71 protein-coding genes are annotated in these 83,633 nt (G+C 63.9%); 28 read left to right on the forward strand and 43 right to left on the reverse strand.

Annotation, left to right across the window (positions count from 1 at the left end; genetic code table 11):
- Window positions 1-82: 82 nt before the first annotated feature.
- From UP09_RS13505 to UP09_RS13530, 6 genes are all read right to left on the reverse strand, one after another.
- Window positions 83-853 carry an esterase/lipase family protein gene (locus tag UP09_RS13505; RefSeq protein ID WP_044538687.1) on the reverse strand — a complete coding sequence of 257 codons (771 nt, stop codon included), beginning with the start codon at window positions 851-853 and terminating at the stop codon, window positions 83-85.
- Between the two features lie 202 nt (window positions 854-1,055).
- Window positions 1,056-2,339, reverse strand: a complete 1,284-nt coding sequence (locus tag UP09_RS13510) for a DUF445 domain-containing protein (protein ID WP_044538688.1) — start codon at window positions 2,337-2,339, stop codon at window positions 1,056-1,058.
- A 222-nt stretch (window positions 2,340-2,561) separates the two neighbouring features.
- Window positions 2,562-3,038: a phasin gene (locus UP09_RS13515; protein ID WP_044538689.1), complete on the reverse strand. Its 477-nt coding sequence runs from the start codon at window positions 3,036-3,038 to the stop codon at window positions 2,562-2,564.
- 187 nt (window positions 3,039-3,225) lie between these two features.
- The gene (locus UP09_RS13520; RefSeq protein ID WP_044538690.1) at window positions 3,226-3,819 is read right to left on the reverse strand and encodes a GNAT family N-acetyltransferase; all 594 of its coding nucleotides are present in this window, start codon (window positions 3,817-3,819) and stop codon (window positions 3,226-3,228) included.
- Window positions 3,816-4,898: a PHA/PHB synthase family protein gene (locus UP09_RS13525; protein ID WP_044538691.1), complete on the reverse strand. Its 1,083-nt coding sequence runs from the start codon at window positions 4,896-4,898 to the stop codon at window positions 3,816-3,818. Before UP09_RS13525 ends, UP09_RS13520 begins: the two co-directional genes overlap by 4 nt.
- Window positions 4,895-5,278 (reverse strand): hypothetical protein, encoded by a 384-nt coding sequence (locus tag UP09_RS13530; protein ID WP_044538692.1) that lies wholly within the window; start codon window positions 5,276-5,278, stop codon window positions 4,895-4,897. Before UP09_RS13530 ends, UP09_RS13525 begins: the two co-directional genes overlap by 4 nt.
- Before the next feature lie 171 nt (window positions 5,279-5,449).
- Here UP09_RS13530 and UP09_RS13535 point away from each other — a divergent pair, with 171 nt between their 5' ends.
- Window positions 5,450-6,376, forward strand: a complete 927-nt coding sequence (locus UP09_RS13535; RefSeq protein WP_082070124.1) for an alpha/beta fold hydrolase — start codon at window positions 5,450-5,452, stop codon at window positions 6,374-6,376.
- 103 nt (window positions 6,377-6,479) lie between these two features.
- Window positions 6,480-6,947, forward strand: coding sequence for a nuclear transport factor 2 family protein (locus UP09_RS13540; protein WP_044538693.1), 468 nt, complete (start codon window positions 6,480-6,482; stop codon window positions 6,945-6,947).
- Between the two features lie 136 nt (window positions 6,948-7,083).
- Here the strand turns inward: UP09_RS13540 and UP09_RS13545 are convergent, their stop codons facing one another.
- The 6 genes from UP09_RS13545 to UP09_RS13570 all read right to left on the reverse strand — a co-directional run bounded on the left by UP09_RS13545 (window position 7,084) and on the right by UP09_RS13570 (window position 14,793).
- Entirely contained in the window at window positions 7,084-7,758 is a 675-nt protein-coding gene (locus UP09_RS13545) for a spermidine synthase (RefSeq protein WP_044538694.1), read from the reverse strand.
- A gap of 29 nt (window positions 7,759-7,787) precedes the next feature.
- On the reverse strand, window positions 7,788-11,021 hold the full coding sequence (locus UP09_RS13550; protein ID WP_044538695.1) for a bifunctional cytochrome P450/NADPH--P450 reductase: 3,234 nt from the start codon (window positions 11,019-11,021) through the stop codon (window positions 7,788-7,790).
- 85 nt (window positions 11,022-11,106) lie between these two features.
- Complete coding sequence (locus tag UP09_RS13555) at window positions 11,107-12,102, reverse strand: alpha/beta fold hydrolase (protein ID WP_044538696.1); 996 nt, start codon at window positions 12,100-12,102, stop codon at window positions 11,107-11,109.
- A 9-nt stretch (window positions 12,103-12,111) separates the two neighbouring features.
- Window positions 12,112-13,662, reverse strand: a complete 1,551-nt coding sequence (locus UP09_RS13560; protein WP_044538697.1) for a WS/DGAT/MGAT family O-acyltransferase — start codon at window positions 13,660-13,662, stop codon at window positions 12,112-12,114.
- Window positions 13,663-13,738: 76 nt separating this feature from the next.
- Window positions 13,739-14,542: an alpha/beta fold hydrolase gene (locus tag UP09_RS13565; protein WP_044538698.1), complete on the reverse strand. Its 804-nt coding sequence runs from the start codon at window positions 14,540-14,542 to the stop codon at window positions 13,739-13,741.
- On the reverse strand, window positions 14,539-14,793 hold the full coding sequence (locus UP09_RS13570; protein WP_044538699.1) for a DUF6489 family protein: 255 nt from the start codon (window positions 14,791-14,793) through the stop codon (window positions 14,539-14,541). The genes UP09_RS13565 and UP09_RS13570 overlap by 4 nt, the downstream gene beginning before the upstream one ends.
- Window positions 14,794-15,181: 388 nt before the next feature.
- Between UP09_RS13570 and UP09_RS13575 the strand changes: the two genes are divergently transcribed.
- The 12 genes from UP09_RS13575 to UP09_RS13630 all read left to right on the forward strand — a co-directional run bounded on the left by UP09_RS13575 (window position 15,182) and on the right by UP09_RS13630 (window position 28,933).
- Window positions 15,182-16,780, forward strand: coding sequence for an ABC transporter substrate-binding protein (locus tag UP09_RS13575; RefSeq protein ID WP_044538700.1), 1,599 nt, complete (start codon window positions 15,182-15,184; stop codon window positions 16,778-16,780).
- Window positions 16,781-16,896: 116 nt separating this feature from the next.
- Window positions 16,897-17,877 carry an ABC transporter permease gene (locus UP09_RS13580; protein WP_044538701.1) on the forward strand — a complete coding sequence of 327 codons (981 nt, stop codon included), beginning with the start codon at window positions 16,897-16,899 and terminating at the stop codon, window positions 17,875-17,877.
- A 9-nt stretch (window positions 17,878-17,886) separates the two neighbouring features.
- Window positions 17,887-18,855, forward strand: coding sequence for an ABC transporter permease (locus tag UP09_RS13585; RefSeq protein ID WP_044538702.1), 969 nt, complete (start codon window positions 17,887-17,889; stop codon window positions 18,853-18,855).
- Window positions 18,852-19,835 carry an ABC transporter ATP-binding protein gene (locus UP09_RS13590; protein ID WP_044538703.1) on the forward strand — a complete coding sequence of 328 codons (984 nt, stop codon included), beginning with the start codon at window positions 18,852-18,854 and terminating at the stop codon, window positions 19,833-19,835. The genes UP09_RS13585 and UP09_RS13590 overlap by 4 nt, the downstream gene beginning before the upstream one ends.
- Window positions 19,832-20,827: an ABC transporter ATP-binding protein gene (locus UP09_RS13595; protein ID WP_044538704.1), complete on the forward strand. Its 996-nt coding sequence runs from the start codon at window positions 19,832-19,834 to the stop codon at window positions 20,825-20,827. The genes UP09_RS13590 and UP09_RS13595 overlap by 4 nt, the downstream gene beginning before the upstream one ends.
- Window positions 20,828-20,924: 97 nt before the next feature.
- The gene (locus UP09_RS13600) at window positions 20,925-22,730 is read left to right on the forward strand and encodes a gamma-glutamyltransferase family protein (RefSeq protein WP_044538705.1); all 1,806 of its coding nucleotides are present in this window, start codon (window positions 20,925-20,927) and stop codon (window positions 22,728-22,730) included.
- 13 nt (window positions 22,731-22,743) lie between these two features.
- Window positions 22,744-23,454: a DUF1028 domain-containing protein gene (locus UP09_RS13605; RefSeq protein ID WP_044538706.1), complete on the forward strand. Its 711-nt coding sequence runs from the start codon at window positions 22,744-22,746 to the stop codon at window positions 23,452-23,454.
- Window positions 23,451-24,440 carry an ABC transporter ATP-binding protein gene (locus UP09_RS13610; RefSeq protein ID WP_044538707.1) on the forward strand — a complete coding sequence of 330 codons (990 nt, stop codon included), beginning with the start codon at window positions 23,451-23,453 and terminating at the stop codon, window positions 24,438-24,440. Before UP09_RS13605 ends, UP09_RS13610 begins: the two co-directional genes overlap by 4 nt.
- Window positions 24,437-25,531, forward strand: coding sequence for an ABC transporter ATP-binding protein (locus UP09_RS13615; protein WP_044538708.1), 1,095 nt, complete (start codon window positions 24,437-24,439; stop codon window positions 25,529-25,531). Before UP09_RS13610 ends, UP09_RS13615 begins: the two co-directional genes overlap by 4 nt.
- Before the next feature lie 34 nt (window positions 25,532-25,565).
- On the forward strand, window positions 25,566-27,077 hold the full coding sequence (locus UP09_RS13620) for an ABC transporter substrate-binding protein (RefSeq protein WP_245301937.1): 1,512 nt from the start codon (window positions 25,566-25,568) through the stop codon (window positions 27,075-27,077).
- Window positions 27,078-27,099: 22 nt separating this feature from the next.
- The gene (locus tag UP09_RS13625; protein WP_044538710.1) at window positions 27,100-28,041 is read left to right on the forward strand and encodes an ABC transporter permease; all 942 of its coding nucleotides are present in this window, start codon (window positions 27,100-27,102) and stop codon (window positions 28,039-28,041) included.
- Window positions 28,042-28,045: 4 nt separating this feature from the next.
- Window positions 28,046-28,933, forward strand: a complete 888-nt coding sequence (locus UP09_RS13630; protein ID WP_044538711.1) for an ABC transporter permease — start codon at window positions 28,046-28,048, stop codon at window positions 28,931-28,933.
- 235 nt (window positions 28,934-29,168) lie between these two features.
- Here UP09_RS13630 and cnbZ read toward each other — a convergent pair whose 3' ends face one another.
- From cnbZ to UP09_RS13660, 6 genes are all read right to left on the reverse strand, one after another.
- Window positions 29,169-29,912: a 2-amino-5-chloromuconate deaminase CnbZ gene (cnbZ, locus tag UP09_RS13635; protein WP_044538712.1), complete on the reverse strand. Its 744-nt coding sequence runs from the start codon at window positions 29,910-29,912 to the stop codon at window positions 29,169-29,171.
- A gap of 180 nt (window positions 29,913-30,092) precedes the next feature.
- A complete protein-coding gene (locus UP09_RS13640) occupies window positions 30,093-33,194 on the reverse strand; it encodes a multidrug efflux RND transporter permease subunit (RefSeq protein ID WP_044538713.1) in 3,102 nt (1,033 codons plus the stop codon).
- 83 nt (window positions 33,195-33,277) lie between these two features.
- Complete coding sequence (locus UP09_RS13645) at window positions 33,278-34,471, reverse strand: efflux RND transporter periplasmic adaptor subunit (protein WP_044538714.1); 1,194 nt, start codon at window positions 34,469-34,471, stop codon at window positions 33,278-33,280.
- Window position 34,472: 1 nt separating this feature from the next.
- Entirely contained in the window at window positions 34,473-35,174 is a 702-nt protein-coding gene (locus UP09_RS13650; protein ID WP_044538715.1) for a TetR/AcrR family transcriptional regulator, read from the reverse strand.
- A gap of 65 nt (window positions 35,175-35,239) precedes the next feature.
- Entirely contained in the window at window positions 35,240-35,830 is a 591-nt protein-coding gene (locus UP09_RS13655; protein ID WP_044538716.1) for a thiamine pyrophosphate-dependent enzyme, read from the reverse strand.
- Complete coding sequence (locus UP09_RS13660; protein WP_044538717.1) at window positions 35,827-36,360, reverse strand: thiamine pyrophosphate-binding protein; 534 nt, start codon at window positions 36,358-36,360, stop codon at window positions 35,827-35,829. Before UP09_RS13660 ends, UP09_RS13655 begins: the two co-directional genes overlap by 4 nt.
- A 210-nt stretch (window positions 36,361-36,570) precedes the next feature.
- Here UP09_RS13660 and UP09_RS13665 point away from each other — a divergent pair, with 210 nt between their 5' ends.
- The 3 genes from UP09_RS13665 (at window position 36,571) to rocD (ending at window position 39,830) form a co-directional block, all read left to right on the forward strand.
- A complete protein-coding gene (locus tag UP09_RS13665; RefSeq protein ID WP_044538718.1) occupies window positions 36,571-37,794 on the forward strand; it encodes a cytochrome P450 in 1,224 nt (407 codons plus the stop codon).
- 4 nt (window positions 37,795-37,798) lie between these two features.
- Window positions 37,799-38,476 carry a potassium channel family protein gene (locus UP09_RS13670; protein WP_044538719.1) on the forward strand — a complete coding sequence of 226 codons (678 nt, stop codon included), beginning with the start codon at window positions 37,799-37,801 and terminating at the stop codon, window positions 38,474-38,476.
- Window positions 38,477-38,615: 139 nt separating this feature from the next.
- Window positions 38,616-39,830, forward strand: coding sequence for an ornithine--oxo-acid transaminase (gene rocD, locus UP09_RS13675; protein WP_044538720.1), 1,215 nt, complete (start codon window positions 38,616-38,618; stop codon window positions 39,828-39,830).
- 83 nt (window positions 39,831-39,913) lie between these two features.
- On the opposite strand, the gene UP09_RS13680 is transcribed toward rocD, so the two are convergent.
- From UP09_RS13680 to UP09_RS13725, 10 genes are all read right to left on the reverse strand, one after another.
- Window positions 39,914-41,059, reverse strand: coding sequence for an alpha-hydroxy acid oxidase (locus UP09_RS13680; protein WP_044538721.1), 1,146 nt, complete (start codon window positions 41,057-41,059; stop codon window positions 39,914-39,916).
- A gap of 115 nt (window positions 41,060-41,174) precedes the next feature.
- The gene (locus tag UP09_RS13685; protein ID WP_044538722.1) at window positions 41,175-42,038 is read right to left on the reverse strand and encodes a sugar phosphate isomerase/epimerase family protein; all 864 of its coding nucleotides are present in this window, start codon (window positions 42,036-42,038) and stop codon (window positions 41,175-41,177) included.
- A complete protein-coding gene (locus tag UP09_RS13690) occupies window positions 42,038-43,231 on the reverse strand; it encodes a dihydrodipicolinate synthase family protein (protein WP_044538723.1) in 1,194 nt (397 codons plus the stop codon). The genes UP09_RS13685 and UP09_RS13690 overlap by 1 nt, the downstream gene beginning before the upstream one ends.
- A 10-nt stretch (window positions 43,232-43,241) precedes the next feature.
- Window positions 43,242-44,393, reverse strand: coding sequence for a Gfo/Idh/MocA family protein (locus UP09_RS13695; RefSeq protein ID WP_044538724.1), 1,152 nt, complete (start codon window positions 44,391-44,393; stop codon window positions 43,242-43,244).
- A complete protein-coding gene (locus UP09_RS13700; protein ID WP_044538725.1) occupies window positions 44,390-45,793 on the reverse strand; it encodes an enolase-like domain-containing protein in 1,404 nt (467 codons plus the stop codon). Before UP09_RS13700 ends, UP09_RS13695 begins: the two co-directional genes overlap by 4 nt.
- A 12-nt stretch (window positions 45,794-45,805) precedes the next feature.
- On the reverse strand, window positions 45,806-46,654 hold the full coding sequence (locus UP09_RS13705) for an ABC transporter ATP-binding protein (RefSeq protein ID WP_044538726.1): 849 nt from the start codon (window positions 46,652-46,654) through the stop codon (window positions 45,806-45,808).
- A 148-nt stretch (window positions 46,655-46,802) separates the two neighbouring features.
- Window positions 46,803-47,801 (reverse strand): ABC transporter substrate-binding protein, encoded by a 999-nt coding sequence (locus tag UP09_RS13710; protein ID WP_044538727.1) that lies wholly within the window; start codon window positions 47,799-47,801, stop codon window positions 46,803-46,805.
- Window positions 47,802-47,838: 37 nt separating this feature from the next.
- Entirely contained in the window at window positions 47,839-48,648 is an 810-nt protein-coding gene (locus tag UP09_RS13715; protein WP_044538728.1) for an ABC transporter permease, read from the reverse strand.
- A 289-nt stretch (window positions 48,649-48,937) separates the two neighbouring features.
- Entirely contained in the window at window positions 48,938-49,645 is a 708-nt protein-coding gene (locus tag UP09_RS13720) for a TetR/AcrR family transcriptional regulator (protein ID WP_197082666.1), read from the reverse strand.
- Between the two features lie 300 nt (window positions 49,646-49,945).
- Window positions 49,946-50,806: a VOC family protein gene (locus UP09_RS13725; RefSeq protein ID WP_044538729.1), complete on the reverse strand. Its 861-nt coding sequence runs from the start codon at window positions 50,804-50,806 to the stop codon at window positions 49,946-49,948.
- 220 nt (window positions 50,807-51,026) lie between these two features.
- Between UP09_RS13725 and UP09_RS13730 the strand changes: the two genes are divergently transcribed.
- On the forward strand, window positions 51,027-51,920 hold the full coding sequence (locus UP09_RS13730) for a sugar kinase (protein ID WP_044538730.1): 894 nt from the start codon (window positions 51,027-51,029) through the stop codon (window positions 51,918-51,920).
- Between the two features lie 21 nt (window positions 51,921-51,941).
- The gene (rbsK, locus tag UP09_RS13735) at window positions 51,942-52,877 is read left to right on the forward strand and encodes a ribokinase (protein WP_044538731.1); all 936 of its coding nucleotides are present in this window, start codon (window positions 51,942-51,944) and stop codon (window positions 52,875-52,877) included.
- Between the two features lie 118 nt (window positions 52,878-52,995).
- On the opposite strand, the gene UP09_RS13740 is transcribed toward rbsK, so the two are convergent.
- On the reverse strand, window positions 52,996-54,216 hold the full coding sequence (locus UP09_RS13740) for an NAD(P)/FAD-dependent oxidoreductase (RefSeq protein WP_044538732.1): 1,221 nt from the start codon (window positions 54,214-54,216) through the stop codon (window positions 52,996-52,998).
- Window positions 54,217-54,477: 261 nt separating this feature from the next.
- Here UP09_RS13740 and UP09_RS13745 point away from each other — a divergent pair, with 261 nt between their 5' ends.
- Window positions 54,478-55,275, forward strand: a complete 798-nt coding sequence (locus UP09_RS13745; RefSeq protein ID WP_044538763.1) for an enoyl-CoA hydratase/isomerase family protein — start codon at window positions 54,478-54,480, stop codon at window positions 55,273-55,275.
- An 8-nt stretch (window positions 55,276-55,283) separates the two neighbouring features.
- Here UP09_RS13745 and UP09_RS13750 read toward each other — a convergent pair whose 3' ends face one another.
- The 4 genes from UP09_RS13750 to UP09_RS13765 all read right to left on the reverse strand — a co-directional run bounded on the left by UP09_RS13750 (window position 55,284) and on the right by UP09_RS13765 (window position 60,126).
- The gene (locus UP09_RS13750; RefSeq protein ID WP_044538733.1) at window positions 55,284-56,624 is read right to left on the reverse strand and encodes a TRAP transporter large permease; all 1,341 of its coding nucleotides are present in this window, start codon (window positions 56,622-56,624) and stop codon (window positions 55,284-55,286) included.
- Window positions 56,621-57,205 carry a TRAP transporter small permease gene (locus UP09_RS13755; RefSeq protein WP_044538734.1) on the reverse strand — a complete coding sequence of 195 codons (585 nt, stop codon included), beginning with the start codon at window positions 57,203-57,205 and terminating at the stop codon, window positions 56,621-56,623. The genes UP09_RS13750 and UP09_RS13755 overlap by 4 nt, the downstream gene beginning before the upstream one ends.
- Before the next feature lie 51 nt (window positions 57,206-57,256).
- On the reverse strand, window positions 57,257-58,225 hold the full coding sequence (locus tag UP09_RS13760; protein ID WP_197082667.1) for a TRAP transporter substrate-binding protein: 969 nt from the start codon (window positions 58,223-58,225) through the stop codon (window positions 57,257-57,259).
- Window positions 58,226-58,422: 197 nt separating this feature from the next.
- A complete protein-coding gene (locus UP09_RS13765; protein ID WP_044538736.1) occupies window positions 58,423-60,126 on the reverse strand; it encodes an IlvD/Edd family dehydratase in 1,704 nt (567 codons plus the stop codon).
- A 170-nt stretch (window positions 60,127-60,296) separates the two neighbouring features.
- Between UP09_RS13765 and UP09_RS13770 the strand changes: the two genes are divergently transcribed.
- The gene (locus UP09_RS13770; RefSeq protein WP_044538737.1) at window positions 60,297-60,989 is read left to right on the forward strand and encodes a GntR family transcriptional regulator; all 693 of its coding nucleotides are present in this window, start codon (window positions 60,297-60,299) and stop codon (window positions 60,987-60,989) included.
- On the opposite strand, the gene UP09_RS13775 is transcribed toward UP09_RS13770, so the two are convergent.
- Window positions 60,986-61,810, reverse strand: a complete 825-nt coding sequence (locus UP09_RS13775; protein ID WP_044538738.1) for an NAD-dependent epimerase/dehydratase family protein — start codon at window positions 61,808-61,810, stop codon at window positions 60,986-60,988. The genes UP09_RS13770 and UP09_RS13775 overlap by 4 nt on opposite strands.
- Before the next feature lie 113 nt (window positions 61,811-61,923).
- Between UP09_RS13775 and UP09_RS13780 the strand changes: the two genes are divergently transcribed.
- Window positions 61,924-62,886 carry an SMP-30/gluconolactonase/LRE family protein gene (locus UP09_RS13780; RefSeq protein ID WP_044538739.1) on the forward strand — a complete coding sequence of 321 codons (963 nt, stop codon included), beginning with the start codon at window positions 61,924-61,926 and terminating at the stop codon, window positions 62,884-62,886.
- Window positions 62,887-62,943: 57 nt separating this feature from the next.
- Here the strand turns inward: UP09_RS13780 and UP09_RS13785 are convergent, their stop codons facing one another.
- Window positions 62,944-64,377, reverse strand: a complete 1,434-nt coding sequence (locus UP09_RS13785) for an aldehyde dehydrogenase family protein (RefSeq protein WP_044538740.1) — start codon at window positions 64,375-64,377, stop codon at window positions 62,944-62,946.
- 289 nt (window positions 64,378-64,666) lie between these two features.
- Window positions 64,667-67,033 (reverse strand): thiamine pyrophosphate-binding protein, encoded by a 2,367-nt coding sequence (locus UP09_RS13790; RefSeq protein ID WP_044538741.1) that lies wholly within the window; start codon window positions 67,031-67,033, stop codon window positions 64,667-64,669.
- 131 nt (window positions 67,034-67,164) lie between these two features.
- Here UP09_RS13790 and UP09_RS13795 point away from each other — a divergent pair, with 131 nt between their 5' ends.
- The 3 genes from UP09_RS13795 to UP09_RS13805 all read left to right on the forward strand — a co-directional run bounded on the left by UP09_RS13795 (window position 67,165) and on the right by UP09_RS13805 (window position 69,666).
- Complete coding sequence (locus UP09_RS13795) at window positions 67,165-67,626, forward strand: Lrp/AsnC family transcriptional regulator (protein WP_044538742.1); 462 nt, start codon at window positions 67,165-67,167, stop codon at window positions 67,624-67,626.
- Window positions 67,627-68,581: 955 nt separating this feature from the next.
- Complete coding sequence (locus UP09_RS13800) at window positions 68,582-69,091, forward strand: DUF2867 domain-containing protein (protein ID WP_044538743.1); 510 nt, start codon at window positions 68,582-68,584, stop codon at window positions 69,089-69,091.
- A gap of 149 nt (window positions 69,092-69,240) precedes the next feature.
- Window positions 69,241-69,666, forward strand: coding sequence for a lipocalin-like domain-containing protein (locus UP09_RS13805; RefSeq protein WP_044538744.1), 426 nt, complete (start codon window positions 69,241-69,243; stop codon window positions 69,664-69,666).
- Window positions 69,667-70,340: 674 nt separating this feature from the next.
- Here UP09_RS13805 and UP09_RS13810 read toward each other — a convergent pair.
- Window positions 70,341-71,513, reverse strand: coding sequence for a fumarylacetoacetate hydrolase family protein (locus UP09_RS13810; protein WP_044538745.1), 1,173 nt, complete (start codon window positions 71,511-71,513; stop codon window positions 70,341-70,343).
- 145 nt (window positions 71,514-71,658) lie between these two features.
- On the opposite strand from UP09_RS13810, the gene ppk2 reads away from it, so the two are divergent.
- Together ppk2 and UP09_RS13820 are read left to right on the forward strand one after the other, a co-directional pair.
- Window positions 71,659-72,567 carry a polyphosphate kinase 2 gene (gene ppk2 / locus UP09_RS13815; protein ID WP_044538746.1) on the forward strand — a complete coding sequence of 303 codons (909 nt, stop codon included), beginning with the start codon at window positions 71,659-71,661 and terminating at the stop codon, window positions 72,565-72,567.
- Window positions 72,568-72,824: 257 nt separating this feature from the next.
- Window positions 72,825-73,703, forward strand: a complete 879-nt coding sequence (locus UP09_RS13820) for a transporter substrate-binding domain-containing protein (protein WP_044538747.1) — start codon at window positions 72,825-72,827, stop codon at window positions 73,701-73,703.
- Window positions 73,704-73,876: 173 nt separating this feature from the next.
- Here the strand turns inward: UP09_RS13820 and UP09_RS13825 are convergent, their stop codons facing one another.
- The 6 genes from UP09_RS13825 to UP09_RS13850 all read right to left on the reverse strand — a co-directional run bounded on the left by UP09_RS13825 (window position 73,877) and on the right by UP09_RS13850 (window position 82,242).
- Entirely contained in the window at window positions 73,877-74,545 is a 669-nt protein-coding gene (locus UP09_RS13825) for an amino acid ABC transporter permease (RefSeq protein ID WP_044538748.1), read from the reverse strand.
- A gap of 82 nt (window positions 74,546-74,627) precedes the next feature.
- Window positions 74,628-75,386 (reverse strand): SDR family NAD(P)-dependent oxidoreductase, encoded by a 759-nt coding sequence (locus UP09_RS13830; RefSeq protein WP_044538749.1) that lies wholly within the window; start codon window positions 75,384-75,386, stop codon window positions 74,628-74,630.
- A gap of 89 nt (window positions 75,387-75,475) precedes the next feature.
- Window positions 75,476-76,558 (reverse strand): zinc-binding dehydrogenase, encoded by a 1,083-nt coding sequence (locus UP09_RS13835; RefSeq protein WP_044538750.1) that lies wholly within the window; start codon window positions 76,556-76,558, stop codon window positions 75,476-75,478.
- A 40-nt stretch (window positions 76,559-76,598) separates the two neighbouring features.
- Entirely contained in the window at window positions 76,599-80,000 is a 3,402-nt protein-coding gene (locus tag UP09_RS13840) for an autotransporter outer membrane beta-barrel domain-containing protein (protein WP_044538764.1), read from the reverse strand.
- A gap of 237 nt (window positions 80,001-80,237) precedes the next feature.
- A complete protein-coding gene (locus tag UP09_RS13845) occupies window positions 80,238-81,227 on the reverse strand; it encodes a DMT family transporter (protein WP_502689051.1) in 990 nt (329 codons plus the stop codon).
- A 175-nt stretch (window positions 81,228-81,402) separates the two neighbouring features.
- A complete protein-coding gene (locus UP09_RS13850) occupies window positions 81,403-82,242 on the reverse strand; it encodes an aldo/keto reductase (protein WP_044538751.1) in 840 nt (279 codons plus the stop codon).
- 148 nt (window positions 82,243-82,390) lie between these two features.
- Here UP09_RS13850 and UP09_RS13855 point away from each other — a divergent pair, with 148 nt between their 5' ends.
- Window positions 82,391-83,494: an IS4 family transposase gene (locus UP09_RS13855; protein WP_044535962.1), complete on the forward strand. Its 1,104-nt coding sequence runs from the start codon at window positions 82,391-82,393 to the stop codon at window positions 83,492-83,494.
- The last annotated feature ends 139 nt before the right edge of the window (window positions 83,495-83,633 follow it).

An 83,633-nucleotide genomic window follows, 5' to 3' on the forward strand; every position in this document is an offset into this window, starting at 1 on the left:
GACTCCCCCTCACCCGGATTGCATCTGCGATGCAATCCGACCTCTCCCCGCAAGCGGGGCGAGGTAAGGGAAACGCCCGTCGTTACCTATTCGGATCCGGATAGACCATGCTGCGCCAGCCGCCGCGATCGAACGGGGCCCACTCGCCTTCCTTCTGCGCGAGGCGATCGGCGACCGCGTAGACGGCGGCCGGATGATGGCCCATGCCGCAATGGCTGCTCTCGACCTCGATGCTCTCGGTCGTGGCGGATGTCTGCTCCCGGCAGCCCTGCCACGCACAGATGCCGTCGGTGCGGCTGAAGACCGCGGTGGTCGGCACCGGCGGCGCGCCGGCGAGCGAACCGCCGAAACGGGCATCCTCTTCGTCGGCGCGGCGGCCGCTGGCCATCTCGTAGACGCGCCAGGCATTGGTCGCCTTCGGACCCGCTGCAAACGGGCTGCCGAGCGTGATCACCTGGCGTACGCGCTCCGGCATCATCTTGGCGAGCTGGCGTGCATAGAGACCGCCGAGGCTCCAGCCGACCAGCGAGACCTTGCGGCCGCTCGTCTCGTTCATCTCCCGCAGCAGATCGACCATCGCGTTCTGCACGCCATCACGAAGCCCGAGATTGCGGCCCTGGCGCCAGCCGCTGACGGCGTAGCCCTTGCTGTTGAGAAAGCTGCGCAGCGGACGGGTCGACGTGTCGGACGCAACGAGCCCGGGCAGCACCAGCACCGGATGGCCGTCGCCGCGTGGGGCCAGGCTCAACAGCGGCAACGCGCCGAGGAAGGCGCCGAGTTCATGAATGGCGCGGCCTTCCAGAAACATCAGTGTCCTGGACGGCGGGCGTAGCGTCTGCGCAGCAACGGACATTTCAACTCCTCTTCCGGCGTGGCCCTGAGGTCCCGGCAGCCGGCAATGGGTCAACAGGATAGGTCAAAGGGATTGACGCAAATCCGGCGGAATCGTTCCGCAACGCAACAATCTGTCGTGAAAAGCTAGGGAACCGATCACTTTCTTGCAAGCGCCCTAAGTCACATCCGCCACAACTAAAAGCGCTTCCGTGCCTAATCGGTCACAGCAGCCGCAGCACATATTCCAGCGTGTAAAGTGCAAGCCCGGCAAGCCCGCCGATCAGCGAGCCGTTGAAGCGGATGTACTGCAAATCCTTGCCGACATTGACCTCGATCAACGCGATCAACTGCTCCATGTCCCAGCTCTTCATCTGGTCGGCGATGAAGGTCGAGACGCCACTTTTTTGCTCGGCGACGACCGTGCGCAGAATCGCGGCCAGCCCCTGGTTGATCTCGCCGCGCAGCTCGGCGTCGCCGGCCAGCGCCTCGCCGGCCTCGGTGAACATTCTTGCGAGTTGATGCTGCAGCACCTGCGACTCGCCCGAGGCGCTGCGCTCGATGAAATCCTTGACGTTGGCCCAGATGGTGCGGCCGAGATTGGCAAGCTCCGGCCGCGCCATCAGGTCGCGCTTGAGGCCCTCGATGCGATCGGCGAACGCCTGGTCGCTGCCGAGCCGGTCGACAAAGGACAGCAGCATGCGATCGAATTCGCCGCGGAACGGATGCTTCGGGTCATCGCGCACTTCCTCGAAGAACTTCGTGGCCGAGGCGATGATCCGGTTCACCACGAACTTGTCGGCGCGGTAGAGCCTAAGCAGCGTCGGCATCTCGGCGCGAACCTTGTCGCGGATCAGCGCCATGGTCTCCTGCTGCGTCAGCGTCTGATGCATCGCGCGCAGGATGTCGTCGAGCAGGCCCGCATGCTTGCCCTCCTGCACGAAGCCGCGCAGTGCGCCGGCCGCAAGCGGCGCCAGATCGACCGAGAGAATCTGCGTCGTGATGCGGCGGCTGATGAACTGCATCAGGCCTGACGACTCGGTCGCCGACAACGCCTCGGGCAGCATCCGCAACACGAAGCGCGCCAGATCCTCGGCCCGCTTGCGGTCGCGGAGCCAGTCGGCGATGAAGCTGCCGAAGTCGATCTCGCGCAGCTTGGCGTCGACCGGCCCACTGTCGAGGAAGTTCGTCTCGATGAATTCGCCGAGCTTCTCGGCGATGCGCTGCTGGTTGCTCTGGATGATGGCAGTGTGCGGGATCGGCAGTCCCAGCGGCCGCTTGAACAGGGCGACGACGGCATACCAGTCGGCGAGCCCGCCGATCGTCGCGGCCTCCGCGAACGCCGCGATGAAGCCGAAGGCGGGATGCATAGGCAGCAGCGCCTTCGAAGCGATGAAGATGACGAAGGTCGCCGCCAGCACGCCCGTCGCCAGCCACTTCACGCGCCGCAGCTCGGCCGCGCGTTCGACATCGACGGGAGTTGCGCTGAGGGCGGCGGGAAGGGTCATGGGACTTTTCGTAGGGACAAATGCATTAAGCCGGAGCGCACCGCCCCCATTATCGTCATTCCGGAGCGTGCGAAGCACGAATCCGGAATCTCGAGATTCCGGATCGCCGCTTCGCGTCGTCCGGAATGACGGAAGATACGACGACGATCTATGGCGCGGCGCCCAAAAAAGAAGGCCCGCGAAACGGCGGGCCTTCGAATTGGTCAGTTGGTCGGATCGCGATCAGGCGGTCTTGGTATAGACCTTGGCGAAATTGTCCTGCGCGGTCTTGGCACCGTCGGCGACGAGCTTGCCGAAATACTCGGTGGTCGCCTTCGCCCGCGAGACGAACAGTTCGCCACGCGCACGGACCATTTCCGACTGGATCTGGGCAGCTTCGCTCAGCGACTTCGCCGAAGCGAGCTTGTCGATGCCGGAGAAGAACGCTTCCGCGTCCTGGAAGATCGCCTGCTGGATGTTACGGCTGATCTTGGCGGCCTCGGTCACCGAACCGGCAACGGCGGACTCGATCGCGGCAGTCACCTTCTCGGAGCCGGCATACGCATCGGCAGCGCGGGTCTTGGCGGTCTCGGCCTGCTTCTTCACGAACTCACGGGCGGCTTCCGGAACTTCCAGGTTCTGTAGCTTGGTGAACGCCTCGGTGACGGGCGCGAAGGCATCCTTGACGGTGTTCAGCACGGAATTGGTTTCGGTGGTCATTGGGGTCTCTCTCCATCCTCAGGTTTGAGCTATGGGCTCACCCCGTCCGGATTGGCCCGGGGCAAGAGTGTTGTGACACAGTTAATGGTGCATCGCAACATCAATGGTGCAGCGCGATATCACGAACGCGTGAGCAGCGTAAATATCCAGCAGATTGCCTGCGGAACCGGCGGCAAAAGGTGCCTAATTACTGTTGGACTGCCCCGGGAAGCCCATAGGCTTCCATCTGGGCCCGGACCTGCGCCACATTGTGCCCGAGCACAACGATGTCGTGGGTCTTGCCCTCGACGTCGCGGACGTGGTCGCGCAGCAGCGCCTCCGCCTTGAAGCCGAGGCTTTCGAACAACGCGATCGCCGCCCGCTGGTCGACGGTCATCTGCACCGAGAACTTCTCCAGCCCGGCCCCCAGCGCGATGGCAAAGGTCTCCTGCGACAGCGCCCGGCCGACGCCCTGCCCGCGGACATCCAGCGACACCACCATCCTGATTTCGCCGACATGGGGCGACCAGGAATGTGGGTCGCGCACCACCGTGCCGCAGCCCACCACCTTGCCCTCCTTGATCGCCAGCAGGCTCGTGATGTCGCCACGGTCGATCTCGTTGACCCAGGCCGACAGCACCTTCGGCTGGCTGATGTTGCGCGGCAGGAACAGCAGGTCATGCGTCGGCAGCTTTTGCGCGAAGGCGAGCACCGCGGCTTCGTCGGCCCGCGTCATCAGATGGAATTCGATGTCGCCCGCCTCGGTCTTGACGTGGCGCGGATAGGAACGTTGTTCGGTCATGTCGATCTCTTGCTCAACCAGGTATCCAGTTTCGGCCACAGCCGCTTGATCGCGTTGGCGCCGGCAACCAGTGAGACGTGACCGCCTTTCAGCATCACCTCCTCCTTGTCCTCGGAGCCGATCTTGGTGATCAGGTGCTTTGCCGCGTCATACGGCACGATATGGTCGTGCTCGGCGACCGCATGCAGGATCGGCACCTTGATGTTGGCGAGCTTCGCCTCGCGGCCGCCGACTGTCATGGTGTCGTTGAAGAGCTTGTTGTCCCACATCAGGTTCTTGACGGTCTGACGGAAATATTCGCCGGCCAGCGGCAGTGTGTCCGTGCCCCAGCGATCCATCATCCGGTAACCTTTGACGTATTCGTCGTTCCAGATGTTGTCCCACAACTGCACCTGGCTGAATACGCGCGACGCCGGCCGCAGCATATCGAACGAGGTCATGATCATGTCGCCCGGCACATTGCCAACGCTGTCCACGAGCTTGTCGACGTCGAAATATCGTCGGTCAGAGAAGCTCCGAAACAGCTTCATCTCGCGGAAGTCGATCGGCGTCGTGAAGCAGATCAGGTTCTTCATCGGCCCGTCGTTGAAGATCGAGGCGTAAAGCAGCGACAGCACACCGCCGAAGCAATAGCCGATGATCGAAACGTCGGTCTCGCCAGAATCCTGCTGCACGCGGCGGACGCAGTCCGGGATGAAGTCGAGGACGTAATCCTCCATCGCCAGCGATTTCTCCTCCGGCTTCGGCGCGGTCCAGTCCAGCATATAGACGTCATAGCCGCGCTTGAGCATGAACTCGATGAAGCTCTGGCCGGGCACCAGGTCGAGGATGTAGCCGCGGTTGGTGGTTGCCATCACGATCAGGATCGGCACGCGATAGACTTCGCTTGCCATCGGCCGGTAGTGATAGAGGTTCATGGTGCCGCGCGAAATCAGCACATCCTTCGGCGTCGAGCCGAGCGACGGACCGGAGCTCGATATATACTCGACACCCTTGATGCTGCGCTGGATCGCGCGTTGCACCTCGGACTGCACGCGCTCCGCGATCGAGCCGACGTCAAATCCTGTGGGAGCGTTCATTTTCGCTCTCCCTCCGGCGGTGGCTGTTTGGTGCGCGGCGGACGCTGGGTCGTGCCATAGCCGCCCTCCGGCGCCAGCGAGTTGTGGTGCACCTGCTGCAGCAGCGCCTTGATCTCGCTGAGCTGGCCTTCGATCGACTGGATGCGCTCGGCCATGCCGACGAGCTGGGCGCGGCTCGGCAGGTTCATCGCCAGCAGATATTTCTCCATCAATTCGCCAAGCTGCTTCTGCGCCCCTGCCGCGGCGCCGCTGGCCTGGTTCATCACGCGCGAAAATTCCGGCGATGCCATAAGCTGGTTGCCGAAGGAGTTGAACCCCTTCTCCATCTCGCCCATCATCGTCTGCCAGATCACGGCAGGGTCGTTGCCCTTGTCGGCCATTCGGCGTCCTCCACACCATCCCGAGCGCTTGCCGCGCTTCCGCTTGTTTGCGCCATACGACACCGTTCGCGTGGGGCGAGTCAACTGCACGGCGCGACCAGCGACACCGAAAGCCTTCTGCGCTGCGTCAAACCATGGCATAGAGGGTTTTGACCGCGATACCAGCAGGGGATGCCCGTGACCACGCTCGCCCATCAGCCGCCGCAAATCATCCGCGCCAATGGCATCGACATTTGCTACGAGATATTTGGGGATGCGAACGCGGAACCGCTGCTGCTGATCATGGGCCTCGGGGCTCAGATGATTCACTGGGACGACGATTTCTGCCGCCAGCTCGCCGCGCGCGGCTTTCGCGTTGTCCGATTCGACAACCGGGACATCGGCAAGTCCTCCCATATGAGCGGCGGCAAGCGCCTGACCCCGCTCGAACTGCTCAAGCTGCGCTTTCTGAAAATCCCGGTCGCGGCGCCCTACAAACTGGGCGACATGGCGCAGGATACTGTCGGGCTGATGGATAAACTCGGTATCAAATCGGCGCATGTGGTCGGCGCGTCGATGGGTGGCATGATCGCGCAGGAGATCGCGATCACGTTCCCGGAACGGGTGCGGTCGCTGACCTCGATCATGTCGACAACCGGCAATCCGAAAGTGCCGCCGCCGACCCGTGAGGCGACCGCGGTGCTGATGGCGCCGCCGCCGGCGACCAAGGAGGAGTATTTCGCGCGCTACGCGCAGACCTGGAAGGTGTTGCGCAACGGCTCGTTCCCCGAGGACGAAGCGCTCGACCCCGCGCGCGCCAGACGCACCTATGAGCGTGGCCTCAATCCGCCCGGCGTCGGCCGCCAGCTCCGCGCCATTCTTGCCTCAGGTAGCCGCAAGGCACGTTTGCGCAGCGTCAAGGCGCCGACGCTGGTGATCCATGGCACGGTCGATCCGCTGGTCAATCCCGAGGGCGGCAAGGACACCGCGGCCTCGATCCCCGGCGCAAAACTTGTGATGATCGAGGGCATGGGCCATGCGCTGCCGATTCCGATGTGGCCCGAGATCATCGACGCGATCGACAAGCACGCGCATGGGGCGACGGCCAAGGCCGCGTAAGGTGAGTTTCTCCGGGGTAACCATGTAAGCCCGAGGTGCGCTCTTCCGCGCGAGACGCGAAGCCTGTAGAGAGCGTGCGATCAGTCACCGGGAGCTTTCAGAGATGAACACCATTTTCCGGCTGCGGGCCGCCATCGCCGCCGCAATCTTTCTTGCGCTCGCTTCTCCGGCCGCGATGGCTGCGCCGAGCGAAGCCCAGCAAGAAGCCAACCGCAAGGCCGTGCTGGCCTTCTACGAGAAGGGGCTGAACCAGAAGGATGCCGACGCGGCGCTTGCCTATGTCGGCGACCGCTATGTGCAGCACAATCCGGGTGCCCCCGACGGTCCTGACGGCTTCCGCAAGTTCATTGCCTTCCTGCGCGAGAAATTCCCGAACTCGCACAGCGAGATCAAGCGCTCGTTCGTGGATGGCGACTACGTCATCCTCCACGTCCACGCGGTGCGCGAGCCCGGCACCCGCGGCAACGCGATCGTCGACATCTTCAAGCTGGAGAACGGCAAGATCGTCGAGCACTGGGATGTTGTGCAGCCGATCCCGGAGAATCCGGCGAACAGCAACACGATGTTCTGAGTGCCTAGCCCGGATGGAGCGGAGCGCAATCCGGGACACTTCGCACGCGGATCGACCGCCCCCGGATTGCGTGGAGCCTGTCATCGGGCGCGCATTCGCGCGACCCGTTGGCTCCATCCGGGCTACACGGCAAAGCCTATCCCTTCGTCGCGATCCAGATCACATGCCGTGCGCCGCCACCTTTGCCGGTGGCACGGACGGCAACTTCGTTGACCTCGAAACCGGCCTGGCGAAGCGATTTCGGGAACTTGGCATTCGGCCCGGACGACCAGACCGCGAGCACGCCGCCGCGCCGCAAAGCAGTGTGCGCGGTCTTCAGTCCGGCGACATCATACAACGCGTCATTGGCCTTGCGGGTCAGCGCTTCGGGGCCGTTGTCGACGTCGAGGAGGATCGCGTCGAAGGTGTGCTTATGTCGCTCGATGACATCGGCAACATCCCGTTCCTGGATGCTCACGCGCGGGTCGTTCAGGCTGTTGCCGAAGATCTCCGCCATCGGGCCGCGCGCCCAGGCGACGACCGCGGGCACCAGTTCGGCCACCACGATTTGCGCTTCGCTCCCGAGCACGGCGAGCGCAGCCCGCAGCGTAAAGCCCATGCCGAGGCCGCCGATGAGAAAATGCGGCTTCTTGATTTTTTCGATCTGCTTCGCAGCAAGCGTCGCCAGCGCAGCTTCCGAGCCCGACAGGCGGCTGTTCATCAACTCGTTGGTGCCGAGCATGATCGAGAATTCGCGGCCGCGCCGCATCAGACGCAATTCATCGTCAGTGCCGGGAATCCCCGCCGTGTCGATCTTTTCCCATGGAATCATGCGATGACGTTTAGCATGACCACCCTAGCTTACCCACCTGCCCAGACGTCGAGCACGTATCGATTCTTCGCGCCCATCTCCTCGATCCAGCGCGCGGCGGCGTCAGCATCGACACCGGAACGTTCTCGATAAATCGACATCAACGTCGCTTTGACGTCGGGTTCCATCTTCCCGCCATCACCGCAGACATAGATGATCGCGCCCTGCTGGATGAGCTCCCAGACCCGATCCTTCTCCGTGGCGACGAGATGCTGCACATAGGTCTTCGGCCCGTCGGCGCGTGAGAACGCGGTGTGCAGTTCCGCGACACCGTCGGCCGCGAACGCCTTCAGCTCGTCGGCATAGATGAAATCCTGCTCTGGATTCCGGCAGCCGAAGAACAGCATCGCGGGCCCGAGAGTCTTGCCCTGCGCCTTGCGGGCCGCGCGCTCCTGCAGGAAGCCGCGGAACGGCGCCAGTCCCGTGCCCGGCCCGATCATGATGATCGGCACGGCGTTTTCGTCGGGCAAGCGGAAGCCGGCCTTGGTTTCCTTCACGGTGGCGTGGACGGTATCGCCGGCGCGACGGCGCGCCAGATAGTTCGAGCAGACGCCCTTGTAGATGCCGCGCCCCGAGCTTGCGGGCGCCTCGACCACACCGACGGTGACGCTGCAGCGCTGCGCCTCGCCCGCCGGTGACGACGAGATCGAGTAATAGCGCGGCGCGAGCAGCGATAGCATCTCCAGGTAAAGGTGGAACGGCAGCTCGCAGGCCGGATATTCCTCGAGCAGATCGAATACCGATTTGCGCTTGGCCAGCACCTCGGCCCGGTAGCGCTCGGCGGAGGCATCGTCGTCGCCGACATAGGCCATCAGTTTTGGCTTGGTCATCGGGCAGCGGGTCTGCTCGGCCATGATCTGGATCTGCTTGCGGGTCGCAACCTGCTGGAGATCGACGAATTCGGTCAGCAGCCGCCCGACCGACACTGCGTTGCCGACCGGCAATTGCGCGCGGCGGCCCTCCGAGACCTGCAAACGGATCTGATCGGCCGGCAGGAAGCCGAAGCGGCGCGCGACGGAATCGACCAGCGTCGGGTCGTTGCGCGGCACCACGCTGAGGTGATCGCCAACGCGATATCTCAGGTTCGCCGGCAGCTCGACCTCGATATGCCGGGTCGACCTATCAGATGGATGGGCACCCGTCTTGGTCTGCAACTCGTTGTTGACCAGCACCTTCATCGGCACCGCGCCGCCTTGCGCCACGATGGTGTTGACCGCGCCTTGAGCCACCGGCTCGATCGCGTAGAGCGGCTCATCCTCGGCGGTCCGGGTGAAATTCCAATCGATGCCGAATTCCTTGGTTGCAACCTTCGCGGCCTCCGGGAACCATTTCTGGAACTGGCCGTCGAGATCGCTGCGCGCATCGCCTTCGCCGCGCGGATAGACGGCGCGCGCGCCATGCGCGGCAAGCTGCTCGTCGATGAAGCGCGGCACGGATTGATAGGTCGCCGCCCAATCGCTGTTGCCGCAGCCGAACACCGCGTAGCGCACCTTGGCAAAGGCATCCTTCGGCAGGTCGTCGCCGAGCCATTTGACGAACTGCGTGGCATTGTCGGGCGGTGCGCCATTGTAGGAGGCGCAGATGATCAGGACGCCGCCCTCCTCCGGCAGCTTGCCGACATAGTCGTCGAGCGGGCCAAGCCGTGTGGCAAAACCATTGATCTCGGAGAGATCGGCCATGCGCGTCGCGAGCTCCTCGGCCGAACCGAGGTTTGAGCCGTACAGCACCAGCATCGGTGTGTTGTGACCCGGGCGCGCGATCGGTGCGCGCGGCGCCGTTGGCGCGGCGGTGATGGCACCCACACTGCCGGCGAACGAGCCGCGATCCCTGTCGTCGCGCGGCCGTACCTTGATCTTGAAGCCGTCGGGCTTGACCGTCAGCGTCTCCTTCAGCTGCATCTGGTAGCGGTGGATGTCCATCAGCCTGAAGCGTTGCAGGATCATCCCGATCGCGAGCGCCGACTCATGCATCGCAAAACCGCGGCCGATACAGGCGCGCTGGCCGTTGCCAAACGGCTTCCAGGCGTTGATCGGGCGTTTGGCTTCAGCCTCGCGGCTGAAATTCTCCGGATCGAACACGTCGGGGTTCGGACCCCAGACCGAGGGGTCGCGGTGCAGCGCCATCACCAGGATGGTGATAAAGGTGTTCTTCCGGAGCTTGTATTTGCCGCCGATGGTTTCGTCGGCCAGCGGCGCGATGCCGTAGGCCGGCGCCGGCGGCCACAGCCGCAGCGCCTCCTTCAGGCATTGCGTGATGTAGGTGAGCTGCGTGACCTGCTGATAGGTCGGCCTGGCGTCGATGTCGGGCCCGAGGACGCGATCGACCTCCTCATAGGCCTTCTTCAGGATCTCCGGATGCTTCAGCAACGCGTAGATCGTGCACGACAGCAGACCGGACGTGGTCTCGTGGCCGGCAATCAGGAAGGTGTTGATCTGGTAGCGGATGTTGACGTCGTCGAGTTGCTCACCCGTAGAGCGGTCGACGCCGGTCATCATTGCCGCCAGCATGTCCTTCTTGTCGGAGGTCGCGTCGGTGTTGCCGCGCCGCTCGGCGATGATCTCGTCGACCATCCTGTTCATGAAGCCGACGTCTTCGGTGAGCGTCTTGCGCCGCTTCTGCATCCACAGCCCTTCGAGCGGCAGGCCGCGGGTCATCATGATGGTCTCGAGCGAGCGCACCAGCGATTCGACGAAGGGGTGGTAATCCCTGCGATAGAACGAATTGAAGCGGTAGTCGAAGCCGCAGAGGCCGATCGTATCGAGGGTCAGCGCCGTCATGTCGTGGACGACGTCGATCTCCTCGTCGGCGTTCAGCCGCTGCCATTTCTGGACGAGCTGCTCGGCAATATCGACCATGCTCGGGTGATAGGACTGCATGGCGCGGTTGCCGAACGGCTGCATCAATATGTTGTGCGCCTTGCTCCAGTTCGGCTCCCTGGTGTCGGCAGTAAACAACCCGTCGCCGCCGACCGCGCGCACCCGGCGCAGCGAACCGCGCACCGCCTTGTCGAAGCGCTTCTCGTCGGAGAGTTCCTCCACGAGGTCATGGCCGGAGACGATGACGATCGGCGCGCCCATCATGTCGAGCCAGAAGATCGGCCCGAGCTCCTTGGAAAGCCGTACCAGATCCTGCACGGGTGCGGTCGAATCCAGCGACAGCATGTTGCCGACCACCGGCTTCGTCGGCGGCTGCGGGATCGGACTCAGTCTGTTGCCGGACGCCATCTTGGAAGTTTCCCCCTGCCTGATCTCTCAACCGTCATTGCGAGGAGCGAAGCGACGAAGCAATGACGGCGCTAGTGTCTCGTCGTCACCCAAACCGTTTTCGACGCCACTCGATCAGCTTGGCGCTGACTTCTTCGGGCTTTTCCTGCTGCGTCCAATGGCCGCTGCCACGGACCAGGTACTTTTCCAGGTCCGGCACCAGTTTCTCCATCCCGTCGGCGGCCGACGGCGGCAGCACTGCGTCGTTCTCAGCCATGATCATCAGCGACGGCACGCGCACGTTATGGTCGAGCCCCACTGAGCGTTCCCAGTTGCGGGTGAAGTTGCGATACCAGTTGATGCCGCCGGTGAAGCCGGTTGTCGTGAAGGTATCGACGAACACCTTCTTCTCCTCCACTGAGAGGATCGGCGTCCGCGGATCGTGCTTGGCGTCATAGTTCGCGATCATCTGCGGAAACGCCAGGTTAAGCCGCGCTGAGGCGCCGACGCCGGCGATCGGCGTTTCCTCCGGAGTGCCTGGTGGGCGCGCGACCGGCTTGCGCATAAAGGCGTCGAAGGTCTGCTCGACGCGGCTGCCGAAGATACGGTCGGGCTCCCGCGCCGGATCCTGGAACTGGACGATATACATCTGGTCGCCGAAGCGCTGGCGGAACAACGCGATCGGATCAACCGGCGCGCGATCCCAATGCGGCGTGTTGACGCCGACGACGCCGGCGACCCGCGACGGGTGCCGCAGCGGCATCTGCCAGACGACAAAGCCGCCCCAGTCGTGGCCGACAAAGATCGCCTTGTCGATCTTGAGATGATCGAGCAGGCCGACGAGGTCGTCGGTCAGATGCTCCATATCATAGGCCTCGACCGGCTCGGGGCGGTCGGTCGCGCCGTAGCCACGTTGATCCGGCGCAATCACCCTGATTCCGGCGTCCCCCAGCGCCTTGATCTGGTGACGCCAGGAGAAGGCAAGCTCCGGCCAGCCGTGGCACAGCACCACCGGCGGCGTGTCGGTCTTCGGACCGGCTTCATAAAACCCCATACGGATGCCGTTCGTCTCGGCGAACTGCAGCGGCGGCATTTCAATCATTGCAAAATCCTACTCGGCCGCGCCTTTGATGTCGGCAGGCGGAGGCGCGAACGCCGCCTCGAGTGCATCGAATTCGAGCGGCAGCATGTCGCACAAAACCTGCACATGGGGAATGACGTTGGCACCCACGATGAAGCCGAAATCGAGCTGGTCGCGATAGCTCTGCACGGTGATGTTGAGCGCGATGCCGTGGGTCGAGATCGAGACCGGGAAGATATGCAGCAGTTCCGCGCCGGCGGCGTACAGCGTCTGCCGCGGGCCCGGCACGTTCGATACCGTGATGTTGGTCGCCGGCGGCAGCACGTTGGACAGGTCGGAGCGGCTGTAAAGCAGCGCCATGATCTGCACCAGGATCGGCGTGCCCAGCATCGAGATGTTGGAGACCTGCGGCATCAGGGCGCGCAGCGGATGCGACATTTCCTTGGACTTGGTCGATTGCGCGATGATGGTCTCCAGCCGCCGCTTGGGGTCTTCGACGTCCGTCGCGATCGAACAGATCATGCCGAACACCTGGTTGTTGGAGTCGGCGTTGCCCTCCTCACGCAGCGAGATCGGGACGCCTGCCGTGAGCGACTTGTTCGGCAGCGCGCCCTGGCTGATCAGATAACGCCGCACCACGCCGGAGGCGATCGCGAGCACGACGTCGTTGAGCTTGCCGCCGGACGCCTTCGCCACCGCCTTGGCGCGCGACAGCGAGATCGAGGTGCCGGCAAAACTGCGCTCCGATGAGATCGCCTTGTTGAGGATGGTCGGCGGCGAGGACATCGACTGCAGGCTCTCGCGCGATTTGGGGTCCGCGACCTTGGCCACAACATCGGACAGGCTCTTCAACATGGTCGGCATGGCGCCGGCGAACTTCACCGCGCTCTCGATCTGGAACATGGCGTTGTCGAACAGAATCGAGCCGAGGTCACTCTTGCCCGAGCGCGGCAACTCCAGGCTCTTCTTCGCGGTGGCCGCCGCCTCGAATGGCTGGGTCCAGAGCTGCTGGTAGGCATCGATCAAATTGGCTGCGATATCGCGCGGCTCGGGCGCCACCTTCCTGGCCGCCGGCGGATCGATCTCCCGCGGCACCGGTGTCACGTCGTAGATCATGCTGGTCAGCGCGGCGCCCGCGCCACCGTCGATGCAGGCATGGTGCATCTTGGAATAGAGCCCGATCTCGTTGTCCTTCATGCCCTCGAAGACGTAGAACTCCCAGAGCGGGCGGGCGCGGTTCAACAGCTTGGCGTGCATCCAGCCGACGATGCGCTCGAGTGTCGCGCGATCACGCGGCGCGGGCAGGCTGGCGCGGAAGATGTGACGGTCGATGTCGAACTGGTCGTCCTCGACCCAGGACGGATGGTCGATGTCGAGCGGCGCCTTCTGCAGGCGCGCTTTGAGGATCGGCGCGATATGCAGCCGCGAGGCGAGCATCGCCTTGAACTCCTCGAAGAAGTCGCCCTTGTAGCCCTCGGGCAGGCGAAAGATCGCCATGCTGCCGACATGCATCGGCATTTCCGGCGTTTCCAGATAGAGAAACGATGCGTCCAGCGAGGACAGCTTCTTGGCGTCGCTCATGATTTCCTCCAGAGAATCAACCGATACGGGCGCCTTTGCGGCGCTTCTCGTCATTTAGTCAGGACGGTGTCTGCAGTCAGGATAGTGCCTGTTCCGCAGGCCCATAGGCAATGGCAAAGGGACCGGACCGGTCAAAATGCCGGAACTCGCCTTCCGGCTGCGCCAGCCGGTCGGCGATCGCCCAGAGGGCCGCCGGGTTGACGCCAAGCCCGACATGGCTGGCGAGATGCACCTCGATATTCTCCGCGGTCGCCGATGGCCGCAACTGGGTGGTACGCCAGTTCACGACGCCGTCGGTACGCGAATAGATCGAGGTCGCGGGCACCGGCATGTCGCCGGCGATCGCCTCGCGGATCTCGGGGATGTCGTTCACCCCTTCACCGGACAATAGCTCATAGAGCCGCGTCGCATTGGTGGCGCGGATGTCATCGGCAAACGGACTGCCGAGCGTGATGACCGAGCGCACCAGGTCCGGCATCTGCAGCGCGAGATCGCGCGCATAGACGCCACCTAAGCTCCAGCCGATGATCGAGACCTTGCGCCCGGATGCCTCATGGATCCGCTTCAGGAGATCGCGCAGCGCGCCCCGCTTGGAGGCGACGCCGCCGAGATTGCGGCCCAGGTTCCAGGCATGGGCGTCATAGCCGAGCTCCTTCAGATAGCGCCGCATCGGCGCCATCGACAGGTCGCTGGCCAGGAAGCCCGGCAACGCGAGCACCGGATGGCCGTCGCCCTTTGGCGCCTGCATCAGCAGCGGCGACAGCAACAGGCTCGTGTTGAACTCGAGCACGCTGCGCGCCTCGGCCAGCATCAGGAACAGGCCCGGCGGGCGCAACCGGCGTTCGGTCACCTCAGCGCTCCCGTCCGTGCCGGCCACTATTTCTTGTCCTTCTTGCCGATGCCGCCGAGGCCGGCCATCGTCACGAACATGTCCTGGAAGCGTTCGGCTATCTTCGGATCGAAAGTGAACCAGCTTTGGATCAGGGCCTCAGGCGAGACCTTGTCGATGTTCGAGATCATCTGCTGCTGCAGTCTGTCCATGACCGCGGCCTGCATCGGCGCCACGTCCGGCAAGCCCATGAACTGTCGCGCTTCGATCGGCGTACAATCTATCTCGACATTGACCTTCATGTCCGCCTCCTCAAATGCGCCTGACCCGCCTCAGTATCGCCGCGACAGGGTGAGTCATGCAAGCGACCCCAACCCACCCCCGGACCCAGTCAGCCTCAATCACCCGTTATGGTCAACCAAACCGGCGCCGCTGGCGGGCGGTTCGGTGACCGGTCCGAACGTCAGGCCATGGTGCTGGCGGCCGAAATGAACGTTGGCACTCCGAAAGTTGAATGTCACGCGCTTGCGGTGACCGCGTATCCTCAAATCCCAGTCATTGCGCTGCGCCCGCGCAAACCGGTTAACCCTTTGGGAAATCGCGCTTGCGCGTCGGGCAAACTCTGGCAACATGGACGACAATACCGACCGGGCGTGTGCAACCGGCGGACAATAGCGGGAACGGGGTCAGATGTCGGTACGTTGGAGTTTGGTTGCAGCGACAACAGTCGCGCTGGTCGCATGGGCTGTGCCGGCATCGGCCCAGACATTGCGCTACGCCAACCAGGGCGAACTCAAATCGCTCGATCCCTATACGCTGAAGGAAACCACGACCATCGCCCACCACGCCCATGTCTATGAAGGGTTGGTCGCGCGCGACAAGGATTTGAAGATCATCCCGGCATTGGCGGAAAGCTGGGAGACGCCAAGCCCGACCAAATGGCGCTTTCATCTGCGCAAGGGCGTGAAATTCCACAATGGCGATCCCTTCACCGCCGACGACGTGCTGTTCTCCGCCGATCGCGTCCGCGCCAAGGGCTCCAACTTCCTCAGCAACGTTCCGGGCGACGCCAAGTTCACCAAGGTCGACGACTATACGGTCGACGTGACGCTGGACTCGCCCAATCCCATCCTGACCTCGCAGTGGGATAGCTGGTTCATCATGGACAAGAAGTGGTGCGAGGACAACAACGCGGTCGCGCCGACGCCGGCCTCCGCGACCACGCCGAGCTACGCTGCACTGCACGAGAACGGCACCGGCGCCTTCATGATCGAAAGCCACCAGCCCGGCGTGAAGACCGTCTTCAAGGTGTATCCGGATTACTGGCGCAAGCCGGAGCATAATCTGAAGGAGATCATTTTCACCTCGATTGGCTCCGACGCCACAAGGGTCGCCGCGCTGCTCTCGGGCGACGTCGACGTGATCGAGCCGGTTCCGATCCAGGACATCCAGCGCGTCAATTCAAGCGGCAATGCCACCGTCCTGACCGGACCGGAAATCCGCACCCTCTTCATCGGCATGGACGTGGCGCGCGATGAGCTTCTGTACTCGAACGTCAAGGGCAAGAACCCGTTCAAGGACATCCGCGTCCGCGAAGCCTTCTACAAGACCATAGATGTCGAGCTGATCAAGACCCGCGTCATGCGGGGGTTGTCGACCCCCTCGGTGCTGATGGTCGCACCGCAGCTCTACCCGCTGTCGAAGGAGTTCACCCGGCCGAAGCTGGATCCTGACGGAGCCAAGAAGCTGCTGGCCGACGCCGGCTATCCGAACGGCTTTGAAGTCACCATGGATTGCCCGAACGACCGCTACGTCAACGACGCCGCGATCTGCCAGGCCGTGGTCGGCATGCTGGCCCGCATCGGTGTCAAGGTGAACCTGCTGGCGCAGCCGAAGGCGCAGTATTTCGCCAAGGTGCTGAAGCCCGGCGGCTACCAGACCTCGCTCTTCATGCTCGGCTGGACGCCCGCCACCTCCGATTCGCACAACGTGCTTCACGACATCCTCGGCTGCCGTGACGATCCGAAGGATTCCACCCGCGGCGAAGCCAATCTCGGCGGCTATTGCAACAAGGAGGTCGACGCGCTCACCGACAAGGTGCTGGTCGAACCCGACACCGCCAAGCGTGATCAACTGATCAAGCAGGCCTACGAGATCGTCATCAAGGAATATGGCTACATCCCGCTGCACCAGCAGGCGCTGGCGTGGGGCGTATCGAACAAGGTCAAGCTGACCCAGCGCGCGGACAACCAGGTCCTGCTGTACTGGGCGACCAAACAAGGTGAGTAAGTGACGCCAACGAATTCGGTCCCGGAAGCCCCTGCTTCCGGGACTTGTCGTTTTCCGGCCGCGCAGCGTCGCGCGACTGGTTTGAAAACAAGTCTGAAAAGCAGTGAAAGGTAGAGATGCTCGCTTTCACTCTTCGCCGCGCGCTGCAGGCCATCGGCGTCATGATCGCTGTCGGCGTCATCTCGTTCGCGATGTTCCGCTTCGCGGGCGACCCCGTGAGCCAGATCGTCTCGATCGACACCTCGGCCGCGGAGCGTGCCTCGATCCGGCAGTCGCTCGGCCTCGACGATCCCGTGCTGGTGCAGTTCGGCCGCTACTTCATCAATGCCGCGCAGTTCAAGTTCGGCGTGTCCTATCAATTCCGCCTGCCGGTCGCTGACCTCTTGAAGGAGCGCCTGCCTGCGACTCTCGAACTTGCGGTCTGCGCCACCATTCTCGCCATGGTGTTCGGCATCCTGATGGGGGTCTATTCCGCGTTGCGGCGCGACACCGTCCTGGCCAAATTATTCCAGGCTGTTTCGCTGGTCGGCATCTCGCTGCCGACCTTCCTGATCGGTATCCTCCTGATCTATCTCTTCGCGGTGACGCTGGGCTGGCTGCCCTCCTTCGGCCGTGGCCAGGTGGTGAAGCTCGGCTGGTGGACCACCGGGCTTCTCACCCTCTCTGGCCTCAAGGCGCTGATCCTGCCGTCGATCACGCTCGGACTGTTCCAGATGACCCTGATCATGCGGCTGGTACGCGCCGAAATGCTGGAGGTGCTGCGCACCGATTACATCCGCTTCGCCCGTGCCCGCGGGCTGACCACCCGCGCGATCCATTTCGGCCATGCGCTGAAGAACACACTGGTTCCCGTCATCACGGTCGCCGGGCTGCAGTTTGGCTCGGTTATTGCATTTTCGATCATCACCGAAACCGTGTTCCAGTGGCCGGGCATGGGACTTCTGTTCGTGCAGGCCGTGCAAAACGTCGATATTCCGATCATGGCCGCGTATCTGTTGATGGTCTCGCTGATCTTCGTCACCATCAATCTCGTGGTCGATATCCTCTATACGGTGGTCGATCCGCGCTTGCGCGCCACCGTCAGCCGCGCGTCATAGGGATGAGCCATGTCTGACGCGGTCGTTCCCCATCGCAGCGAAGAGGGCGCACAGGCGCCGCCCGGCGCCGGCTGGTTCCGGCGCGCGCTCGACAGCGACATCTTCTATTCGTTCCGCCGCTCGAAGATGACCATGGCGGCGGCCATTGTGACGCTGCTGTTCTTCCTGCTGGCAATCTTCGCGCCCTTGCTATCTGCGCAAAACCCGTTCGATCCCGCGCAACTGCAACTGATGAATTCGCGGATTCCGCCGCTGTGGACTGCCGATGGCCAGAGCCCGTTCCTGCTCGGCACCGACGAGCAGGGCCGCGACGTCTTCTCGGCCATCCTCTACGGCCTGCGCGTCTCGCTCGCCGTGGGCGTCGCCGGCGTGGTCTTTGCCGGCGCACTGGGCATCGCGCTCGGGCTGATCGCCGGCTATTTCGGCGGCGCGATCGACAGCCTGATCATGCGGATCGCCGACGTGCAGCTCACCTTCCCGGCGATCCTGATCGCGCTTCTGGTCAACGGCGTCGCCAAATCGCTGCTCGGCAACCGGCTTGACGAAACCAGCACGCTCGGCGTGCTCGTGATCGCGATCGGTCTCAGCTTCTGGGTGCAGTATGCCCGCACCGTGCGCGGCTCGGTCATGGTCGAGAAGAACAGAGATTACGTGGCGGCCGCGCAACTGATCGGCCTGCCGGCGCCGACCATCATGCTCCGGCACGTGCTGCCGAACACCATGGGCCCGATCCTGGTCATCGCAACCATCAATCTCGCGCTTGCGATCATCACCGAGGCAACGCTGTCGTTCCTCGGCGCTGGCATGCCCGACACCATGCCTTCGCTCGGCACCTTGATCCGGATCGGCAACAACTACCTGTTCGCCGGCGAATGGTGGATCGTCGCCTTTCCGGGCATTGCGCTGGCTGGCCTGATCCTGTCCATCAACCTGCTCGGCGACTGGCTGCGCGACGCGCTCAATCCAAAGCTCCGATGACCCAGCCTGTCCTCTCCGTCCGCGACCTCGAGGTGGAATTCGTCACCCGCCGTGCCGTCTTGCACGCGATCAACGGTGTGTCGTTCGATATCGCCAAGGGCGAGGTGCTCGGCGTTGTCGGCGAGTCCGGTGCCGGCAAGTCGGTGACGGGCCTTGCCGTAATCGGCCTGATCGATCCGCCGGGCCGCATCTCCGCCGGCCAGATCGAGCTGTCGGGGATGCGGATCGATCATCTGCCACCGGAGGAAATCCGCCGCATCCGGGGAAAACGGATCGGCATGATCTTCCAGGATCCGCTGACCAGCCTCAATCCGCTGTACCGGATCGGCGATCAGATCATCGAGACCATCCGCACTCACACCAATCTCGGCGAGAGCGCGGCGCGCAAGCGCGCCATCGACCTGCTCGCCGAGGTCGGGATTCCTGCGCCGGAGAAACGCATCGACGGCTACCCGCACGAATTCTCCGGCGGCATGCGCCAGCGCGTCGTCATTGCGCTGGCGATCTGTGCCGAGCCCGAGCTGATTATCGCCGACGAGCCGACCACCGCGCTCGATGTGTCGGTGCAGGCGCAGATCATCGCGCTGATCAAGCGACTCGGGCGTGACCACGGCACCGCGGTGATGCTGGTGACCCATGACATGGGCGTCATCGCCGAAACCTGCGACCGCGTCGCGGTGATGTATTCGGGCCGGATCGCCGAAATCGGTCCGGTGCAGGACGTGGTGCGCAATCCGTTGCATCCCTACGCCAAGGGCCTGATGGGCGCGATCCCGACACTCGCGGGCGAGGACAAGCGGCTGGTGCAGATTCCCGGATCGATGCCGCGGCTGTCGGCGATCCCGCCGGGCTGCCCGTTCAATCCGCGTTGCGCCTTTGTCTTCGACCGTTGCCGCGTCGAGCGGCCCGAGCCTGTCAAGCATGGCACGCAAGCGGTCGCCTGCCATCTGTTCGCGCCGGCGACGGAGAGCGCGGCATGAGCACGACGCTGATCGACGTCAAGAACCTGCGCCGCGTCTTCGACGTCTCGAAGCCATGGCTCAACCGCGTGCTCGAAGGCGGCCATCTCGAATTCCTGAAGGCGGTCGACGGCGTCACCTTCGACATCAAGCGCGGCGAAACCTTTGCGCTGGTCGGTGAATCCGGCTCCGGCAAGACCACGGTCGCGCGCATGGTCGTCGGCCTGCTGCCGCCGAGCTCCGGCGAAGTCGTCATCGACGGCGTCTCGATGACCAACCCGCGGCAAGCCCAGGAGCGCCGCCGTCTGCGCCGCCGCATCCAGATGATCTTCCAGGATCCCTATGCGAGCCTCAATCCGCGCTACCGGGTCGATGCCATCGTGGCCGAGCCGATCCGCGCCTTCGCGCTGATCCAGGGCGAGCGCGACATCAAGGCGCGCGTCGGCGAATTGCTCTCGCTGGTCGGCCTGCACCCCGACGACGGCCTGAAATTCCCGCATGAATTTTCCGGCGGCCAGCGCCAGCGCATCGCGATCGCCCGCGCGCTGGCCTCGGAAGCCGAGTTCATCGTTTGCGACGAGCCAACCTCGGCGCTCGATGTCTCGGTTCAGGCGCAGATCCTCAATTTGATGCGCGACCTGCAGGACAAGTTCGGCCTGACCTACCTCTTCATCAGCCACAACCTCGCGGTGGTCCGCCACATGGCGACCCGGATCGGCGTGATGTATCTCGGCCGCATCGTCGAGATCGCCGAAAGCCGCAAGCTGTTCGATGATCCGCAGATGCCCTACACAAGGATGTTGCTCGGCGCGGTTCCCGATCTGGCGATGTCCGGCCGCCAGCGCATTCCGGTCAAGGGTGAAATTCCCAACCCGATCGATCCGCCGCCAGGATGCGCCTTCAACCCGCGCTGCCCGCTGGCATTCGATTTGTGCCGCCAGAAGGCGCCGGATCTGATCAATGGCGTGGCCTGCCACGCCGTCAACAGCCCGGTCGCAGCTGTTCTGGCGTGATCACGCGGATGCGAGCAGCCATGTGCACCAGACGGTTGGCATCCCAGGCCGCCTGTGATCAAGTGCGCCGCAACAAGCCCTTGGACGGTGAAGCCGCATGAGCAACGTCAATCCCGATCCGTTCACCACCCGGCCTGAAATCGAAGGCACATTCGGCGTCGTCACCTCGACGCACTGGATCGCCACCGCGGTCGGCATGGGGATCCTGGAAAAAGGCGGCAACGCCTTCGACGCCGGCGTCGCGGCGGCCTTCACGCTCCAGGTGGTCGAGCCGCATCTGAACGGCCCCGGCGGCGACGTCCCTGTGATCGTGCACGATATCAAGCGCGGCAAGACCGAGGTGATCTGCGGCCAGGGTCCGGCGCCGGCCAAGGCGACCATCGCGCATTACCGCAGCGAAGGCCTCGAGATGGTGCCCGGCACCGGCCTGCTCGCGGCCTGCGTGCCCGGCACGTTCGAGACCTGGATGCTGCTGCTGCGCGACTACGGAACTGTGAAGCTCCGCGACGTGCTGGAGCCCGCGATCATCTATGCGCGCGATGGCTATCCGCTGGTCGAGCGCGCGGCCGCGACCATCCAGATCGTGGAGCAGTTGTTCCGCAAGCACTGGACCACCTCGGCGGATGTCTATCTGCCTAATGGCGAGGTGCCGAAGCCCGGCACCATCTTCACCAACAAGCGGCTTGCGGAGACTTACATCCGCATTCTGAACGAGGCCGAGAGCGCCGGCGGCGATCGCGTCGCGCAGATCGAGCGTGCGCGCCAATCCTGGTCAAAAGGTTTTGTCGCCGAGGCGATCGACAAATTCTGCCGCACCCAGGACGTGATGGACGTCTCGGGCTCGCCGCATCGCGGCGTGCTGACCGCCGACGACATGGCGCGTTGGCAGCCGACCATCGAAGCGCCGCTGACTTACGACTACGGCCGCTACACCGTGCAGAAGGCCGGCGTCTGGAGCCAGGGCCCGGTGATGCTGCAGCAGCTCGCGCTGCTGAAGGGCTTTGAACTCGACGGGCTCGATCCTGTCGGTCCCGACTTCATCCATCTGCAGATCGAATGCGCCAAGCTCGCCTATGCCGATCGCGAGACATTCTATGGCGACCCGAAATTCACCGAGATCCCGATCGAAACACTCCTGTCGGACGCCTATAATGACGAACGGCGCAAGCTGATCTCAAAGGACAAGGCGTCGCTCGACTTCATTCCCGGTTCGGTCGAGGGCTTCGGTGCCGTCGTCAAGCTGCGCCGCGCGGAGGGGCATCGCGAAGCCGTCGGCGCGATGGGTGCCGGCGAGCCGACAGTCGGCCGCTTCGGCGAGGTGCGTGGCGACACCGTGCATTTCGACATCATCGACAAAGCCGGCAACATGATCTCGGCGACGCCGTCCGGCGGCTGGCTGCAATCCTCGCCCGTGATTCCCGAACTCGGCTTCTGCCTCGGCAGCCGCGCGCAGATGTTCTGGCTGGAGGAAAACCACCCGGCCGCGCTGGCACCGGGCAAGCGGCCGCGCACCACGCTGTCGCCGACCATGGCGCTGCGCGACGGCGAGCCGTATCTCGCATGGGGCTCGCCCGGCGGCGACCAGCAGGATCAGTGGATCACGCAGTTCTTCCTGCGGCACGTTCACGCCAAGATGAATCTGCAGGAGGCTATTGACGCGCCGGCCTGGCACTCCGAGCATTTCCCGATCTCGTTCTGGCCGCGCACCGCGCGCCCCGGCGTGCTGGTGCTGGAAAATCGCGTACCGAAGCCGACCGTCGACGAATTGAAGCGGCGCGGCCATGTGGTGGAGATCGGCCCCGATTGGTCGGAAGGCCGCCTCACCGCAGCGTCGAAAGTCGGGCCTCGCCGCCGCGCCGCTGCGAACCCGCGCGGCATGCAGGGCTACGCGGCGGGCCGCTAGATAGAGGCTTGAGATGACCTGGTCGATCATCGCCCGCGACAGCGCCACCGGCCAGTTCGGCATCGCCGTCGCGACCCGGTTCTTCGCGGTCGGCGCGCGCGTGCCCCATATCGCCGCCGGTATCGGCGCGATTGCGACGCAGGCGATGGTCAATCCCTATTACGGCATCGACGGCGTCACACTGCTGCGCGGCGGCAACAGCCCGCACGACGTCATCGCGACGTTGCTCGCGCGCGATGCCGGACGCGAAAGCCGGCAGGTGCATATCATGGACGCCAAGGGCCGCATATCAGCGCATTCCGGCAAGGATTGCGTCGACTGGTTCGGCCATATCTCGGGCGACGGCTTTTCGATCGCCGGCAACATGCTGGCCGGGCCCGCGGTGCTCGACGACACCGCGAAAGCCTACGCTGCCAACGAAACGCTGCCGTTCGCGCAGCGCCTGATCAAGGCCATGTTCGCCGGCGAGGCGGCCGGGGGCGACAAGCGCGGCAAGCAATCGGCGGCACTCTTGATCCATGGCACGGAGGAATGGTCCGATCTCGACCTGCGGGTCGACGACCATGCCGATCCCCTGCACGAGCTGGAGCGGCTGGAGGCGGTCAGCCGCGAACGCTGGGTGCATTTCCGAAAATTCATGCCGACCCGCGACAATCCCGCCGGGATCACCGACCGTGTCATCATTGACGCCGCCATCGATGCCGCAGCGAAGAGCCAGGGATGACGGCCGGCCCGCTGATCGAGATCGAGGGCCTGCGCGTCATCTTTCACGGCGATGACGGCCGCACCACCCACGCCGTCGACCGCGTCGATCTCAGCGTCGCCAAAGGCGCAACCCTTGGCCTGGTCGGTGAATCCGGTTGCGGCAAGAGCGTCACATCACTCGCGATCATGGGCTTGCTGCCGAAGCAATCCGCCGCCGTCACCGGCGCGATCCGCTTCGACGGCTTCGATCTGCTCGACGTGCCGGACCAGACGCTGCGCGATCTGCGCGGCAATCGGCTGGCGATGATCTTCCAGGAGCCGATGACCTCGCTCAACCCGAGTTTTACGATCGGCGACCAGATCGTCGAGACCATCCTGCGTCACCGCGGCGGTTCGCGGCGCAGTGCGCGCGAGCGCGCCATCGCGCTGCTGCGCCGCGTCCACATCCCCTCGCCCGACAAGCGCATCGACGACTATCCGCACAAGCTGTCCGGCGGCATGCGCCAGCGCGTGATGATCGCGATGGCGCTGGCCTGCGACCCGCAGCTTCTGATCGCGGACGAGCCGACCACCGCGCTCGACGTCACCCTGCAGGCGCAGATCCTCGATTTGATGCGCGAGCTGAAGGATGCGAGCGGGGCGGCGATCATCCTGATCACCCACGATCTCGGCGTCGTCGCCGAAGTCTGTGACGAGGTCGCGGTGATGTATGCCGGCGAGATCGTCGAGCGCGCACCCGTCGACGATCTCTTCGCCAATCCGCAGCATCCCTATACGGTCGGCCTGCTCGGCTCGATCCCGCGGCTCGACCGCCGCACCACCCATCTTGCCACTATCGAGGGCATGGTGCCGAACATGGCGAACCCGCCGGCGGGCTGCCGCTTCGCCGCGCGCTGCCCGTTCGTCGAGGACGACTGCACAAAGACCCCGCCGCCGCTCGCGATGCTGAGCGCCACCCACGCCTCGCGCTGCATCAGGGCGCCGCTGGAGCGGCTGGTGTCATGACCGCACTGCTCGAGGTCGAGGGCCTGGTCAAGCACTTCGTCGCCGCGCGCTCGGTGTTCGGCCGCCCGACCTCCCATGTGAAGGCCGTCGACGGCGTCAGCTTCACGGTCGAGGCCGGAAAGACGCTGGCGCTGGTCGGCGAATCCGGCTGCGGCAAATCCACCGTCAGCCGGCTGGTGCTGCGGCTGATCGAGCCCGACGCAGGCACCGTCCGCTTCGAAGGCCGCGATCTCGGCGCGCTCAACGCTGCACAATTGCGCGCGTTCCGCCGCGACGCGCAGATCATCTTCCAGGACCCCTACGCCTCACTCAACCCGCGCATGACGGTGAGCCAGATCCTGACCGAACCGCTGGCGCTGCACGACCTCGTGCGGTCGGCCGGCCGCCGCGATCGGGTCGAGGAGCTGTTGCGCCTGGTCGGCCTCGAACCGCGCTTTGCCCGCCGCTACCCGCATGAATTCTCCGGCGGCCAGCGCCAGCGCATCGCGATTGCCCGCGCGCTCGCGGTCGAGCCGAAGCTGATCATCTGCGACGAGCCGGTGTCGGCGCTCGACGTCTCGATCCGATCGCAGATCCTCAATCTGTTGCGCGACCTGCAGGATCGCCTCGGGCTTGCGTATATTTTCGTCTCGCATGACCTCGCGGTGGTCAAGCACATCGCCGACCGCGTCGCTGTCATGAATCTCGGCACCATCGTCGAGACCGCGAACGCCGATGCGCTGTTCGCCGCCCCGCGCCATCCCTACAGCCGCGCATTGCTATCGGCGATCCCGGTGCCTAAACCGAAGGCGAAACGCAGCCGCATTGTGCTGCAGGGGGAGATGCCGAGCGCGCTCGATCCGCCCTCCGGCTGCCGCTTCCACACCCGGTGCCCCTATACAATCGCGCGCTGCCGCAGCGAAGTGCCGCAGCTCGCCGAAGATGGCACCGGACATGTAACGGCGTGTCACCGGACGGCGGAGCTGCCGCCGGCGGATGCGATCGTGCCGTCCGACGGCGGCTTCTCGCCGGTGCTGGAAAAATTGGTCGCGGCCTTCAGCAAGCCTGCGGAAGGGGCTGGGCGTTCCGGGGTTGGTACAGTCGGGAGCTAGGCCGCGCATGAACATGGGGAACGGTATGATGAGGATGCTTCTGAAGGCAGCGACCGCTGCGACCCTGTTGCTGGTGCTCGGCGCAGGCGTCCAGGCCCAAGCCCAGACCACGTTGCGCATCGGCCTTGCCGAGGATCCTGATATCCTCGATCCCTCGACCGCGCGCACCTATGTCGGCCGCATCGTGTTCGCCGCCTTCTGCGACAAGCTGTTCGACATCGACGAGAAGCTCAACATCGTGCCGCAGCTTGCGCTCTCGCACGAGACTTCCGCGGACGGCAAGGAAGTCACGATCAAGCTGCGCCCCGGCGTCAAATTCCAGGACGGCGAGCCGCTCGATGCGGAAGCCGCAAAATTCTCGCTCGACCGCCACATGACGATGCCGACCTCGTTCCGGAAGTCGGAGCTTGCCAGCGTCGATCACGTCGAGGTGGTCGATCCCCTGACCATCAAGCTGGTGCTGAAGACGCCGTACTCGCCGCTGATCGCCCAGCTCACCGACCGCGCCGGCATGATGGTGTCGCCGAAGGCGGCCAAGGAGGCCGGCGACAAGTTCGGCCTGCATCCGGTCTGCGCCGGCCCGTACAAATTCGTCGAGCGCGTGCAGCAGGACCGCATCGTGTTCGAGAAGTTCGCCGACTACTGGAACAAGGACAACATCTTCATCGACCGCATCGTCTATTTGCCGATCGTCGACGCCACTGTGCGGCTCGCCAATCTGAAATCCGGCGGGCTTGACCTTATCGAGCGCGTGCTGGCCACCGACATCAAGGATGTTCGCGCCGATCCGAAGCTCGTGCTGTCGACGGCGCCGGAGCTCGGCTATCTCGGCCTCACCGTCAACATCGCCAACGACAAGGCCAAGGGGCCGCTCAGCCAGTCGGAGAAGGTACGTCAGGCGCTTGACCTGTCGATCGATCGCGAGGCGCTCAACCAGGTCGTGTTCAACGGCGAGTTCACGCCGGGCAATCAGTGGGTCTCTCCGACCCATCCCTATTATCAGAAAGCGTTTCCTGTCCGTGGCGGCGATGTCGCCAAGGCCAAGGCGTTGCTGAAGGAAGCCGGTGTCACGCTGCCTGTCACGGTCGACTACATGATCCCCAAGGGCTCGGAGTATGAGGCCGTGGCTCAGGTCGTGCAGTCGATGGCGGCCGAAGCCGGCTTCGACATCAAGATCCGCGTCGTCGAGTTTGCGACCACCTTCAAGCAGGCCCAGGCCGGCGAATTCCAGGTGTTCCAGATTAACTGGAGCGGCCGGATCGATCCCGACGGTAATTCCTATGTCTTCATGCACTCAAAGGCGCCGCAGAACGACGGCGGCTATTCCAGTCCGGACGCCGACAAACTGATGGAAGACGCGCGGCTGATCGCCGATCCCGCGCAGCGCAAGGCGATCTACGAGAAGCTGGCCAAGATCCTGCTCAACGACGAGCCGATCATCTACCTGTTTCACCGCAAGCTCTTGATCGCGCACACCACCAAGGTCGAGGGCTACCGGCAGATGCCGGACGGGCTGGTGCGCGTGGTCGGGCTGAAACTGAAGTGACGGTCGCAGCGCAGGCACAGCCATGCTGAACTTCCTTGCCAAGCGGCTGGTGCAGATCGTCCCGACGCTGTTCTTTGTCTCGCTGCTGATCTTCTCGCTGCAGCATCTGCTGCCGGGCGATCCCGCGCTGGTGATGGCTGGAGAGGAGCGCGATCCAGCCGTGATCGAGCAGATCCGCCAGCAGTATCACCTCGATCAGCCGATCCCGGTGCAGTATATCTACTGGATCAAGGGCGTGCTGTCGGGCGACTTCGGCGAGTCCTTGCGCAACAAGATGCCGGTGCTGAGCCTGATCGCGCAGAAGCTGCCGGTGACGATGCAGATCGCCGGTATGGCGATCGTGATCGCCTTCCTGATCGGCATTCCCGCCGGCATCATCTCGGCGGTCAAGAAAGGCACCGCCTGGGACTATGGCGCCAATCTGTTTGCGCTGTGGGGCATCTCGACACCGAATTTCTGGCTCGGCATCATGCTGATCTTCCTGTTCTCGATCAAACTGGGCTGGCTGCCGGCCTCCGGCTACGTGCCGCTGAGCGAGGACTGGCGCGCCAGTCTCGCCGCGTCGATCATGCCGGCCTTCGTGCTCGGCAACGCGATCGCCGCGATCCTGATGCGGCACACCCGCAGCGCCATGCTGCAGGTCTTGGAAAGCGACTATGTCCGCACCGCGCGCGCCAAGGGCCTGTCGGAGCGGTCGGTAATCCTCAAGCATGCGATGCGCAACGCGCTGACGCCGATCATCACGCTCGGCGCGCTCGAGCTTGGCACGCTGCTGTCGGGCGCAGTGCTGACCGAGCAGATCTTCTCGATCCCCGGCTTCGGCAAGCTGATCGTCGACGCCGTGTTCAACCGCGATTACGCCGTGGTGCAGGGCGTGGTGCTGACCACGGCGACGATCTACATCGCGCTCAACCTGATTGCAGACATCGCCTACATCCTCGTCAACCCGCGGCTGAGGGGTTGACGCGATGACCGACACCGCCCTCGGCACGATCCCCCTCACCGCAACAGACGAGCTGGAGAGTCCGGCCCGCCGCGCCTGGCGGCGGTTGATGAAGCGCAGGGGCGCGGTCATTGGCCTTCTCGTGATTGTAATCTTCGTTCTGCTGGCGATCTTTGCGCCGCTGATCGTGCCCTACGATCCGATCGCGACGAGCTGGTCGCTGGTGCGCAAGGGCCCCTCGGCGCAGCACTGGTTCGGCACCGACGATCTCGGCCGCGACGTGCTCGCGCGCGTCGTGTTCGGCGCCCGCGCTTCGCTGCTGGCGGGCGCAATCTCGGTCGGCATCGCACTCACGATCGGCGTTCCGCTCGGGCTGCTCGCCGGCTATCGCGGCGGCTTCATCGACGCGCTGATCGGCCGCATCACCGATGCGATGCTGGCCTGCCCGTTCCTGATCCTCGCGATCGCGCTCGCGGCCTTCCTTGGGCCCAGCCTCGGCAATGCGATGATCGCGATCGGCATTTCCGCAACGCCGGTCTTCATCCGGCTGACCCGCGGCCAGGTGATGAGCGTCAAGGTCGAGGACTATGTCGAGGCCGCGCGCGCCATGGGCAACCCGCGCTGGCGCATCGCGCTGTTTCATATCCTGCCGAACATCATGCCGGCGTTGCTGGTGCAGGCGACGCTGTCGATCGCGGCCGCGATCATCGCGGAAGCCGCGCTCTCCTTCCTCGGTCTTGGCCAGCAGCCGCCGTTGCCATCCTGGGGCAGCATGCTCAACGCCGCGCAGCGCTTCCTCACCAACGCGCCCTGGATGGCGATCTGGCCGGGGCTTGCGATCTTCCTGGTGGTGCTCAGTTTCAACCTGGTCGGCGACGGCCTGCGCGACGCGCTGGACCCGAAGGCGCGGTGATGCTTTCACCTATCACACAGCTTGTTCAAGTGTCGTCCCTGCGAAAGCAGGGACCCATACGCCGCGGCGGGTGTTATGAAAGGGACTCGTCGTCCTAGTGGTGCCCAACTATGAACTTCGGTGGTTATGGGTCCCTGCTTTCGCAGGGACGACACTGAATCTATTGCGCAGCCACTGAGTCATACATTCACATCTTCTCAGGATGACGGGATCGGCAGAGCGCTCGCTTCTCGTTCTAAACCACCACCTCCCGCAACACCCTCCGGCAATCCATCTCGTATTCGAGATCGACCACCGGCGGGCGGGCGAAGTGCCAGGTCAGGCCAGAGCGCGTGGCGCCGCGGCGGACCAGTTCGTCTGCGATCACGGGATGGACATCGTGGACGGTGTAGGCCTGCACGGCCGTGGTCTCCGTCCAGGTGAAACCGAACTGCGCAAGGCGGCGCTCCATCTCGCTCGCTGTGAAGCGAACCTTCTCCCGCCAGGCGTCAGGGCTGAGGTCACGATAGCGCACGATGCGCTCCGGATAGCTTCCCACGCCGCCCCGCGCCTCCGCGCCTCCAGCGATCACGAAGGACGGTGACGCATTCGCGCTCGGCCGCGTGAACGAGAACGCGTAGAATGACGGCTCAGACGGCGGGTCGATCTCGGGACAGACATTGCTGCGCGCCACCGGATTGGTGGTGCCGTCGAACAGGCCCCATTCGGCGAGCGTCTTGACGTAATGCTGGTTGAAGGCGCGAAAGCCGTCTTCGGTGAAGGCGGCGGGCGAGCGCAACTCGCAGGCGCAGAACGCAGTCAGCGGCCGGCTGGCGCCCTGGATGGTGGCGGCGATCCGCGCAAAGCCTTCGGCGAGCGGCACCAACTGGTCGAACCGCACCCGCTCGATCTCATAGCCGGGGCTCGCCTGCGCGCCGCTTGAATACTGGAAGACGGCGGGAATGAACCGGTAATTGCCGGCCGCGAAATCGCTCACCATGTCTGTTCCTCCAGATCTTGTAGCGTTTTCGAGCGAAGTGGATTCCGGTTCGCGTGAAGAAAACGCGTCAAAAGAAAAAGTCGCTTCCTGCCCTGCGCACAGACGATATTACGGCACAAAGAAAAGGCGGCAATGGCTTTCGCCAGCGCCGCCTTTCCTGCGAGCATGAGCCTGGAGGGCTCAGGTCGGTTTCAGCGCGCCGTGACCGCCGTCGAGATCGAAATCGGCGATCTGCTTGGCCCGCTCGGAGCCGGCCGCCGCCTGGTGGTCGGTCGCGATCACCGTGTAGACCGCCGGCAGCACGAACAACGTGAACAGCGTGCCGATCGTCATGCCTGATACGACGACGAGGCCGATCGAGAAGCGGCTGGCGGCGCCGGCGCCCGAGGCTGACAGCAGCGGCAACAGGCCGGTGACCATGGCTGCCGTCGTCATCAGGATCGGACGCAGCCGGATCCGGGCCGCCATCTCGATCGCCGAGCGGCGGTCGAGCCCCTCGTTGAGCTGCAGCTCGTTGGCGAACTCCACCATCAGGATGCCGTGCTTGGTGATCAGACCGACCAGCGTCAACAGCCCGACCTGGGTGTAGATGTTCATGGTCGCGAGGCCGAAGAACAGCGGGATCAGGGCGCCGACGATCGCCATCGGCACGCTGATCATGATCACGAAGGGATCGCGCAGGCTCTCGAACTGCGCGGCCAGCACCAGGAAGATGATGATGATCGCGAACGCGAAAGTCACCAGCAGCTGACTGCCTTCATGGACGTATTGCCTGGAGTCGGCCAGGAAGTCGTAGTTGAAGCCGGAGGGCAGCTTCTTGGCTTCAGCGGTCAGGAAGTCCACCGCCTGGCCCATCGAGACGCCCGGCATCGGCACGGCCTGGAAGGTCGACGAGTTGAGCTGGTTGTAGTGGGTCAGCGCGTTCGGATCGACCCCGGTCTCGACCGCGACCAAGGTCGACAGCCGCACCAGCTGCCCGGTTGCGCTCGGGACATAATAGTTATCGAGCGATTCTGGCGCGAGCCGGTTGGCGCGCGGCACCTGCGGAATCACCTGGTAGGAACGTCCTTCCAGGTTGAAACGGTTGACATAGTTGCCGCCGAGCAGCGTCGCCAGCGTGCCGCCGATCGACTGCATCGTCACGCCCAGGTCGCTCGCCTTGGTACGGTCGACCTTCACCCTGACCACCGGCTGGTTGAAATCGAGGTCGCTGTCGCTGACGATGAACAAGCCGCTGCTGCGCGCGGCCGCCTTCAGCTTGTTCATCTGGTCGAACACCTGCTCGAATCCGGACGTCGAAGAGATGACCATCTGGACCGGCAGACCGCCGGGTCCGCCGGGCAGCGGCGGCAGGCTGAAGGCGAACGCGTTGACGCCCTCGATCTTCGACAGCTCCGCCTGCACCAGCGGCTGGATTTTCTGCGCGGAGCGCGTGCGCTCATCCCACGGTTTCAGCAACATGCCGGCGAAGCCACCCTGCGGACCGGTGATGCCGTTCAGGATGAACCGCAGATCGGTCTCGGGGAACTTCGCGAACTCCTTGTCCATCCTGTCGCCGTAGAAATCGATGTAGTCGATATTGGCGTATTTCGGCGCCTTGGTGATCGCGAACACGATGCCCTGGTCTTCCTGAGGCGCCAGCTCCTTCTGGATATGCAGGTAAAGGAATCCGACCAGGCCGAGGATGGTCAGGGCGAACAGGCCGGTGATCGGGCGGTAGTCGAGCGAGCGATCGAGCTGGCGGCCGTAACCGCGCGTCAACGCGCCGAACACGCGGTTGACCAGCTTGGCGAAGCGTCCCTCCTCCGTGTTCTTGAGGAACATCGAGCACATCATCGGCGACAGCGTCAGCGCGATCACGCCCGACACGATCACCGAGCCGGCCAGCGTGAAGGCGAATTCGCGGAACAATGTGCCGGTCACACCGCCGAGGAAGCCGATCGGCGCATACACCGCGGCGAGCGTGATCGTCATCGTGACGACCGGGCCCACGATCTCGCGGGCGCCTTTCAGCGATGCCTGCACCGGTGACAGGCCCTCCTCGAGATGTCGATGGATGTTCTCCACCACCACGATGGCATCGTCGACCACAAGGCCGATCGCCAGCACCATCGCGAGCAGCGTCAGCAGGTTGAAGCTGAAGCCGGCGGCCAGCATCAGGATGCAAACACCGATCAGCGACAGCGGGATCGTCACGACCGGGATGATCACCGACCGGAACGACGCCAGGAACAGGAAGATCACGACGACGACGATCAGCACGGCTTCACCGAGCGTCTTCTCGACCTCGTCGATCGAGGACTGAATGAACTTGGTGGAGTCGTAGGCCACCTTCATTTTCATCGATGGTGGCAAATTGCGTTCGAGGTCGGGGAACAGCGCACGCACGCCCTTCACCAGGGTCAGCGGGTTGCCTTGCGGCGTTGCCTTGATGCCGATGAAGATCGCATGTTCACCGTTGAAGGCGACGCTGGCGTCCGTGCTCTGCGCCGCGAGCTCCACCGTCGCGATGTCCTCGACACGGACGAAGCCGCCGTCCTTCGATTTCACGATCATCCGCTTGAACTGATCGATGCTCTGAAGGTCGGTATTGGCCGAAACGTTGGAGACGATGAAATAGCCCTTGGTCTGGCCGGCGGCCGCCTGGAAGTTGTTGGCGGCGATCGCGGCCGAGACGTCGTTCGGCGACACGCCTCGGCCGGCCATCCGGATCGGATCGAGCCAGAGCCGCATCGCAAAAGTCTGGCCGCCCAGGATGTCGGCGGAGGCGACGCCATCGACGGTCGACAGCACCGGCTGCACGACGCGCGTCAGATAATCGGAGATCGCCGACCCGGTCAGTTCTTCACTGGAGAAGCCGAGATACATCACCGCGATGGTGTCGCCGGTCGCCTTGCTGACAACAGGGTCGAATGCTTCCTTCGGGATCAGATATTTGACCGAGTTGACCTTGGCGAGAACCTCGGTCAGCGCCTGGTTCGGATCGAAGTTGAGCTTGACGAACACCTGGATCGTCGAGGTGCCGAGCACCGAGTTCGACGTGATGTAATCGACGCCCTCGGCCGAGGCGACGGCCTGCTCGATCGGGGTGGTGATGAAGCCATTGATCAGCTCCGGCGCGGCGCCGGGATACGACGTGGTGATCGTCACGACGGTGTTCGAGAGGTTCGGATATTGCCGGATCGGCAGCACCATCGCCGCGCGCAGGCCGATCAGCAGGATCAGCAGACTGACGACGATCGACAGCACCGGACGCTTGATGAAAATATCAGTGAAGGCCATCGCCAACCTATTCTTGTTGTCTGCCGATTTGCGGCAATGTGTTGCGGAGGGCCAATCGGCCCTCCGAATTGAAGCGTTCGCGACTAGTAGCGCGGCGGCTCAGCCGGAATCGGCGGCGTCGGATCGGTCGAGATCGCGACCGCCATCCCCGATTGCAGCTTGATCTGGCCAACGGCGATGACGCGATCGCCGGGATTGAGGCCCTTGAGGATCTCGACGCGCCCGGCGACCCGGTTGCCGGTCTTCACGAAGGTACGCACCGCGGTCAGGCTGGTCTTGCCGTCGTCCGCTTTCTTCTCGGTGATCAAGAACACGGAGTCGCCGTACAGCGTATAGTCGACCGCCGTTTCGGGAACGGTGACGACCGCCGGCTTCTCGGGCAGCACGATCGTGGTCGTCGCGAACATGCCGGGCTTGAGGATGCTGTCGGGATTCTGGATCGTCGCCTGAACGCGGATGTTACGGGTATCAGTCGCGATCTGCGGCTCGATGGTCGTGATCTTGCCCTCGAAGGTGCGGCCCGGATAAGCATCGACCACGACCCGCACGATCTGGCCGACCTTGATCTGCGAACTCTGCTTCTCGGTGGCGGTCAGGTTCGCGTACAGCACGGACAGATCGGTCAGCGACACGATCTGCGTGCCGGCCGTCAGGTACTGGCCGACTTCGACCTGGCGAACGCCGAGATCGCCGTCGAACGGCGCACGCACCAGCTTCTGCGAGATGAGCGCCTCGGTCTTGGCAATACCCGCCTTGGCCTGGTCGAATGTTGCCTGCGCCTGGTCGACGGTGGACTGCGGGCCGAACTGGCGGGCCGCGAGCTGCTTGGCGCGGTCGAGCTGAAGCTCTCCCACGACCGCCTGGGCCTTGAAGCTGGCGAGGTCGCCCTGGTCGGGCGTATCGAACAATTGCACGAGCGGCGTACCCGCCTTCACGTGGCTGCCGGCCGTGAACAGGATGTCGGTGATGCGGCCGGACACGTCGGTGGTGACGTTGACCTGATGCACCGCGACGAGATCGCCGACCGCGGTCAAGAGGTTCGGAATCACCTCGGACTTCGCGTCAGCGACCGACACGTTCGACGGCGGCGGTTTGTTGTTGGCAAAGAACTGCGCGATCATTTGACCGCGGAAGTGGTTGAACCAGACCAGGCCGCCGACCAGCAGCGCCAGCAGCGCGCCCACGATGATGAACCAGCGCACCATGCGGACCGGGCGCTTGACCTGCTTGTCCTTGAGCGGTTGCCCCGAGATATGGCTTTCGGTCTGAATATTCATGTCATGCACTTTCTGCAGTTACCGACTGTCCGTGACCCGGTGACGGCTGTCGGCCCAAATGTGTGGCGATTGCGGCGTCGCCAAGTCCGATGCCGCGGAGGATGAATTGGCAAAGCTGCCGTTCGGCGGCGGCGCCATCGCCAAAGACGAGGCATGGTGTCGCAGGCATCTGCGTCAGCGCCGCCATCAGCACGGTGTGGTGGGCGAACCAGAACAGGTTGAGCGGCTCGTCGCCGATCGCTGTCGCGTCGCCCGAGGCAACCGCGCTCTCGATCGACGCGGTAAAGGTCGGCCCGATCAGCTTGCCGATCTTGTCGTAGAGCAGCCGCGCGAACTCGCCATCGTCGAGATGGCTCGTCACCATCAGTCGCATCCGCTGCGCTTCTTCCTGGTCCGGCGCGTCGCGAAGCTGCATGAAGTGACCCACCATGCCCTGCACCAGTTCGACCAGCGTCGCGGTCGATGGTTCCTGGCCGAGCAGGTGCGCGAGATCGGGATCCGCCTCGCACTCCTCGGCCAGAATTTCTGCGTAGAGTGCTGCCTTCGACGGGAAGTGCTTGAACAACAGCCCTTCCGAAATGGCAGCCGCAGCCGCCACGCTCTTGGTCGTGGTGCCGGCAAAGCCGTTGCGGGAGAAACACCGCTTGGCGGCGCTCAGGATCAACTGACGCCGCAAGTCACTCGTCATGCGTAAGGTCGACATTTGGGGTCGTGAGTAATCACTCACCTTGCCTGATGTCAAGGTTCTATTGCACCGCGAAGGCAGTTTTATATCGGAGTGTGTCCGAAAGACCCGCGGATGCGGTTCACGATGTAGGTTCCATCGCGGCTCGACAGCACCCGCTCCAGATTGGCGCCATCGATCTTGGCGCTGGCGAACCGGGGCCCCGTCGTAACATCCTGCAAAGACGAGGCAAAAGCCTCGACCTCGGCCATCGTGCTGATCGCCCTGCTGTCCTTGATTCCACAGGCTTTGGCAACCCCGACGAGATCGGCGGAAGCGGCGGTGTGGCTGACCTGACCGCCGGTTTCGCCATAGGCCTCGTTGTCGAGCACGACGATCGAGAGATTGGCCGGCCTCTGCAGACCGACGGTGGCGAGGCTGCCCATGCCCATCAGCATCTCGCCGTCGCCTGTGATCACGACCACCGGCAGGGACGGCTGCGCCAGCGCAAGCCCGAGCCCGATCATCACGGCGCCGCCCATGGCGCCCCAGAGATAGAGGTTGCGGTCATGGTCGCCGGCGGCGGCGATGTCATAGGTCGAGGCGCCGAGGCCGCCGACGGCGATGGCGCCGTTCCGGTCCTTGAGCAGTTGCGCAACGACGGCGCGGCGGTCGAGGAGATTGGCTTTGCTCATTTGGTGAAGACCTTTGCCCCGATCAGGCGCTGCGACAGCAACACGGCGGTCGGCGTGCAGGCGTTGTAGGCCTGCGCCGCACCGGCCTCGACGACCTCGCGGACCTCGTCGGGATGCGAGGCGCGCAGCACCTTGATTCCCGACAGTTCGAACACCGCCTGGGTGCTCGAGCCCATCGGCACCTGCCACGGATTGAACTCGCCCCATTCGCCGCGCATCGTCACCAGCGTCAGGAACGGAAAGCGGAAGATCTGCGTCAGCGACAGCATGTTGATGCAGTTACCGACCCCGCTCGACTGCATCAGCAACACGCCGCGCTGGCCGCCGGCCCAGGCGCCTGCGAGCAGCGCCACGCCCTCCTCCTCGGTCGTCAGCGAGACACCCCGCATTGTCGAAGAGCCCAGCACGCGCTCGATCAGCTCCGAATGGCCGGCATCCGGCACATAAGGGACCTGGCGCACCTCGAAGCGCTGCAATATCGCGAAGATCTCCTCGGGCCACGAGGCCGCAGTTTCGGCGCGGGCATGCATCGGCGTTTCCAGTCCCAGATTGTTTGGCCGCGACTGTAGATGGGCCGGCGCTTTTCATCAAAGCGCAAAGCCGCATATGGCTCTGCGATTTCCGCACCACATCGCGCGCCGCCGCGCGCTTGCGGGCGCCCCCGCAAATCCTGTTGCGCGGCGTTCGCCTCCGGCCTAAGATAGTTGCAAGTGAAACTAATAAAGGTTGGAAACTCCAGCATGGACGGGCACGCGCGCGAGCTGGCTGACGGGTTCGACCTGGCACATCTGACGCCGGAGTTCTACGCCAACCCCTACCCGACCTATCGTGCATTGCGGGAGACCGCGCCGGTCAAGCTTCTGCCGAACGGCTGTTACTTCCTGACCCGCTACGACGATCTCGTCACCGCCTACAAGAACACCAAAACGTTCTCGTCGGACAAGAGGAAGGAGTTCTTGCCCAAATACGGCAACTCCCTGCTCTACGAACACCACACCACGAGCCTCGTGTTCAACGATCCGCCGGCGCACACCCGCGTGCGGCGACTGATCATGGGCGCGCTGTCGCCGCGCGCGATCGCCGGCATGGAGGGCGACCTGATCGCGCTGGTGGACTCCCTGCTCGACCGCATCGCCACAAAAGACCGGTTCGAGCTGATCGGCGATTTCGCCTCCGCGATTCCCGTCGAGGTGATCGGCAATCTGCTCGACGTGCCGCACGACGCGCGCGAGCCCTTGCGCGACTGGTCGCTGGCGATCCTGGGCGCTCTGGAGCCCGTGATCAGCCAGGAGGCGTTCGAGCGCGGCAACAATGCCGTGAAGGACTTCCTCGCCTATCTCGAAATCCTGGTCGAACACCGCCGAGCAAAACCGGGCAATCCCGAGCGCGACGTCCTGACCCGACTGATCCAGGGCGAGGACAATGGCGAGCGGCTGACCGCGAAGGAGCTCTTGCACAATTGCATCTTCCTGCTCAATGCCGGCCACGAGACCACGACCAATCTGATCGGCAACGGGCTCGTGACCCTGTTGGACTTCCCGGAACAGAAGAAGCGCCTGATTGAGCAGCCCGACCTGATCAAGGCCGCGGTCGAGGAAATGCTGCGCTATGAAAGCTCGAACCAGCTCGGCAACCGCATGGCCGTCGAGGACATCGAGCTCAGCGGCGTCAAGCTGTCGGCGGGCACGCTGGTCACGCTGTGCATCGGCGCCGCCAACCGCGATGGCGCGCAATTTCCCGACGCTGAAAGTTTCGACGTCGCGCGCACGCCGAACCGCCATCTCGCCTTCGGCACCGGCGCACATCAATGCGCAGGGATGGCGCTGGCGCGGCTCGAGGGCGCGGTCGCGATCTCACGCTTCCTCAAGCGCTTTCCGAATTATGCGCGCGATGGCGAGCCGGTGCGCGGCGGCCGCGTCCGCTTCCGCGGCTTTCTCAGCGTGCCGTGCCGGCGCGAGGCGTGATCCGATGAGCGTCGAGCAACTGCGCCAGCGCTGGGGCGATTCACTGCTGACAGTGCTGACCGGGGTGATCCTGGTCATGATGTTCGTGGTGGCGCCGCTGCAGGCGCTCGGGCTGTTCGAATTCCAGGTGTTCGAACTGTTGCTGGCGATCTTCCTGGTCGGCGGCGTCTTCCTGATGTCGGGCAGCGCGCTCGCCGTCGTCGCGATGCTGGTTGCGCTGGCGATGATCGTGGTCGGCGCTATCTTGAGGATTCGTTCGCCCTCGATCCTCGATCTCAACCTGTTCGCCGGCTCCTGGCTGATCGTCGGCGTCACCATGGCCGTGACGGTGGCGCGCGCGACCTTCGCGCCGGGGCGCGTCACCTATCACCGCGTGATCGGTGCCGTCCTACTCTATCTCACGGTCGCGGTGATCTTCGCGGCGCTCTACACCTTCATCGGCACGCTGGTACCATCAGCCTTTTCCGGCATGAAGGTCGAGGACAGCCCCAAGCTCGCAAGCCAGCTGATCTATTTCTCGTTCGCCACGCTGACGACGACAGGCTATGGCGACGTCGCGCCGCTGCACCCGATTGCGCGCAGCCTGTGCAATGTCGAGGCGATCTTCGGCCAGCTCTATCCCGCAACGCTGCTGGCGCGGCTGGTCACGCTGGAGCTCGCGCACCGGGATCAGGATTCGTGACCCGCAAGGATGCTGACTGGATGGAGCGAATTTGGTTCGCAGCCATCCTTTAAGCCAAGCGGGCCGATCCCCAAATCAGCTATAATGCGATCAGGCCACACCACCTGGTGCCGGCCCGCCACAACTGGAGTGACGACACATGCGTCCGCCAGTCACCGATTTCATCACACGGGAAGCGCAGTTCGGCGCCCAGAACTACGCGCCGCTCGGCGTCGTACTATCGCGCGGCGAAGGCGTTTGGGTTTGGGACACTGATGGCAACCGCTACCTCGATTGCCTGTCGGCCTATTCAGCGGTCAATCAGGGCCACTGCCATCCGAAGATCCTCGCCGCCATGGTCGAGCAGGCCGGACGGCTGACCCTGACCTCGCGCGCCTTCCACAACGACCAGCTCGCCCCGTTCTACGAGGAACTCGCCGCACTGACTGGTTCCCACAAGGTGCTGCCGATGAACAGCGGCGCCGAGGCGGTGGAGAGCGCGATCAAATCGGTGCGCAAATGGGGCTACGAGGTCAAGGGCGTGCCTGACGGCGAGGCCGAGATCATCGTCTGCGCCGATAATTTCCACGGACGCACGCTTGCGATCGTCGGCTTCAGCACTGATCCTGCAACTCGCGCGCATTTCGGGCCGTTCGCGCCGGGCTTCAGGATCATTCCGTTCGGCGACGCCAAGGCGCTGCAAGACGCCATCACGCCGAACACCGTCGCATTCCTGGTCGAGCCGATCCAGGGCGAAGCCGGGGTCGTCATTCCGCCAGCAGGCTATTTCACCCACGTCCGCGAACTCTGCACCCGCAATGACGTGATGCTGATCCTCGACGAGATCCAGACCGGGCTAGGCCGCACCGGAAAACTGCTGGCGGAGCAGCACGAGGGTATTGAGGCCGACGTCACGCTGCTCGGCAAGGCGCTGTCCGGTGGCTTCTATCCGGTCTCGGCGGTGCTTTCCAACAACGAGGTCCTCGGCACGCTGAAGCCCGGCCAGCACGGCTCGACCTTCGGCGGCAACCCGCTCGCCTGCGCGGTGGCACGCGCGGCGCTGCGCGTGCTGGTTGGCGAAGGCATGATCGAGAACGCAGCCACCGAGGGCGCGCGCTTCCTCGACGGCCTGCAGAGCATCCGCGCCAACACGGTCCGCGAGGTGCGCGGCCGCGGGCTGATGCTCGCGGTCGAGCTTCACCCCGAGGCCGGCCCCGCCCGCCGCTACTGCGAGGCGCTGCGCGAGAGCGGTATCCTCGCCAAGGACACCCATGATCACACCATCCGCATCGCCCCGCCGCTCGTGATCACGCACGATCAGGTCGATTGGGCGCTGGAGCGGATCGATGCCGCGCTGAAGCGGGATTTCTCGTGACGGCGGAACATGTGAGGTGGGCAGTAACGGCAATCCGAGCGTCGCGCGGCCAAAGTCGCGAGCTGACGTGAGCGGTCGGACGGCTATCTGAAGCGCAAGTTCGCACGCGAGAGCTGGCTGATCGAGGAACATCCCATCAGCCGCATGTCCCGCACCAGCTCCGCCTGCAGGAGACCAAGCGCCCGCTCGACTCCGGCCTCGCCGGCGGATGCCAGCGGATAGAGATAGAAGCGTCCGAGGCCGACGGCCTTGGCGCCCAGCGACAGTGCCTTCAGCACATGGCTGCCGCGCTTGATGCCGCCGTCCATCATCACATCGATCCGGTCGCCCACGGCATCGACGATCTCGGCCAGCTGATCGAACGCCGCCCGCGAGCCGTCGAGTTGCCGGCCGCCGTGGTTGGACAGAATGATGCCGGTGCAGCCGATCTCAACCGCGCGTTTGGCATCCTCAACCGACATCACGCCCTTCAGGCAGAACTGGCCATTCCACTGCCGGACCATTTCGGCGACGTCGTCCCATGTCATGGCCGGATCGAGCATTTCCGTGAAATACCGCCCGATCGACATGGCACCGCCGCTCATGTCGACATGCTCGTCGAGTTGCGGCAGCTTGAAGCTTTCATGGGTCATGTAATTGATGGCCCACGCCGGCTTGATGGCGAATTGAAGCATACCGCCGAGCGTGAGCCGGAACGGAATCGAAAAGCCGGTGCGCAGGTCGCGCTCGCGGTTGCCGCCGGTGATGCTGTCGACGGTCAACATCATCACGTCGACACCGGCTTGCTTGGCGCGTTGCATCATCGCGAAGTTCAGACCGCGATCCCGGTGGAAATAGAACTGATAAACCTGCGGTGTATCGTGCGCCTTGCGTAATTCCTCCAGGCTCACGGTACCAAGGGAGGAGACGCCAAACATCGTGCCGTATTTCGAGGCTGCGGCAGCGACGGCCCGTTCGCCCTGATGATGAAACAGGCGCTGCAGCGCGGTCGGCGAACAGTAGAATGGCGTTGCGAGCTTCTGCCCCATCACGGTGACCGAGAGATCGACCTTCTCCACACCGCGCAGGACATTGGGCACCAGGTCGCAACGTTCAAAGCTCGCGGTGTTCTGCCGAAGCGTCGCCTCATCGTCCGCGCCCCCGTCGATATAATCAAAGATCGGCCCGGGAAGCCGCCGCCGCGCCAGTTCGCGGAAGTCATGGAAATTGTGGCAATCGCTCAAACGCATGTCGTGCTCCGAAGGTCCGGACCGCGGAGTTCAACCGGCTCTCTTGTGCCGCTCACACCCACAGCACCCGGAATAACGGGCATGCGTCGCCTTGTCCACCGAACGAGTCGTTGGTTCAAACCACCGAGCGGTGTCGCTCGATGCAGGTCCGCAATACCTCGTCGATCGGCCGGTCCCACCAGTCATTCGAAAAGATCTCGATCTCCGAATAGCCGGCAAAGCCCTGCGCCTCGACTGCGGAGCGCACCGATTTGATGTCGATCACGCCGTCGCCCATCATGCCGCGGTCGTTGAGGATGTCCCTGGTCGGCACCAGCCAGTCGCAGACATGGAACGCGAGCAGACGATCCTTTCCGGCGCGTGCGATCTGGATCATCAACTCCGGATCCCACCAGATGTGATAGACGTCGAGCGCGACGCCGAGCGCGCCGGTCCTGTCAGGATCGAGCGCGTCGCAGATGTCGAGTGCGTGTTTTGTGGTGTTGACGCAGGCGCGGTCCGCGGCATAGGTCGGATGGAGCGGCTCGATCGCGAGCGGAAGCTTCGCCTGTTTTGCATACTCCAGCATCTCCGCGATGCCGTCGTGCACCTGATTGCGCGCCGTCGCGATGTCCTTTGATGCCGCGCTACCCGGCCGCGAATATTGCGGCAGGCCGCCGACCACGAGAACGATGCAAGGCGCGCCCAGCGCCTTCGCCTCGTCGACCGCGCGGCGGTTGTCGTCGCGGGCCTCGATCCGATGCGTGGTATCAGCCGTAAACATACCGCCGCGGCAATAACCGGAGAGATCGAGCCCGGCGTCCTTGACCGCGCGGACGGCGCGCTCGAGGCCAACGCTTGCGACCTGGTCGCGCCAGGGATCGATGGCACGGATGCCGTGACGCGCGCAGGCCTCGATGATCTCAACGAGATCGCCCTGCTTGCGGACGGTTGCCGTGTTCAGCGACAGCCAGCGGTGGTCGTTCGAAAAATCGCGCATCAGGGTTCGATACCGCGTGTCGCCAGGATCGTCGTCATCCGGCGCGTTGCAATCTCAGGGTTGGCGAGCAGTCCCGCCTTGTCGGCGAGCCGGAACAACTCGGCCAGATGGAGCGTCGAGCGCGCGCTCTCCTGTCCCCCGACCATCGTGAAATGATCCTGGTGGCCGTTGAGATAGGCCATGAACACGATGCCGGTCTTATAGAAGCGCGTCGGCGCCCTGAAGATGTGGCGCGACAGCGGCACCGTTGGTCCCAGCACGTCGTGGAAGCCGGCCTCATCGCCGGCCGCCAGCCGCGACAGCGCGTAGGACGCCGCCGGCGCGATCGCGTCGAAAATGCCGAGCAGCGCGTGCGAATATCCCTTGTCGTCGCCGGCGATCAGTTCGGCATAGTTGAAATCGTCGCCGGTATACATCTTGACCCGCGCATCGAGCCGCCGGCGCATGTCGATCTCGCGCTGCTTGTCGAGCAGCGAGACCTTGACGCCGTCGACCTTGGCCGCATTGGCGTTGATGATGGTGACGGCAGTGTCCATCGCCTTGTCGAGATCGGCGGTGCCCCAATAGCCCGCGAGCGCGGGATCGAACATGTCACCGAGCCAGTGGATGATCACGGGCTCGCGGACCTGCGACAGCACGCGGTCATAAACCCTGGCGTAATCCTCGGCACTCTTGCCGAGTTTTGCGAGTGCGCGCGACGCCATCAGGATGATGCGGCCGCCGGCCTTCTCGACCGCTGCGATCTGCTCCTCATAGGCCCGGATCACATCGTCGATGCTTTTCGCATCTTCCACCGCGAGGTGGTCGGTGCCTGCACCGGAAAACACCAGCGCGTTGCCTTTCGCCTTTGCCGCCTTCACCGAACGCTGGATCAATTCGAGCGAGGTCGGCCAGTCGAGCCCCATGCCGCGCTGCGCGGTATCCATGGCCTCAGCGACGCCGAGGCCGAGGTCCCAGACATGCTCGCGGAATGCGATGGTCCGGTCCCAGTCGACTGCCGCCGTCAGCCACGGATCGACGTCGGCGCGCGGATCGGTCGCCACATGCGCGGCGGAAAACGCAACGCGGTTCAGCGTGCCCTCGAGCTTTGCCGGAAACGTCCGCGACGCCGCAAGGCGATAGGTCTCGAGGCCTCCATCAGCGGTCGGCAGTTTCAGCGACAATGAAGACATCGGCAGGACTGGCTTGTTCATGGTGTCCTCCTCAGACCACGATCGGCGCGACGTCGATCCAGCGCCGCTCCTTCCAGCTCTTCAGCGCGCATTCGGCGAGCTGAACGCCCTTGGCGCCTTCGAGCAATGTGTATTTGTAGGGCGCATCCTCGCAGACATGGCGGATGAACATCTCCCACTGCTCCTTGAAGCCGTTGTCGTAGACGACGTTCTCCGGCAGCTTCTGCCAGTCGCCGTAGAAATCATGCAGCCGCTTCTCGTCCGGATTCCACACCGGCCGTGGCGTCGCCTGGCGCGCCTGGATCACACAGTCGGTGAGGCCGGCGACCGCCGAGCCGTGGGTGCCGTCGACCTGGAAGGTGACGAGGTCATCGCGATAGACCCGCGTCACCCAGCTCATGTTGATATGGGCGATCACGCCGCCCTTGAGCTTGAAGGTGGCATAGGCTGAGTCGTCCGCCGTCGCCTTGTAGGACTTGCCCTTCTCGTCAAAGCGCTCGGGGATATCGGTGTTGCCGATGCAGACTACGCTCTCGACCTCGCCAAACAAATTGTCGAGCACGTAGCGCCAGTGGCAAACCATATCGAGGATGATACCGCCGCCGTCCTCGGTACGGTAATTCCACGACGGCCGCTGCGCCTCCTGCCAGCCGCCCTCGAACACCCAGTAACCGAACTCGCCGCGCACCGAGAGCATGCGGCCGAAGAATCCGGAGTCGCGTAGGAAGGCGAGCTTCTTCAACCCCGGCAGGAACAACTTGTCCTGCACCGTGCCGTGCTTGAGGCCTTTTGAATTCGCAAGCTTCACCACCGCGACCGCCTCTTCCAGATTGGTCGCGATTGGCTTCTCGCAATAGACATGCTTGCCGGCATTGATCGCCTTGGTCAGCAGCGACGGCCGCGCCTGCGTGGTCGCGGCGTCGAAGAACACAGTGTCGCCCTTGTCTGATAGTGCCCGGTCGAGATCGGTGGTGTGGCGCTCGATGTTGAAGCGTTTTGCCAGTACAGCGACCTTCTCGGCGTCGCGGCCGACCAGGATCGGATCGGGCATGATGCGGTCACCGTTCGCAAGCTGTACTCCGCCCTGCTCGCGGATCGCGACGATCGAGCGGATCAGATGCTGGTTGAGCCCCATCCGGCCGGTGACGCCGTTCATGATCAGGCCGAGGCGTTGGGTTGTCATAGTGCTTGCTCCTGGAAAACGCGTTGTGTTGGCCGCTGCAGCGGCTGCATGGTGGGCCAGTCCGGATGAACCGAACTGGCAAAACCCGGGGCGATCAGCGATCCCGTCAGGAGATCGCCGTCATGGATCGCGAGGCGGACCTTGCCGCCGGCGCGCGTGTAGAGATCGGGATGTGCGGCGAGGAAGGCATCGGCCTCGCTCGCCGGGGTCTCGGCAAAGCCGTCGACATAATGGTGCCCGTTGCGCTCGGCATGGGTCACGCCGATCAGGGCGCCGAGCGCGAGATCCTGCTGCACCGCGAGCCCGGCCTGGCAGGTCAGATCCTCGCCGCTGACGAAATACGGGCCGCCATCCCCGCTCCATGCTGCCGCGCGGGTCGCGTTGATGATCGATTTGTAGAGGCCTTTGCAGGATTTCGAGGAGATGCCGCGATAGCCGAGCGCGCGCGCCGCGGGAAATGCGTCGTAGGAATCGTCGGCTTCGTCGATGATGATATTGCGCGCGGCGAGCCGGCCGAGCGGCGATGTTTTGGTGATGTCGCGCGGCATCGGCTGCTCGATATAGAGCAGGTTCGAGGCGATCGGCGCCAGCGCCACGTCGTGATCCAGCCGGTCGACCAGCGCATTCAGCGCGGCCAAATCCGCATACTGCTCGTTGGCGTCGAGCGTCACCTTGATGGCGTAAGGCAGCGTCGCCAACTCCTTGCCGATTCCCGCCAGCCGCGCCGCGTCATGCACGGGATCGCCGTTCAGCTTGAGCTTGAAATAGCGCGCCCCGGAATTCTCCTTCGGGTCCGCGACACCGCCCTCGCCTTCGATCCTGTCGTCCATTCCGACCGTATGCCTGACCGCGACGCGCTCGAGTCGCTTGCGCGTCGCGAGGAAGCGCGCAATCGCTGAAACATCGAGATCAAGCAATAGCCGCGCGTCGAGCCCCACGATGTTGGCGGTCATGCCGTCAAAAAAGCTCACACCGGCCACGCGCAACAGCGCATCCAGGATCGCCTTGTCGATTTCCGCGGGACCAAAGGCCGCGGCAAGCGGCGGGATGTCCTCCTTGGCGCAGGCCGCGACCTGCGCACCGATGCAAGCCGCATGCAGACCGAACGCCGTGTCAAATCCCTTGTTCGCCAGATAGAGCCCGCGCGCAATCAGCAGCGAGCGGCGGAGTTCATCGATTGTCTCATCCGGCGTCAGCTCCGGCCGCTTGTCGAACCATTTGGGCGCCAGCAGTTCGGCGCTGGCGCCGGTCGCACGGCCCTTGCCCTCCACCTCGATCTCGACCCGCACGAACATTTGCGTTGCCGCGCTCATGGTCACCGCGCCAAAGCGGAACGGCCGTGCGAAAATGACCGGACGTTCAAAAAAGGCGATATCTCTGACAGTGAGGCGAAGCGGCATCGAAGGTCTGGCCTAGTCCAGCGTTCCCTGCGTGAAGAAGTGCTTCCGGATCCGCTGCACCAGTTCGGTGAAGACGGGATCGGACATCGAATCCAGCGAGCGCGGTCGCGGCAGCGGCACGTCGTAGATCGCGGCGATCGCGCCGGGCCGTTCGGTCATGACGAGCACGCGGTCGGCAAGGAACACCGCTTCGGGGATCGAGTGGGTGATCAGCAGCACGGTCTTGCCGGTCTCGCGCTGGATCCGCATCAGTTCGACATTCATGCGCTCGCGCGTCATGGCGTCGAGCGCGCCGAATGGCTCGTCCATCAGCATGATCTTGGGATCGTGCACCAGCGCGCGGCAGATCGAGGCGCGCTGCTGCATGCCGCCGGACAGCTGCCACGGCAGCTTCTTCTCGAAACCAGCGAGACCGACCAGCTTCAACAGGTCCTTGGCGCGGGCGAGATATTTGGCCCGCGGCAACCCCTTCATGTCGATCGGCAGCATCACGTTGGACAGGATGTTGCGCCACGGCAGCAGCAGCGCATTCTGGAACACGATGCCGACATTGCCGTGCGGTTTCGTCACCAGCTCGCCATCGACCAGCACCTCGCCGGTGGTCGGCGCCAACAGCCCCGAGATCATCTTCAGCAGCGTAGACTTGCCGCAGCCGCTTGGTCCGACCACGACAAAGAACTCACCGTCATTGATGGTGAAGTCGAGCGGCCGCAGCGACGGCACATCGCCGTCGCGGGACCGGTAGGTCTTCGAGACGCCTGACAGTGTGATGCCCGGCGTGGCGCCGGCCGCGCGGTCCGACACCAGGCGAAGGTGTGCGGCGGGTTGGTCGAGATCGGATGGCTTGGTTGCAGGGTTCATCGCAATCCGCTCCACCCGTCGTCCCTGCGAAAGCAGGGACCCATACGCCGTGCCCGTGCATTGAGGCACGCGGGTAGAGACCTCTCGCAACACCAAGGGCCGGTGGTTATGGGTCCCTGCTTTCGCAGGGACGACAGGTGGGTGTGGCTCACGAGTCGCCCTTCGGCAGATAGTCGTTGCTGTAAAACGCCTTCGGATTGTCCTTGGCCTTGGCGTCGAGGCCGCCGTACTCGACCATCAGATTGACCGACTCGGTCATGTTCTGGTCGGTGACCTGGAACGGCCGCTTGTTCTTGGTCTCGGGTGTCCGATAGAGCGGGATCGTCAGCTCAAAGCCCTGGGTCAACGTATCGATCTTGCCGCCCTTCGGATTGGCATCGAGGATCGATTGCGCCGCGGCCTTCGGCTCCTTCTCGGCGGCTTCGACGGTTTTGGTTGTCGCCGACATGAAGCGGCGGACCAGATCGGCGTTGGCTTTCACATAGTCTGAATTGGCGATGATGCCCGACGACACCATGTTGATGCCGTAGTCGGCGAACTTGATCGGATAGACGTCCTTCCCCGTCGCGTCCTTGATCTTCATCGACTGGTCCATGACGTAGCCGAGCAACAGGTCGGCCTGGCCATTGATCACGGCGTTGAGCTTGGTCTGGCCGTCGCCGGCCACGATGTTGAAATCACTTTCCTTCAGGCCGGTCTTCTTGAGGAACAGCGGCCAGATCTGCGTCATCGAATCCGCCGGCGTGATCGCCACCGTCTTGCCCTTGATGTCCTCGGGTTTGCGGATGTTCTTGTCGACAAAGCCCATTGCCGACATCGGGCTGGTCTGCAGCAGCACGCCGGTTGCGATCACGGGTGCGCCCTTCACCGCCGCGCGCATCATGGTGGGCACGTCGACATAACCGAAATCGGCGGTCTTGGCGGCGACGGCCTGCGTGGTCGCGGCCGAACCGCGGCCTTCCTGGATCTCGAGGTCGATGCCTTCGGCGGCGTAAAGGCCCTTGGCCTTGCCGTAATAGAACGGCGCGTGCTCGCCATAGACGTACCAGTTCAGCATCAGCACGACCTTGTCGGCCGCGGCGGCCGGCGCCACCGCAAGCGCGGTCCAGGCCAATGTTGCAATAACTGCAGTGATCAAACGCATCAGATAATCCTCCCGTTGTTCTTGTTCTTATGCAGTAACCCTACGAAGCAAAAATAATGTCCGCGCGCTGGCTGACGTGCCACGGGATCACCAGCCGCTCGATGCGGTCGACGATCCAGAACAGGATCACCCCGAGCAGCGCCAGGATTACCAGCGCGGCAAACATCGTCGGCAGGTCGAACGTCCCGATCGAGCGCTGCAACACATAGCCGATGCCGGAATTGGAGCCGACGAACTCGCCGACGACGGCGCCGACCACGGCCAGCGTCACCGACACTTTCAGACCGGAAAAGATCGCGGGCATCGCATGCGGCAGGTTCACCGCGCAAAACACCCGGAAGCGGCTGCCCTGCATCGCGCGCGCAAGATCGACCATATCGGAGTCGACAGACTTGAAGCCCTGCACCGCCGAAACCACCACCGGGAAGAAGCCGAGCAGGAAGGCCGAGATCACCTTTGGGATGATGCCGAAACCGAACCACACCACGAACAGCGGCGCGATCGCGATCTTCGGCACCGATTGCGAGAACACCAGCAGCGGATAGACGTAGCTCTCCACCGTCCTCGAGCCCGCGATCAACATCGCTGTGGGAATGCCGAACAGCGCCGAGAGCGCGAAACCGCAGATCGTCGCATAAGTGGTCGGCCAGGACTGCCGCAGCAGCTCCGGCCAGTCGGTCCAGAGCACCGCAACGACGTCGCCGGGCGACGGGATCTGGTAGGCCGGAATGTGGAACAGGCGGATCGAGAGGTCCCAGGCAGCCACGATGACGAGCAGAAACACGAACGGCCGCAGCCAAGCCGCATTCAGCACCCTCGACACGCCTGAAGGGCTCTTCGCCTCCGCCACGTCACGCTCCCCTGCATTTCAGTTCTTCGGGGAGAAATTAACCCGTTGGATAAATACTGTCCAGCCCCTCGCAGGCGGTAAAATCGGAGCGAGAACTTCGACTTTCGTCAGGTGAGAATTTTGCCGGCTGATATTCCGTAGCCCGGATGCAGCCCACGGGTCGCGCGAATGCGCGCCCGATGACAGGCTCCGCGAAATCCGGGACCGCGTTATCCGCCGATCGAGCGGCCCCGGATTGCGCTTCGCTCCATCCGGGCTACAGGTCATTGCAATAACGGCAGCGGTGGAACTACACCACCTGATGCCCCGCCGACAGCAGCGCCGGCATCTTCACCTTGCCAAACGACGCCGTGGATTTTCCGGTCAGCGCCGCCAGCACCAGCGCGACCATGTGGCTCAGACGCTCGTCGCGAGCGTCCTTCTTCAAGAGGTCGCGGCCGAAGATCACGCTCAGCGTGGCGCTGTTGGAGAGATAGAAGAAGCAGAGCCCGGCGATCGAGATGTAGAGCTGCACCGGATCGACCGCAACGTGGAAGTCGCCGCTCTCGACGCCCCGCGTCACCACCGTGCGGATCATCTCGACGAACGGCGAGTGCATCGACTTCACCTTGGTCGAGCGCTTCAGGTGTTTTGCTCTTGCGAGGTTTTCGGTGTTGAGCAGCGCCAGGAACTCGGGGTTGCGCAGAAAATAGTTCCAGGTGAAGTCGATCAGGCACGCGATCGCCTCGGGCGGATCGAGATGCTCCAGATCGAGCGTGCGCTCCTCGGCGCGGATCTTCTCATAGGCGCCTTCCAGCACCTCGAGATAGAGATCCTCCTTGTTGCCGACGTGGTAATACAGCATCCGCTTGTTGGCGTCGGCGTTGGCCGCGATGCGGTCGACACGCGCACCGGCGAGGCCATGGGCGGCAAATTCCTGCTTCGCCGCCTCGAGAATGCGCTGCCGCATGCCCGCGGGATCGCGCTGCCACTTCAATATTCGCTTCGCTTTGGCCAAATCGATTGCTCGGTGATGCTGGACTGATGAATGTAGCACGACCCGCGGCGTTTGAGAACGAATGTTGTTGTGATGGTCGGGTGAATGCGAGGCGTTCTCGCGGTTGCGATGGCTGCCCGCTCCCGCCCGTCATTCATCCAGCCGCGCCACAAACTCACTGTCGTCCCGGGCTTGACCCGGGACCCATAACCACAAATGTTGATTATCACGCGAAGCTGGAACGACGAGTCCCGCCTACAACATCCGCCGCGGAGTATGGGTCCCGGCCTTCGCCGGGACGACGCGCGGATGGTGTGTCGCCTACTCCCCCTTCCCCGCCGACGGCTGCACCAGCAGCGTCGGTACGCCGCTTGTGCCATTCCGCACGGTCATCACGCGGGTGCCTGGCTTGCGGCCGGTTCTGATCTCGGAGACGTCGACACCGGCGGCGGCGAGCCGCGCATGGGTGGCTTCGATGTCGGCGACGCGCCAGCAAAGGCCGCGAAGGCGGTCCCGCGCGTCCGTCTCCGCCTTGTTCTTTTCCTTACCCGGCCGGTGCGTGACCTCGACGATCAGATCGCCACAACGGAAGAACATCAGCCGGCCCCAGTCCGGATGCGACCGGTCGAGCGCCATGTCGAGCCCGAGCCGCGCGCCATAGAGCGCGGCGGCGCGCTCCGGATCGGCGGTCGACACCACAACATGATCCATCGCGGTGATCGCGGCCGTCGTGGTGCGCACCGAGAGCGGCCGCTCCTGTTCGCGCTCCAGGAAGAACATGCGGATGCCTCGCGTCGCATCGGTTGCGGCCCGCGTGCGCTTCCACGACAGCACGGCGCCGCTCGCATCGTCGCGGCTCTCGACCTCGGCGACCGGTTCGGGCTTCAGCGTCAGCCGCTCAAGCCGGCGGTGCGTCTTTGCGATATCGCTGGTGCGGAAGCAGAGGCTCGCGAGCCCCTCGCCCTGGGTGGCGAGCGCGCTGCGGACACGCTGGGCTGCGGCATCGTCGCCGTGGGGCGCCAGCAATTCCAGCGTGGTGTTGTCGAGCGTAAACAGCACCCGGTCCGCGCCGTCGCCGCGGTTGCGCCAGCCAGGCGCCCGCGCAAACAGCGTCTCATAGGCGGCGCTGGCAGCCGTGATGTCGCCGGTCAGGACGACGACGTGATCGAGACCGGTGATCATGGCTGCGATGTCCCCGAATTGGCCGTCATTATGCTCTCCCCTCAGGTACGATCAGGAACCGCGGACAGCGGCCGGCTGTTATGCCGAATGCCAGCACGGCCCGATCCGCCCCCTCAATTTCTAGCCGCAAACCAGGCAGGGTTGCGAATATTTTCAGCGATATCGGCCGACCAGCAGTGCTAGTCTGCAACGCCGGCCCCCAAGCCACGACGGAAAGCGAATGCAGGCTCTCTTCATCGGACAGACCTATATCGACGTCACTTTCATCACCGACCACATGCCTGTTGGCGACGAGAAACACGTCGCTGACGCCTATGCCGTCTCGTTCGGCGGCAACGCCGTCACCGCGGCATTCTGCTGCTCCAAGCTCGGCGTTGAGCCGGACCTGATCGCCACCATGGCCAACGACTGGCTGGGGCGCATGTTCTGGGACATGGCCGACAGGTACGGCATCTCGTTCCATCCCCGCAAGGTGAACTCCTCCTCGCTCTCCTTCATCATGCCCATTGACGGCAAGCGCGCGATCGTCCGCTGCCGTGACGACCAGCACATCCATCCCTTTCCACTCCTGAACATCGAGGGCTGCCGCGCACTGCATATCGACGGCCACCAGCCGGACGCTGCGATCCACTACGCAAAACTCTGCCGCGAGGCCGGCATCATGACCTCGCTCGACGGCGGCGGCTTGCGCACCAACACCCACGAGCTGCTCGAATTCATCGATGTGGCGATCGTCGCCGAACGGCTGTGCGAGCAGATGGACAAGACGCCCGAGCACATGCTCGACTATCTGAGGAGCCGCGGCTGCAAGGTCGGAGGCATCACCATGGGCGAGCGCGGCCTGCTCTGGTATGACGAGGCCGGCGTGGTCAGCACCCTTCCGGCATTTCCGATCCCGCGCAAGCGTGTGATCGACACCAACGGCGCCGGAGACGTCTTCCACGGCGCCTACATCTATTCCTATCTCGCCAATCCGAGCAAAGGCTGGCATGAGCATTTCGAGTTCGCGCGCGCCGCATCGACCTACAAGATCCAGAAGCTGGGGAACGAGGCCGGCCTGCCCACCCTCGCCGACATCGATGCGGTCAAGCGGGAATTTGCCGCTGCTGTCTGAGATGTGTGGACGGGGTTAGCCATGGGACGCGTCTTCGTCGCCGGCAGCATCAACATGGACGTGGTGGCGACCGCCGAGCGCCACCCGCGGGTCGGCGAGACCGTCGCCGGCGAGGCCGTGCTCTACTTTCCTGGCGGCAAGGGCGCCAACCAGGCCGTGGCCTCGGCCAAGCAGGGCGTACCGACGACGCTGATCGGCCGGCTCGGCACCGACGCCTTCGGGCAGGAACTCAGGACCTTCCTCGCCGCGCAGGGCGTAGATCTCGCCTTCGTCAAGGACACCGCCGGCACGCATTCCGGCACGGCGATCATCACCATCGCCAATGCCGACAACACCATTGTGGTGGTGCCGGGCGCCAATGCGCAGGTCGACGCCAACGACGTCGCCGCGCCCGTGTTGGCCAAGGGCGACGTCGCGGTCAGCCAGTTTGAAATCCCGCTGCCGACGATATCGGCCTTCTTCAGGCGCGCTCGCGCCGCCGGTGCCACCACGGTCCTCAATCCGGCGCCGGCGAAACAGGTCGACAAGGACCTGCTCGATCTCGTCGACATCCTGATCCTCAACGAGACCGAGCTCGGCGTCCTCACCGGCGCCGAGCTTAGCGACAGCGACACGCCGGCGCGCTTCGCCGAAGCGGCACGGAGTTTGGCACGTGGCAAGATCGTCTGCGTCACCCTCGGCAGACGCGGCGTGCTGGCGCTGGTCGAGAACCAGCCGCTGCTGGTCGCGGGGCGCGAGGTGAAAGCTGTCGACACCACAGGCGCCGGCGATTGCTTCGTCGGCGCGCTCGCCTCACAGCTCGCAAACGGAAGGCCGCTGCGTGATGCGCTGACCTACGCCAACATCGCCGCCTCGATCTGCGTGCAACGGATGGGCGCTGCGCCATCGATGCCGACGGCGCAGGAGGTTGGCGCCGTTCTTTCCGCGAGTCGTCCCGGCGAAGGCCGGGACCCATAACCACAAATGCCCATTGGCTCGCAACGCTGGAACGACGATCCCGTCCACAACGCCGGCTGCGGAGTATGGGTCCCGGCCCCTGTGCGCTATGCGCACAAGGGCCGGGACGACGGGATCGTTACGTCAGCGCACCCTTCAGATCAAACCCCGTGTCCGCGGCCTGCTCCGGCGTGATCGAGCCGCCGGCGCCGAGAAGTCGGCGGCCGAACATGTGATCGCCGGCGCGGTTGACCGACTCGATGCCGAGCAACTTATCGCCGCGGTAGCAGAACGCCGAGAACGCCCCCTGCGCGCGGTCGCCGCGCACCGCGACGCGGTCGTAGCCGGTGGTGAGGCCGACCATCTGCAGCTTATCGGGGCCTTGATCGCTCCAGAACCACGGCAGGCCGTCATAGACTTCGGTCTTGCCGGTCAGCCGCGCCGCCACGCAGCGCGCATGGTCGGTCGCGTTCTGCACCGACTCCAGCCGCAGCGATCCGCCGAACCGCTTGCTGGTGTAGAGCGCGCAATCGCCGATCGCGGAGATATCAGGATCAGCGGTCAAAAGATGCTCATCGACGATGATGCCGGAGGCGACCGGCAGCCCGGCATCGGCTGCCAGTTCGACATTCGGCAGCACGCCGACGCCGACCACGACGAGATCGGCCGGGATATGCGTGCCATTGCTCAGGCTGACCCCGGTAACGTTGGCGCCGTCGGCCTCGATGCCGGTGACCTGCACGCCGAGGTGAATGCGGATTCCGGCCGCGGTGTGCCGGGATTGCGAGAACTCGGAAATCTCGGCGGTCACGGCCCGCGCCATCACGCGCGACGCCAACTCGACCACATCGACCTCGAGACCCTTGCCGCGTGCGGTGGCGGCGAATTCGAGTCCGATGAAGCCGGCACCGACCACGACGACGCGCATATCGGGCGCAAGCAGATGGCGCAGCGCCTGGCTCTCGTCGAGCGTCCGCAGATACCGTACGGCGTCCAATTTAGCGTTCGGAATATCGAGCAGCCGGTTCCGCGCGCCGGTCGCAAGCACCAGATGGCCGTAGTCGAGCGAGGAGCCGGACGCGAGCGCGACCTTCCGCGCATGGCGGTCGACCGCATGAGCGCGATCGGTGATCAGTTCGATCCGGTTGTCCTGGTAGAATTTATCGGGCCGGAACATCAGGCTGTCGGGCCCGCCGGTTCCCTTCAGATAGGCCTTGGACAGGGGTGGCCGCTGGTACGGCAGGTGCCCCTCGTCATTGAGCAGCGCAATGCGCTCAGAATAGCCGCTTTGGCGCAGCGACGCCGCGAGCTGGAAGCCGGCGTGTCCCGCGCCGACGATGATGACCCCATTTGCCGTCATCGGTTCAACCCAGATGCGAGCGAGCAGGAGTGACCCATGCCGTTTTCCTCACCATTGATGTTAGCTTGCTTGCCCCGACCCCACAGCGCTCGTGTCTGCGTACCGAAGGCGGGTGCCATTTGGCCTCATGGCTCGCGCGGACGCAAGGGGGTCCCCGCCAAATCGGGACCACCGGTGCGCCCGCGCCTGAGGCAGGCCGGATTGCCAGCTCTCCCGCGAGGGCCTTAAATGGCGGGAAACAACAAGCCCAAGGTCTTCAAGATGCCTGAACCCGTCACCACCCCTACCGCTGACCCGGCCCTGCTCCGGATCGACGGCCCCATCGCGACCATCACGCTGAACCGGCCGGCCGCATTCAATGCGATCGACATGTCGATTGCCAGGAAACTCGAACAGCTCGGCGCCGAGGTCGAAGCCAACAAGGACGTCCGCGTGTTGGTTATCGAAGGCGAAGGCCGCGCCTTCTGTGCCGGCGGCGATCTGCAGACCATCGGTGCCGCGGCCGAAGCCAACACCATCGCGCCTGTCGTCGGCGAAATGCTTGGGCATTACCATGCCTTCATCACGGCGCTGCGGCGGATGCCGAAGCTGGTGCTCGCGAGCGTCCACGGTTCGGCCGCCGGCGCCGGCCTGTCGCTCGCCTTCGTTGCCGATCTTTGCATCGCCGCCGAGGACGCCCGCTTCACGCCGGCCTACGCCAAGATCGGCGTCTCGCCGGATGGCGGCGGCACCGTGGGCCTGGCTGCCAGCGTCGGCCCCCGCCGCGCGCTGCAGATATTCCTTGCCGAGGACAGTTTTACCGCGCAGCAGGCCCAGCAATGGGGCCTCGTCGCCAAGATCGTGCCGGCAGCCGAACTGAAGGCGGCGACCCGCGAGTTCGCGCTGCGGCTGGCGCAGAACGCGCCCGCCGGGCTCGCCGCCACCAAGGCGCTGATCCATCAGGCGCCGACCACGACGATCGAGGCGCAGCTCGATGCCGAGCGCGACGCCATCATCGGCTGCATGAACACAGAGGAGTTCCGCGTCGCGGTGAAAAGGTTCACCAGCAAATCGAAGTAGCAGATCGGTCAATTCGGACAGATGTACCCCGTGCCGCCCGGTGCCTTGAAGCAGCCGACCGATTCCGGGATCACCTGCTTGGGCAGCCACAGCACGATTTTCGGGAAGTAGATCGTGAAGCAGATGGTGACCAGGAATACGACATAGATCGGCAGCGCCGCGCGCAACGCTTTCCCAAAGCTGACGCCGACGAATTTTGAGGCCATCAGCAGCACCAACCCATAGGGCGGTGTGATCAGGCCGAAGGCCAGCGTCGCGATCAGCACCACGCCCATATGGACGCCGTTGATGTCGCCGGCCTGCGTCAACGCGTTCACCAACGGCATGAAGATGATGATGGTGGGCACCGGCTCGATGAAGTCGCCGACCACGGTGAACAGCAGCACCATCAGCAACATGATGAGCTGCGGGTCGTTGCCCGCGATCGAGGTGATCAAGTCGGCGATGTAGATTGCCCCACGCAGATAGGCCAGCATCCAGCCAAAGGCATTCGCCGCGCCGATCGTGATCAGCGGCAGCGAGAAGATCAGACCGGCAAGACAGAAGTCGTAAGGGATCTTCTTCAGGTGCCCGCGGTTCAGCGCCGGGATCACGACGATAATGATATAGACGACCGCGACCACGCCGGCCTCGGTCGGCGTGAACCAGCCGGTGAGGATGCCGCCGAGCAGGATCACCGGGATCATCAGCGGCAGCGCCGCGTCGCCGGCAGCGAAGGCGATCTGGCGGAGCGGCGCACGCGGCTTGCGCAACCCCGAAGGGCCGAAGAAGTAACAGTAGATCATCAGCCCGAAGCCAATCATCAGCCCAGGCACCACGCCCGCCATGAACAGGCCGGCGATCGAGACGTTGCCGACGGCGCCGTAGACCACAGCCGTAATGCTCGGCGGCACCAGCGCCGCAATCGTCGAAGCGGAGGCGATGATCGCGGCGATGAACGCCGGCTCATAGCCCTCCCGCTTCATCGGCCCGCCAAGCGCCCGGCTCATCACGGCGACGTCAGCGGTGGTCGAGCCCGACATTTCCGAGAAGAACATGCTGAAGACGACGACGACCTGCGACAGCCCACCCCTGATATGGCCAACCAGCGAAACCGACAGATTGGCGATCCGCACCACGACATTCGCCGAGCTCATGAGTTCGCCGACCAGAAGGAAGAACGGGATCGCAAGCAACGCCTCGGAATCGACGCCGTCAAAGATCTTCTGGATGATCGCGGCCAGCGAGACATCCGACAGCAGTGCGCCGATGAACACGCCGGCCATCAGAGAGAACGGCACGGGGACGCCGAGATAGCCAAAGAACAGGAAGCAGGACGACATCAGCACGAGGACGACGGGCGCGCTCACGGCTGTGCTCCAGTCGGCGCGCTGGTGCCGATCGGGGGGATCGCAAGGTCCTCGTCGGGCGGCTCGGGATGGTCAAAGCCGTTGCGGATACCGTTGACGAGCTGCTCGATCGTGAACAGGCCGATCAGGATGCCGGACAGGGGAATGATCACGTACAGCGAAGCGATCGGCGTACCCGACGGCAGCCGGAAACTGCCGAAGCCACGGAGGTAGTTCAGATAGCCATACCAGACCAGGCAGAATGCAACGCCCAACACCACCAGGCGAATGACGATCTCGATGATCAAGCGCGGCGTGCCGTGCATCGCGTCCGAGATGGCGGTGAGATAGAGGTGATCATTGCGTCGCGTCGCGGCCGCTGCACCGATGAAAATCGCATAGATGAACAGCGTCGAGGTGACTTCCTGCAGCCACAGCCAGGGATGGCCGATGGTGCGGGTGATGATGTCGGCGGTGACAGACAACGAAAAGCCGCAGCAGAGCAGGCCACACAGCACCATCAAGCCGAGTTCGAGCCTGTCCAGCGCCAGCCATTTCAGATGCCGCTGCCGCTGCAGCACCAGTTTGTCGGCGATGGCCATCGAATGCTCCGTCGTCCTCGTTGGCCGTCCCGGCGACGCGTGACGCGAGGCTCAGTTGATTGCGCGGATCAGATTCTTGATCTTCTCCGCGTGCGGTCCGAGATCCTTGGCAAGCTTGTCGAGATAGGGATCGGCGATCGCGATAAAGCTCTTCTTGTCCACGTCATCGACCACCTTGACGCCGAGCGACTTCAGCTTGGTCAGCGCGGTCCGCTCAAGGTCGAACGCTTTCGCCGGTTCCTTGGCGCTGACCTCGTTGGCGGCCGTCTGCACCCACTGCTTCTGCTCGGCGGAGAGGCTCTGCCAGAGCTTGTCGGAGATAAACACCAGCGCGTTGTTGGCTTCATGCTCGGTGATGTTCAGCACCGGCGCGACCTCGTAGTGCTTGTTGACGAGGTAGACGTTGATGCTGTTTTCGGCGACGTCGACCACGCCGGTTTGCAGCGAGGTGTAGACGCTCCCGAAGGGCATATGAACCGTCTGCGCGCCATAGGCCGGGAACATGGTGTCCTCGGTTGCTGTCGCCTGCACCCGGACTTTCAGTCCCTTGATGTCGTTGACGTTGTGAATTTCCTTCTTGCTATACATGTGCCGTACGCCCTGCGAGCCGGTCGCGATGAGATGCAGGCCCTGCGTCGTCTCGTCGATCATTGTCTTGAGCGCTTCGAACACCTTGGGATCGGCCAGTCCGTTGATCACGTGCTTTTCGTCGCGGAACAGGAAATGCAGCGACATCACGCCGGCCTGCGGCGAGATCGTCGCGGTGTTGGCCGAGGAGATGATCGCGAACTCGACGTCGCCCGACTTCACGAGCTGCAGGACCTGCGACTCCTGCCCGAGCTGCGCGCCGGGATATTGATCGATGAGCAGGGTGCCCTTGCTCAATTCCTTGAGCTTCTCGGCGAACAAATCAGCCGCGATCGAATAGCCGGTGTTGCGCGGCTGGTCGTAGGCGAAGCGGAAGTGCTTGACCTCCTGCGCCGTGACGCTGGCGGACAGCAGCAACGCTGCCGCGGCCATGGCGGCCCCGATGATCTTTGCTGGAACACCCATCCCAACGCTCCCCCTGTTTTTAATTGCCGCGATCATCCCATCAGTTCTGCGGGATTGTCAATAAAACTGGGGAATATGGCTCACAGCGACACTCAAGAGGCGCCGCACAACGAGAATTATCGACAATTTGACGGCCTTGCGGAGCGAAGTCGTCTATTTGCCCTTTACTTTCCCTTGGCGCGCATGAAATCGAAATCGCAGCCTTCGTCGGCCTGCAGGATCGTCTCGTTGAAGAGATGGGCATAGCCGCGCTTCGCCCATTCGGGGGCCCCCGCCGGCGTCAGCGTCGCGCGACGCTTCTGCAGCTCGGCCTCGTCGACCAGGAGATCGATGCTGCGCTTGGCGACATCGAGCCGGATCATATCGCCGTTCCGCACCAGCGCCAGCGGACCGCCGACGGCGGACTCCGGCGTGATGTGCAGCACGATGGTGCCGAACGCAGTGCCGCTCATCCGCGCGTCCGAGATCCGGACCATGTCCTTGACGCCGGTGCGCGCAAGCTTCTTCGGGATCGGCAGATAGCCAGCCTCCGGCATGCCGGGCGCGCCCTTCGGGCCGGCATTGCGCAGCACGAGCACGTCGTCGGCCGTGACCTCCAGCGCGGGATCATCGACCCGCAGCGTCATGTCCTCGACGGAGTCGAACACCACCGCCCGGCCGGTATGTTGCAGCAGCCTCTCGCTCGCCGCCGAGTGCTTGATCACGGCCCCGCGCGGCGCGAGATTGCCGTGAAGGATCGCCATCGCGCCTTCCGCCTTGATCGGGTTCGCCGTGGAACGGATCGCATTCTGTCCCGGCACCTCCTCCGCGCCGGCAACAACCTCGCGCAGGGTCTGGCCGGTGATGGTCTTCGCGTCGAGATCGAGCAGGCCGCCGAGCTGCGCCATCAGCTTCGGCACGCCGCCGGCATGATGGAAATGCTCCATGTAGTGTTCGCCCGACGGCTTCAGGTCGATCAGCACCGGCACCTCGCGGCCAAGCTTGTCGAACGCCTCGAGATCAATCTTGTACGATGTGCGATTGGCGATCGCGGTGAGATGAATGAGCCCGTTGGTGGAGCCGCCGATCGCCTGCATGACGACCTGAGCGTTGCGGAACGATGCCGGCGTCAGGATTTCGCTCGGCTTCGGTCCCTTGGTTTTGGCCATCGCGGCGGCGACGCGGCCACTTGCTTCCGCCAGGCGAAAGCGTTCGGCATGGGGCGCGGGGATCGTCGCGCTCATCGGCAGCGACAAGCCCAGCGCCTCGGTGACGCAGGCCATGGTGGAGGCCGTGCCCATCACCATGCAGGTGCCGACCGACGGCGCGAGACGGCCGTTCACCGCCTCGATCTCGACGTCGTCGATCTCGCCCGCGCGATATTTGCCCCACAGCCGGCGGCAATCGGTGCAGGCGCCGAGCACCTCGCCCTTGTGATGGCCGACCACCATCGGCCCGACCGGAATCACAACGGTCGGCAGATCGGCGCTCACGGCGGCCATGATCTGCGCCGGCAAGGTCTTGTCGCAGCCGCCGATCACGATCACCGAATCCATCGGCTGGGCGCGGATCATCTCCTCGGTGTCCATCGCCATCAGATTGCGCAGATACATCGAGGTTGGATGCGCAAAGCTCTCGGCGATCGAAATGGTCGGGAATACGAACGGCATCGCGCCCGACAGCATCACGCCGCGCTTCACCGCCTCGATGATTTGCGGGACGTTGCCGTGGCACGGATTGTAGTCGCTGTAGGTGTTGGTGATGCCGACGATCGGGCGATTGAGCGCATCGTCCGAATAGCCCATCGCCTTGATGAAGGCCTTGCGCAGGAACAGCGAGAAGCCGGCGTCACCATAGCTCGTCAGTCCCTTGCGAAGTCCGTCAGCCATTTTCTTGTTCCCTGTCGTCATTCGCCCGCACTTAAGGAGCGGTCGGAATTATTGTCAATATGGGATAATTCTGGACCAGAAATAATGGTTCCCGCGACCAGATTACCCCCATTATTGACAATGACCGTTGCGCCGTGGTGACGTCAGCCGACAATCCAAAGCGAATGCATATGAAAGTCCAGGCCGCATCACCCGACATCCAGCCCCCCTCGCGCGAGGAGGAACAGGCCGAAGTGATCCGCCGGCTGGAGGAGGACATCATCTTCGGCCGCTTCGCACCCGGTCTGCGCCTGGTCGAGGACACGCTGATGCAGCGTTACGTTGCGAGCCGGCATTTCGTGCGCCAGGCCCTGTTCCAGCTCGAGCGCCAGGGCATCGTGCTGCGCGAGAAGAATGTCGGCGCCACGGTGCGGTTCTATTCCGCCGACGAAGTGCGGCAGATCTACGAGGTCCGCGAGATGCTGACGCGGCAGGCGGCGCTGATGATCGCCCTGCCCGCGCCCGCAGACCTGATCGCGCAACTGAGCGAGTTGCAGCGACACTATTGCGCCAGGGCCGATGCGCAGGACATGCGCGGCATCCACGAAACCAACGATGCGTTCCATCTCGCGCTGTTCTCGGCCTGCGGCAATCCCTATCTGGTCCGTTCGCTGCAGGACTACATGAACCTGACACTGCCGATGCGTGCGAAAAACCTCGCCGACAACGAAGGTCTCGCGCTGTCGCGGCGGCAGCACGAATTGATGATCGAACTGCTGAAAGGCCGCGACAGCTGGGCGCTGGCGCAGCTCTGCGTCGATCATATGCAGTACAGCAAGGCGGATTATCTCGACCGCATTGCTGTGGACGAGACCAAGCGTTAGCGCTTGGTCCAATCGATAATTGAACTCGTGTCGCCATCGAACTCCATGCCGCAGAACGCGCCGCCCTGGTAGAAATCGCCGACCGGATCCGGCGGCAGCTTGGCCTGCTCGGCCATGGCGTGCTCGCGAAAATCCTCACTCCGCCCGGTCGGGCGATAGCCGAGATCGTAGGCGCGGTGATTGTCCCACCAGGACCGCTCATTGTAGGAGGCGCCGTAGAAGATCTCGAAATGGATGTCGGGATGCTCGAGCCCGATGCGGCAGAGCTGGACCAGGTCTTCCGGCTTCAGCCAGATCGAGAGCCTACGATGGTCGAGCGGCACCTCGCCGAAATTGCCGATCCGGATGCAGGTGACCTCGAGCCCGTGCTTGTCGGCATAGAGCGCACCGACCGCCTCGCCAAACACCTTGCTGACACCGTAGCGGCTGTCCGGCCGTGCGGTGACGTCGGTGCCGATGTGGTGATGGCGAGGGTAGAAACCGACGGCGTGGTTGGACGAGGCGAAGATCACGCGCTTGACGCCCTGCTTCCGCGCGGCCTCGAACAGATTGTAGCCCCCGATGATGTTGGACTGCAGGATCTGGTCCCAGGGTCCTTCGACCGAATAGCCGCCGAAATGCAGGATGCCGTCGACGCCCTCGCAGATCGCCTCGACCTGCGCGAGATCGGCGAGATCGGCCGCCTTGAAGGTCTCGTCCTTGGCGAGATCGGCCGGCGGCTTGATGTCGCTCAGCACCAGGTCCGGATAGATTGGCGGCAGCAATGTCCGCAGGCTCGTGCCAATTCCACCCGATGCGCCGGTCATCAATATGCGTGGCATTCCGTCCCTCGTCTGTCCTGTTTGCCCAAGGGAATCATTGGGCTGAATTGCGGTCGCAGGCTGACAATGATAGCAAACCAACTGCTAGGGAAACACAACAACGAGAACAGCAAATGTCCGATGCCCATTCCGCCGGCTGGCGTCCCGCGACTTTTTATCCCGATCCCGCGATCCATGCGCTCGACCCGCGCTTCGAGAAATACTGGCTGAAGCTCTCCGCGGTGGAGCGGCTGACCACCGGCCTGCGCTGGGCCGAAGGCCCGGTGTGGTTCGGCGACGGGCGCTATCTGCTCTGCAGCGACATCCCGAACCAGCGCATCCTCAAATGGGAGGAAGAGACCGGCGCGGTCAGCATCTTCCGCAAGCCCTCCAACTTCGCCAACGGCAACACCCGCGATCGCCAGGGCCGGCTGGTCACCTGCGAACACGGCGGCCGGCGCGTGGTGCGCACCGAATATGACGGATCCATTACGGTACTGATCGACGCCTTCGACGGCAAGCGGCTGAATTCGCCCAACGACGTCGTGGTGAAATCCGACGGCTCGATCTGGTTCAGCGATCCCACCTTCGGCCTGCTCGGCAATTACGAGGGCTACAAGGTCGAGTCCGAGATCGACCCGAATGTCTACCGGCTCGATCCGGCAACCGGCAAGGCCACCATCGTCGCCGAAGGCGTGCTGGGACCGAACGGGCTGTGCTTCTCGCCGGACGAGAAGATCCTTTACGTGGTGGAATCCCGCGGCGAGCCGACCCGCAAGATTCTTGCTTACGACGTCTCCCCGGACGGCACCAAAATTTCCAACAAGCGCGTGTTCATCGATGCCGGGCCCGGCACGCCCGACGGCATGCGCTGCGACATCGACGGCAATCTGTGGTGCGGCTGGGGCATGGGCGATCCCGAGCTCGACGGCGTCGTCGTGTTCGCGCCCGACGGCGTCATGATCGGCCGCATTGCGCTGCCCGAGCGCTGCGCCAACCTTTGCTTCGGCGGCCTGAAGCGCAACCGCCTGTTCATGGCGGCGAGCCAGTCGATCTATGCGCTCTATGTCAACACCCAAGGCGCGCTCGGCGGTTAGAAACGAGCGACGCCGGAGCGATCTCTCGCTCCGGCGTCGCATTTGCGTCACGAAACCTTACGCCGCGTTGTAGCCCGCGACGGCCTTGGCTTCGAGATACTCTTCCAGACCGTAGCGGCCCCACTCGCGGCCGTTGCCGGACTGCTTGTAGCCGCCGAACGGAGCGGAGCGCTCGTTCGGGACGCCCTGCAGGTTGACGTTGCCGGCGCGGATCTGGCGGCCGACGCGGCGCGCGGTTTCCACGGTGTCGGCGGAGACGTAACCGGCGAGACCATAGGGCGTGTCGTTGGCGATCTTGACGGCTTCGGCTTCGTCCTTGGCGCCGAGGATCGTCAGCACCGGTCCGAAGATTTCTTCGCGGGCGATCGTCATGTCGTTGGTGACGTCAGCGAAGATGGTCGGACGGACATAGAAGCCCTTGTTGACGCCCTCGGGCAGACCCGTTCCGCCGGCAACGAGGGTTGCGCCCTCGTCGATGCCCTTCTGGATCAGCGCCTGGATCTTGTCCCACTGGCCGCGGTTGACGACCGGACCGATGGTGGTGCCATCGCCACGCGGGTCGCCCGCCTTGGTCTTGTCGGCGACGCCCTTGGCGATCGCGGCCACTTCCTTCATCTTGGAGAGCGGCACGATCATGCGCGACGGCGCGTTGCAGGACTGGCCCGAGTTGTTGAACATGTGCATCACGCCGCCGGTCACCGCCTTGGCAAGATCGGCGCCGTCGAGGATCACGTTCGGCGATTTGCCGCCGAGTTCCTGGCTGACGCGTTTCACGGTCGGAGCCGCGCGCTTGGCGACGTCGACGCCGGCGCGGGTCGAGCCGGTGAACGAGATCATGTCGATGTCCGGGTGCTCGCTCATCGCAGCACCGACCTCCGGGCCAAGACCGTTGAGCAGGTTGAACACGCCCTTCGGCACGCCGGCTTCGTGAAGGATTTCGGCGAAGATCAGCGCCGAGGTCGGGGTGAACTCCGAAGGCTTCAGGATCATGGTGCAGCCGGCGGCGAGCGCGGGCGCGACCTTGCAGGCGATCTGGTTGAGCGGCCAGTTCCAGGGGGTGATCATGCCGATCACGCCGACCGGCTCGCGCACGATCACGGCGGTGCCCATGGTCTCCTCGAACTCGTACTTCTTGAGCACGTCGAGGGTGTTCATGAGGTGGCCGAGGCCGGCGCCGGCCTGCAGCTTCTCAGCCATCGGCAGCGGAGCACCCATCTCGTCGGAGACGGCGGCACCGATCTCCTTCATGCGGCCCTTGTAGATCTCGATGACCTTGCTGAGCAGCGCGACGCGCTCCTCGCGGCTGGTCTGGGAAAATGTCACGAACGCGCGCTTGGCGGCGGCGACTGCCTTGTCGACATCGGCTTTGGAGCCGAGCGCAACCTCATACATCGCTTCTTCGGTCGCCGGGTTGACGACGGGGGTGGACTTGCCTTTGACGACGGGGTCGACCCAGGCGCCGTCGATGTAGAATTGCATACGATTGACCATCGGAAACCTCTTGTAGGGGGCGTATGGAGTGGGGGAACGGAAGCGTTCGGCAGGCATCCTTGCACGAAAGCAGGGCGAATTGAACCCGCCATATGCGGGGCGCGGCGCTGCACGCGCCCACCGCATATAAGGTTGCCGCCCGAGGAGTGGCAAGACTGCTTCCCCCGTCATTCCGGGGCGCGACGAAGTCGCGAGCCCGGAATCCATCTCACCACCATTTGCGCGGCCCGATGGATTCCGGGCTCGTCGCTTCGCTCCGCCCCGGAATGACGAGGGCGGAATGACATTCTCACACAGCCATTTTGCGATGCCGCACCGGAGCGCCTGATGACAGCCCCTCCGCCGCGTCGATGATGGCGTTGGCATCGATGCCGTAATGACGGTAGAGGTCGCCGATCGTGCCGGTCTGGCCGAAATGTTCGACCCCGAGTGCCTCGACGCGATGGCCGCGGACGCCGCCGAGCCAGCCGAGCGCCGCCGGATGGCCGTCGATCACGGTCACAATGCCGCAGTCGCGGCCAAGCGGCGCCAGCAACCGCTCGATATGACTCAAATGCTGCACACCGCGGCGATCACGGCGCAAATTCCGCGCGGCGGACCATCCGGCATAGAGCCGGTCGGCGGAGGTGACCGCCAGTAGACCGACGTCGCGGTGGCTCTCGCCGATCAGGCCGACGGCCTCGACCGCCTCAGGTGCGACCGTGCCGGTATAGGCGATGACAAGGTCGCAGTTCGGGCCCGGCCTGCGCAACCAATAGGCACCATCGGTGATGTCGCGCTGCAGGTCCGGCGGCATGATCCGCTGCGGCTGCTCCAGCGTGCGCGTCGAGAGCCGCAAATAGACCGAGCCGCCCTCCGCACCCTCGCGCTGCATGTGGCCGAAACCCCAGCCCATGATCACGGCAAGTTCATCGACAAAGGCCGGCTCGAACGAGGCCAGCCCGTCCTGCCCGATCCCGATCAGCGGCGTCTTGATCGACTGGTGCGCGCCGCCCTCCGGCGCCAGCGACACGCCCGATGGCGTCGCCGCCACCATGAAGCGGGCGTCCTGGTAGCAGGCATAGTTCAGCGCATCGAGGCCGCGCTCGATGAAGGGATCATAGAGCGTGCCGACCGGCAGCAGCCGCGCGCCATTGATCTGGTGCGACAGGCCGAGCGCCGACAGCATGATGAACAGGTTCATCTCGGCGATACCGAGCTCGAGGTGCTGGCCCTTGGGCGAGTATTCCCAGGTGAAGGCCGACGGGATCTTTTCCTGCCGGAATAGATCGTGGTTCTCCGCCTTGGCGAACAGGCCGCGGCGATTGACCCAGCCGCCGAGATTGGTCGACACGGTGACGTCGGGCGACGCGGTGACGATGCGTGCGGCCAGCGCACTGTCGCCCTTTGCGAGTTCGTGCAGCACGAGCCCAAAGCCCTGCTGCGTCGACATCTGCGCCGATGCCTTGAACGTAAGTCGCTCCGGCACCTCGATCACGGGCGCCGACAGCCGGCGGCGGCCCTCGCGGTTGAACGGTGCCTCCGCCAGGAAGGCTTCGAGCGTCGCGGGCTGCTGCGACAGGCCCTCGAACTTGTCCCACTCATGGCCGGTCCGGATGTTCTGGCTGGCCCGCCACTTCTCCATCTGCGTCACGGTCATCAGGCCGGCGTGGTTATCCTTGTGGCCCTGCATCGGCAGGCCGACGCCCTTGATGGTGTAGGCGATGAAGCAGACCGGACGGTCATGGTCGATGGCTTCAAAGGCCTCGATCATGCTCGCCATGTCATGGCCGCCGAGATTCGACATCAGCGCCAGCAATTGCTCGTCGCTGCGGCGGTCGATCAGTTGCGTGACCTGCCCCTGGTCGCCGATGTCGTCCTGCAGATGCTTGCGGAACGCAGCCCCACCCTGGAAACACAGCGCCGCGTACATCTGGTTCGGGCAATTGTCGATCCAGCGCTTCAGCGCCTCGCCGCCCGGCTCGGCGAAGGCGTCAAGCATCAGCTTGCCGTATTTCACGATCACCACGTCCCAGCCGAAATTGCGAAACATGGATTCGAATTTCGCCCACAGCCCTTCGCGCACGACGGCGTCGAGCGACTGCCTGTTGTAGTCGACCACCCACCAGGTGTTGCGCAGGCCGTGCTTCCAGCCCTCGAGCAGCGCCTCGAAGATGTTACCCTCGTCCATCTCGGCGTCGCCGACCAGCGCGATCATGCGGCCTTCCGACCGCTCCTTCATCCAGCCATGCGCCTTGACGTAGTCCTGCACCAGCGAGGCGAACAGCGTCTGCGCGACACCGAGGCCGACCGAGCCGGTGGAGAAATCGACGTCGTCGACATCCTTGGTGCGCGACGGATAGGACTGCGCGCCCTTGTAGCCGCGGAAGTTCTCCAGCTTGTCGCGGGTCTGGTGCCCGAACAGATACTGGATCGCATGGAACACCGGGCTGGCATGCGGCTTCACCGCGACGCGGTCCTGCGGCCGCAGCACCGAGAAATAGAGCGCCGACATGATGTTGGCGAGCGAGGCCGAGGAGGCCTGGTGGCCGCCGACCTTCAGCCCGTCGGTGCTGGGCCTGACGTGGTTGGCGTGATGGATGGTCCACGACGACAGCCACAGCACCTTGCGGGCCAGGGCGGACAGCGATTCGAGACGTTCAGGCGCGATTCCCATGACGAGACTCCGGGGCAATATCGCTGATGTTACTGCCGGCGCGGGCGGCTAAAATCTCAATTCCACGCGACAGCACAGGAAAAATTGGGATAAATTCCCACGATCCGGCTTCAACCAATGAGTTCATCCCAATGCCTGCCCTCGACGCCATCGACCGCAAAATCCTCAGCCTGCTGCAGACCGACAGCCGCATGACCATGCAGGCCCTCGCCGACAGGGTCGGGCTTTCGGTGTCGCCCTGCCACCGCCGGGTCAAGCTGCTCGAGGAGCGCGGCGTGATCAGCCGCTATATCGCGACCGTCGACCAGAAATCGCTGGGGCTGCATGTCTCGGTCTTCATCTCGATCAAGCTTGCGCGGCAGAAGGAGGAGGACCTGAATCGTTTTGCGCGAGCGATCTCCAAATGGGACGAGGTGCTCGAATGCTATCTGATGACTGGCAACCGCGACTATCTGCTGCGCGTCGTCGCCGCGGATCTCTCGTCCTATGAAGCGTTCCTGAAAAACAAGCTGACCCGGCTCGACGGTATTGCGTCGATCGAGTCGAGCTTTGCGCTGAGCCAGGTGAAGTATTCGACGGCGCTGCCGGTGTGAGCGCTGTTTGTGTCGGGCTTCGCTCGCGCCAAAAATCACGTCGTCGTCCCGGCGAAGGCCGGGACCCATAACCACAGGATCATGTTGTTGAAGTAAGCTGTGGCCCCAGCGTCGCAACGCAACTCGCATTTGTGGTTATGGGTCCCGGGTCAAGCCCGGGACGACAGCGAATTTGTTGCACGGCCGGTGAACAAACATCCACATTCTCGCGACATGATTTGCCCGAGCTTTGCATTTCGTTTCGCCCTCTCCTTGAAGAGGGCGCAGGGAAAGCCGGGTGCACGCTGCACCCGCGGTCTCGTGTGCAAAGGTAGAAAGAAAGCCGCACACGAGCATACAGGTTCAGCGGAGGCACTCCGGCTTTCCCTGCGCGATGGGTTACGGCTTATACGTGCTCTCCCCGGCGAGACTAGGCTTTGTTGTCACCGCCCTCGCAAAGACGCTGTCGCGTCTTGCGAGAGGACACCAACCACTGGGGCGTCCGAACCACACGACTTCACCGTCCGCTTCACGCGCTCTCGTCAGTTGCGCAATCGGCGTCCACCGCATCCCACCGCGCGTTCGTGACGTGCGCTCGCCCCTCAATCGGGTGGGACGGTCGCATTAAACGGCTGAGTTGGGGTTGGTGTCAAGGAAAACTTCCGAAAAAACGAAATGACTTTTGTCGCGAGGACTTGCCATGTCGGGCAACTCAGTGATTGGGAACCACGGTGGGCACGGAGTGGTCGATCGTTCCGCTTATATCCGACAGTGTTAAAATCACCCCATTTCTCTTTCAGTCAGCCTCTTAGAGTGCCAAAGTGATTTTTGGATGGGGTCGTTCAGCGGGTGTCGTTCCGATCAAATCGAATGATACGATTTAGCGCCCGCTATAGGCTTTATCGAGGAGAGACATCTTGATCTACCGTGCTTGCGCGATTGCTACGCCCCTCCCCCGCATCCGGTACCTGATCGCATGACCAAAGCGCGCGCCGTGCCCATGCCTAACAACAGCGTGCTTGCGCCGCTTTACGCGGGCGCGGACCTTTTGGACGCCTTTGCAATTCGACTGCCGGTGGGGGCCAGCGATGATCTAGAGGTGCTGGCACGCGCCGCGTTCGAGCGACAGGCGGGGTGGATTCGTGCGCTCACTCGTGTCCGCGATGTGGTGATGGCGGCAGCCGCCGTCAAATCGTCGCGCGCCATCGGTCTTGCCGCAGCGGCGCGTGGGCCGGTTATCGGCTACTTCCCGGTGCTATCAAAGAGCGCGACGGAGCTGGTAGTGGGCGAGGATGACCGGCATCTCGACTTCCGCGCCACCATCCAACTTCGCGCCGATGCAGCAAATGGGCGCGAGCTGGTCGTGGGTACTGTGGTGCATTGCCATAACCGACTGGGGCGTATCTATCTTGCGACGATAGCACCGTTTCATCGCGTGATTGTGCGGGCGAGTTTAGAACAGGCGGCAAGAGCAACGAAGATTTAAGCGTGCTTTGGTGGTCGCGACAGGCTGTCGTCGGCCATTGGCGGTCCGTGGCGCATCCCGCGAATTTGATGGTGCTTTGCAATTTGCATGGCAACATAGCCTACCTTCGATAGGTGGGTACATTTAGGCAAACTACTGGAAGAGCGAATATGTCTGAGCGCGACACTAAGCTCCACGGTTGCTGGCGGTTAGTTTCTTTTGATACTGAGCTTCAGGATTCAAAGGAGCGCAGTCAACCGTGGGGCCCCGACCCCAATGGGTACCTTATTTTCAGCTCTGATGGGCGAATGATGGTGCTCGTTACCGCAGAGGCGCGGGAGCCAGGGAATACAGATGAAAAACTGGTGGCACTTTTCCGTACTCTGATGGCCTATACCGGACGGTATCGGATCGATGGGGATAGGTTCATCACAAAGATTGACTCATCTTGGAATGAAGCCTGGAACGGCAGTGAGCAGGAACGATTCTACAAGCTTGATGGAGACACGCTCGACGTCTTTACGGCCTGGATGCCGAATCCGTTAGTATCGGGAAATCCAATAGGAAGAGGTATTCTCAGTTTCAGGCGCGAGTAGTTTTCTCTACGCTGAGTTCGCAACTGGTCGCTCGTTTGCAGGTCATCAACTCGACGGTGAGTCGGGCAACTACCTTTGAATGACCGCATTGTGGCGGCCTCCAGGGAAGGTCTGCATAACTCGGCTCGATACGTGCTTGACGACGTCGGGCTGACTTGAGAGGCCTCGACAACCGACCGTAGGGTGACGAAGGCGCGATGATCAACTCGCCGAGATGCAGCGGCGGTCGAAATTGCCCCGCCAGCTCGCAGGCGCATACAGAGGTTCGGGCTGCGGAGACCCTTGCTGCGGTGATGACGGCGCGTTGGTCATCGCGGGCTCCGACACTTCGGGGCAGCATTTGGCCGATGACGCCGACGCCGGCGGTTCCGCTGCCGTTACGCGTTTCAGGCCGAACTGCCTTGGCATAGGCGCCTCCGAATCAACGTCGTGTCCTGTTGTCGATCGTAGCGCGAGTGGTTGGTAGCCCAAAGGGGAATGCTGATCGCTTCGCAATCTTCACAAGATTGCAGAACGCTCTTCAAGAACTTCGCATCTTCGCTGATTCAAGCGAAGCGCGCCTCTTGGCGCGAACCCGGAATCCATTCATCCATAAAGCCTGCGGCCCAATGGATTCCGGGTTCTCGCTTCGCGAGCCCCGGAATGACGGGTGGCGAATGTGGTGGACGGATTCGTCAGATCACCTTCCGCTGCGCCAAATTCTTCATCAACGCACTGAGGCCGAACGTCCAATGCTCGCACTCGTCGCTGTGACGCATCCGGTTGACGAGCTTGCCGAGCTGGGGGGCCGCGATGGTGACGATGTCGTCACGCTTGTGGGTAAAGCCCTCACCCTTGGCGTCGCGATCCTTGACCGGCGCGAACATCGTGCCGAGGAACAGCGCGAAACCGTCAGGATATTGATGCACCGGGCCGATGGTCTGGGCGACCAGATCAGTTGGATCGCGGCTGATCTTGCTGATCGAGGAATGGCCCTCGAGCACGAATCCGTCCGCGCCCTTCACGGTCAGGCCGACGTCCATCTTCCTGACGTCGTCCAGCGAAAACGTCTGATCGAACAGCCGCAGCAGCGGGCCGATCGAACAGGAGGCGTTGTTGTCCTTGGCTTTCGACAGCAACAGCGCCGAGCGGCCCTCGAAGTCGCGCAGATTGACGTCGTTGCCGAGCGCGGCACCGACGATTCTGCCGCCGCTGGAGACGACCAGCACGACCTCCGGCTCCGGATTGTTCCAGGTCGATTTCGGATGCAGCCCGGCATCCATGCCGGTGCCGACCGAGGACAGCGTCGGCGCCTTGGTGAAGACCTCGGCGTCGGGCCCGATGCCGACCTCCAGATACTGGCTCCAGGCGTTCTGCTCGATCAGCACCTGCTTCAGCTTGATCGCCTCCGCCGAGCCCGGCTTCAGCTTCGAGAAATCGTCGCCAACCAGGCGCACCACCTCCTTGCGGATCGCCTCTGCCGAGGCCGGATTGCCGCGCGCCCGCTCCTCGATCACGCGTTCCAGCATCGAGATCGCGAAGGTGACGCCGGCGGCTTTCAGCACCTGCAAATCGACCGGCGCCAGCAGATGCGGCTTCGCCGCGTCGCGGCCGTCGGGCGGCGTGTTGGCGAGGATCGCCGCGAGATCGCCGATCCGCGTGCCACCTGCCGCACGCAGCGCCGCCGCGGGATCGGGCTCCTCGCAGAGCGCGCTCACCGTGGGGAAAATCGCTGTCACGTCGAACACGCCGTCAGGGCGGACGGCTGCCACGGCCGGACCGCCCGCCTGCGGCAGCCAGACCCGCCCGACCAGCGTGCCATGGGTGCCGTCAACCGGCAGGACGTCGTTTGGCGCGAGTGTGATCATCGGCTTCTCCCCTTCTTGCTCTTGTCGGCGCTTGTTAGCACAGTCTCGTCATCGCTGTGAAACGGCCGTCATCGCGATGTCACACGAAGGTAACATGGGCCGTCAATGCTCCGGCGCGATCCACATATCATGGAAAGACGGATTCATGACTGCCTCCGCCCTCACCGACGAAGCACTTCGTGCGCGCATCCACCAGGAGATGGCCGACAGCCTCGACGAGGAACTCGAACTCGAGCTTGACGACAACAGGCTCGACGAGCTCGACCATGAGGCGGGGCCGGGGCTCGACCGCAAGCTTTACTTCCGCGAACTGCTGCGGCTGCAGGGCGAACTGGTGAAGCTGCAAGACTGGGTGCACCACGAGAAGAAGAAGGTCGTCGTGCTGTTCGAGGGGCGAGATTCCGCCGGCAAGGGCGGCGTCATCAAGCGCATCACCCAGCGGCTCAACCCGCGCATTTGCCGCGTCGCGGCGCTGCCGGCGCCGAGCGAGCGCGAACGCACGCAATGGTACTTCCAGCGCTATGTCACGCATCTGCCGGCCGGCGGCGAGATCGTGCTGTTCGACCGCAGCTGGTACAACCGCGCCGGCGTCGAGAAGGTGATGGGGTTCTGCAGCGAGGAGCAGTACCAGGAGTTCTTCAAGTCGGTGCCGGAATTCGAGCGCATGCTGATCCGCTCCGGCACCATCCTGTTGAAATACTGGTTCTCGATCACCGACGAGGAACAGCAGTTCCGCTTCACCATGCGGATCCAGGATCCGCTGAAGCAGTGGAAGCTGAGCCCGATGGATGTCGAGGCGCGCAGCCGCTGGGAGCAGTACACCAAGGCCAAGGAAACGATGCTGGAGCACACGCATCTGCCTGATTCCCCGTGGTGGATCGTCGATGCCGTCGACAAGAAGCGGTCCCGGCTCAACTGCATCTCGCATCTGCTGACCCAGATTCCCTATCAGCAGGTCGAGCACGCCCCCGTCACGCTGCCACCGCGGGTGCGCAATCCGGATTATCACCGCGGCCCGGTCCCGCCGGAGATGTACGTGCCGGCGAAGTTTTGATCTCCCTCTCCCCGTTCTTACGGGGAGAGGGTTGTGGTGAGGGGCTGCCTCCGCGAACACGATGAGAGACGATTTGCGGAGAGTCCCCCTCACCCGGATTGCATCTTCGATGCAATCCGACCTCTCCCCGCTTGCGGGGAGAGGTGAAGAGATGGACAGCAAAACCGTCGCCGCGCCTACTAATGGCGCAGGCCGGCACACTTGCTGCGGCCAAACGCCGACGTTAGGCTTCCCCGATCTGGTGCAGGGAGGCCTTCGTGACTCAATCCGACGACGTCAAGATTTCAGAAGATCGCCGCGACGCGCTGCGTTTTGCGCTCGGGATCGGCAGCGGCGCCGCGCTGGCGGCTGCGATGGCAACTCCGGTGTCGGCGCAGACGGCCGCGGACAACACGCTCGACCGCATCCGCGCCAACAAGGCGCTGCGCATCGCCGTGCTGCCGGGCGAACTGCCCTATTTCAACAAGGATCTCGCGTCAGGCACCTGGTCCGGCTTCTCGATCGAGATGGCCAACGATCTGGCAAAGCTGCTCGACGTCAAGCTGGAATATGTCGAGTCGACCTACGGCAACTCGATCCTCGATTTGCAGGCCAACAAGATCGATCTCGGCTTCGCGCTCAACCCGACGCCGCAGCGGGCACTGGTGGTCGATTTCACCAGTCCGGTGTTTCCGCATCCGTTCGGCGCGATGCTGAAGAAGGGCCTCGAGGCCAAGACCTGGGCCGACATCAGCAAGCCGGAGGTGAACATCGCGGTCGACGTCGGCTCGGCCAATGAGGCGGTCGCGCGGCGGTTTGCGCCCAATGCCACCATCAAGTCGCTGAAGTCGCGCGACGAGGTGATGCTGGAAATGTCGTCGGGCCGGGTCGATTGCGTGGTCAACGCGCTGGTGCTGGGGCTAACCGCGATCGCCAAGAACCCGAACCTCGGCACCTACAAGATCCTGACGTCGCCGTCGGTGACGATCGCGAGCGGCATGGCGGTGCGGCGCGAGCCGGACAAGCGCTGGCGCGATTTCCTGTCGGTGTGGGTCGACTATAACCGAGGCGTCGGCCAGATGCGCGAATGGTTCGTCAAGGGCCTGACGCTGAGCGGCGTCAAGCCGGAGGACGTGCCGGTGGAGTTGAATATTTGATGTGAGCTCTTTTCACCTCGCCCCGCCTGCGGGGAGAGGTCGGATCGCATGCAGCGCAGCGGAATGCGATCCGGGTGAGGGGGTACAGGCCTCTCGATCTTCGACAGTCCCGGTGAGAGCCCCTCACCCCAACCCTCTCCCCGTAAGAACGGGGAGAGGGAGAAGGACAGTCATCACACCTTGTCGTAGGTCAGGCCGCGCTCGAGCCGCCGCGCCACCAGCGTCGACGGGAACAGGATCGCGAAGTAAATCAGCGCCACGACGGTATAGACCTCGAGCGGCCGGTAGGTGTCGGCGTTGATCAGGGTCGCGTTGTAGACGAGGTCGGGCACCGCAATGATCGACACCAGCGAGGTGTTTTTCAGCTGCGTCACCGACTGGTTGACGTAGGGCGCCATCATCGGCTTCATCGCCTGCGGCAGGATCACGAGCCGCATCAGGCGCCAGCCGCGGAAGCCGAGCGCCTTGGCGGCATCCCATTGCCCGATCGGCACGCTCTCGATGCTGCCGCGCACGATCTCGGCATAGAACGCGCCGCCGTAGAGCGAGAGCACGCTGACAGCCGCGACATGCGCGGGGATGTTGACGCCGATCACGACCGGGAACGCGTAATAGAACCAGATGATCTGCACCAGGAGCGGCGTGCAGCGGAACAGTTCGATATAGGCGATCAAGAGCCAGTCGATCACAGGAATGCGCTTCAAGCGCAGCATGCCGACGATCAAGCCGATCAGCGATCCCAAAATGATGGTGCCGATCGTGTAGGCGATGGTCCAGCCGAGCCCGAGCCAGAACAAATGGCTGTACTTGCCGAGGATCGCAAAATCCCAAACGTAATTCATGCTGCCCCTCGATGACCGGATTTCTCAGCGTCCGCTGATGTGACGTCTCAGCATCGCAGGCGGACCGGAGCGAGTCACGCGATCACATCAAAGTCAGCCCGCCATCGACCGGCAGCATGGCGCCGGTGACATGGCCCGCACCCGGCGACAACAGGAACGCGATCACGGCAGCGACCTCCTCGGACTGGGCCAGCCGCTGCATCGGATTGGCTTTCGCCACCCGCTCCCAGGTCGCGGGATCCAGCGCGCCGACCAGGCCGGGATCCTTCTGCGTGTAACCGGGCATCACGGCGTTGGCGGTGGCGCCCGAGGGCGCAAGCTCGATCGCCAGCGACTTGACCAGCACTTCGAGCGCGGCCTTGGCCGCCGCCGATCCGGGATAGGTCGCGCCGGGCACGAAACGATGCGGCCCGAAGCTCGAGACGGCGACGACGCGCCCGTGCGTGTTCCGCGTCAGGTCGGGCAGCGCGGCGGCCGCCATCTCGTGGAATGCCGCCGCCATCACGGCAAAGGCGCGCTCGAGGCCCTCACGGGGCAGGCTGGCAAAATCGCGCCGGTCGGCAAAGCCCGCGGCGTGCACGATGGTGTCGACCGGTCCGAATGCCGCGCGCGCGGCGTTGACGAGCTCGGCGCCGGTGCTGGCCTTGGCCAGATCGCCGGTGCGGATCTCAACTTTTGCGCCGGCGCTGCGGCAGGCGTCCGCAACCGACGTCAGCCGCGCGAGGCCGGCGGATTCGGCGCCCTGCCCGTGCAGCATCAGGCATTGATCTGAAGCAGCGAGGCGTCGCGCAACCGCAGCGCCAATGCCGGAGCCGCCTCCCGTGATGATTGAAACTCGCATGGTCAGCGTGAGGTCTGTGTTGCCAGAGGACAGCGAACTATAGGTTCGGCGTCACGGATTGCAAACCAGCATGCCTATCGCCGGAACGACTACCGCCAGGGCTCGACGAGAATCTTCGTATGCGCCTCGGGATTGGCGAGGTCGGCGAACGCCTGCGCGACGCCGCCGATGCCGACGCGGCCGGTCACCAGCGATCCGGCATCGACCTGCCCTTCGGCGATCAGGCGCAGCGAATACGCGAACTCCTCGGGCGTGTAGCCGAGCACATATTGGACGTTGAGCTCCTTGAGGATGCCGAGCATCGGCTCGGAGCGGTCGGTCTCCATGCAGACGCCGACCACCACGATGCGGGCGTCGCGCGGCGCGCCCTCGAACACCTGCTGCAACAGCCCGGGCACGCCGACGCATTCGAAGATCAGCGCGGGCTTCAGCGGCGGCAGCATCGCCTGCATGGGCGGCCGCGCGGCCTTCTCTTCCGGCGACATCTGGGCATGCTCGGCCCAGCTCGCATAAGGCTGCGTTTTTGCGGGATCGATCACGACATCGGCGCCCATCTGCTCAGCGAGCCGGCGCCGCATCGGCGAGTAGTCGGCAGCGACGATCGGATGCAGGCCCTTGATCTTCAGCGCCGCGATCACCGCCAGGCCCACCGGGCCGCAGCCGATCACCAGCGGTACCTCGCCGCCGCTGATATTGGCCTTCGCCACCGCGTGCACTCCGACCGCGAGCGGCTCGGTCAGTGCGGCGTGCTCGGCCGCGAGCCCGTTCGGCACCTCCAGCAGCAGGGCCTCGCTGAGCAGCATCTGCTCGGCATAGCCGCCGACATTCTCGTTGGAATAACCGATGCCCTTCGGGCCCTGCGGCGTCAGCAGCGCCGGCAACGAGCACACCTTTGTGCCCGGCTTCAGCTTGCGCGCGGTATCCGGGCCATAGTCGAGGATCTCGCAGCAGAATTCATGGCCGAATACGACGTCGCGGGAGAGATCCATCGGCGTGCGGCCGGGAAAGAACTTCGTCAGCTCGACCATGCGGTGGGCGTGCTTGCGCGCATGCAGATCGGAGCCGCAGATGCCGCAGGCCAGCGTCTTGACCAGCACCTGGCCGACGCCCGGCTTCGGCTCGGGCATGGTGTCGACGACAATCTCGCCGTTCCTGAAGATCGCTGCGCGCATGATCACTCCCTGCTCTGTTTTCAGAACAGTAGCACAGGGATCACCACGAATAGCGCATAACACCCTTGCCGGCGTAGGATTGCGTGACGTTGGAAAACTCGCCTTCGAAGGTCGCCGCCGCCGACCAGCCGTTGCGCCATTTGATCTCGGCGGATGCGGTCGTCAGCGCGGAATCGCGCGATTGCGCCGCGCCGTTGACCACGAAGGCGGCGCCCGGCAGCGTCTGGAACACCGCACCGATGGTGCGATCCGGATTGTAGTCGTGCGCCCAGGCGAGTCTGCCGCGCAGCGTCACGATGCCGCTGTCGAGTGCGAACGATTTGTCGGTGCGCAGGCCGAGTTCGCTACGGGTATCGGTCACGCTCTTGGCGGCGTAGGTGAGCGCAAAGGCGCCGCCGCCGGAGACGACGGACTCCGCATAGTTCGGCAGCTCAAACGACGTGAATTGCGCCGCGGCGTAGGGCGTCAAACCGATCCACGGCGTGGCGTAGCGATAACCACCTTCGAGCCGCCCTGACCAGGCATTGGCGTTGAACTCGGCGCGCAGATGATCGACGCCCGCCACTGTGACGATGCGGTCGGTGGTGATGTCCTGCCAGCCATAGGCCAGCGCAGCGCTGATATACGCCGGCCCCACCGTGTGACGCACGAACGCGCCGGCCTGGAACAGGTCGGAGCGGCCGTAGCCGAGTCCATTGACGCTGAAATTGGTGCCGCCACCGGCGAGCGCAAAGCCCGCGATGGTGTTCGGCGAGAAGCGGTAGTCGGCACCGACCGCGGAGCCATAGACGCTGCTGGTGGTATTGTTCGACCCAAGCGCCGCGTTACCGCTGGTGGTCTGCGAGCCGCCATAGCCCGCCGCCCAGACGCTCCAGCGCTGCTCGAAGTCAGGCCGCGGCGGCGCCTTGTTGATACTGGCGAACGCATCGCGCGCGTCAGTCTTGCGCGCGGCATAGGCGAGCGAGGTGCTCTCGTCGGCGAACGGCACAGCGCCCGTGCCACCACCAAAGCCGCCATCGCGCCCGGCGACAAACGGATCTGTGAGCAGCCCGAGGAACAGGCCCATTGCGTTGAAGGTCGCCTGCTGCGATCCGGTTGCCGGCTCACCCGAGGCTTGCGTCAACCCGTTCGGCGTCAATCCGGCAAAGACAGCGCTGATGCCGCCATTGGCGTTGAAGAAGTTCTGCAGCGTGGTGGCGACGTTCTGCTGATTGATGTTGAGGTTCGACTTGGCGCCATAATTGAGCGCGAAGTTCAGGTAGGCGTGCGTCGGGTCATAGCTCAGGCTGGCAACCAAACCGGACGGCAGGCCAAGCGTATCGACGCCAGTGAACGCGCCGCTGCGGCCGCCGCTTGCCGAGAGGATGGTATATTGCTTCACAACCGTGCTGCCGGCGGCAACGCCGACACCAACCGATCCATCGAGCGTTGCGGTGCCCGTCACGTTGGTGAACGTCGACGTCGTCGAATTGATTCCCACCAGATAGAGCGCGCCCGACTGGAAGGCGAGATTGCCCGAGACGATCATCGACGTACCAGGCGTGCCATTGCCAGGCAGGAAGATGCCGCCGCTTGCGATCGTCGCATTGCCGACGGTACCGACGCCGGTCAGCAGCCCACCGGCATTCACCGTCGTGAGGCTCGATGAGGCGATCGAGCCGTCGACCTGCAGGATCCCGCCATTGATGCTGGTGGTGCCGGAATAGGTGTTGATGCCCGAAAGGATCAGCGTGCCGCTGCCGGTCTTCTCAAGGTTGCCGGCTCTGGGCAAAGTGCTAAGCCCATCCTTGGCGAGGGTGAGCCCTCCGCAGCCGCACGGTGCATTGTCGGCAATCACGCCACTGACCGTCGTCGACAGATTGTTGCCGCCGACGACCAGTGTATTGCCGCCGCCGATGTAATAGAAGCCGGAGCCGGCAATCGAGCCAGCCGTGATGCGGCCGTCGCCGTTCGGCCCGAGGCTGCCGCCGAAATCGACGAAGCCGGTGCCGTTGGTGATGAACTGCGCGGTGCCGCCGCTCGAATTGTCGTAGAACAAGGTCGCGCCGCCGGAATTGGTGGTGATGACCGCGCTTCCGGCAGTCGAAAACGCGTTGAACTCGGTCGCGCCGCGATTATTGTTGATGATGACGGCGTTGCCGGCGGTCGGCGCGTCCGTGTCGTAGGGCGTGCCGAACGAGGTGGTGCCGTCCGTGCCGTTGGTGATCGTGGCGCTTGCCGCCGACGAATGCTCCAGGAACACGGTGCCGCCGCCATTGCGGTTGGTGATCGTCGCGGTGCCGGCGTTGGTGAAAGCGGCGAAGATCGTGCCGGAGCCCTTGTTGTCGATGTTGGCGTTCCCCGCCGTGCTGGTATCCGTGCCGCCGGGAGTGCCGAAGTAGATCACGCTGCCGCCGGTGTTCTTGATCGTGGCGTTACCGGCGCTGCTCGCGTCCACGAAGGCGAGAAGGGCGTGGTTGGTGATGGTCATCGTGCTTGCGGACGTCGTGCCGAGGAACTCCGTGAGACCGTAATTGGCCAGCGCCGTGACTCCAGACATGTCGGCATTCTGGATGGCGAACTGTCCGTCATTGGTGACTTTGCCGATGATGGACGCGGTATGGGTGGCGTCGCCCAGCACCAGCGTCGCGCAGGAGCAGATCGTGGTGCCGCCGCTATAGGTGTTGGTGCCGAGCAAAGTCACGACACCGCCGCCGAAGGAACTGTCCAGAATCGTCAGCTTGCCGGAGCCGCTGCCGTCGGTGATGTTGCCGGCAATGGTGAGCCGCACGCCATTGGCGTCGAGCGCGCTGCCGGATGCCGAATTGTCGATCTTGAAATTGTTGGCGAAGGTCAGGTCGCTCTTGCTCTCGGCTTGGAACAGACCGTCCCCCAGCGTGACCGTTCCGGTGCCGACCGAATTGTTGTTGGTCACCTGCAGCGTGCCAACACCGACATAGGTCCCGCCCGAATAGGTGTTGGTGCCGGACAGAACCAACGTGCTGGACCCCTGCAACATCACCTGAACGCCGGCGACCGATTCCCCGATGTTGTTGGCGATTGAAATTGTCTGGCCGAGATTGGCGTTGTCGAAGATGCCGCCGAAGACCGGCACGGCCGAACTGAATTTGATGTCCGCCCCGGTGAACGTGTAGGACTGCGACGGAACGGTGAAGTTGAAGAAGTCGGGAGCAATCGAGCCGCCCGTGATGTTGACGCTGCTCGATCCGGTCGAATCGAAATAGGCGCCCTTCCCGGCTGAAACCGGCGGCGCACCGGCCGGGGCATTCGACCAGTTGGTGGCAAGGTTGTAGTCCGCCGTGCTGGTCGTGCTGCCGGCGCCGCCCCAGGTATAGCCTTGGGCTTGCGCCGCGCTGATCGACAGCAGAGCTGCCGCGGCGCCAGCGAGGAGCAGAGTCGCGCATCGACGCAGCCGCGCTTGAAACAAGCAAGGCAGCCGCATCTGAAGCAAATCAAAAAGAAACAAACGAAAAAAATACACGGTACCGCCCCAATATTCCCCAGCACTCTGCGGCGCTTCTGGGCTTAGGCTAGCACGCGGCCCCCCGTAGTTTTGCTGTTTGTTTCACGAATACCGCCGAGCCGGCGCCCGAAATGAAGCTTTTCGGTCGATCTGTTGTACCCGTGCAACGTTCAGAGCGCCCCGCTTCGCAACCAGCGCACGATTTCGACCACTCGGTCAGGCGTTTGGCGACGGCTCGCCGGCCACGGCCAGCAATTGCGAGCGGCGGATACGCTCGCGGTGCGCGGTGTAGAGGCCGGACGCGACGATGAAGGCGGCGCCAGCGATGGTCCAGCCATCGGGCAGTTCGCCGAACACGAAGAAACCGAGGATGCTGACCCACACCAGTTGGGTGTAGGAGAACGGCGCCAGCACCGAGGCATCGCCATAGCGGAACGCCAGCACCACGATCCACTGGCCCGCAGTCGACGCCACTCCGATCAGCAGGCCGAACAGGATGTCGTGCCAGGTCGGCGTGACCCAGACGAACGGCACCAGCGCAGAGACGATGACGACGCCGACGATGGACGAATAAGCCATGATGGTGGCGGGACGTTCGCCGCCGCTCATCTTGCGCGTCAGGATCAGCGTGCCGGCCCAGGCCAGCGCCGAAAAGATCGGGAAGAACGCCGCAGGATGAAACGCCGCGGTACCCGGCCGCAGGATGACGAAGACGCCGAACAGACCGACCGCGGTTGCGATCCAGCGGCGCAGGCCGACCTTCTCGCCAAGGAATGCGATCGACAGCGCGGTGACGAACAGCGGCGCGACGAAACTGGTGGCCGAGGCTTCCGCGATCGGCAGGAAGCTTAGGCCCGTGATGAACAGCAGCGACGAGCCGAGCAGAGCCGAACCACGCAGCACGTGCAGGCCAGGACGCTTGCTCTGCAGCGCAAACAGTGGCGAGCCCGGCAACATCGAAGGCAGCATGATCAGCGCGAACACCACGAAGCGGATCCAGGTGATCTCGATCGCGGGCAGCGTCGACGACAGATATTTGGCAGTGACATCGGAGGTGCCCAGAAACACCGTCGACAGCAGCATCAGCGCGATGCCCTTGAACGGCCGGTCGGTGCGCGCAGGTGCTTTGCGCGCGACGGTCGTCTTTTCAGGCAATGGCAAATAAGCACTGTCCAGCCTGGCGGCTGCGGCGGGGGGCGGAGTCACGGCAATCTCGATGGCAAAACAAAACGAATCTGGCGAGGCTCTCAAAAACTCCTATTCCGCCCGGAGAACAATGCCCGAAAACGGGACTCCGATATGCGTCGGGGTGCGCGGCGGCGTGCCGCAGGCCACGCGGGGCCGCGATTGAAACAGTTTGTTAGCAATTGTGTGTGCGGCGCTAGAGCATCGGCAAGCCGCGCGGCTTCGGCCCGCGCGGAAACGCCTTGTCAAGCGCGGCGATCTCGCTGTCGTTCAACTTGATATCTCCGGCCGCCGCATTCTCCGCCGCATGATCCGCGCTCGATGCCTTCGGTATCGCAAGCACCGATGAAACACGCGTAAGGAAGCTCAGCGCCACCTGACGCGCGGTCGCCATGTGCGTCGCTGCAATCGATTGCAGCACCGCGCCGCCCTTGCTCGATGGCGACGGAAACTCATTGTGACCGAAAGGTGAATAGGCGACGACAGCAACGCCGTGTTGATCGCACCACGGAATCACCGCGTGTTCGATCGCGCGCTCCTGCAGATGATAGAGCACCTGATTGCAGGCGATCTTGCCCTCGCCTGCGACGTCGAGCAGTTCGTCGAGATCCTCAGTGTCGAAATTGCTGACGCCCCAGGACCGGATCTTGCCGGCCGCGATCAACTCGTCGAACGCCGCGACGGTGTCAGCGAGCGGATAGGATCCGCGCCAGTGCAAGAGATAGCAGTCGAGACGGTCGGTCTTCAGGCGCTTCAGCGAACGCTCGCAAGCGGCGATGGTGCCGCGCCGCGAGGCATTGCTCGGCAGCACCTTTGAAACCAGGTACAGTCTGTCGCGTTGCCCCGCGATCGCGTCCGCAATCACCAGCTCGGCGTCGCCATACATCTCCGCGGTGTCGATATGCGTCATGCCGGCATCGATGCCGCTGCGAAGCGCCGATATCGCCGCCTTGCGGTCGCCGCGATCGAGATACCAGGTGCCCTGCCCGATCACCGAAACCTGCGGGCCGTTGTTGCCGAATTTTTTTGTCTGCATGGTTGTCTCGTTCTGCGTGGTTCGTTTCTGACCCCGCAGAACGATAAAGGAAACAAGCGACTATGTCTCCACACCGTCGTCCCGGCGCAGGCCCATAGGCGCTAAAATAGGATTTGCGCGTTGGATTTACGTGTGATTCCAAGAAGAGATGAGAAACGAATCGCTTGTGAACGAAGACTGGGCGCGTGTTGTTTCGCGGCTGGGCGGAGCTGAGGCTCTGGAGGCTGGCGCGCGGGAGACGAAGGCGTTTGTTCGCCCGCGCGAGATCAGCAATGCAGTCGATCTGCTGCGGCTGATCCTTGCGTATTGCCTGGGCACGAGAGGTCTGCGGTTGACGGCGGCATGGGCGACTTCGGTGGGCCTTGTCGATATCTCCAACGTGGCTCTGTTATACCGGCTGCGTCAGTCCGGGGATTGGCTTGCACAGCTGATAGGCCGGGCACTTGCGAGCGGTGCGCCGAAGGCAAGCCGCGGTCGACTGATCCGCATCGTTGACGCCACGACGGTCCCAAAAGCTGGAACCGGCGGCAGGCAGAAGAATGCGGTGTGGCGCATCCACAGTGCGTTCGATCTTCCGCAAGAACGTTTTGGTCACTTCGAGCTGACCGACGAACGCGCGGGCGAGACGCTGGACCGGATCCCGCTGATTGCCGGCGAGATCCGTCTTGCCGACCGCGCCTATCTGCAGCCGGAGCGCATGGCGTATCTGGTCGAGGCCGGTGCGGACTTCGTGATCCGCTCGGGCTGGAAGAGCGCTTGTTGGCTGGATCGCAAAGGCAATCTGATCGATCTCGTCGCCGAACTGCGCAAGGCCGCGGCACGCGGCATCATCGACCGGCCGATCTGGGTAAAACGCAAGTCTGGTGGAGCACCGCTTGCTGTGCGTTTGGTTGCCGTCAAGAAACCTGCAGATGCGGCTCAGGCTGCACGGCGCAAGGCACGCAGGACGGCTCAGAAGGGAGGCCATCGTCTCTCCAGGCAAACGCTTGATGCTGCGGATTGGGTGATCCTGGTGACCTCGCTCAAGCCCGAGGACTTCACAACCGCTGATCTGCTTGCCCTTTACCGGCTGCGATGGCGGATCGAACTCGGCTTCAAGCGGCTGAAGAGCCTGATTGGCTTGAAAGGACCTCCAGGAACTGACGAGCGGTCTGCCAGACCCCATATCCTCGCTCACCTGCTGATCATTCTTCTGCTCGAGCCGCTTGTCGACGAACTCGAGGACTCTCCCCGCTTGGCCGAAGCCGCCTAACCAGACCTGCAGCATGGCGCCTGCTCCGTCAGCTCATCGCCTCCCTGCTCCAAGCCATCATTCCCCAGCCCACAATCGCGCGTCTGCGCAGAGCCAGCCTCGCTCTCCAACGACATCTGCGCGAGCCTCCCAGACGTAA

Origin of the sequence: Bradyrhizobium sp. LTSP885 (assembly GCF_000938305.1) — a bacterium.
GTDB lineage: Bacteria > Pseudomonadota > Alphaproteobacteria > Rhizobiales > Xanthobacteraceae > Bradyrhizobium.

Coding starts and splice junctions, on each gene's coding strand:
- UP09_RS13505 (WP_044538687.1), bottom strand. CDS start 853: ATGTCCGTTGCTGCGCAGACGCTACGCCCGCCGTCCAGGACACTGATG.
- UP09_RS13510 (WP_044538688.1), bottom strand. CDS start 2,339: ATGACCCTTCCCGCCGCCCTCAGCGCAACTCCCGTCGATGTCGAACGC.
- UP09_RS13515 (WP_044538689.1), bottom strand. CDS start 3,038: ATGACCACCGAAACCAATTCCGTGCTGAACACCGTCAAGGATGCCTTC.
- UP09_RS13520 (WP_044538690.1), bottom strand. CDS start 3,819: ATGACCGAACAACGTTCCTATCCGCGCCACGTCAAGACCGAGGCGGGC.
- UP09_RS13525 (WP_044538691.1), bottom strand. CDS start 4,898: ATGAACGCTCCCACAGGATTTGACGTCGGCTCGATCGCGGAGCGCGTG.
- UP09_RS13530 (WP_044538692.1), bottom strand. CDS start 5,278: ATGGCCGACAAGGGCAACGACCCTGCCGTGATCTGGCAGACGATGATG.
- UP09_RS13535 (WP_082070124.1), top strand. CDS start 5,450: ATGCCCGTGACCACGCTCGCCCATCAGCCGCCGCAAATCATCCGCGCC.
- UP09_RS13540 (WP_044538693.1), top strand. CDS start 6,480: ATGAACACCATTTTCCGGCTGCGGGCCGCCATCGCCGCCGCAATCTTT.
- UP09_RS13545 (WP_044538694.1), bottom strand. CDS start 7,758: ATGATTCCATGGGAAAAGATCGACACGGCGGGGATTCCCGGCACTGAC.
- UP09_RS13550 (WP_044538695.1), bottom strand. CDS start 11,021: ATGGCGTCCGGCAACAGACTGAGTCCGATCCCGCAGCCGCCGACGAAG.
- UP09_RS13555 (WP_044538696.1), bottom strand. CDS start 12,102: ATGATTGAAATGCCGCCGCTGCAGTTCGCCGAGACGAACGGCATCCGT.
- UP09_RS13560 (WP_044538697.1), bottom strand. CDS start 13,662: ATGAGCGACGCCAAGAAGCTGTCCTCGCTGGACGCATCGTTTCTCTAT.
- UP09_RS13570 (WP_044538699.1), bottom strand. CDS start 14,793: ATGAAGGTCAATGTCGAGATAGATTGTACGCCGATCGAAGCGCGACAG.
- UP09_RS13575 (WP_044538700.1), top strand. CDS start 15,182: ATGTCGGTACGTTGGAGTTTGGTTGCAGCGACAACAGTCGCGCTGGTC.
- UP09_RS13580 (WP_044538701.1), top strand. CDS start 16,897: ATGCTCGCTTTCACTCTTCGCCGCGCGCTGCAGGCCATCGGCGTCATG.
- UP09_RS13585 (WP_044538702.1), top strand. CDS start 17,887: ATGTCTGACGCGGTCGTTCCCCATCGCAGCGAAGAGGGCGCACAGGCG.
- UP09_RS13590 (WP_044538703.1), top strand. CDS start 18,852: ATGACCCAGCCTGTCCTCTCCGTCCGCGACCTCGAGGTGGAATTCGTC.
- UP09_RS13595 (WP_044538704.1), top strand. CDS start 19,832: ATGAGCACGACGCTGATCGACGTCAAGAACCTGCGCCGCGTCTTCGAC.
- UP09_RS13600 (WP_044538705.1), top strand. CDS start 20,925: ATGAGCAACGTCAATCCCGATCCGTTCACCACCCGGCCTGAAATCGAA.
- UP09_RS13605 (WP_044538706.1), top strand. CDS start 22,744: ATGACCTGGTCGATCATCGCCCGCGACAGCGCCACCGGCCAGTTCGGC.
- UP09_RS13610 (WP_044538707.1), top strand. CDS start 23,451: ATGACGGCCGGCCCGCTGATCGAGATCGAGGGCCTGCGCGTCATCTTT.
- UP09_RS13615 (WP_044538708.1), top strand. CDS start 24,437: ATGACCGCACTGCTCGAGGTCGAGGGCCTGGTCAAGCACTTCGTCGCC.
- UP09_RS13620 (WP_245301937.1), top strand. CDS start 25,566: ATGCTTCTGAAGGCAGCGACCGCTGCGACCCTGTTGCTGGTGCTCGGC.
- UP09_RS13625 (WP_044538710.1), top strand. CDS start 27,100: ATGCTGAACTTCCTTGCCAAGCGGCTGGTGCAGATCGTCCCGACGCTG.
- UP09_RS13630 (WP_044538711.1), top strand. CDS start 28,046: ATGACCGACACCGCCCTCGGCACGATCCCCCTCACCGCAACAGACGAG.
- cnbZ (WP_044538712.1), bottom strand. CDS start 29,912: ATGGTGAGCGATTTCGCGGCCGGCAATTACCGGTTCATTCCCGCCGTC.
- UP09_RS13640 (WP_044538713.1), bottom strand. CDS start 33,194: ATGGCCTTCACTGATATTTTCATCAAGCGTCCGGTGCTGTCGATCGTC.
- UP09_RS13645 (WP_044538714.1), bottom strand. CDS start 34,471: ATGAATATTCAGACCGAAAGCCATATCTCGGGGCAACCGCTCAAGGAC.
- UP09_RS13650 (WP_044538715.1), bottom strand. CDS start 35,174: ATGTCGACCTTACGCATGACGAGTGACTTGCGGCGTCAGTTGATCCTG.
- UP09_RS13655 (WP_044538716.1), bottom strand. CDS start 35,830: ATGAGCAAAGCCAATCTCCTCGACCGCCGCGCCGTCGTTGCGCAACTG.
- UP09_RS13660 (WP_044538717.1), bottom strand. CDS start 36,360: ATGCATGCCCGCGCCGAAACTGCGGCCTCGTGGCCCGAGGAGATCTTC.
- UP09_RS13665 (WP_044538718.1), top strand. CDS start 36,571: ATGGACGGGCACGCGCGCGAGCTGGCTGACGGGTTCGACCTGGCACAT.
- UP09_RS13670 (WP_044538719.1), top strand. CDS start 37,799: ATGAGCGTCGAGCAACTGCGCCAGCGCTGGGGCGATTCACTGCTGACA.
- rocD (WP_044538720.1), top strand. CDS start 38,616: ATGCGTCCGCCAGTCACCGATTTCATCACACGGGAAGCGCAGTTCGGC.
- UP09_RS13680 (WP_044538721.1), bottom strand. CDS start 41,059: ATGCGTTTGAGCGATTGCCACAATTTCCATGACTTCCGCGAACTGGCG.
- UP09_RS13685 (WP_044538722.1), bottom strand. CDS start 42,038: ATGCGCGATTTTTCGAACGACCACCGCTGGCTGTCGCTGAACACGGCA.
- UP09_RS13690 (WP_044538723.1), bottom strand. CDS start 43,231: ATGAACAAGCCAGTCCTGCCGATGTCTTCATTGTCGCTGAAACTGCCG.
- UP09_RS13695 (WP_044538724.1), bottom strand. CDS start 44,393: ATGACAACCCAACGCCTCGGCCTGATCATGAACGGCGTCACCGGCCGG.
- UP09_RS13700 (WP_044538725.1), bottom strand. CDS start 45,793: ATGCCGCTTCGCCTCACTGTCAGAGATATCGCCTTTTTTGAACGTCCG.
- UP09_RS13705 (WP_044538726.1), bottom strand. CDS start 46,654: ATGAACCCTGCAACCAAGCCATCCGATCTCGACCAACCCGCCGCACAC.
- UP09_RS13725 (WP_044538729.1), bottom strand. CDS start 50,806: ATGATCACCGGTCTCGATCACGTCGTCGTCCTGACCGGCGACATCACG.
- UP09_RS13730 (WP_044538730.1), top strand. CDS start 51,027: ATGCAGGCTCTCTTCATCGGACAGACCTATATCGACGTCACTTTCATC.
- rbsK (WP_044538731.1), top strand. CDS start 51,942: ATGGGACGCGTCTTCGTCGCCGGCAGCATCAACATGGACGTGGTGGCG.
- UP09_RS13740 (WP_044538732.1), bottom strand. CDS start 54,216: ATGACGGCAAATGGGGTCATCATCGTCGGCGCGGGACACGCCGGCTTC.
- UP09_RS13745 (WP_044538763.1), top strand. CDS start 54,478: ATGCCTGAACCCGTCACCACCCCTACCGCTGACCCGGCCCTGCTCCGG.
- UP09_RS13755 (WP_044538734.1), bottom strand. CDS start 57,205: ATGGCCATCGCCGACAAACTGGTGCTGCAGCGGCAGCGGCATCTGAAA.
- UP09_RS13760 (WP_197082667.1), bottom strand. CDS start 58,225: ATGGCCGCGGCAGCGTTGCTGCTGTCCGCCAGCGTCACGGCGCAGGAG.
- UP09_RS13765 (WP_044538736.1), bottom strand. CDS start 60,126: ATGGCTGACGGACTTCGCAAGGGACTGACGAGCTATGGTGACGCCGGC.
- UP09_RS13770 (WP_044538737.1), top strand. CDS start 60,297: ATGAAAGTCCAGGCCGCATCACCCGACATCCAGCCCCCCTCGCGCGAG.
- UP09_RS13775 (WP_044538738.1), bottom strand. CDS start 61,810: ATGCCACGCATATTGATGACCGGCGCATCGGGTGGAATTGGCACGAGC.
- UP09_RS13780 (WP_044538739.1), top strand. CDS start 61,924: ATGTCCGATGCCCATTCCGCCGGCTGGCGTCCCGCGACTTTTTATCCC.
- UP09_RS13785 (WP_044538740.1), bottom strand. CDS start 64,377: ATGGTCAATCGTATGCAATTCTACATCGACGGCGCCTGGGTCGACCCC.
- UP09_RS13790 (WP_044538741.1), bottom strand. CDS start 67,033: ATGGGAATCGCGCCTGAACGTCTCGAATCGCTGTCCGCCCTGGCCCGC.
- UP09_RS13795 (WP_044538742.1), top strand. CDS start 67,165: ATGCCTGCCCTCGACGCCATCGACCGCAAAATCCTCAGCCTGCTGCAG.
- UP09_RS13800 (WP_044538743.1), top strand. CDS start 68,582: ATGACCAAAGCGCGCGCCGTGCCCATGCCTAACAACAGCGTGCTTGCG.
- UP09_RS13805 (WP_044538744.1), top strand. CDS start 69,241: ATGTCTGAGCGCGACACTAAGCTCCACGGTTGCTGGCGGTTAGTTTCT.
- UP09_RS13810 (WP_044538745.1), bottom strand. CDS start 71,513: ATGATCACACTCGCGCCAAACGACGTCCTGCCGGTTGACGGCACCCAT.
- ppk2 (WP_044538746.1), top strand. CDS start 71,659: ATGACTGCCTCCGCCCTCACCGACGAAGCACTTCGTGCGCGCATCCAC.
- UP09_RS13825 (WP_044538748.1), bottom strand. CDS start 74,545: ATGAATTACGTTTGGGATTTTGCGATCCTCGGCAAGTACAGCCATTTG.
- UP09_RS13830 (WP_044538749.1), bottom strand. CDS start 75,386: ATGCGAGTTTCAATCATCACGGGAGGCGGCTCCGGCATTGGCGCTGCG.
- UP09_RS13835 (WP_044538750.1), bottom strand. CDS start 76,558: ATGCGCGCAGCGATCTTCAGGAACGGCGAGATTGTCGTCGACACCATG.
- UP09_RS13840 (WP_044538764.1), bottom strand. CDS start 80,000: ATGCGGCTGCCTTGCTTGTTTCAAGCGCGGCTGCGTCGATGCGCGACT.
- UP09_RS13850 (WP_044538751.1), bottom strand. CDS start 82,242: ATGCAGACAAAAAAATTCGGCAACAACGGCCCGCAGGTTTCGGTGATC.
- UP09_RS13855 (WP_044535962.1), top strand. CDS start 82,391: ATGAGAAACGAATCGCTTGTGAACGAAGACTGGGCGCGTGTTGTTTCG.